The sequence below is a fragment of the Enterocloster citroniae genome (assembly GCF_040545455.1).
Taxonomy (GTDB): Bacteria; Bacillota; Clostridia; order Lachnospirales; family Lachnospiraceae; genus Enterocloster; species Enterocloster citroniae.
In genome coordinates, this window is the sequence record NZ_JBEPLZ010000020.1 from 1 (window position 1) to 109,416 (window position 109,416).

General features: G+C 51.3%; 98 protein-coding genes. 66 read left to right on the top strand and 32 right to left on the bottom strand.

Features of this window, described 5'->3' with window-relative positions; genetic code table 11:
* Positions 1–112: 112 nt before the first annotated feature.
* On the bottom strand, positions 113–502 hold the full coding sequence (locus ABID13_RS20730) for a hypothetical protein (protein ID WP_045094106.1): 390 nt from the start codon (positions 500–502) through the stop codon (positions 113–115).
* 193 nt (positions 503–695) lie between these two features.
* Here ABID13_RS20730 and ABID13_RS20735 point away from each other — a divergent pair, with 193 nt between their 5' ends.
* The gene (locus ABID13_RS20735) at positions 696–1,421 is read left to right on the top strand and encodes a LytR/AlgR family response regulator transcription factor (protein ID WP_048929186.1); all 726 of its coding nucleotides are present in this window, start codon (positions 696–698) and stop codon (positions 1,419–1,421) included.
* Positions 1,418–2,791 (top strand): GHKL domain-containing protein, encoded by a 1,374-nt coding sequence (locus ABID13_RS20740; protein ID WP_048929185.1) that lies wholly within the window; start codon positions 1,418–1,420, stop codon positions 2,789–2,791. Before ABID13_RS20735 ends, ABID13_RS20740 begins: the two co-directional genes overlap by 4 nt.
* Here the strand turns inward: ABID13_RS20740 and ABID13_RS20745 are convergent.
* From ABID13_RS20745 to ABID13_RS20760, 4 genes are read right to left on the bottom strand one after another with little or no spacing between them, the layout of a single operon-like run.
* Positions 2,763–2,954 (bottom strand): PspC domain-containing protein, encoded by a 192-nt coding sequence (locus ABID13_RS20745; protein ID WP_007862327.1) that lies wholly within the window; start codon positions 2,952–2,954, stop codon positions 2,763–2,765. The two genes, ABID13_RS20740 and ABID13_RS20745, sit on opposite strands and share 29 nt — an antisense overlap.
* A 17-nt stretch (positions 2,955–2,971) precedes the next feature.
* On the bottom strand, positions 2,972–3,814 hold the full coding sequence (locus ABID13_RS20750) for a DUF4097 family beta strand repeat-containing protein (protein ID WP_045094109.1): 843 nt from the start codon (positions 3,812–3,814) through the stop codon (positions 2,972–2,974).
* Positions 3,811–4,626, bottom strand: a complete 816-nt coding sequence (locus ABID13_RS20755) for a DUF1700 domain-containing protein (RefSeq protein WP_007862325.1) — start codon at positions 4,624–4,626, stop codon at positions 3,811–3,813. Before ABID13_RS20755 ends, ABID13_RS20750 begins: the two co-directional genes overlap by 4 nt.
* Positions 4,623–4,943, bottom strand: a complete 321-nt coding sequence (locus ABID13_RS20760) for a PadR family transcriptional regulator (RefSeq protein ID WP_007862324.1) — start codon at positions 4,941–4,943, stop codon at positions 4,623–4,625. The genes ABID13_RS20755 and ABID13_RS20760 overlap by 4 nt, the downstream gene beginning before the upstream one ends.
* Before the next feature lie 370 nt (positions 4,944–5,313).
* Between ABID13_RS20760 and ABID13_RS20765 the strand changes: the two genes are divergently transcribed.
* A complete protein-coding gene (locus ABID13_RS20765; RefSeq protein ID WP_048929184.1) occupies positions 5,314–6,240 on the top strand; it encodes an AEC family transporter in 927 nt (308 codons plus the stop codon).
* A 65-nt stretch (positions 6,241–6,305) separates the two neighbouring features.
* Here ABID13_RS20765 and xrtK read toward each other — a convergent pair whose 3' ends face one another.
* Both xrtK and ABID13_RS20775 read right to left on the bottom strand, forming a co-directional pair.
* Positions 6,306–7,145, bottom strand: coding sequence for an exosortase K (gene xrtK, locus ABID13_RS20770; RefSeq protein ID WP_242849213.1), 840 nt, complete (start codon positions 7,143–7,145; stop codon positions 6,306–6,308).
* Between the two features lie 7 nt (positions 7,146–7,152).
* Positions 7,153–9,186 carry a VIT and vWA domain-containing protein gene (locus ABID13_RS20775; RefSeq protein ID WP_048929183.1) on the bottom strand — a complete coding sequence of 678 codons (2,034 nt, stop codon included), beginning with the start codon at positions 9,184–9,186 and terminating at the stop codon, positions 7,153–7,155.
* Positions 9,187–9,400: 214 nt separating this feature from the next.
* Here ABID13_RS20775 and ABID13_RS20780 point away from each other — a divergent pair, with 214 nt between their 5' ends.
* Entirely contained in the window at positions 9,401–10,753 is a 1,353-nt protein-coding gene (locus tag ABID13_RS20780) for a sodium-dependent transporter (RefSeq protein WP_048929182.1), read from the top strand.
* A 258-nt stretch (positions 10,754–11,011) separates the two neighbouring features.
* Here ABID13_RS20780 and ABID13_RS20785 read toward each other — a convergent pair whose 3' ends face one another.
* The 5 genes from ABID13_RS20785 to modA all read right to left on the bottom strand — a co-directional run bounded on the left by ABID13_RS20785 (position 11,012) and on the right by modA (position 17,392).
* A complete protein-coding gene (locus ABID13_RS20785) occupies positions 11,012–13,990 on the bottom strand; it encodes an insulinase family protein (protein WP_048929181.1) in 2,979 nt (992 codons plus the stop codon).
* A gap of 199 nt (positions 13,991–14,189) precedes the next feature.
* Positions 14,190–14,978, bottom strand: a complete 789-nt coding sequence (locus ABID13_RS20790) for a Rossmann-like domain-containing protein (RefSeq protein WP_007862316.1) — start codon at positions 14,976–14,978, stop codon at positions 14,190–14,192.
* 2 nt (positions 14,979–14,980) lie between these two features.
* A complete protein-coding gene (locus ABID13_RS20795; RefSeq protein ID WP_048929180.1) occupies positions 14,981–15,691 on the bottom strand; it encodes an ABC transporter ATP-binding protein in 711 nt (236 codons plus the stop codon).
* Positions 15,688–16,560 (bottom strand): ABC transporter permease, encoded by an 873-nt coding sequence (locus tag ABID13_RS20800; RefSeq protein ID WP_048929179.1) that lies wholly within the window; start codon positions 16,558–16,560, stop codon positions 15,688–15,690. Before ABID13_RS20800 ends, ABID13_RS20795 begins: the two co-directional genes overlap by 4 nt.
* The gene (modA, locus tag ABID13_RS20805; RefSeq protein WP_048929178.1) at positions 16,544–17,392 is read right to left on the bottom strand and encodes a molybdate ABC transporter substrate-binding protein; all 849 of its coding nucleotides are present in this window, start codon (positions 17,390–17,392) and stop codon (positions 16,544–16,546) included. Before modA ends, ABID13_RS20800 begins: the two co-directional genes overlap by 17 nt.
* Positions 17,393–17,687: 295 nt before the next feature.
* Between modA and ABID13_RS20810 the strand changes: the two genes are divergently transcribed.
* The 4 genes from ABID13_RS20810 to ABID13_RS20825 all read left to right on the top strand — a co-directional run bounded on the left by ABID13_RS20810 (position 17,688) and on the right by ABID13_RS20825 (position 22,543).
* Positions 17,688–18,668: an NAD(P)H-dependent flavin oxidoreductase gene (locus tag ABID13_RS20810; RefSeq protein ID WP_048929177.1), complete on the top strand. Its 981-nt coding sequence runs from the start codon at positions 17,688–17,690 to the stop codon at positions 18,666–18,668.
* 36 nt (positions 18,669–18,704) lie between these two features.
* Complete coding sequence (locus ABID13_RS20815; RefSeq protein WP_048929176.1) at positions 18,705–19,940, top strand: CaiB/BaiF CoA transferase family protein; 1,236 nt, start codon at positions 18,705–18,707, stop codon at positions 19,938–19,940.
* 6 nt (positions 19,941–19,946) lie between these two features.
* Positions 19,947–21,086 (top strand): acyl-CoA dehydrogenase family protein, encoded by a 1,140-nt coding sequence (locus ABID13_RS20820; RefSeq protein WP_007862310.1) that lies wholly within the window; start codon positions 19,947–19,949, stop codon positions 21,084–21,086.
* Positions 21,087–21,226: 140 nt separating this feature from the next.
* Positions 21,227–22,543, top strand: coding sequence for a GntP family permease (locus tag ABID13_RS20825; RefSeq protein WP_007862308.1), 1,317 nt, complete (start codon positions 21,227–21,229; stop codon positions 22,541–22,543).
* Positions 22,544–22,695: 152 nt separating this feature from the next.
* Here ABID13_RS20825 and ABID13_RS20830 read toward each other — a convergent pair whose 3' ends face one another.
* Positions 22,696–23,499: an enoyl-CoA hydratase/isomerase family protein gene (locus ABID13_RS20830; protein WP_045094118.1), complete on the bottom strand. Its 804-nt coding sequence runs from the start codon at positions 23,497–23,499 to the stop codon at positions 22,696–22,698.
* Positions 23,500–23,719: 220 nt separating this feature from the next.
* On the opposite strand from ABID13_RS20830, the gene ABID13_RS20835 reads away from it, so the two are divergent.
* From ABID13_RS20835 to ABID13_RS20845, 3 genes are read left to right on the top strand one after another with little or no spacing between them, the layout of a single operon-like run.
* Positions 23,720–24,700, top strand: coding sequence for an NAD(P)H-dependent flavin oxidoreductase (locus ABID13_RS20835; protein WP_048929175.1), 981 nt, complete (start codon positions 23,720–23,722; stop codon positions 24,698–24,700).
* A 31-nt stretch (positions 24,701–24,731) separates the two neighbouring features.
* Positions 24,732–26,051 carry a CaiB/BaiF CoA transferase family protein gene (locus tag ABID13_RS20840; protein ID WP_048929174.1) on the top strand — a complete coding sequence of 440 codons (1,320 nt, stop codon included), beginning with the start codon at positions 24,732–24,734 and terminating at the stop codon, positions 26,049–26,051.
* Between the two features lie 54 nt (positions 26,052–26,105).
* A complete protein-coding gene (locus ABID13_RS20845; RefSeq protein ID WP_048929173.1) occupies positions 26,106–27,632 on the top strand; it encodes a class I adenylate-forming enzyme family protein in 1,527 nt (508 codons plus the stop codon).
* 133 nt (positions 27,633–27,765) lie between these two features.
* Here ABID13_RS20845 and ABID13_RS20850 read toward each other — a convergent pair whose 3' ends face one another.
* Positions 27,766–28,551: an enoyl-CoA hydratase/isomerase family protein gene (locus tag ABID13_RS20850; RefSeq protein WP_048929172.1), complete on the bottom strand. Its 786-nt coding sequence runs from the start codon at positions 28,549–28,551 to the stop codon at positions 27,766–27,768.
* 16 nt (positions 28,552–28,567) lie between these two features.
* Positions 28,568–29,737 (bottom strand): CaiB/BaiF CoA transferase family protein, encoded by a 1,170-nt coding sequence (locus ABID13_RS20855; RefSeq protein ID WP_048929171.1) that lies wholly within the window; start codon positions 29,735–29,737, stop codon positions 28,568–28,570.
* A gap of 304 nt (positions 29,738–30,041) precedes the next feature.
* On the opposite strand from ABID13_RS20855, the gene ABID13_RS20860 reads away from it, so the two are divergent.
* The 3 genes from ABID13_RS20860 to ABID13_RS20870 are packed head-to-tail and all read left to right on the top strand — an operon-like array spanning position 30,042 to position 32,667.
* Positions 30,042–30,821, top strand: coding sequence for an enoyl-CoA hydratase/isomerase family protein (locus tag ABID13_RS20860; RefSeq protein ID WP_048929269.1), 780 nt, complete (start codon positions 30,042–30,044; stop codon positions 30,819–30,821).
* Between the two features lie 20 nt (positions 30,822–30,841).
* Entirely contained in the window at positions 30,842–31,648 is an 807-nt protein-coding gene (locus tag ABID13_RS20865) for an electron transfer flavoprotein subunit beta/FixA family protein (protein ID WP_007862299.1), read from the top strand.
* A gap of 14 nt (positions 31,649–31,662) precedes the next feature.
* Complete coding sequence (locus tag ABID13_RS20870) at positions 31,663–32,667, top strand: electron transfer flavoprotein subunit alpha/FixB family protein (protein ID WP_048929170.1); 1,005 nt, start codon at positions 31,663–31,665, stop codon at positions 32,665–32,667.
* Positions 32,668–32,670: 3 nt separating this feature from the next.
* On the opposite strand, the gene ABID13_RS20875 is transcribed toward ABID13_RS20870, so the two are convergent.
* On the bottom strand, positions 32,671–34,290 hold the full coding sequence (locus ABID13_RS20875; RefSeq protein ID WP_007862297.1) for a PucR family transcriptional regulator: 1,620 nt from the start codon (positions 34,288–34,290) through the stop codon (positions 32,671–32,673).
* Positions 34,291–34,537: 247 nt separating this feature from the next.
* Here ABID13_RS20875 and ABID13_RS20880 point away from each other — a divergent pair, with 247 nt between their 5' ends.
* A complete protein-coding gene (locus ABID13_RS20880) occupies positions 34,538–35,764 on the top strand; it encodes an acyl-CoA dehydrogenase family protein (protein ID WP_007862296.1) in 1,227 nt (408 codons plus the stop codon).
* A 54-nt stretch (positions 35,765–35,818) separates the two neighbouring features.
* Positions 35,819–36,679, top strand: a complete 861-nt coding sequence (locus ABID13_RS20885; protein WP_048929169.1) for a MaoC/PaaZ C-terminal domain-containing protein — start codon at positions 35,819–35,821, stop codon at positions 36,677–36,679.
* Positions 36,680–36,769: 90 nt separating this feature from the next.
* Here ABID13_RS20885 and ABID13_RS20890 read toward each other — a convergent pair whose 3' ends face one another.
* Positions 36,770–38,005 carry a CaiB/BaiF CoA transferase family protein gene (locus ABID13_RS20890; protein ID WP_048929168.1) on the bottom strand — a complete coding sequence of 412 codons (1,236 nt, stop codon included), beginning with the start codon at positions 38,003–38,005 and terminating at the stop codon, positions 36,770–36,772.
* Positions 38,006–38,180: 175 nt separating this feature from the next.
* Here ABID13_RS20890 and ABID13_RS20895 point away from each other — a divergent pair, with 175 nt between their 5' ends.
* The 3 genes from ABID13_RS20895 (at position 38,181) to ABID13_RS20905 (ending at position 41,175) form a co-directional block, all read left to right on the top strand.
* Positions 38,181–38,870: a flavin reductase family protein gene (locus ABID13_RS20895; protein ID WP_007862293.1), complete on the top strand. Its 690-nt coding sequence runs from the start codon at positions 38,181–38,183 to the stop codon at positions 38,868–38,870.
* A 245-nt stretch (positions 38,871–39,115) separates the two neighbouring features.
* The gene (locus ABID13_RS20900) at positions 39,116–40,495 is read left to right on the top strand and encodes a PhoH family protein (RefSeq protein ID WP_007862287.1); all 1,380 of its coding nucleotides are present in this window, start codon (positions 39,116–39,118) and stop codon (positions 40,493–40,495) included.
* 263 nt (positions 40,496–40,758) lie between these two features.
* On the top strand, positions 40,759–41,175 hold the full coding sequence (locus ABID13_RS20905; protein ID WP_007862286.1) for a hypothetical protein: 417 nt from the start codon (positions 40,759–40,761) through the stop codon (positions 41,173–41,175).
* A 15-nt stretch (positions 41,176–41,190) separates the two neighbouring features.
* On the opposite strand, the gene ABID13_RS20910 is transcribed toward ABID13_RS20905, so the two are convergent.
* Entirely contained in the window at positions 41,191–42,093 is a 903-nt protein-coding gene (locus ABID13_RS20910; RefSeq protein WP_007862285.1) for a helix-turn-helix domain-containing protein, read from the bottom strand.
* Between the two features lie 354 nt (positions 42,094–42,447).
* Between ABID13_RS20910 and ABID13_RS20915 the strand changes: the two genes are divergently transcribed.
* Both ABID13_RS20915 and ABID13_RS20920 read left to right on the top strand, forming a co-directional pair.
* Positions 42,448–43,374 carry a sugar phosphate nucleotidyltransferase gene (locus ABID13_RS20915; protein WP_048929167.1) on the top strand — a complete coding sequence of 309 codons (927 nt, stop codon included), beginning with the start codon at positions 42,448–42,450 and terminating at the stop codon, positions 43,372–43,374.
* Positions 43,375–43,377: 3 nt separating this feature from the next.
* The gene (locus ABID13_RS20920) at positions 43,378–44,487 is read left to right on the top strand and encodes a phosphotransferase enzyme family protein (protein ID WP_048929166.1); all 1,110 of its coding nucleotides are present in this window, start codon (positions 43,378–43,380) and stop codon (positions 44,485–44,487) included.
* A 12-nt stretch (positions 44,488–44,499) separates the two neighbouring features.
* Here the strand turns inward: ABID13_RS20920 and ABID13_RS20925 are convergent, their stop codons facing one another.
* Positions 44,500–46,644, bottom strand: coding sequence for a helix-turn-helix transcriptional regulator (locus tag ABID13_RS20925; protein WP_007862265.1), 2,145 nt, complete (start codon positions 46,642–46,644; stop codon positions 44,500–44,502).
* 194 nt (positions 46,645–46,838) lie between these two features.
* Between ABID13_RS20925 and ABID13_RS20930 the strand changes: the two genes are divergently transcribed.
* The 5 genes from ABID13_RS20930 (at position 46,839) to ABID13_RS20950 (ending at position 53,090) form a co-directional block, all read left to right on the top strand.
* The gene (locus tag ABID13_RS20930; RefSeq protein WP_045094129.1) at positions 46,839–47,951 is read left to right on the top strand and encodes an ABC transporter substrate-binding protein; all 1,113 of its coding nucleotides are present in this window, start codon (positions 46,839–46,841) and stop codon (positions 47,949–47,951) included.
* Positions 47,952–48,097: 146 nt separating this feature from the next.
* On the top strand, positions 48,098–49,189 hold the full coding sequence (locus tag ABID13_RS20935) for an ABC transporter ATP-binding protein (protein ID WP_045094130.1): 1,092 nt from the start codon (positions 48,098–48,100) through the stop codon (positions 49,187–49,189).
* Positions 49,186–50,919 (top strand): ABC transporter permease, encoded by a 1,734-nt coding sequence (locus tag ABID13_RS20940; protein ID WP_082082706.1) that lies wholly within the window; start codon positions 49,186–49,188, stop codon positions 50,917–50,919. The genes ABID13_RS20935 and ABID13_RS20940 overlap by 4 nt, the downstream gene beginning before the upstream one ends.
* 3 nt (positions 50,920–50,922) lie before the next feature.
* Positions 50,923–52,032: an ABC transporter ATP-binding protein gene (locus tag ABID13_RS20945; protein WP_048929165.1), complete on the top strand. Its 1,110-nt coding sequence runs from the start codon at positions 50,923–50,925 to the stop codon at positions 52,030–52,032.
* Between the two features lie 221 nt (positions 52,033–52,253).
* A complete protein-coding gene (locus ABID13_RS20950) occupies positions 52,254–53,090 on the top strand; it encodes a GntR family transcriptional regulator (RefSeq protein ID WP_007862260.1) in 837 nt (278 codons plus the stop codon).
* Positions 53,091–53,115: 25 nt separating this feature from the next.
* Here ABID13_RS20950 and ABID13_RS20955 read toward each other — a convergent pair whose 3' ends face one another.
* From ABID13_RS20955 to ABID13_RS20965, 3 genes are read right to left on the bottom strand one after another with little or no spacing between them, the layout of a single operon-like run.
* On the bottom strand, positions 53,116–53,280 hold the full coding sequence (locus ABID13_RS20955) for a hypothetical protein (RefSeq protein ID WP_007862255.1): 165 nt from the start codon (positions 53,278–53,280) through the stop codon (positions 53,116–53,118).
* 16 nt (positions 53,281–53,296) lie between these two features.
* Positions 53,297–54,589 (bottom strand): cytosine permease, encoded by a 1,293-nt coding sequence (locus ABID13_RS20960; protein WP_048929164.1) that lies wholly within the window; start codon positions 54,587–54,589, stop codon positions 53,297–53,299.
* Positions 54,590–54,620: 31 nt separating this feature from the next.
* The gene (locus ABID13_RS20965) at positions 54,621–55,106 is read right to left on the bottom strand and encodes a nucleoside deaminase (protein WP_007862253.1); all 486 of its coding nucleotides are present in this window, start codon (positions 55,104–55,106) and stop codon (positions 54,621–54,623) included.
* A 299-nt stretch (positions 55,107–55,405) separates the two neighbouring features.
* Between ABID13_RS20965 and ABID13_RS20970 the strand changes: the two genes are divergently transcribed.
* From ABID13_RS20970 to phoU, 5 genes are read left to right on the top strand one after another with little or no spacing between them, the layout of a single operon-like run.
* Positions 55,406–56,353, top strand: coding sequence for a phosphate ABC transporter substrate-binding protein (locus ABID13_RS20970; RefSeq protein WP_007862252.1), 948 nt, complete (start codon positions 55,406–55,408; stop codon positions 56,351–56,353).
* A gap of 27 nt (positions 56,354–56,380) precedes the next feature.
* The gene (pstC, locus tag ABID13_RS20975; protein ID WP_007862250.1) at positions 56,381–57,319 is read left to right on the top strand and encodes a phosphate ABC transporter permease subunit PstC; all 939 of its coding nucleotides are present in this window, start codon (positions 56,381–56,383) and stop codon (positions 57,317–57,319) included.
* On the top strand, positions 57,309–58,208 hold the full coding sequence (pstA, locus tag ABID13_RS20980; protein WP_007862248.1) for a phosphate ABC transporter permease PstA: 900 nt from the start codon (positions 57,309–57,311) through the stop codon (positions 58,206–58,208). The genes pstC and pstA overlap by 11 nt, the downstream gene beginning before the upstream one ends.
* A gap of 11 nt (positions 58,209–58,219) precedes the next feature.
* Entirely contained in the window at positions 58,220–58,981 is a 762-nt protein-coding gene (pstB, locus tag ABID13_RS20985) for a phosphate ABC transporter ATP-binding protein PstB (RefSeq protein WP_048929163.1), read from the top strand.
* Between the two features lie 30 nt (positions 58,982–59,011).
* Positions 59,012–59,674 (top strand): phosphate signaling complex protein PhoU, encoded by a 663-nt coding sequence (gene phoU / locus ABID13_RS20990; protein WP_007862245.1) that lies wholly within the window; start codon positions 59,012–59,014, stop codon positions 59,672–59,674.
* Between the two features lie 6 nt (positions 59,675–59,680).
* Here phoU and ABID13_RS20995 read toward each other — a convergent pair whose 3' ends face one another.
* Genes ABID13_RS20995 through ABID13_RS21020 form a run of 6 tightly spaced genes read right to left on the bottom strand, consistent with a single transcriptional unit; the run spans position 59,681 to position 66,367 of the window.
* Positions 59,681–60,853 carry an efflux RND transporter periplasmic adaptor subunit gene (locus ABID13_RS20995; protein ID WP_007862243.1) on the bottom strand — a complete coding sequence of 391 codons (1,173 nt, stop codon included), beginning with the start codon at positions 60,851–60,853 and terminating at the stop codon, positions 59,681–59,683.
* 21 nt (positions 60,854–60,874) lie between these two features.
* Positions 60,875–61,555 (bottom strand): HlyD family secretion protein, encoded by a 681-nt coding sequence (locus ABID13_RS21000; protein ID WP_048929162.1) that lies wholly within the window; start codon positions 61,553–61,555, stop codon positions 60,875–60,877.
* 48 nt (positions 61,556–61,603) lie between these two features.
* Entirely contained in the window at positions 61,604–63,442 is a 1,839-nt protein-coding gene (locus tag ABID13_RS21005) for an ABC transporter ATP-binding protein (protein ID WP_048929161.1), read from the bottom strand.
* On the bottom strand, positions 63,439–65,169 hold the full coding sequence (locus ABID13_RS21010; protein ID WP_048929160.1) for an ABC transporter ATP-binding protein: 1,731 nt from the start codon (positions 65,167–65,169) through the stop codon (positions 63,439–63,441). The genes ABID13_RS21005 and ABID13_RS21010 overlap by 4 nt, the downstream gene beginning before the upstream one ends.
* A 2-nt stretch (positions 65,170–65,171) precedes the next feature.
* The gene (locus tag ABID13_RS21015; protein WP_048929159.1) at positions 65,172–65,834 is read right to left on the bottom strand and encodes a cytidylate kinase-like family protein; all 663 of its coding nucleotides are present in this window, start codon (positions 65,832–65,834) and stop codon (positions 65,172–65,174) included.
* Positions 65,831–66,367 (bottom strand): MarR family winged helix-turn-helix transcriptional regulator, encoded by a 537-nt coding sequence (locus ABID13_RS21020; RefSeq protein ID WP_048929158.1) that lies wholly within the window; start codon positions 66,365–66,367, stop codon positions 65,831–65,833. The genes ABID13_RS21015 and ABID13_RS21020 overlap by 4 nt, the downstream gene beginning before the upstream one ends.
* Positions 66,368–67,014: 647 nt before the next feature.
* Between ABID13_RS21020 and ABID13_RS21025 the strand changes: the two genes are divergently transcribed.
* The 6 genes from ABID13_RS21025 to ABID13_RS21050 are packed head-to-tail and all read left to right on the top strand — an operon-like array spanning position 67,015 to position 72,512.
* A complete protein-coding gene (locus tag ABID13_RS21025; protein ID WP_048929157.1) occupies positions 67,015–68,949 on the top strand; it encodes a BglG family transcription antiterminator in 1,935 nt (644 codons plus the stop codon).
* Positions 68,942–69,352 carry a PTS sugar transporter subunit IIA gene (locus ABID13_RS21030; protein WP_048929156.1) on the top strand — a complete coding sequence of 137 codons (411 nt, stop codon included), beginning with the start codon at positions 68,942–68,944 and terminating at the stop codon, positions 69,350–69,352. The genes ABID13_RS21025 and ABID13_RS21030 overlap by 8 nt, the downstream gene beginning before the upstream one ends.
* A gap of 31 nt (positions 69,353–69,383) precedes the next feature.
* Positions 69,384–69,863, top strand: coding sequence for a PTS sugar transporter subunit IIB (locus ABID13_RS21035; RefSeq protein ID WP_045094137.1), 480 nt, complete (start codon positions 69,384–69,386; stop codon positions 69,861–69,863).
* Positions 69,864–69,900: 37 nt separating this feature from the next.
* The gene (locus ABID13_RS21040) at positions 69,901–71,133 is read left to right on the top strand and encodes a M24 family metallopeptidase (RefSeq protein WP_007862232.1); all 1,233 of its coding nucleotides are present in this window, start codon (positions 69,901–69,903) and stop codon (positions 71,131–71,133) included.
* Positions 71,134–71,160: 27 nt separating this feature from the next.
* Entirely contained in the window at positions 71,161–72,264 is a 1,104-nt protein-coding gene (locus tag ABID13_RS21045) for a PTS sugar transporter subunit IIC (RefSeq protein ID WP_242849212.1), read from the top strand.
* A gap of 14 nt (positions 72,265–72,278) precedes the next feature.
* The gene (locus ABID13_RS21050; RefSeq protein WP_242849211.1) at positions 72,279–72,512 is read left to right on the top strand and encodes a PTS system mannose/fructose/sorbose family transporter subunit IID; all 234 of its coding nucleotides are present in this window, start codon (positions 72,279–72,281) and stop codon (positions 72,510–72,512) included.
* 119 nt (positions 72,513–72,631) lie between these two features.
* On the opposite strand, the gene fsa is transcribed toward ABID13_RS21050, so the two are convergent.
* Entirely contained in the window at positions 72,632–73,285 is a 654-nt protein-coding gene (gene fsa / locus ABID13_RS21055; RefSeq protein ID WP_007862230.1) for a fructose-6-phosphate aldolase, read from the bottom strand.
* Between the two features lie 216 nt (positions 73,286–73,501).
* Positions 73,502–74,251 carry a DeoR/GlpR family DNA-binding transcription regulator gene (locus ABID13_RS21060; RefSeq protein WP_007862229.1) on the bottom strand — a complete coding sequence of 250 codons (750 nt, stop codon included), beginning with the start codon at positions 74,249–74,251 and terminating at the stop codon, positions 73,502–73,504.
* Positions 74,252–74,526: 275 nt separating this feature from the next.
* Between ABID13_RS21060 and ABID13_RS21065 the strand changes: the two genes are divergently transcribed.
* Positions 74,527–75,051 (top strand): adenine phosphoribosyltransferase, encoded by a 525-nt coding sequence (locus ABID13_RS21065; RefSeq protein WP_007862228.1) that lies wholly within the window; start codon positions 74,527–74,529, stop codon positions 75,049–75,051.
* Between the two features lie 104 nt (positions 75,052–75,155).
* Here the strand turns inward: ABID13_RS21065 and ABID13_RS21070 are convergent, their stop codons facing one another.
* Positions 75,156–75,929, bottom strand: a complete 774-nt coding sequence (locus tag ABID13_RS21070) for an IclR family transcriptional regulator (protein ID WP_048929155.1) — start codon at positions 75,927–75,929, stop codon at positions 75,156–75,158.
* Between the two features lie 307 nt (positions 75,930–76,236).
* Between ABID13_RS21070 and ABID13_RS21075 the strand changes: the two genes are divergently transcribed.
* The 18 genes from ABID13_RS21075 to ABID13_RS21160 all read left to right on the top strand — a co-directional run bounded on the left by ABID13_RS21075 (position 76,237) and on the right by ABID13_RS21160 (position 96,029).
* Positions 76,237–77,211: a 2-keto-3-deoxygluconate permease gene (locus ABID13_RS21075; protein ID WP_007862225.1), complete on the top strand. Its 975-nt coding sequence runs from the start codon at positions 76,237–76,239 to the stop codon at positions 77,209–77,211.
* 54 nt (positions 77,212–77,265) lie between these two features.
* Positions 77,266–77,544, top strand: coding sequence for a UxaA family hydrolase (locus ABID13_RS21080; protein WP_007862223.1), 279 nt, complete (start codon positions 77,266–77,268; stop codon positions 77,542–77,544).
* Between the two features lie 17 nt (positions 77,545–77,561).
* A complete protein-coding gene (locus ABID13_RS21085; protein WP_007862221.1) occupies positions 77,562–78,728 on the top strand; it encodes a UxaA family hydrolase in 1,167 nt (388 codons plus the stop codon).
* A gap of 36 nt (positions 78,729–78,764) precedes the next feature.
* Complete coding sequence (locus ABID13_RS21090) at positions 78,765–79,559, top strand: HpcH/HpaI aldolase family protein (protein WP_007862220.1); 795 nt, start codon at positions 78,765–78,767, stop codon at positions 79,557–79,559.
* Positions 79,560–79,576: 17 nt separating this feature from the next.
* On the top strand, positions 79,577–79,744 hold the full coding sequence (locus ABID13_RS21095) for an iron-containing alcohol dehydrogenase (RefSeq protein WP_147329428.1): 168 nt from the start codon (positions 79,577–79,579) through the stop codon (positions 79,742–79,744).
* A gap of 11 nt (positions 79,745–79,755) precedes the next feature.
* On the top strand, positions 79,756–79,920 hold the full coding sequence (locus ABID13_RS21100) for a hypothetical protein (RefSeq protein ID WP_156200008.1): 165 nt from the start codon (positions 79,756–79,758) through the stop codon (positions 79,918–79,920).
* A gap of 92 nt (positions 79,921–80,012) precedes the next feature.
* Positions 80,013–81,455, top strand: coding sequence for an extracellular solute-binding protein (locus ABID13_RS21105; RefSeq protein WP_007862215.1), 1,443 nt, complete (start codon positions 80,013–80,015; stop codon positions 81,453–81,455).
* Positions 81,456–81,497: 42 nt separating this feature from the next.
* Positions 81,498–83,456 carry a sensor domain-containing diguanylate cyclase gene (locus tag ABID13_RS21110; protein WP_007862214.1) on the top strand — a complete coding sequence of 653 codons (1,959 nt, stop codon included), beginning with the start codon at positions 81,498–81,500 and terminating at the stop codon, positions 83,454–83,456.
* A 95-nt stretch (positions 83,457–83,551) separates the two neighbouring features.
* On the top strand, positions 83,552–85,837 hold the full coding sequence (locus ABID13_RS21115) for a RelA/SpoT family protein (protein WP_007862213.1): 2,286 nt from the start codon (positions 83,552–83,554) through the stop codon (positions 85,835–85,837).
* Between the two features lie 99 nt (positions 85,838–85,936).
* Positions 85,937–86,578, top strand: coding sequence for an MBL fold metallo-hydrolase (locus ABID13_RS21120; RefSeq protein WP_045094142.1), 642 nt, complete (start codon positions 85,937–85,939; stop codon positions 86,576–86,578).
* Positions 86,579–86,594: 16 nt separating this feature from the next.
* Positions 86,595–88,088, top strand: coding sequence for a coproporphyrinogen dehydrogenase HemZ (hemZ, locus tag ABID13_RS21125; RefSeq protein WP_007862210.1), 1,494 nt, complete (start codon positions 86,595–86,597; stop codon positions 88,086–88,088).
* A gap of 286 nt (positions 88,089–88,374) precedes the next feature.
* Positions 88,375–89,220, top strand: a complete 846-nt coding sequence (locus ABID13_RS21130) for a tyrosine-type recombinase/integrase (protein WP_007862209.1) — start codon at positions 88,375–88,377, stop codon at positions 89,218–89,220.
* A gap of 369 nt (positions 89,221–89,589) precedes the next feature.
* Positions 89,590–89,937, top strand: a complete 348-nt coding sequence (locus tag ABID13_RS21135; RefSeq protein WP_048929152.1) for a hypothetical protein — start codon at positions 89,590–89,592, stop codon at positions 89,935–89,937.
* Entirely contained in the window at positions 89,912–90,187 is a 276-nt protein-coding gene (locus ABID13_RS21140) for a hypothetical protein (protein ID WP_007862206.1), read from the top strand. Before ABID13_RS21135 ends, ABID13_RS21140 begins: the two co-directional genes overlap by 26 nt.
* Positions 90,188–90,418: 231 nt before the next feature.
* On the top strand, positions 90,419–91,684 hold the full coding sequence (gene hisS / locus ABID13_RS21145) for a histidine--tRNA ligase (protein WP_007862205.1): 1,266 nt from the start codon (positions 90,419–90,421) through the stop codon (positions 91,682–91,684).
* An 11-nt stretch (positions 91,685–91,695) separates the two neighbouring features.
* On the top strand, positions 91,696–93,498 hold the full coding sequence (gene aspS, locus ABID13_RS21150) for an aspartate--tRNA ligase (RefSeq protein ID WP_007862204.1): 1,803 nt from the start codon (positions 91,696–91,698) through the stop codon (positions 93,496–93,498).
* Positions 93,499–93,826: 328 nt separating this feature from the next.
* Entirely contained in the window at positions 93,827–94,741 is a 915-nt protein-coding gene (locus ABID13_RS21155; RefSeq protein WP_007862203.1) for a hypothetical protein, read from the top strand.
* A gap of 109 nt (positions 94,742–94,850) precedes the next feature.
* Entirely contained in the window at positions 94,851–96,029 is a 1,179-nt protein-coding gene (locus tag ABID13_RS21160) for a winged helix DNA-binding domain-containing protein (protein ID WP_048929267.1), read from the top strand.
* Between the two features lie 166 nt (positions 96,030–96,195).
* Here ABID13_RS21160 and ABID13_RS21165 read toward each other — a convergent pair whose 3' ends face one another.
* Positions 96,196–98,190 carry a sigma 54-interacting transcriptional regulator gene (locus tag ABID13_RS21165; RefSeq protein WP_048929151.1) on the bottom strand — a complete coding sequence of 665 codons (1,995 nt, stop codon included), beginning with the start codon at positions 98,188–98,190 and terminating at the stop codon, positions 96,196–96,198.
* A 249-nt stretch (positions 98,191–98,439) separates the two neighbouring features.
* On the opposite strand from ABID13_RS21165, the gene ABID13_RS21170 reads away from it, so the two are divergent.
* From ABID13_RS21170 to ABID13_RS21215, 10 genes are all read left to right on the top strand, one after another.
* Positions 98,440–100,089 carry an ABC transporter substrate-binding protein gene (locus ABID13_RS21170; protein WP_007862184.1) on the top strand — a complete coding sequence of 550 codons (1,650 nt, stop codon included), beginning with the start codon at positions 98,440–98,442 and terminating at the stop codon, positions 100,087–100,089.
* Positions 100,090–100,223: 134 nt separating this feature from the next.
* The gene (locus ABID13_RS21175) at positions 100,224–101,189 is read left to right on the top strand and encodes an ABC transporter permease (RefSeq protein WP_007862183.1); all 966 of its coding nucleotides are present in this window, start codon (positions 100,224–100,226) and stop codon (positions 101,187–101,189) included.
* A gap of 4 nt (positions 101,190–101,193) precedes the next feature.
* Positions 101,194–102,102 (top strand): ABC transporter permease, encoded by a 909-nt coding sequence (locus ABID13_RS21180; RefSeq protein ID WP_007862182.1) that lies wholly within the window; start codon positions 101,194–101,196, stop codon positions 102,100–102,102.
* Between the two features lie 14 nt (positions 102,103–102,116).
* Positions 102,117–103,121 carry an ABC transporter ATP-binding protein gene (locus tag ABID13_RS21185; protein WP_007862181.1) on the top strand — a complete coding sequence of 335 codons (1,005 nt, stop codon included), beginning with the start codon at positions 102,117–102,119 and terminating at the stop codon, positions 103,119–103,121.
* Positions 103,121–104,116 carry an ABC transporter ATP-binding protein gene (locus ABID13_RS21190; RefSeq protein ID WP_048929150.1) on the top strand — a complete coding sequence of 332 codons (996 nt, stop codon included), beginning with the start codon at positions 103,121–103,123 and terminating at the stop codon, positions 104,114–104,116. The genes ABID13_RS21185 and ABID13_RS21190 overlap by 1 nt, the downstream gene beginning before the upstream one ends.
* Positions 104,117–104,183: 67 nt before the next feature.
* Entirely contained in the window at positions 104,184–105,389 is a 1,206-nt protein-coding gene (locus ABID13_RS21195) for an amidohydrolase (protein ID WP_048929149.1), read from the top strand.
* 23 nt (positions 105,390–105,412) lie between these two features.
* Positions 105,413–106,585 (top strand): beta-aspartyl-peptidase, encoded by a 1,173-nt coding sequence (gene iadA / locus ABID13_RS21200; protein ID WP_048929148.1) that lies wholly within the window; start codon positions 105,413–105,415, stop codon positions 106,583–106,585.
* Entirely contained in the window at positions 106,569–107,726 is a 1,158-nt protein-coding gene (locus ABID13_RS21205) for a M42 family metallopeptidase (RefSeq protein WP_045091379.1), read from the top strand. Before iadA ends, ABID13_RS21205 begins: the two co-directional genes overlap by 17 nt.
* A 107-nt stretch (positions 107,727–107,833) precedes the next feature.
* Positions 107,834–108,649: a MerR family transcriptional regulator gene (locus tag ABID13_RS21210; protein ID WP_007862176.1), complete on the top strand. Its 816-nt coding sequence runs from the start codon at positions 107,834–107,836 to the stop codon at positions 108,647–108,649.
* 109 nt (positions 108,650–108,758) lie between these two features.
* Positions 108,759–109,235 (top strand): SAM-dependent methyltransferase, encoded by a 477-nt coding sequence (locus ABID13_RS21215; RefSeq protein WP_007862172.1) that lies wholly within the window; start codon positions 108,759–108,761, stop codon positions 109,233–109,235.
* The last annotated feature ends 181 nt before the right edge of the window (positions 109,236–109,416 follow it).

A 109,416-nucleotide genomic window follows, 5' to 3' on the forward strand; every position in this document is an offset into this window, starting at 1 on the left:
CCCAAGGTCTTAAAACCATTAATATCTGCAATTTTCAAGGTTCGGTTGAGCCTATTTTTTAGACTCCGTTTTTCATAGATTACTTGACACTACCTATATTCCCCCTTATGTCTTATTCCCCTCCATGCGGGACTGTTGGTTGCTGCCCGAAGGACTCCATACAGCGGTCCATAGCACGCTCCACTTTTGAATAGGATATAGGTTTCATACAAAAATAGGTGATGCCCATGCGGTAGGACTGGGCTGCAAAATCCAGATCAGAGATCCAGATGAGGTCAGGAGCCAAAGGCTGGGCGCCGGTAACCGTATCCAGACCGCGGACACCGTCTTGAGCTACCAATACCACATCCGTCCGGCTCTGCTGCAGGGACTGGGCCAGGTCAGGCCAGTTTTTACACTGGTCAATGTGCACAGGGATATCCCTGGCTGTACAGTATTGGGTGATATGATCTGTGAGTACGTACAGTTCTGCTTTTTCCTGGGTGCAAATAATAATATTCAAGCCATGGTCCTCCTATACTCAGGTAATCTGTATCCTCAGCGTACAAGGGTACAATACCAACATAACGGATTCATCGGCATTTTTCAATCATGTGGCTTGAATCAGCAGATTTTGGCCTGTTTTTGCATTTGATTTAATGGGGAGATTTTTGTAGAATTGTAGTAGATGCAACTGTTTGTTAGGAGATGGGATTATGCGAGCTGCCATTATAGATGATCTTGCCATGTGCAGGAAAGATATAAAGGAATGTCTGATACGATACCTGGAGGATCATTATGCGGGGGAGCTTCCTGTGATAGAGGAGTTTGGGAGTGGAACTGCATTTCTGGACAAATTCCTCCCGGATGCCTATGATATCATCTTTATCGATCAGTATATGGAGGAGATTTCGGGAATTGAGACCGCAAAGCAGATCCGGCAAAGGGACAGCCTTACGGCACTGATCTTTGTCACTACCAGCCATGACCATGCGGTTGAAAGCTACGGGGTGAGGGCAAGCGGTTATCTGATAAAGCCCCTGTTGTACAAGGACTTTGAACAGGCTATGAGTCTGGCGCATGTGGAGAAGATCCTTCAGGCCAGGTTTATTTCCATTGACGGCAATAAACTTCTTTTGCGGGATATCCTGTGGTGTGACAGGGATGAGCACTATGTACGGATCCATATGGGCATTCATGGAATCATACGGTACCGTATTCCGCTCAACGGACTGGAGGCGCTTCTGGAGCCGTATCCCCAGTTTCTTTCCTGCTATCGCGGCCTGATCGTAAATATGGACCGGGTGCAGAGGATGGAGCAGATGGATTTTTGGATGGATACGGGGGAACGGGTTCCATTTCGCAAGCGGGACCGGGCAGATATCAAGGACCGGTTTTACCGCTATATGTTTCAAAAAGAGAGGGAGGGCAGTCTGCTATGACAAATACCCTGATGACACTTCTGTTTCCGTTTCTGGATTTTATTCCCTTTGGACTGCCCAGGTATTGGCTGCACCGGGAGCGGCTTCGTATCCCCTTTAGGTATGTTGTAGTGATGTTTCTGGTAATCTCATCTGTAAACAGTGCTGCATTTTATTATATAAATCTGGGCGGCTATGAGACGGCTGCCAAATATACCACGCTGATGCGCTATGGATTTATGCTTCTGAACCTGTTCCTTTCCTTTGCACTGATACGGGAAACATTTTCCAGAAATATGTTCTCCTATTTGCTTCTGCTGTCCTGGTCCTTTTTTGTATTTGGAAACGCAAATTTTATTGAGAGCCGTTTTTTCTGGGACTTCTCAGACCGGCATCCTTATCTGGTATACAATGTGTGCCGGATCATCCTTTTAATGGCGACCTATCCTTTTATGCTGCATTTCCTCAATAACACGGTGACCGCTGCCCTGAGGATCAGGGATGACGGCATTTGGAGATATATGTGGAAGATACCGCTTTTTTCCACCCTGTTCGGACTTTTGTACTGTACTGTTACGGATGTCTATGCCTTTGCATCCTGGCAGTTTCTTGTTTCACGGTACCTGATGCTGTTTGGCACCTGCTATGTATCCTATGTGGTGCTGAAAGTCCTGGAAATATCTGACCAGAGGACCGTTCTGGAGTCCGCCCTTAAATATGCGGACAGGAGCCTGATGGCCCAGAAAAAGCAGTTTGACAGCCTTGCAGCCCATATGGAGGAGATGAAAAAGGCCAGGCATGATCTGCGCCAGCACCTGGCCGTGGTGCAGTCCTATATCAGCCGGGATGACAGGGATGGCTTAAGGGAATATATTGAGATCTATAAGACGGAACTTCCTCCGGATATCACAGAGGTTTACTGCCGCAACCAGGTGATCAACGCTCTGGTCTGTTATTACGCGGCACTGGCCAGAAAGGACCGGATCCAGTTTGACGCCCAGGTGAGTTATCCGGATAACTGTCCGGTATCAGATACTGAGGCCACGGTGATCCTGGGTAATATGCTGGAAAATGCAGTGGAGGCGTGCCAACGGGAGAGTGGGACAAGGAAAATCATCCGTCTGCGCATCCGCCAGAGAAAGGAGAGCAGTCTGCTCTTTCTTACTGATAATACTTGTACCGTGCCGGTCCGTTTTACCGAGGATATGAAAGTACCCCTTTCCTCCAAACGGAAAGGGGCGGGAATCGGTATTATGTCGATCCGGGAAATTGCAGATCGATATGACGGGGACGTTCGGTTTGAGCAGAAGGAGGGTATGTTCTATGCTTCCGTATCCCTGCAGTTTCGCTATGAGGATTCCTCTATATCTGGCTGTCATTCATGGGAATGATCAGCGCCGCGATGAAATAGGCGATGATTCCGGGACCGGAGCATATAAAGATGGCCCAGATCAGTCGGACGATGGTGGGGTCAATATTAAGGTATTCCCCCAGACCGCCGCATACGCCGCACAGCATTTTGTTGTTATTGGAACGGTATAATTTTCTATCCATAGTATTCACTCCTCGTATTATAAATGTTCATCAAAATTGACCAGTATGGATCCTACGCCGCATTCAAGTTCCATGGTGTAGGGGGCGTTATTGTTCACATGGGTCTCATGGGACAGCATGGTGTAGTGTGAGCTTCCCACCTGAATGGTCCCCACTCCACATTCGATCTTGTAATTGTAGTCACTTTGGCGGCCGGACAGGTTGAGGACCACGTCCCCCACGCCGGTCTCCAGTTCCACATCCCCGGTAACGGTTCCGGTAAAGGTAACGGCACCCACTCCGGTGTCAATATCCAGCTTGGATGTGTGGATCTGGCTGATCTGGCATGCGGCGGCGCCCATGTCCACGGATACCTTGTCAAACTGGTAACCGGAGGGAACCAGGACTTCTATCCGGGGATCGTCCACCCTGTGCCGCAGCTCATCCCGTTTGATTTTTAAGGTTTCTTTGTCCATATAGCACTGGGTTGCATTGAATCGGTCCGTGACATTGATCTCAATCTGGGAAATGCCCTCCGCTTCACGGATCCGGAGGGAACCGCGGTCCACATCCACATCCAGCTTCCTGGCATTCCTGAAGTCATCGTTTGCCCAAGTCTGCTGTGTTCCATTGATTCCGGAGACATCCGTAAAATCATCATCCGTGTAGTCATCATCCGTGTAATCATCATCTGTAAAATCCCAGTCATCCCACTGGGCCCAGTGGTGACCGCCTCCGTAATACCAGATCCTGTTCCATATACGCCGGGGAATACGGTTGGAAAAGCGGCCCCCAAGAGCAGCGGACACAGAGGTGATTCCAATGCCTGCCAGCAGTAGGATCAATCCGGTGAGTGCGCAGAATTTAGTAAACTTTTTCATGATTTGCACCTCCCTCTGTGGAGTAAGCGGTTAAAGGTGTTGATAATGCTGCGGATCAGGAAGGGAAGGAACCTTCCGTAAAACAGGACCGCAAGCGCCAGCAGCAGGACTCCGATCCCCAGGAGGATCAGCCCTGTGCCGGAAATAAAGAATCCGTCCAGGGGCTGGGTAAACATATGGATGATCCCAAAGGGGATCATGGCCACCCCGCTGATGAGCATGGCGGCAGTGAGGACGCCTATGAGTACCAGGGCACCTACCAGAAGCCCCAGAAGTCCTCCTGCAATACCCAGGACTCCGCCGCCCAGACCTATGAGCATGGGAGATATGATTATAATAAGGATGACCCAGAGTATGATCTTTAGGGTATTGCTTGTTTGGGGCCGGCTGTGTTTTGGATCATGGGACTGCTGCCCGCTCTGCCAGTCCCGACCGTGTCCTGTTTCGTCCTGCCAGTCCTGGCTGGGCTCTGTTTTGCTGTAGTCCGTTTTGCTGTTATCCCGCCCTTCCTGCTCCTGCCTTTCAGGCAGGTCAAAGCGCCTGGCTACCTGATAGTTGGGATCCCTGAACCGTTCGTCCTGATAGCCGCTCTCTGTAAATTCGCCGCCGTTTTCCAGGTGGCCGGCTATATCGGAACGGATGATAGCAGCGATCCGTTCCGGGCTTCCCAATTCCCGGATCACTTCATCTTCCCGCTCAGGTCCGGCTTCATCAAAATAATCCATATAATATTGAAGAGCATCTTCTTTGTCTTCATCCTGTATATCCTGTAAGAGATATGCAAGCTCTTTCATAAACCCATCCCTGGTCATAGACTAGCCTCCTTAAATATCTGGGATATCTTCTGTGAATAAGTTGCCCATTCACCCCGGTACAGATTCAGCTGCACCCGGCCTTTTTCCGTAATTTTATAATATCTGCGGTTTCTGCCGTCAATGGCCATGTCATATACCTCAAGGCAGTCTTCCTTCTGAAGCCGCCGAAGCACCGGATATAAGGTGGATTCGGATATATCGATGGCACACCGTACATCCTGGGTGATCTTGTAACCATAAGTCCCGTCCGCATCCCTGGACACCACTGCAAGCACCACAGCGTCCAAAAGTGCAGAGCCTGTGTTGAATATCATAAGCACCCCTCTGTTCTGTTGTTATTCATATTATTGGCTGCGTCATATTATATATCGTATAATATAACTATACTATACAGCATATAATATTATATGTCAATAAAAGAAAATCAAAAGATAATGTTATAATTTCTTAAATCTCTTTAGAAACTATTTAGCAACAGGTCAAATTTTTGTCACAAATTCCAGGTATACTTTAACCATAAACAAGCAGTCAGAGCTTTTAATATAGATTCATATATAAGCCGGTGGGATTGGCAGAGGGCCTTTCTTACCGGCTCAACCTATTTTATAGGGATTGGGATGTTGAAAATAAACGGGGAATCAGTTACAATGGATAGATCAATGTTTGATCAAAGAAGGTAAAAGAATGAATGCAGGAATTATTGCAAAGCAAATGCTGGTTCTGTTTCTTATAATGATGGCGGGATACGCCGCATTTAAGAAGGGTATTGTTTCTAAGGAAGGTGCAGGAAGTATTTCTTCAGCCATCATCAATATTTTTAATCCATGTCTGATCATTTCCGGAGTCCTGAACAAGACAATTACATACAGTACGGCGATGGTTACAGAGAACCTGGTTCTGGTGGCTCTGTTTTTTGTTGTGCTGATCATACTCAGCCGTTTATTTACACGGTTTATGAAGCTGGAACCGGGAGAGGTAAATTGTTACCGTCTAATGATGATCTTCCCTAATCTGGGATTTATGGGGATTCCGCTGGTGCGCAGCCTTTACGGCGAGGAGGCTGTTATATTTGTGGCATTTTATATTGTGGGCTATAACCTGCTGGTTTATTCCTATGGTATCATGCTTGCCATGGGCGCGGGGGCGGGTGACAAGAAGGCTCTGCCCTGGAAAAAGGTATTTAATATTGGTACAGCGGCCTGTACAGTGGCTATCCTCATCTTTGCGTTCCATATACAGGTGCCTGAGGTGGTGGGAACATTTGTGGACATGGTGGGCAATGCGGCCGTGCCCTTGTCCATGATGACAGTGGGTATCATGGTGGCGCAGTCCGATCTGAAGGAACTGGTCACGGACAGGAAACAGCTGATGCTTTCCTTTATCTCCATGCTTGTGATACCGGCCCTGTGCATTCCCCTTATGAAGCTCCTGCCCATTGATCCTGTATCCTACGGCATATTCATCCTTTTGATCGCCATGCCCGTGGGCAGTGTGGTGATGATGGTGGAGAAGGAGTATGGCTCCACGGACGGGAGCATATCGGCCAAGAGCATTGCGCTCACCTCTGTGCTGTCAGTCATCACCATTCCGGTGATCACATTTCTGGCATAGGCCACAGGGGCGCAGCCGGCCTTTACAAATGGAATAGATAAGGACGGAAAAACGGGGGCCTGATGTTACGGCCTCCGTTTATGCCGTATTTTCCATAGGACTGACGGGATACACAGCAGGCACAGGATTGCCGTACAGATGACGGTCAAAAGCATTGCGTATTCCACAAAGGTTTCCGTGTCATGCTCATAGGCCCTGTTTAAGATGGGGATGATAAGCACGGCCAGGTAGTACCAGAATACAGGCGGGACGCACCTGAAGATCAGATCACGGAGCCAGGCACCGGATCTTTTTTGAAGATCCGTATCCATGGGGCTGTCCGGGGAGGACTGATCGACCGTAGGGGCAATGCGCCCGGAGGCATGGTCGGCCATTCGGTACAGGGCGAACAGGGAACTGAAATATATGGCAATGCCTATGGCGGTATGAAGTCTGCCCGGTGTGAGCCATCCATCGTACAACCCGTATTGGCGGGCATAGCCGGGGATATAAATAGATGCAGTAATACGGATACCGTTGATAAAAACAGTGGCCGCATAGGAAAAAGCCAGACTGAATGCCGTCCAGGCCACCCCCTGCCAGGATGTCCTCATTCTGTGCACAAAGGAGAAGAGGAGGGCGGCTGTGGACAGGATCATAAAACGGACACCGGAGCAGGAGGATGCTATGATGAACCGATAGTCATAATTGATATATCCTGCATCCGGATCATATTCAAAGGGGATGCCGCTTAAGGTTCTGACCCACCAGGCAGTGGGGGCCAGAATCCATTGAAGCTGTCTGCAGCCTGCCTGGCTGTAAAAATATTTAATTCCGATCACAAAGATGAATCCGGCCAGATAGGATATCCAGTGTGTTCTAATGCAGCTGTTCCTGAAAAATTCCGCGATTTTTTTCAATGCCATATTCCTCTTATGAGTGGTTCTGTTTTTTGGCGCCGCCCTTTTTTCTGGACCGGATCAGGATGTTTCCGGCAATTATGGCTGTGGTTGCAGGAACCAGTATCATGGTTCCCGGCTCTGAGCCAATGGTATAACCGCCCCCCACGCTGAGGTCGGATACGCCCTGGGGCAGAGGCAGCGGCTGGTCCACGTCCCTGCCGGCCCCATCCGGATTTCGGACTTCCTCCATCACTGCGACAAAGGAGGTGTACGGGGTCATCATACTGTATTTAAGCCCCAGTTGTGTAACCTCTTTCTTTATGGAATCGTCCTCCTCCAGGCCGGTATTGTAATCCGTAAGGTTTTCCACCATGGTGCGGGCCCACAGGTAACTGATCCCAGGATTGGATCCAATGGACGCCTGGGACACCTGGATGTCCTGGACATAATCCCGGTTTCCGGACCTGCCTGTGACCTGTATGCTTCCCCCTGGTTCGCCCCGCCATTTTCCAAACAGGACAATGGGCCGCTGGGCAAACAGGGTTGGAAGGGCGGCGGGCTCCACATCATAGACCTCAAATCCATTATAAGAAACCTGGATATCGGTTAATAGAGGCGCCTGTATGTAGGTACAGAAACGTTTGGCCGTATCCAAGGCATCCTTGTCATCTGTCACCACAAAAGACTCCCCAAGGCCCACTTTGGCGATTCCGTCAATGAGATAGCGGTTTACGGAATCTCCAATTCCAAAGGAGAAGAAATCAGTGTCGGCCAGATTCTGGCTGATGATGCCAAATATCTCCTTTTCACCGGAAATATAACCGTCTGTGATGGTGATGATAATCCGGGACGTGCCTTCGGTTTTAGGAATGGCAAGGGCATCCCGGAGCGCGGGAGCCATCTCTGTCCCGCCGCCGCCCTCCTGGCGGTCGATGAGTTCAACCGCCCGCTGGATATTCTCAGCAGTGGCCGGCACCGACACAGGCGACATCCGGCTGGATGCGCCGGAGAACAGAATCAGGTTAAAGGTATCCGTATCACGGAGGCTGGTCACCAGATCCTTGATCAATCCCTTGGCAGTGTCCAGGGGAAAACCGTACATAGAACCGGAAACATCCATAAGGAATATATACTCACGGGGAGGGATATCTTCAGGATCATACCGTTTGGGAGGCTGTATCATCAGCATAAAGAAGTTCTCCTCCTCCCCCTGGTCCAACAAAAGTCCGCAGTTTACGTCCTGCCCGGTCAGCTTATAATCAAGGATGAAATCCCGGTCTCCTGCAAAATCCTCGGGATCTTCCAGGGTGATCCGGGCAGCCGAGGCGCTGCTTTTGTCAATTTTAATGGAATGGGACCTGCATGTGATGTCAGTGACAGGCACACCGGTGGAAAGGCTGACGGCTATATCGTACCGGCCCGAAGGTGTCTTTCCCTCTTTCAGGTAAGGTGTGCTTACCCACTGGTTGTCATCTTTTCCCTGATCCTCCGGGGAGCTTGTATAACGGGGACCTGTCACGGTGGGAAACACAAACTGGTATGATCCCTCCGTGGAAACGACCATTTCCGTGTAATGCAGTTCTATGACCACCGTATCGTTGGGCATTACATTGGCCACGTCCATGGAAAACACGTTGGGCCGCTGCTGTTCCAGAAGGGAAGCGCTCTTTCCCTGGCTCTTGGCCTCCTCAAACTCCTCCCTGGCCTCCTCCTTCTCCTTGATCCTGGCAGTGATCAGCCTGTTCCCGATCTGCATGGTCATGCCGTGTACGCTGGCTTTGGTGGATGCGGGAAAGATATATTTGGCATTGATGGGAGTCTTTCCCTCATTGGTATAGGTCTGGGTTACATAGGTATCTGCAATGACCCCGTTGATTTGGGAGGATACCTTTGTTTCCTTCAAGGGAAAACTGTCCGGATCAGGATCCGCCCCTTCCACGAAAAAGTAGGGAGCCAGGGTTTTGTCCGGGTCATCCTCCTCTTCCATGCCATAAACCGCCCAGGCCTGGGACAGGACAAGGAGCAACGTAAAAAATACACACAGCCAATTCTTTTTCATCTTCATCTTGATACCTCTTTTGTTTTATGGTGGATTGTTTATATCATATAAGTTACAATACACCGGCATCAAAATAGCATCAAAGATGCATCAAATTTGCATCATCATTCTCTTTTTCGCTTTAAAGCTTTGACTAATTGGCGTAAATGGGTTAGTATAATAAGGCCGGCTTATTAATATAATAAACATGCCGTCAAAATGTACATTTAAAGGAGAAGTCATGAGTAAGCATAAAGGTATGGAATCCTCGTCAGCCCCAGTGCATCAGAACGGCGGCTTTGGCAGCAGTTTTGGGTTTGTTCTGGCCTGCGTGGGTTCCGCGGTTGGAATGGGAAATATCTGGATGTTCCCATATAGGGTAGGGCAGTATGGAGGAGGAGCATTCCTGGTGCCCTATATCCTGTTTATAGTTTTATTCGGCCTGGTGGGCCTGTCGGCGGAGTTTGCCATAGGAAGGCGTGCAAAGACAGGGACCCTGGGGGCCTATGAATATTGCTGGAATGCAATAGGAAAGGGAAAGCTTGGATATATACTGGGATGGATCCCCCTTCTGGGCTCCCTGGGAATTGCGATCGGCTATGCCATCATTGTGGGCTGGGTGGTCCGCGCCCTGGCAGGCTCCCTTACAGGGGAGATCCTGACCCAGGATGCAGCGGCGTACTTCACCCAGGCAACCGGGAATTTCGGCAGCGTGCCGTGGCATGTGCTGGTGATCGTCACAGCAGCTGTGATTCTGATGTTCGGCGCCACCAAGGGAATCGAAAAGATCAATAAGGTACTGATGCCTTCCTTCTTTGTTTTATTTGCCATACTGGCTGTGCGCGTGGCATTTCTTCCAGGCGCTGTGGAGGGATATAAGTTCCTCTTTATGCCGGACTGGAAGGACCTTTTGAAAGTGGACACCTGGGTCATGGCCATGGGGCAGGCATTTTTCTCACTGTCCATAACCGGGTCGGGCATGATCGTGTACGGAACGTATCTGTCTAAGACAGAGGATATACCCAAGGCATCGATCCGCACTGCATTCTTTGACACCATTGCCGCCATGATGGCCGCGCTGGCGATCATGCCTGCCGTATTTGCCTTTGGCATTGAGCCTAACGCAGGCCCGCCCCTTATGTTCATCACACTGCCCAATATATTCAGGCAGATGCCCATGGGACGGCTGTTTGCAACACTGTTCTTCCTGTCCGTGGCCTTTGCGGGAATCACAAGCCTGATCAACATGTTTGAGGCCGTAAGCGAATCCTGGCAGACCAGGTTTAAGCTGTCTAGAAAAGGGGCGGTTGCCCTGTGTGGCTCCATTGCGCTGCTGGTGGGGATCTTTTTGGAAGCCGAGCCAAGCGTGGGCTCCTGGATGGACTTTATAACCATCATGGTAGTGCCCTTTGGCGCGGTTCTGGGCGCTGTGTCCATCTACTATATCCTGGGATATAAGGAGATAAAAAAGGAACTGGAGGAGGGACGGGAAAAACCATTGAAAAGCTGTTTTGGTCCCCTGGCCAAGTTTGTGTATGTACCTCTTGCGGTTGTGGTATTTATTTTGGGGATCATATATGGCGGGATCGGATGATCATTCTTGTCATTGACAAATACTGGGGACAAGCCGTATGATTTTCATGGTAAACGTATTATGAAAAGGGGAAATCGTATGGCAAGACCGAGAAGAAGCGCGGCCGCGGCAAGAGTTAAGGAAGAGGCCAGGGATCCGAAGATTTTGTGATTCAGCTGTAATATAAATGAATAATCAACCGCGAAAACGCCGTCTGTGGGATATGTTCCCCCAGGCGGCGTTTCTGCAGTACGCCAGGAGGCGCACGTTTCTTAAGGATTATGGGCGGTAGGTTATAATTTCATCAAAACATCCGGCATCCCGCTGTATGGTCCGGTGGTTTCCCACCGTGACAACGGGACCCTGTTCCAACAGGGCATGGATGATCTGCGATGCCCCGGCCTGGTGCTCCAGCCGGGCATTCTTGATGTCTGCGATCATTAGGTTGATCTGATCCGTATGGATTCCCGCCATGGCCCTGCGCATGTACCTCATCCGGTTGTTTAAGTTTCCGGAGGGCGGAAGGGCCTGGGCATAGGCGCTGAGGATATAACCGTCCAGGTCCTGCTGGGTCAGGGAAATGTCCATAAGCGCCCTTCCCGCATTGGAAAACAGGTCCAGGGTGGACCTGACATCGGGGTCCGCGGTGCTCCACAGGGTGAAGTAACCGGCCGGGATGTAAAAGTCGATTCCGCTGTCATATGCGCCTCCCTGATAACGGATGGCAGGTTTCAGGTATTTGTCCGCACATGCCATGAGGAAGGGCAGATGCCTGCCCTGAAAGGCTGTATTGTCACGGAAATCCCCCATCATGCGGGTTTCCTGGGTGGGAGCATCCACACATACGGCCAGCTTCCGCTTTCCGGGCAAAAGGATATAGGGTGAAACACGGGACGGTGTCCCGTGACAGGATCCTTCTGATTCGGTTTGGCCAAGAAGGCCCAGCTGGCGAATGGCTTCCCTCTCCACTTCTTCCAGGGCATCCTCGGCAGCGGCTGCCATAAACACAAGGCGCTTTCCCTGTAATAGGGCGGAAGAGATATGCCTCAGTGCACCGGACACCTGAGAGGCAAATTCCGGCTCCGCCTTCAGCCTTTTACTTACATCCTTTAAAAAATAATAGACTTCCTGGCTGTTAAGAAGGTTCCTGAACCTGCACTCCTGCCTCATATAACCTTCCGCCAGGCTGAAGGAAAGGGAGGAGGCCAGGTCTGCCCTGGACAGGTCATAGTCGGGAAGATATTTTTCCAGCACACGCTGGATGGTAGGGATATCACTGTAGTCCCCTCCGCCCATAAGGTCCAGAAGAAAATCCAGGCTTTTGGCAAAATCCTCTGTCAGTCCATACCAGAACACGGTCATCATAGGATAGCTGCAGGCCCCTGCCCGGCTGTCCGGGAACACTTCGTCAAAGGTACAGTCGTGAAGATACTCCTGCTCCATGGTTTTTTGCTGCTCTACGGTATAGCGGGAGGTATCCAGTTCCGTGAGAAGCATCTGATACAGAGACATGTAGTTAAGCTCATCCTGAGGGATCAGGCTTAAGTCAAAGTAGATCTGATAGCTTCCCACAGCGTCCGCAAAAGCGGGAGCCGTATAGCTGGTAATGGGGCCGAACTGTTTTTGCAAAAAAGGAGCGCCCGGCGTGGGGGCCGGAAGGTCCATGGGGCGTATGAGGAAATCCATGTTTCCCCAGTCCTTGGAATTCCACTGGCGGAAAGCGGCCGTGCACTGGCACAGACAAAGGCGCTCAGGACGCGTCATGGATTCCAGGGTGGCCTTCAGGTACTGTTCCTTATCAAGTTCCAGCGCCTCCGCCATTCCGGGACAGGGAACCGTTACCACCGTTGCAGTGGTTTTGGGGGTCAGGGCCCGGGCAGCCAGGGATTTCAGAATAGACTGGCTGCTGTCGGAGGCGAATTTACGGGCGGATACCTCATAGAGCTGAAAGTAGTCGGTCTTTCCAGTCTGGCTCCAGTACCTGCCGATCTCCTCGGAAATGTTAAATCCCAGATGGGAGCCCTCCCTGGTAAGGGCATCGGAAAGTTTGTTTTCCTTCATGGCGGCCTGGTATAGTTCCTGTGCAACACCAAGGGAGCTGACCTCCCTGAGAGCGGACTGAATGGTATGGCAGAATTCGTCCTTCTGGTGTTCATCCCCGTTGCGCAGGCGGAATCGCAGGGATGGATTGGGCAGCAGAAGATCCAGGTACACCTCCATTATGTTGTTGATGCCCGCCTCCCTTGCCAGCCGGTGCCAGGGGGAGGTGTCGCTGTCCAGTATATCCGCAAACAGATCCCAATAGATCAACTCTTCCTGGCTGCTTCCCGTAAGGTCGATGGCATAGTCAATGATGGAAGCCTGTTCCCCGGGGCTGTCCTCGTAGGCAGGGCTTTTGGCAACCAGGCAGCGGTGGCCCGGCTCAGGGATCTGGTTCATGGCAGAAAGGGAACGGTGATCTTCCTTTTGGGGCAAGGGGGGATCTTTGCGGGATGAATGCTTTTGGGCGTCCAGGTGTTCCCTGTGAAGGAAATCCAGCACGGGCCGGTAATCCATGTCGCCGTAAAGGACCATCAGGCAGTTGGAGTAGTCATAGTATTGCTCAAAGGCCTTTTGCACGCGTTCATAGGTAAGTTCCCTGTAGTGGAAGTGAAGCCGTCCCAACAGGTTGGAGGCGGGAAGATCCGGGTACAGGGTTTTGGCAGTAAAGCTGTCGGCATTTTCCTGGATATCCGTGAGATGTCCCCAGTCCTCACTGAGAACCGTGCCCTGCATGGCCAGCGGGCCGTCAGGCTGATCCAGCTCCAGGCGCAGCGCTTCCCTCAGATAGAAATTGCGTTCCTTCAGCGCATCCGGCGCCTCCATGCAGCACAGGTATACGTCCATAAGCTTAACCAGCTGTTCCTGGCTTTGGGTACAAATGGGATAGCAGGTATATGTATTGTCCGTAAGCCCGTTCATAAAGGTGGAATAGCTTTTGCTGTCCATATCAAAGAATATGTCCCGGCTGGGGTATTTCCCGCAGGAGGACAGAAGAAGGTGTTCCAGAATGTGGTTGGTGTCAGTCTCATCTGTCTGCGGTGTCCGGTAGATCAGGTTAAATCCCAGTTCGGGGTCATCGTTCTGTATGTATAAAAGCCGGGCGCCGCTGGCCTGGTGGTAAAACTCAGCGGTCTTTGCGCCCAGCATGTGTATGAATCCAAGTTCCGTTACGGTAAAACCCGATATGGTTTCACCGTGCCCTGGCAAAGATACCATGGTGAATCTCCTTTCAAATGCAAAACCTTTCTATACTATAGCATTGAGGGCGGCTGCTTTGCAAGGAGAATTGAGAATGTGGTTATTGGCGGCTCCCGCTGCAAGCTGGTTAGCTCTTAAAGCCGGAAAAATCAAAAAATAGGTACAGAAAAGCCGCCCTTGTAAAACACCGGCGTGTTAGATAGGGCGGCCAGGCACCTTACTGATACCGGTCCGCAAAACATATCCTGGGCAGCCCCATAAGCGCCGCGGCCCCTGCCAGCGTAGTGCCGTAAAACAGTATTTTGTCCTTCAGGTGCAGAAAATTTACAATACTTCCGTTACAGACCGTGCTGCCCGTGCACAGCACCAGGTCGGCCCAATCACAGACAGCAGTGCTGACGCCGTCCACACGGCCGTCTTCCACCAATACTCCATAGCGCTGCTGGCCGATATTTACAGGGCTTAAGTCCACAACACGAACTGGGAACTGGCCGGACAGGCGTTCCAGGAGGGAAGGCTGGTATCCGATCAGCCCGATCCTGGGATGGCCGTAGCTGGCTTCAATCAATCCGGCCGCGTCAACCGCGCATTGCTCCGGCCCATTGTTTCGGCAGTGGACCGTACATTCCACCTTGCCCAGGTGCTTCATGACAGCGTTGAGGGATGCGATAAAGAGTCCGCGGTCATGGGAACTGCCCTGTATGTCCAGTGCACATATTTCAGCCAGGGTCCCGCGAAACGCGGAGGGTGCATCTGTAAACGCCTGCCCCAAAGCGCCCATACATTCTGCCTGGACCATGACATCCTTCCCTGTAATGATGGGAAAGTCCCTGCGTTTTGTAATACCGATGGCTTCCTCGGGCGTGAGGGAGCGGGTATTGATAATAACCTGTTCTTCCAATATCCCTTCTGTTTTCAGAAGGTCAAAAAAGCGTTTTCTTAATTCACCGAAAAACTGTTCCGGACCCATACTGCCCGTTACGGCTGGTGTTGTTCCATTGTTCATGTTCATTCCCTCCCAAGAAATTGTTCCACTTCTTCACAATAATGTTCATCCGTCAGCCTGTCTGACGAAACAACGGCTTTCAGCTCACCGTTTAGCAGGATCCCCACCCTGTGGGCCAACAGCCTTGCCTCCACGAAATCGTGGGTGACAAAAATGATCGTACACCTGAAATGTTCATGGATCCTTGTTAACTCCAGGTAGAGCTGCTTTCTGGTTGCCGGGTCCAGTGCGGAGAACGGCTCGTCTAACAAAAGAACTTCCGGCTCCAGCGCCAGCGCCCTGGCCAGCGCGGTCCTTTGGCTTTCCCCTCCGCTGAGGGTGCCGGGGTACTGGTTCTTAATATGGGTGATGGACAGCATCTCCATAAGGTCTGATGTGCGTTTTCTCTGTTCCTCTTTGGAGAAACCGTGCATTTTCAGGCCGTAGGAAATATTATCACAGACCTTCATGTGGGGAAACAGGCCATGATCCTGATATACAAAGCCCAGCCTGCGGCTGCGGGGCGGAATATCCATCACGTCAACGCCGTCATACTGTATGGAACCGCCGGTGCCGGGGAACATACCCCCGATGGCTTCCAGAAGCACGGTCTTCCCGGACCCTGTACGTCCAAGTATAGCAAAGATTTCCCCTTTTTCAAAGGTAAGGGACAGGGGTTTTAGTGTAAAACTTCCCCTTTTTACGGAAAAATTGTGGATAAGGATTTTTTTCATCTTTCCCTCCCATTGAGATTCCTGCACTTGGTGTAATTAATCTGTCCGCCTACCTGCCGTTCGTGCTGATACCAGGATTTTCCCATAAACTGGGCCAGAAACAGGGTGCATCCGGATATTAAAAGCATCAGCATCGCGGTAGCCATGGCCGTGGGATTATTCCCTGTTGATATACTCAGGTAAATGCTGCCCGGCAGGGTCTCAGTTTTAAAACGGGTGACTCCCACCAGCATAAGTGTGGCCCCGAACTCTCCCAATGCCCTGGACCAGGTGAGGATAAAGGCGCTGATCAGGCTGCCCCGGCACAGGGGAAGCAGGATGGTGAGAAAGCATTTCCAGGGAGAGGCCCCCAGGGTCTGGGCAATGAATTCCAGCCGCTGGTCAGAGGCCTCAAAGGCAGTGCGGATCAGCCGGATCGCGTAGGGGAGGTTGACCAGGATATGGGCCATGACAATGCCAACAGGGGAAAAGACCACTTTGAAGCCGTGTCCTTTCAGCCATTTGCCGACAGGGGAGGAGAAGATGATAAGAAGGCTGAGGCCTAGCAGTATGTAGGGCAGTGAGAGGGTGAGCTCGATCATCAGCCCGGATAATCGTTTAAATGGCATATCTGTCCGGGTAAGGGCATAGGCGGTGGGAAGAGCCAGAGCCATGACAATGATTGTGGATATGCTGGCAGTGGTAAAACTGAGCCGGAATGCAAACAGTACCTCCGGTGACCGGATGGTTTCGGCAAAACAGGGGATTCCGCTAACAATCACAGCACTGATAGCACTGCCGATGAAGAATATCACCAGCAGTGCTGTCATAATGGTTATGGCTGAGAATAAATCGAACCGTATATGCCGGTTTTTATTCCACGATTTCATATCCGTATTTCACCCATATTTCTTTGGCTGTGTCCATGTCCAGATACTGGTTAAAGGCTTCCAGGGCATCCTTGTCCGCGGCGCAGCTTAAGGAAGCGGCCGGAATGGTCTTAATATATGGATCCAGGTCCGTTGTGTTTACGATTTCCACGTCCTGGGCATCGCAGTTCTCCTTCCACACAATCGCCGCATCCGCCTCCTTGGCGGCCAGGGCAGTGGACATCTGGGGAGCAGTGGCGGTGGTTGCCTCAATCTGTACCTGGTCAAAGATACCTGCATCGGTCATTGCCTTTTTGGCGATCTTTCCAATGGGCGTGGAGTCCACATCTCCCATGATAAGCGTTACCCCATCCCCGGTCAGATCCGCCAGCCCCGTAATGTTTTTTGGATTGCCGCTTTGGACCGCCAGCACGGGCATATGTTTTACCAGTTCTTTTTTTCCTTCCACATAGGACTCTACCGGTTTTAACTCATCCCCGGATCCTGCGATAAACAGATCGCCCTCCTCGGAAGTGGTGATCTGTGACTGTATCTGGCCTGCATTGGCATAGGTCACGTTCATCTCACATCCGGTATGGCTTTTAAAGGCATCGGCAATTTCCTGGAATGGTTTTGTCATTCCCGCACCGCAGTAAATCATCAGGGTGTGGCCGGTCAGGTCGGGAAGCTGAATGCCGCTATCAGTACCGGACGCAGTACTGGAATCAGTGCTCTCCGCTGTTGTGGAAGCCGGGGGGGCAGATGCCCCTGCATCACTTCCCTTACCGCATCCCCATAGCATGGATGCACCCAGCGCTGCGGCCAGTAAAACTGCCAGTGTCTTTTTTTTCATTGTAATACCCTCCAATTAGTAGATTTAGTAACATTTACCATATTATACTGGAAAAGCGTTATTGTCAAGAAAAAATAACGGTGAGGATGTGAAAGCTTAAAGGCCCTGTATGGCGGGTGTGGATTTTAAAGAGTTGGTCCTGTCGGGGACAGGACTGGTCAAAGTGTCCAATCACTTACTAAAAGCACTGTGATAAAAATTGTAGAAACAAACGTATTCATAAAAAGGGTAAAGTGATATTTTATTAACAGATAGTTAAGTGATACAGTTCTCATGGAAAGTGAAGGTATGGATTATGAAAACAAGAATGACAGAAATATTGGGGATCAAATATCCGATCATGCAGGGAGGTATGCAGCATCTGGGTGTGCCGGAACTGGCTAGTGCCGTATCGGAGGCAGGAGGCCTGGGCACAATTAATGTGACTATTTATCCGGATCCAAAGGATCTGCGCAGAGCGATCCGGAAGGTGAAGGAGATGACGGGCCGCCCCTTTGCAGTCAACATTTCCCTGATCCCCAGCCTGCGCCCCGGAAAGGAGCTTTTTGACCAGGTAAATGTGATCCTGGAGGAGGGGGTGCCCGCAGTTGAGACAGCCGGAGCCAGTCCGCAGGAACTGGCAGATATCCTTAACGTCCATAAGGATCAGGTAAAATGGATCCATAAGGCAGCATGTGTAAAACATGCAAAAAAGGCTGAGAGCATGGGAGCGGACCTTATAACCATGGCAGGATTTGAGGTGGCGGGCCATCCCCATACGGACGGGGTGGGAACCATGGTCCTGGCTAACCGCACTGCCCGCGAGGTCAAGGTTCCGGTGCTGGCAGCCGGAGGGATCGCTGATGGGCGAGGTCTTTTGGCAGCGCTGAGTCTGGGCTGCGAAGGCATTGTTATGGGAACCCGCTTTGTGGCCAGCAAAGAATGCCTGATCCATCAAAACCAGAAGGAGTGGATCGTAAATTCCGATGAGAACAGAACGGTACTGTGCCAGAAAAGCATCCGGAACATGGTGCGTGTGGCGGATAATGAGGCTGCCAGAAAATGCCTTGAGCTGGAATCCAGGGGAGCTTCCCTGGAAGAGCTGATGCCTGTGATCTCAGGAAAGCGCGGCAAGGCAGCCTATGAGAGCGGTGATGTGGATGAAGGCATGTTTGCGGTGGGGCCGTCCTGCGGGCTGATCCATGAGGTAAAGACCTGCGGGGAGATCCTGGACAGTATCATGGAGGAAGCCGGGCAATGTCTGGATCGGCTTAACGCAATCCAGGGAAATAGATGACAAACACCAAAAGATACCATTAAGGAGGAAGGCATAATGAGTAAAAAAGCACTGGAGGGTATCAGGGTCCTGGATTTTACCACCATGGCGGCCGGTCCCACGGCAGGAGCCATGATGGCGGATTATGGAGCGGAAGTGATCAAAATTGAGCGGCCGGTCAGGGGAGAGGACGGCAGGAAGTTCCCGCCCATGGTGGATGGAGAGAGCTTATCCCACTGTTGGTTCAACCGGGGCAAGAAGTCTTTGGCAGTGGACCTTACGGATCCTGAGGGGTTGGAGGTTGTAAAAAAACTGCTCCCCACAGCCAATGTGATTTTGGAAAATTTCCGTCCCGGGACCATGAAAAAGTATGGGCTGGATTATGAGAGCGTACGGGCCGTAAAAAAGGATATTGTATACGCATCCCTGACAACCTTTGGACAGACAGGAAAATACGTATCAAAGCCGGGCTATGATATTATCGCCCAGGCAATGTCCGGTATCATGAGTGTTACCGGGGAGGCGGACGGAGCACCGCAGAAAAGCGGATTCCCTCTGGGGGATCTTCTTGGAGGACTCAATATGTTTACCGGCGTCATGACGGCGCTGTATCACTGGCGTGATACCGGGGAGGGGCAATATGTGGATATTTCCCTGCTGCGCACCCTGATCTATATTAATACGCCGCTGATCCACTGTAACCTTGGGCCGGAACGGATGAGCAAAAGGCAGGGCAACCATCATCCCACCATGTGCCCCTACGGGGTGTTTCACTGCAAGGACGGGGATATCGTTATGGCAGCGGCAGGCAAGAGGATATGGGAGAGCCTGTGCGACCTGATGGGGCGTCCGGAATGGAAGGAGGATCCGGAGTATGCGGAGGTATCTGACCGGGCAAGGAATCAGATGACATTGATACCTCTTATCAATAAGTGGCTTACGGATGCTTATGGAGGCCAGGATGAGGCACTGAAAGCCCTGGACGCCGCAGGGGTGCCGTGCTGCCGGGTCTACAACGAATATCAGGTGTGGAGTGATGAGGAATTCCGTCTCAACGGCTGGCTGCAGGAGCAGCCCACCATGCCGGGTATGGACTCCAAGCCGTCCTTTATCACCAGGACCGGAAACTGCGGCATGTCCGAGACGCCGGCTGAGTTCAGACGCGCCCCCCTCCTGGGAGAGCAGAATGAGGAGATCCTGAGGGAACTTGGATACAGCAGCGAGAAGATTGCCCAGCTGGGACAACGGTGGCCGCACCAGAGCCTGGACAGACACGGGAAAGGAGGTTTATAAGCCTGAATGGATGGATTATATGATATGACTGAGGACCAGCAGAGTCTGGTGGAGTTGATACGGGATTTTATGACCAGGGAGGTCAAGCCCCATGTCCTGGAATGGGAAAAAGAAGGGCATTATCCCAAGGAGATCATACAGATGGGGATCGATATGGGACTGCATATGATGCAGGTGCCCGAGGAATACGGAGGCATGGGGCTGGATACCACCACCACGGCCATGATGATCGAGGAGGGGGCCAAGGTGGAGAGCACCTATATGGGGATGTTTAATGTGACCAGTATGGGCGGCAAGATTGTTATGGCGGCGGGAAACGAGGAGCAGAAGCAATATTACGCGGGCCTTTTAAATAAAGGATCCATAAGCGCGTTCTGCCTGACGGAGCCCGGGGCAGGGTCTGACAGCGCCGCGGTCCGCACAACGGCTGTGCGCAGAGGCGGTTCCTATGTTATTAACGGGACCAAGATGTTTATCACCAATGCCTCCCTGGCGGACATGTTCCTGGTGGTTGCATCCGTGGATCCCTCCAAGGGATCCAGAGGCCTGGCCACGTTTATCGTGGAGCGGGACCGCAAAGGGGTCAATGTCAGCAAAAAGATCGATAAATTCGGAATGCGCCTGTCCAACACGGCAGAGGTGATCTTTGAAGATGTGGAGATCCCTGCATGCAACCTGGTGGGAACGGAGGAGAGCGGATTTGCAAATGCCATGAAGGTACTGACCGCCTCCAGGCCCATGATCGCGGCTTCCAGCCTGGGCGCCTGCCAGCTTGCCCGGGATCTGGCCGTCCAGTACTCCAAGGAACGGGTGGCCTTTGGAAAGCCCATCTGCGCAAAACAGATGATACAGGAAAAACTGGCTGATATGGAGATGCTGATCCAGGCCAGCCGCGGCCTTGTCTATCACGCCACCATGCTTCTTGACCAGGGGAAACCATGTAATACGGAGGCCTCCGTTGCCAAATGCTTTGTGACGGAAGCTTTTGGAAGGATTACCGATCAGGCGCTGCAGATTTTTGGAGGCTATGGGCTGTGCGATGAATATCTGATCTCCAAGCTGTACCGGGATGCCCGGGTGAACCGGATCGTGGAGGGGACCAATGAGATCCAGCGTGTGGTGATCTCAAAAGCAATGCTCCGTTAAAACTGACCAGGCCCACTGGTTGTTTTAACCAGAAAGCAGGGGTTATAAAAATGTTATTTTTGTGACAAGTGCAGTGGGTGTTTGAGGCCGGCTTTGTTATTATTATAACATCATAAGATACAGTACGAAAGGGGAAGAAAATGCTTAGTTTATTTGGTATTGTGGTTGGTCTGGCTCTGTTTATCCTGTTGGCCTACATAGGTTACAACACGATCATTGTGGCCATTGCCGCCGGTATGGTTGTAGCTGTCTTTGGGGGCATGAATCCATTCTCACTGCTGTCGGAAGCATTTATGCCAAAGGCCGTAGGTTTCATGCAGGGCTATTTCCTGATTTTTCTGTTCAGTGCGTTGTTTGCGCGCTTTATGGGGGATTCGGGCGCTGCTCCCTCCATTGCCATCAAGGTGGCCCGCATTGCAAAAAGGGCAAAAAACCGGAATGTACAGCGGTGGCTGGCAGTTATGGTACTGCCCATCATCCAGCTGATCCTGACTTACGGAGGCGTAAACGTATTTGTTGTTGTGTTTATTCTGGTTGCCATTGCACGATCCCTGTTTAAGGAACTGGATATACCATGGTGGATGTACTCCTGTTCCTGTCTGGGTTCCTCAACAGTGACCATCGGTATGCTGCCCGGATCCCCACAGATCCAGAATATCATACCCATTGAATATTTTGGCTCCACCACAATGGCTGCTCCGGTCCTTGGTATCCTGTGTTCACTGCTCACATTCGCCCTGGGTTCAGGATATATCTGGTGGCAGTGCAAGCGGACCAACCGGAAGGGGGAGAGCTTTCTTCCCACAGGAGAACTGATTGACAAAGAGCAGCTGGTGGAAGTTAAGGTAGATGATGAAAAGCCTTTATGGCAGTGCCTTCTTCCCATGATCGTTGTGATCCTTGTGCTCAATGTGTTAAAGATGTCCGCGGTTATCTCCCTGTTCAGCGGATGTGTGGTCGCATGGCTGTTATATGATCCCCGCAAGCAGGACCTGAAAAAGATATTTTCCGGCGCCATGCCTCAGGCCATCATGCCTCTGATTACGGTGTGCTGTGCATCGGGATTTGGCGGTATCGTATCAGCTGTTCCTGGTTTTCAGGCCATTGTAGGCAGCTTGGACGCCCTGGGCACCAATCCCCTGACCATTGTTCTGGTAGTGAATGTATGCGCCGGCATCTGCGGCTCCGCATCCTCCGGTGAGAATATTGCCCTTCAGAACTTTGCCGACCGTTTTATCGCCACCGGGATCCCGGCAGATCAGCTGCACAGGCTGGTTGCCATGTCCTCCATTGGCCTGGATACCCTTCCCCACAGCGCGGGTGTCATCACCATGCTGTCTACCACAAAGCTGACCCATAAGCAGGCATATATCAACAACTTTATCCTGTCCCTGGTGCTCCCTATTGTGATGGCATGCTTTGCCGCACTGCTGATCTCCATGGGTTTCTACCTGTAAACACAGTTACATATAAACACAGCTGCATTTCCATAACGGGGATGACATTCCCGGCAGGAATAAAAAATGGAACGCATGGCTCCCTTGCAGAGGGGCTGGTGCGTTCCATTTTTAAGCGTTTCATTGTTATACTGCCTGTAAAAGCCGGGCGGTCATGTTCCGGAAAAACGGGGAGCCCTTTTTTCCAGGAAGGCATAGACGGCCTCCGCATGGTCAGCCGTGTGGGTCAGCCGGTCCACATAATCCGATTCCATAGCCATGCACTGGTATAGGTCCGGATAGAGGATGCGGTTGACGGCCCCTTTGATCTCGCGGTAGGAGACTGCCGGCCCTGCGGCCAGTTTGGCTGCCAGAGCGTTTACTGTCTGCTCCAGATCGCCTGCAGGAACGGCCTGTGTGATAATATCCAGCCTGGCCGCCTCCCCGCCGGTAAAACGGCGTCCGGTCATAAAAAGATCCGTTGCCCTTGCCGGGCCCACGCGCCGCATAAGCATGAGAGAACTTCCCATGTCCGGGGCCAGTCCTACATTGACAAAGGCAAATGTCATCTTGCAGCTTTCATCGGCAATGGAAAAGTCGGATGCCATGGCAATACTCAGGCCGCCGCCCGCGCAGGCTCCTTCGATCCAGCTTACAACCGGTTTTTCTATCTGGCGGATGGCCAGGATCAGACGGTTAAAACCAGCCATGTTTTCCTTTGTCTGGGTTTCGGGCCTCAGACCCCGGGCGTAACAATCCACACGTTTTTTCATGGAAGTGATATCACCGCCTGCACTGAAATACCCGCCTGCACCGCGGAGCACGACCACCCGGACATCCGGGTTGAACCGATAGGATTCCAGTGCCTGGCAGAGTTCGGACGCCATGGCCTTGCTTAGGGCATTCCTCTTTTCCGGGTCATTCAGGATAATGGTCCCCACCTTATCCTTCAGGGAAGTAACAATATAGTGGCACATAGGAAGACCTCCTTTTCTTTAAAGTGTACTCTCGGAGACTCCGAGAGTACACTTTAAGGGAATCTTAGCGTAAAACAAGGGGAAAGCATATGGAGGAACATACGAAAATCGGGTGGGGAACAGAGGGTGTTCTTTGTGCAAAATCGCATAGATAATTTTTTGACAAATTGATAGAGTTATACCATAACCACAGACTCTGTGAACGTATAAGGAGGGGACTATGATAAAAACAAAATTTACAGAAATGTTCGGGATTGAAAAGCCCATTGTCCAGGGAGGAATGCAGCATCTGGGAATTGCTGATTTTGCATCGCTGGTGAGCAACGCAGGCGGCATGGGGACCATGAACATTACCTGTTATCCTGGTATTGATGAGTTCCACGAAGATATCATCAAGATGAAGGAACTGACAGACAAACCATTTATTGTGAATATTTCCCTGGTGCCGGACCTGACCAAGGGCGAGGAGATTTTTCAATATATTGATGTGTGTGCCCGGGAACAGGTGGCTGCCATTGAGTTTGCAGGCGCGTCTCCGGTAGAGTTCATGCCCGCGTGTAAGGAAGCGGGGATCCGGATCATCCACAAAAGCCCAAATGCAAAGGTGGCGGCCAGCATGGCGAGAAAGGGCGCGGATGTGATAACCATTGCGGGATATGAGGTTGCAGGCCATCCAAGCCTGGATGGGATCGGGACATTTGTGATCGCCAATAAGGCGGCTGCGGTGTGCGGGGAGTACGGCGTGCCGGTGCTGGCAGCAGGCGGAGTGGCGGACGGAAAAGGGCTGGCGGCGGCTTTGGCCCTTGGAGCCCAGGGCGTGGTAATGGGTACCCGGTTTGTGGCAACAAAAGAATGCCCTATATCGGATAATCACAAGCAGTGGCTGCTGGAACATACGGAAAAGGATACGGTCCTGGTACAGAAATCCATCCACAATGCGGCCCGTGTTGCCAATAATCTGGCAGCTAAACTGACACTGGAAATGGAAGCCAGGGGCACCACGCTGCAGGAACTGATGACGGTGATCTCCGGCAAGCTCAGCAGACAGTGCTATAAAAACGGAAATATTGACGGCGGTATCTACGCACTGGGACCGGCAATGGGACTGATCCGGGACATCAAAACGGTTCAGGAACTGATGGATGGAATGGTGGACGAAGCAGAAGCAGTGATCAACGGCTTGCGATCAGGCATCTGCTAGTCTATGAAATGGGATAAGGAGACGATCAAGCATGGGAGAGAGTACAGATTACAGACCATTGGAGGGTATTAAGGTGGTGGAGCTTTCCACCATGGTGGCGGCCGGTTCCTGCGGCAGGATGCTGGCGGACTGGGGAGCAGAGGTGATCAAGGTGGAAAGCGCGGGCGGGGATATGTTCCGGAGTTTTCCAAAGACATTTTTTGTACCGTGCACCATGGATGAAAACCCGCTGTTTGACAACCTGAACGCGGGAAAAAGAGGCATTGTGCTGAACTTGAAGACACTGGGGGGAATGGATGCCATGCACAGGCTGCTGGCAGATGCGGACATTTTCCTGACCAATACAAGGCCCAAGGCCCTGGAACGCCTTGGATTGGACTATGCGTCCCTGAAGGAGGCATATCCAAAGCTGATCATGGCTAATGTAAATGGCTTTGGGGAAAAGGGACCCAAAAAGGATAATCCGGGATTTGATACGGTTGCATTTTGGGCAAGCTCCGGCTTTAACGCTGATATGATGGTGGACGGACCGGACAGCTACCCGGTGTACAGCTCCGCCGGGCCGGGGGACATTGTAACGGCCATGGGCCTGTGCTATGCGATCACCGCAGCCCTTTATAAGAGGAGCCAGACCGGGCTGGGGGATCATGTGTCCAGCTCCCTGTACGGCACAGCCCTGTGGTGTTTCCATATAATGGCAGTTGCCACGGAGAAGCAATATGGTTACACTTATCCCAAGACGCGTGAAAACAGCGCGCCTACAGGGGCGCCCTTTCGCACCAAGGACAATGAGTGGGTGATGACCACCATCCTGCAGATAGAGAAGCAGTGGCCGATTCTTTGCAACGCCCTGGGAGTTCCGGAACTGGGAACAGACCCCAGGTATAACACGGCCATAAAGCAAAGGGATCCGGAAGTGAGAAAGTATCTGATGAAACGCTTTGAGGAGATTTACAAGACCAAAACAGCGGACGAATGGTGCAGGATCCTGACCGATGCGGATATTGTAAATGACAGGCTTGCACACTATAAGGATATGGAGACCAGTGAACAGGCATGGGCCAATGAGTATATCCATGAGGTGACCTGTCCCAACGGCAAAAAGTCAATTCTTGTCCGCCCTGCCATGCGCAGTGAAAAAATGGGGATCCCCCAGTGGAAAAGAGGGCCCATGCTGGGTGAGCATACAGAGGAAGTTTTGAGGGAATACGGCTATACGGATGAACAGATCGAAGAGATGAAAAAAAAAGAAGCGGCCGTCCAGCTGGATGTATCCGGCTATCCCCACCTGGATCAGTCATCCATCCTTCCGGATGGGATGACCGGCTTTTCAGATGGCGGGCAATCATAAAATTGTCTTGGCGGGATATGGCAGCGGTGTTCTGCAAAGATACAGGAGTTTGACATGGAGAAAAAGTTCGAGTCATTCATAGGTATTTTCAAAAAAGCAATGGAGGAGCATCCGGACAAGACAGCGGTGATCGTGGATGACAGGAGGCGCACCTATGGGGAAATTTTTGAACATGCAGCAAAGATAGCAGGCCATCTCAGCCGCTGCAATATCAGGAAAGGGGATCCGGTTGCAATCATCTCCGTCAACCATGCTGACTATGTGGAGACAGTGCTTGGATGTATTATGGCAGGGGCCGTGGTTGTAAAGCTTAACTGGCGTCTGGCTGCCCCGGAACTCCATTACCTGCTGTCCTTTAACCATGTAAAGTATATGTTCTTCCGTTCCGGGGATGCGAAGATCCGCGGGGAGATGAAGGAACTTACATCCTCGCTGTGCCCTGCCATGGACATGGACCTGATGGACAAAATCCTGGAACAATGGGAACCTCTGGAGGAGTTCGTAAAACGGGATGACGACCATATACTGATGCATCTGCACACCAGCGGCACCACCGGTTTTCCAAAGGTGGTGCGCTATACCAACGGGGAGTTTTTAAGGCAGATGGAATCCTGCATCGGTTCCCTGCTCTTTGAGAGCAGCACAATTTTCCAGATGATGAGCCAGATGTTCCACTCCGCCAGCATGGGGACCTATGCATGTCTTGCATGCGGCGGCACTGTTGTGGGGTTTAGCAGATTTGATCCCGTCCGGTATATGGCCAGTGTTGAAGTCAACCGGGTGACCAGGTTAAGCGCGATTCCCACAGTGCTCACAGCCCTTCTGAATCATCCGGATCTCGGCAGATATGACATGAGCAGCATACGTATGATCAGCTACTCCACCTGTCCCATGCCCCCGGAACTGATACGGCGCGCCATTGACCGGTTCCACTGTGATTTCCAGCAGTCATACGGGATGACGGAAATGTGTTCCATTGTGACGATCCTGTCCCCGGAGGATCATCTGCGCTGCAACATGCGGTATCTGAACTCAGTGGGCAAACCCATTGCCGGACATGAGGTGAAGATCGTCCATGAGAACGGCGGGGAGTGCAGCGCGGGAGAGGTCGGGGAAATCTGCGTAAAAGGTCCCGGCATGATGAAGGACTATTATCAGATGGAGGAGGAGACCATGGCGTCCATCAGGTGCGGATGGTATCATACCAGGGATATGGGAAGCCTGGACAAGGAGGGATACCTGTATGTGCGTGGCAGGAAAAATGATATGATTATATCCGGGGGAGAGAATATATTTCCACTGGAGATCGAGAATGTGCTGAGTACCCACCCTGACATTGCGGAGGCTTCCGTGATGGGTGTCAGGGATGACTACTGGGGGGAGGCGGTCCACGCCTGTGTGATCCTGAAGCATCAGGGAACGCTGAACGGACAGGACATCCGCGACTACTGCCGCGGAAAGATCGCCGGATATAAAATCCCCAAAAAGGTACATATCTATGAAGAATTTCCCCGGACAGCCACCGGAAAGGTGATGAAGGCAGGGCTGGTTGAACGGATCGAGAAGGAGACGGGGAGTTGAGGGAGAGATAGGAAGGGGGCAGATGGCGCTATTTTAGTTTGGCCTTTTGCCGGAAATGATCCCGGCGGTTTCTGTCTATTATTATAACAGTTCAGGACGGCTCATCTTCTTGGCCGTCCTGAACTGTTGCCTATTATTTATTGTATTCAGGCGTTCTTTTTTCCAGGAACGCATTGACTGCTTCTGTAAAATCAGACAGGCGGGAAGCTGCTGCAATTTCTTTTCCCTCATCTACGGCAAAATCAGCCAGTCCCCCATAAAAATATTTTTTAATAAGACGCTTTTGGCCTGCATGGGCGGCGCTGGACTTTCCGGCAAGCTTTGACGCCAGATTGTAGGTGGTTTCCTGCAGCCTGCCCTCCTCGGCCAGAAGAGTGGCAAGCCCCATACGGACACAGTCCTCCCCGCGGCAGGCGTCCCCGGTCATCATCAAAAGCTCTGCCTTGTCAGGACCGATAAGGCGGATCAGGTTATAAATGCTTCCCGTATCCCCGCAAAGGCCCATGTTTACAAAGGCCATGATCATTTTGCTGGAGGGCGCCACCACCCGGAAATCACAGGCAAGGGCGCAGCTTAAGCCTGCACCGGTGGCCACGCCGTTGATCATGGCAATAACCGGTTTAGGGCATTCGCGGATAGCGATGGACATGTTACCCGCATCAGCTACACTGTCCCCGTCCAGATACTCTTTGCTGTCTATGAGTGCCTTAAAACGTTTGATATCCCCTCCTGCGGAGAAGTGCCTTCCCGCCCCGGTGACGACAATGGAACCCACATCCCTGCGGGAACCCAGGTCCTTCATGGCGTTTGCTATTTCCACATAGGATTCCCTGGCAAATGCGTTGCTGTATTCCGGACGGTTCAATGTCACGGTGGCGATCCTGTTTTCTACAGTTACAAGAATGGTCTGATAATCCATGGCTTCCTCCTATTAATTAAACATCTATTCCAAATTCTTTAAAGATAGCTTCGTTGTCAGCGCCTATGGGGCGCGCCTGCTGGGCTGCGGGCATGTCCATGCATCCCATTTTAACCGGGGGTACGGCCAGTGTGACGGCATCCCCGTTGGGGTAGGTGATGGGACTCATGTAGCCATTGACCAGGGCCTGTTCACTGCTGTGGTTATCCTTAAAATGTCCCAGCTCGCTGGCAATGATATCTGCGTCCACCAGCTTGGGAAGGATTTCGTCAGCATTTTTCCCGGCAAAGCATGTTTCAAAATAGCGGATACAGTCCTCCCGGTTTTTAGGGTCAAAGGTGGCCTGTTTGGTGCAGAACCGGGGATCTTCCATGATCTCCTCAGCCCCCACGGCCAGGCAGAAATCCTTCCAGTACCGTTCGTATTCATTGACCACCGGAAGGATCCAGCGGTTATCTTTGGTTTTGTATGGAACCCCCATGGGTCCGCCCTGGTACCGGCCCCGGGGCCACTGGTAGCCAAACTGGGTCCCTGTGGACATAACGCTGAAAAGCCACATGGCAGCCCCGTACAGGGAGAGGGATACATAATCACCCTTGCCGCTCTTTTCCCTTGCGTACAGGGCGGTTCCGATGGCGCCGGAAAGGATGGTCCCGCAGATCAGATCCCCGAAACCCATGGGAAGGTAAACAGGGTAAGCCTGGTCGGAATCCACCATCATGTCCTGGATAAAACCGCCTGTGGCAAACATGGCAATGGCGTCAAAACCCGGATAATTGGTCTTTGGCCCCTTTTCCCCGTAGCCCAGCAGCACTGCATAGATGAGCCCGGGGTAACGTGACTCTAAACTGTCATAGTCCAGGCCCATTTTCTTCAATGCCTGAGGACGGTTATTGCTGAGAAATACATCAGCTTTTGCCAGGATCTCATAAAATATTTCCATGTCCCTGGGTTTCTTTAAATCCAGCATTAAAGCTTCCTTGCCTCCGTTTAAGGTGTCATAGATTGGGTTTTCCTCGTCTGTGGCAGGTGCAAAGAGAGTGGGGCCGAACGTCCGCTCCACATCTCCTCTGGGGGATTCCACTTTAATTACACGGGCGCCCTGAGTGGCCAGGATACGTCCGCAGGAAGGGGCCGCAATGTAGGTTGACAGTTCTACAACGGTAATGCCTTCTAAAGGTTTCATAGGTTTAGGTCCTCCTTATTTTAGGGGTATAAAATGATGCATACCAACATGTTTCTACCATTGTATCAAAACAGGAAAAAGGAACAAACTGTAATTGCTCCAAAACCGGGTTTGTGAAACAGAGCGCAGATTGTGCACTACAACCACAGAAAAGGAGAAAAGAAAACTTAAGGTTAAAAAGCACAAAGAGAACGGACGGCGGAGACGCATTTTTTGGAATTTATGAAGGTGAAACATGAAGGGGTGATGATATAAAATGTTAGCATACTTAAAGTATATTCTGATAGGGAAAGGAGGATTTGTTGTGGAATATGAAAATTTTAAGCTGGAGATAGATGAGCAGGGGATTGCTCTTTTTACAGCGGACCGGCCGGAAAAAATGAACGCGCTTAATGATAAGTCATGGGCGGAGATAAATGATTTCTTTTTTTGGGCGGATCAATCGGACGAAGTAAAGGTTGTGATTATCACAGGGGCGGGCAGCAAGGCATTTATTGCAGGTGCGGATCTAAATTCCCTGAAAGTGAAAAAGCCCACGGATTGCCTGGGCGGAGCGGGGCAGAAGGCGTTAAACAGGATCCAGAAATGCTCCAAGCCGGTCATTGCGGCGGTAAATGGATATGCCTTTGGAGGGGGATGCGAAACAGCTATAGCCTGTGATTTCCGGGTGGTCTCGGAGAACGCGTTGTTTGCCTTGCCGGAAACCGGACTGGGCATCCTTCCCGGCGCCGGCGGCACCCAGAGATTGTCACGGCTGATCGGACTGGGAAGGGCCATGGATGTAATCCTTATGGGCCGGAAGATCGGGGCCGAGGAGGCCGTTGAGATCGGGTTGGCCACCAAATGTGTGCCGCAGCGGGAGCTGCTTTTGGAGGCAAAAAAAATGGCGGGCAAGCTGATCGCAAAGGGGCCGGTGGCGCTCCGGATTGCAAAACAGGTGGTGATTGCTTCCCTTTCCAGCAGCCAGGAAACAGGGGAACTGCTGGAGATGCTGGCGCTGAGCACGCTCTGCGGCACGGAGGACAAGATGGAGGGCGTATCTTCCTTTTTGGAAAAACGGACGCCTGATTATAGAGGAAAATAAAACAGTAGAGGTGAAATTATATGAATATTCTGGTTTGCATTAAGCAGGTGCCGGACACGACTGAGATCAAGATCGATCCGGTAAAGCATACTTTGATCCGTGAGGGCGTGCCAAGTATAGTCAATCCTTTTGACGCATGTGCCCTTGAGATGGCGGTCCGCTTAAAGGAAAAAGAAGGCGGGAAGGTCATGGTTGTCAGCATGGGGCCGGCCCAGGCCAAAAATGCGCTTAAGGAATGCCTTTCAGTGGGGGCGGATCAGGCCTTTCTGGTAACGGACCGGGCCTTTGGCGGCTCAGATACGCTGGCTACCAGCTATATACTGAGCAGGGCGGTCAGGGCAGTAGAACAAAAGACAGGGGAATCTGTGGATGTGATCTTTTGCGGCAAGCAGGCCATTGACGGGGATACCGCACAGGTGGGGCCTGAGATGGCAGAGCATATGGACCTTCCCCATGTGACACTGGCAACCGGCGTGGAAATGGCAGATGGAAAGCTCCGGGTGCAGAGGGACACGGATGAGGGCCATGATATCATTGAGGTGGACCTTCCCGCCCTGGTCACTGTCACCAAAACCTCATACGATCCCCGTTATCCCTCCATTAAAAGCAAGATGGCTGCAAACAGGGCGGTTATCACTGAGATCACAAACAGCGATCCTGATATGATCTGTGACCAGGAACGGCTGGGGCTCAATGGTTCCCCCACAAAGGTAAAGAAGACCTTTACCCCGGACCAGACTAAGAACGGTGTTATCATCAGCAATGAGACAGGCCCGGATGCTGCTGCCAAACTGGCCGCCATGCTTAGCGATGCCAAGATTATTTGAGAGGTGTAGGGATTATGAGTGAGTTTAAAAACAGGGATATATGGGTGTTTATCGAGACAGATGAAGGAAAGGTAAAAAGCGTGGGACTGGAGCTTTTAACCCCCGGCCGCATGCTGGCGGATAAGGCCGGTGAGGAACTGGTGGCAGTGATATTGGGCCGGGATAATGAGGAAGCGGTTGCCCAGGTCCGCCAATACGGAGCGGACAGGATCATCAGCGTGGAAGGGCCTGAGTATGGGAAATACAGTTTTGACGCATATACATACGCCATGGCCGAGCTGGTCCAAACCTATGGGCCGTCCGCCGTCCTGATCGGCGCCACCAACAATGGCAGGGATTTTGGACCGCGCCTGTCCTGCAGGCTGCGCACCGGGCTGACCGCGGATTGTACCAGCCTGGACTATGATGCGGAGAGCGGCAATGTGGCCTGGACAAGACCTGCCTTTGGAGGCAATCTCATGGCAGTTATCATGTGTCCCAATACGCGTCCGCAGATCGGTACAGTACGCCCCGGCGTATTTAAGAAGCTGCCGGTGGATCAAAAAGAAGTGCAGGTTATCAGGGAGAACATTTCCGTGCCGGCAGAAAAAATCCGTACAAGACTGGTGGATTCCGTGCGGGAAGCTGCATCAGGCATTGTCAATCTGGAGGATGCCGAAATCATAATATCTGGCGGGCGCGGCATGGGCGGACCGGAGAATTTTAAGCTGCTGGAGGAACTGGCAGGTGTTCTGGGAGCTGCCGTAGGCGCATCCCGCGCTGCGGTAGATGCAGGGTGGATCGGCCATGCCCGTCAGGTGGGACAGACCGGAAAGACCGTGGGACCCAAGCTGTACATTGCATGCGGTATCTCCGGCGCCATTCAGCACCTGGCGGGCATGTCGGGATCCGATTGTATAGTGGCTGTTAATAAAGATCCGGAAGCCCCCATTTTTAAAGCGGCTGACTATGGCATTGTAGGCAACCTGTTTGAGGTGCTTCCGGTCCTCACAGAAGAAATCAGAAAATTAAAGGCGTGATCCTTATTCATAAAAGCTGATGGCTCCGTTTGACGGTGCCTCGATCGCGGGAGCCGGCTGGATGTGCCCTGACTGCAGTTCCAGGATCTTAAAGGAGATCAGAAGTCTTAGGCGCACATCCGGGTCGTTCAGATCCAGGCCCAGGATCTCCTGGATCTTGTTCAGCCGGTAAATCACGCTGTTGCGGTGCATATGCATGATCTTGGCAGTGCTGGATATGCTCCTCTCGGTCAGCAGATAGTTGCGCAGGAGTGCCAGGTTATCATACCGATCTTCCGCCGGATCACTGAGAAGGGCCAGCTTCTGTACGGACATATCCTCCAGAGCGTACCGTTTTTTATAATCATCCAGCATCTCATAGATATAATAGTGGGAATAGAAGTAAATACCTGTCTCGGGGTTTAGCATCATGCCGTATCTTGCGGCTGTAACAGCCTGGCGGTAGGCGATATTCATCTTGAGGAGAGGAAAATTGGCAGTGGAGAATCCTGCATGTCCCTGGCATATTTTTAAAAGCTCCCCGAATTCATCAAAGGATTCATTGATCTCCTCAATCAGTCTCAGGCTGGAAATATCCCCCTTCAGAAGGAGGAGAACGGACTGATGATACAGAAGGACCCGGAAAAAGGGAAACTTCAGACAGGATCTCAGCCTGTTCATGATGTAGTCGGCCTGGGGAAGCACGAATTTATCCCACTGTATGACACAGAGCCGGTAGGAAGCGTCCAGGGGAAGGCGCAAGGAGCGGGCGCGGTCTTTCAGGAAGGTTTCATCTTCGCGGGTATGGTCAATGAGATCTGCCATAAAAACCTCCAACGGGGTGGGGGTGGATGCGTTTTCGCCGCTGTTTTCCAGATAATATTTGCGCACCTTGCGTGCAAAGTAGGAAAACAGCTGGAACTGAGCCTCAGTGGGCTCATCCTCAATAAAATAAATGGTGATAAAGCCGAGGAATATGCCGTTGTCCGCATGGGTGGAAAGCACCATGAGAGGACAGTCCATATAGTTGGGCGGATAGAGGACGGTCGGGGTGGTATATTTGATCCCATTGGCCTGATAGCCCATGCGTGCCAGACCGTCCGTCATGTCCTTGGAGTAATAACCGTTCTTCAGGATCGCATTAATACGCTCATGGGAAGGCGAGGAAGGCATGCTTCCTGCGATAAGGTTATAGGATGAATTTACCATTATGATCGGATTCTTACCAAAGAACCGGGTGCCAATGGAGATGATGGTCTGATAGTCCTTTTTGGCAAGGATCGCCATTTCCAGATCGCTGCTCCATTTCCGGATCTCGTCAAAGCCCGTATACAGCCGGTTTGCCACAGAGGCCAGGGAATAGAAATCTGGTATGATGATCAGGTTGGAATCGTGCCGCTCCGCCAGGGGGAGGATTTCATCCCTGGAACCCATGCAGACAATACAGGTCATCTCCCAAAAAGAGGGGTCCAGTGTCTGCACCTGCTTCCATGTGCCCACATAGAGAACGGATTCGTCCGGTGAGATCGGTATATCATCCAGCAGGTGGATCTGCCGGAAGGAAAAAGAAGCGCTCTCCGGGATCAATGATTCTGGTTCAAATGGTTTTAACAGATCAAGAATAATGCTTTGTGCTATTTGCATAATGCCCCCCCTTCGGCTGCTGAAAAAACAGGACGTTTGTGATTAATAATATCAGAAAAAGATAGAAAATTCCATATAAATTTGTATTTAAGACAGGCACCTTCAGTATATGGTTATTTTAACCACAAAGGGCATAGGAAGAAAATGGCTTTTTTGTAGCCCGCACCGTAGGTCACATGCAGTTGTTCTGTTATGATAAGGACAAAGCGGCAGGCTTTATTTCACTTTAGGAAAGGATGGTAACAGTATGGTAGATGTAGCAGCAGCGGGATTGGTATTAACTGGTGAAGACAAGGAGATCGTGGATATGGTCCATGATTTTGTGATGAAGGAGGTCCGCCCAAAGGCCGCTGAGCACGATATCAGCGGAGAGCTGGACTGGGATGCATACAACAAAGCGTTTGAGATGGGACTGATCTGTGCGGACCTGCCTGCGGAGTATGGCGGACAGGGGCTGAGCAATGTGACCGCTGCATGGATACGTGAGGAATTAATGTATGGGGATGCAGGATTCGGACTGACCTGCGGAACAAATAATCTGGGCATCAAACCCGTTCTTCTGGCCGGAACCGAGGAGCAGAAGAAGTGGTGTGTGGACATACTTACAAGTGACAGGCCGGGCAGAGATCCGCGCTGGCCCCAAAAGCGCAGTGGTTTTGCCGCATTTGCCCTGACAGAGCCTGATGCGGGATCTGATGCGGGGGCTTGCAAAACCTTGGCGCAAAAAGTCCTGGACGGGGACGGCAGTGTAAAGGAATATATTTTAAACGGCCGCAAGTGCTTTATCACCAATGCCTGTTACGCGGATTTCATGTGTGTGGTCGCCTCCGTGGACCGTTCCCTGGGATACAAGGGACTGACCATGTTCCTGGTTGACGCCCATCTTCCCGGCGTAAGCATTGGCAAACATGAGGATAAGATGGGAATCCGCCAGTCCGCCACCTGTGATGTGATATTTGAGGATGTACATATCCCGGCATCGGCTCTGATCGGCAAGGAGGGGGAGGGATTTAAGATAGCTATGAAGACCCTGGAGCAGGGCCGCGCCGGTGTGGGCAGCGGCTGCGTGGGTATTATGAAGGCGGCCAAGGACGTCTGCGTTAAATATGTCCAGGAACGGGTGAGCATGGGCAAACCGATCTATAAGAACCAGGCGATCGGATTCAAGATTGCGGATATGGAGATTGCAATTGAGACCAGCCGGGCCATCGGCATGAAGGTTGCGGCCCTTTTGGACGCAGGGGATCCGTCTGCAGCCACGCTGGGCCCCATTGCCAAGTGCTACTGCTCAGATGCCCTGAACCATGTGGTGACAGAGGCGGTCCAGATCCTTGGCGGTTACGGCTATATGAGGGATTACCCGGTGGAAAAGCTGATGCGTGACGCCAAGATCTTCCAGATATTTGAGGGGACAAACGAGATACAAAGGGTAGTGATCAGCGGCAATGTGATCCGCGCTAACAGAATAAAATAAAACTTGCCTGGTACTGCGTTGCATGAAAAAATACGCTTAAGGGGAGGAAAGAGAATGCTGAATGAATCTGCCGTAGGATTATCCCTGAAACAGAAGTTTACATACTCCTGGAGGGACCTGATCTTATATAATCTGAGTGTGGGAGCCGGGCAGGATGAACTGGACTATGTCTATGAGAAGGGGCTGAAAGCAATCCCCACATTTGGTGTAATCCCCTGTGCCGGGACATTTGGGATGGATCCCTATGATCCCCAGCCACAGATGCCAACCAGGATGATCCCGGGACTGCGCACGGATGGAACCCTGCACATGGACCACAAGCTGGTACTGCACAAGCCCATAGCTGTTAAGGGGACACTTATGATCGAGAAGGTGATCAGCGCTGTCTATGACCGGGGGGAAGGCAAGGGCGCCAAGATCCAGGTGGATGTGATCGGAAGGGATGAGAATGGTGAGCCTGTATTTACCAACACCATGGGCTATTTAAACCGCTGGGCCGGAGGATTTGGCGGGCCGAAGACAGCACGCAGCACGGTGGAGATTCCGGATCGGAAACCGGATCATGTGTGCAGGAATGGATATCCACTCAATGCACCGCTGCTGTACCGCCTGACCGGGGACACATACCCTCTTCACGCGGACCCGGAATTTGCCGCAAAATGTGGGTTTGAGAGGCCGATCATCCATGGGCTCTGCAGCCTGGGATATGCCTGCCGTATGATGGTGGGAGCTTTATTTCCCGGGGAGCCGGAGCGCATGGTTTCCATTGAGAACCAGTTCAGGAGCGTTGCCATGCCGGGAGAAGGGTTTTTCCTCCACATCTGGGAGACCGGATCCGGGAAGGCGGTATTCCGTATGGTAAAGGATACGGATGGGAAGGCGATCCTGGATTTCGGGCAGATGACCTGGGTCTGACAGATGGATAATATAAGACGGAAAGGCTGGATACGCAGTGAAGACTGCAGTCCGGCCTTTCCTGGAAACAGACGGCTCATCAAGATTTATTCAGTCATGCTGTTTGACCGAATGTTCCGCCAGGAGAGCCTGGATCTCATCATTCGTATAACCCAGCTCCCCTAATATGCCCACCGTGTGTTCACCCAGCATGGGGCCGCGCTTAAATGGGGGAAGTCCCATGCGTTTGCTGTTCAGGCAGCTGCGTACCAGGGCGGCCTCCTGACCGTTGGGATATTTCATCTGATAGATAAAATCATTGGCCAGCGCCTGGGGATCGGTCAGTATGTCATCATAGCGGTACAGGATCTCGCAGCAGAGACCGGCCTCGCCAAACAGGCGCTTCCATTCATCGGCAGTCTTGGCCGCAAAAATCCCCTCAAACCGTCTGATCACAGGGCCGCAGACCTCCACACGATTAAAGCTGGCACGTGACGCGTACAGCGGATCATCTGCCATGTCATCGGCCCCCAGCAGTTTGTAGAAGACCGGCGCGTCCCGGCTGAAGTTGACGATCTGGGGCATGAACCACCGCCCATCGCTGCACTTGAAAGGCGCTCCAAATGGACTGGAGTCTTCACGGCGTTTGGGAAGGCGGAAGCCGTACTGGGAACCGGAAACCAGAATATTGGCAAGCCATACCGCGGTTCCGTACAGGCTTAAGGATACGCGGTCCCCTTTTCCGGTCTGGCGGGCGGCCAGTACCGCAGACACGGTGGCGGCCATCATTCCCATTGCGCAGGTTACATCCCCAAACCCCATAGGCATGTACACGGGATATGCCTGTTCATTGTCCCCATAGATACTCTGGCTGAACAGGAATCCGCCCCTTGCCCAGAATGCCGTGTTGTCGTATCCGGGGCGGGAAGCTTCATCGCCCTTTTCCCCATATCCGTCCAGCTGGCTCATTACCAGTTTTGGAAAACGGTCCTTCAGACTGTCGTAATCCAGACCGGATTTCTGCAGGGTACTTGTGCGCAGGTTTGTCAGAAATACGTCCGCTTGTTCCAAAAGCCGGAACATGACTTCGCGGCCGGATTTGGTTCCGGTATCCAGGCTGATGGCCCGCTTGTTGGCATTCAGGTTGTCAAACAGGGGATCAAAATCATCATCAGCCGGAGCTCCGATCCCCAGAGGCCATTTCCGGAACGTGTCCCCTCCTTTGGTATTTTCCACCTTGATGACATCCGCTCCCCAGTCTGCCATCATACGCCCGCAGGATGCAGATGCCACCATCAGGGATAACTCCACAACCTTCACACCTTTTAATGGTTTATATTGCTCCATACAACTCCTCCTTTATGTACGTTCAGATAGGTTAATCTTATACAAATACAGGAGGAAAAACAATTGCCATGGAATACAAAAGATTTTACCGGTTTTGCTGAAGATTGTGGTTGTTTTAACTACAAGATACAGAATTGCACCAAATAAAGATGTTAAAGAGAAAAGGAGAATGAATATGCATTACTCACCTGTAAATGAAACATGCCCTTTATCGTTAAATCCGTTTAAGGCCTGTGTGGCGCCCCGGCCGATTGGGTGGATTTCCACGGTGAGCAGGGAGGGTGTGGATAACCTTGCGCCCTTCAGCCAGTTCCAGAACCTGTCCTATGATCCTCCCATGGTAATGATCGCCGTAAACCAGGGCGGGGATGAAGATGCAGTGCGCCGAAAGGATACGGTAAATAACATTGAGTCCATGGGCTGCTTTGTATACAATGCAGTACCCTGCGAATTGAAGGATGCGATGAACATTACAGCCTCAGGGTTTGGGCCGCAGGAGGATGAGTTTGAAAAGGCCGGCCTGCACAAGGCTGACAGCGTGCGTGTGGCTGCAAAGCGTGTGGCGGAATCTCCCATCCAGTTTGAATGTGAGTATATGCAGACCATACGGATTCCGGGGAGGACTGCAGGGGGAAAGGGGACCGTGGATATGATTATCGGGAGAGTGGTGGAGATCCATGTATCAGATGAGATCATTCTCCCGGACGGAAAGCTGGACTATAAAAAGCTGCGATTGCTTGGAAGGGCTGGATACTGGGACTACTCGGTGATGGAGGACACATTTTCCATGCGGGTCCCGGGTGTCAGTGCAGCGCGCATGGCCGCGATGGAGGGAAGGCGTCCTAATGAGAATGGCAGGGATTAGAAACGGAGACAGGGTATGCTGAGTTTTGCTGGCATTGTTGTGGGACTGGCGCTGCTTGTGGTATTACGCGCCTTGTCCGGAAGGGATTTATATATTCCCTTTACATTACTTTTACAGTACTCTGGTAACATAGATCCGATATTTAGGATATGATGGTCCCATAAGCAAAAATCCTGGCAGAAGCGCTTCTGGGTGAGGTGTTTCAGGGGGAAACGCTTAAAAATAATTGTAAAGGAGTCCTGTGAATGATAAAAACCTATGTGCTGGATACAAATATTCTGATACAGGCGCCCTACGCCGTCCATTGTTTTGAGGACAACCAGATCGTCCTGCCCGTGGCCGTACTGGAGGAACTGGACAATCTGAAAAAATCAGAAGGCGAGAAAGGTGCCAATGCCAGAACGGCCATCCGGCTTTTGGAAGGGCTGCGCCAAAAAGGGGACCTGCTGTCGGGCGTCATGCTGGAACGTGGGGGAAGCCTGCGGGTGGAGAAAAATTTCGTGGATATTGTACTGCCTCCCGATCTTCCTGATGATAAGATGGATAACCGCATCCTCAAGGTATGCAGGGGGCTGGCAGGCCAGCAACAGGACGGAAGGGTGATCCTTGTGACCAAGGATATCCTTTTGCGGATCAAGGCCCAGATAATTGGGATCCAGGCAGAGGATTTTCTAACTGAGCAGGTTTCCGACAAGGAGGAACAGTATACGGGCCGAATTGAGGTATATGCGCCTGAGGATTGTTTTAAGGATTTTAAGAAAAAGGGAATCCCTGTAAATATTGTTTACACTTCCAGCCAGGAAGGCGTGCATACCACTCCAAAACTCTGGGAAAACCAGTTTGTGATACTGAAAGCGGACCAGTCTGCTAAAAAAACAGTACTGGGGCGGGTGGAGGGAGAGCGGATCGTGGGGCTGGACTACAAAAAAGCCAGACCCTACGGAATCGCACCAAAGAATTCCGGCCAATATTTTCTCCAGGAAGCCCTGATGCAGTCCGCCGACCGGGCCCCTCTTGTGATTGTAAAGGGAATGGCGGGCACTGCAAAGACCTTTTACTCCCTGGCGGTAGGGCTTGAGAAGCTGCTGAACGACCCTTCCGGCGAATACCGGAAGATCCTTATCAGCCGTCCCAATGCTCAGTTTGACTCAGACATCGGTTTCCTTCCCGGGGATGAACAGGAAAAGATCTCGCCCCTGATGCGCCCCATCATAGACAACCTGGAGCAGCTCATTGATTCCTGCGAGGAAAAACGCTATGAGAATGAATCTGAGCTGAAAGGGAAGATCGATGAGATATTTGACCGGGGACTGGTTCAGGCAGAGGCGCTGAACTTTATAAGAGGAAGGTCCATTGTAAGGACCTACTTGATCATTGATGAGGCCCAGAACATGACACCTGCCCAGGTCAAGGGGATCATTACAAGAGCAGGAAAAGGCACTAAGATCATCCTTTTAGGCGACCCCAACCAGATAGACCGCAGTTTCCTGGACGAGCGGACCAATGGATTGAGCTATGCGGCAGAGCACATGAAGGGGAGTTCCCTGTGCTGGCAGATTACCCTATGCGCGGAGGAATGCCAGCGCTCCCAGCTGGCCATGGATGCAGTGAAGAGAATGCAGTGAGGAGAATGCAGTGAGGAGAATGCAGTGGGGAGTACGCATGCCTCCCGGCCACAGTTTCTAAAAATACCATTAAGAATCCCGCGGCCGCATTGATTTTAAGCGGAAATTAGGTTATAGTTACTGTCATGCGAAGGGCTGATCCCAGTGGCGCCGTCCGGTACCGGAACAGGCAGAGCTCCGGTATCAGGGCTGCCGGTTGACCGGCATCAAAACCGGCAGAGAGCCGGCACCAGGACAGCCGGCGGGAAAGGAAATGGATAGGGATGAACCGGTTAAGAGAGAAATTTCAGCGTTTTATGATAGGCAGGTACGGGATGGACCAGCTGGGCCAGTTTATGGTATGGGCAGTTCTGGTATTGATCGTGATTAATTTGTTTGTGCGGGCTTCGCTCCCGTCCACGATCCTTGACACATTGGAACTGGTGGGGCTTATCACCATGTATTTCCGTATGTTCTCAAAGAACGTGGGAAAGCGTTATCAGGAAAACCAGGTGTTTCTCAGGATGCGTTTTTATGTGACTGAGTACTGGCGCAAAGTGAAATTCAGTTTTACACAAGGGCGCAAATACCGGATTTTTAAGTGCCCAAACTGCGGTCAGAAGATCCGCATTCCCAGAGGGCATGGGAAAGTCAGCATCCACTGCCCCAAATGTAAGACGGATTTTATTAAAAAGACGTGAACCTGCCTTACAGTATCACGGCTTTTCCGACAGCAGCTGTATGGATGTGGCGTATTCCGATGGCGTCATGGTCGTCAGTTTTTTGAACTGCCTGGAAAAGTAGTGAATGGACGTGTATCCAAGTTTATCTGAAATCTGCGTAAAATTCAGCTGGTGGTCACGGATCATCTGTTTGGCCGTGTCCACCTTCATCATGGAGAAGAATTCAATCACCCCGCAGCCCTGGGCATCCCGGAACAGCTTTTGCAGTTGGGAACGCCCCACCAGGTTATCCTTACAGATCTTATCAATGGTGAGCTGCTCATTGATATGCTCCTCCATATACCGTACGATCCGGTTATAGGTATCGCTGCCTGTTCCTGACTTTGCGGTCAGAAAGTCCGTGGAGTGCACGGGCAGTGGATAGGAAAAATACCTTCGGTACAAATGGATCATAAGCTGCTCCAGGTAGTGGCTGATCAGCTGTGCGGACCCAAAAGAAACAGGATGGTTCAGAAACACCAGTTTCTCCTGGTAGGGATCATCCAGACGGCCGTCAAAGGTGTTGCGGGCCTCCACGATGATCTGGGCCAGCAGCTCTTTTTCCGTATCCTGTATGGTCATGAGCTGGTTTTCAAATGCCTTCATGCAGGGGGAATGGCAGTCAAATCCAATTACCACCAGACTGGGCGATACCAGGCCGTTGGTAAGTACGTTGTGGAATTCATTGGGCTTGTGGAACAAAATGCTGCCCTTTTTCAGCGTCAGCCGCCGGTCATCGGCAATTGCGTCTATTTCTCCACGGTCCACACAGACCAGCTCCCAGAAATCATGGCTTTCCCCTGGAAAGGAAAAGTCGCTCATATACTGGAAATAGTGGATGGATATGATATTTTCTATGGTGATGCTGTCCTCCAGGTGCACACTTTCATATGCCATAAATCCTTCCCCCTTCTTATTGGGTTTACTCTTGTCCCATTGATTCTATTGTATCATACAAATATTCCATGTAAAGAAAGATAATGCAAATAAAAGAATAGAATGTGCAAATATAATTAGCCGATCCATCTTGTGCCAATTTCCCGATTTGTATATACTGAGGTTATTGAACAATTACCATCTGTGTACAAGGAGGAACTATATGTCCAAGACAAAAGGCAGGGTGACACTGCCCACCTTTATCCTGTATATTTTCCTGTCTGAGAAGATCAACGCAGGTGTTACAGGCGGCGGTGTTAAGGGTTAGGTCATGTCGAGACACAGAATAAAATCCAGTAAGAGAGGTAGATAAGCATGGGAAAGAAACCTGTATTGGTGATTATGGCGGCTGGTATGGGAAGCCGCTACGGGGGATTAAAGCAGATCGACCCGGTGGATGAGTATGGCAATATCATAATTGATTTTTCAATTTTTGATGCAAGGGAAGCCGGATTTGAGAAGGTAATATTTATTATCAAGAAGGCCATTGAGGAAGAGTTTAAGATCCATATAGGGAACAGGATCAGTAAGTACATGGATGTGGAGTATATATTTCAGGAACTGGATAAAATACCGGCAGGTTTCCAGGTGCCAAAAGAGCGGGTAAAGCCTTGGGGAACCGCCCATGCGGTCCTGTGCTGCGCATCCAGCATAGACGGTCCTTTTGCGGTTATTAATGCGGATGATTATTATGGAAAAGAAGCGTTTCACATGATTTATGATCAGCTTTCATCCGTGGAGGATAATGATAGATACCAGTATACCATGGTGGGCTACCGTCTTTATAATACCCTTACGGAGAACGGATATGTGGCCAGAGGCGTGTGTACGGTGGATGAATGCAACTGCCTGACCGATGTCCATGAGCGCACCAGAATAGAAAAGCACGGCGATATAGCTGAATACACGGAGGATGGCGGGTCCACATGGACGGAACTTGGGGAGTCCGCCATTGTGTCCATGAACATGTGGGGATTTACGGCCAGCATCCTGGCGGAACTGGAAAAACGGTTCGGGGCATTCCTGGAAAAGAACCTTTCCGCGGATCCCTTAAAGTGCGAGTATTTCCTTCCCTTTGTGGTTGATGAGCTGTTAAAAGCAGATCAGGCCCAGGTTACGGTGTTAAAGAGTGTGGACCGCTGGTATGGAGTCACCTACAAGGAGGATAAGGAGATGGTGGTAAAGGCCATCAAAGGATTAAAGGACAGCGGACTGTATCCACAGAAGCTGTGGGAGGGCTGAGAGATGAGTACAGAGATAGAGACATGGATACTGGAGGAAGCGTCCGCGGCTTTTATGACACAGGGACGCATGGTAAGCTGTGAGCGCTACGGGAGCGGACATATTAACGACACCTTTAAGCTGGTGTGCGACCGTCCCTATATCCTTCAGAGAATGAATGATGAGATTTTCAGGGACCCGGTGTCCCTGATGAGGAATATTGAAGGCGTGACCACATTTTTAAGGCAGGAGGTCATAAAAAACGGAGGAGACCCTGACCGGGAGACCCTGAACCTGGTAAAGACAAAGAAGGGGGAAGCCTTTTACGTGGACAGTCAGGGCAGCTACTGGAGGATGTACCTGTTCATTGAAGGAGCCACCTGTTACAACCTGGTGGAAAAGCCCGAGGATTTCTACCAGAGCGGCAAGGCCTTCGGCCATTTCCAGCGCCTTTTGTCCCGGTATCCGGCCAAAGAATTGTCCGAGACCATACCGGGCTTCCATGACACGCCCCGCAGGTTTCAGCGCTTTCAGGAGGTTGTGGATCAGGATATCTGTAACAGGGCGGACCAGGTGAGGGAAGAGATCCGGTTTGTGACGGACAGGGGCGGGGATATGGGCCTTGCCATGGATATGCTGGCATCAGGGGCGCTTCCCCTGCGGGTAACCCACAACGACACAAAACTAAACAACATTATGATCGATGACAGCACAGGCCAGGCCATCTGCATCATTGATCTGGACACAGTGATGCCAGGACTCTCCATCTTTGACTTCGGCGATTCCATACGGTTTGGAGCCAACACGGCGGAGGAGGACGAGACGGATCTGAGTAAGGTTTCCCTGTCCCTTCCTCTGTTTGAGACCTACACCAAAGGATTCTTAAAGGGATGCGCGGGGAGCCTTACGGAGGAGGAGGTAAAAATGCTGCCCCAGGGCGCACGCCTTATGACCCTGGAGTGCGGAATGCGTTTCCTGACAGATTACCTGGAAGGGGATACCTATTTTAAGACCGCCAGGGAGAAACATAATCTGGACCGGTGCCGGACCCAGTTTAAGCTGGTGGAGGACATGGAACAGAAGTGGGAAGAGATGCAGACAATTGTGGAAATGGTTTTCGCTGTTTCCCTTTGATCCCCCCGCCGCCTATCCCGCACGGTAGGTGGTGGGGGTTATCCCTGTAAACTTTTTAAACAGCACGTAAAAATATTTAATATTGGAAAAGCCCACACGCTGCGCAATCTCCTCCACGGACTGGTCCGTATGCCTGAGAAGGCGCATGCTCTCCTCCAGACGGCATGTGTTGATATAGTCGTTGATGGAACGTCCGTAAGAACTTTTAAACATGCGGCCTAGATAGGCATTGTTCATCTGGATCATGTCTGCAATGCGCTGGGAGTTCAGGCTGCTGTCATGGTAGTGTTCCTGGACGATCTCTTTAATGTGGCGGGCCAGTTCAGAATATTTTTCCGCCTTTTTTTCACTGTAATTATCACAAATGGATACAAAGGCCCTGTCAAAGGCCCGGTTGATCTCCCCCAGATCCCTGATCTGCTCCAGGGATTCGGGGAGAAGCTTCTGGCCGTCTTTCAGCAGATCGCTGGAAAACTCATTTAAAATATTGCATATGGTATCCTCGGCCCGGTATAGGATGTACTGAAAGTCATCGTACCGGTAGTTTTTAATGGTGTCCAGGATTTCCAGCCATTTGGCCCGGCTCAGGTCAAGGCTGCCTGACTTGAGGCGTACGATCAGGTCTGTAAAATCCCTGGTGGTAATGGTATTGGCCGGAGTTTTTATGGCCAGGGCTTCCTCATGGATCACAAGTTCCTCCTCATTGAGGATCAGGCCCAACTTGCGCAGTTCGTTCAGGTTGGAAAAATGGGAGGCCAGGCTCTCAAAATCCGTAAACAGGGAACTTTTAAACAGGCGGCAGTTGAGTGACTGGGAAATAAAAGCGGCCAGGTCTTTGTAATCCTCCTCAGATTCCCAGATGCCAATGCAGGCATAGATGTGGGAGGATTTGGTGACTACCATTTCCGGGTGCTGTTTTTCCACCAGCTCGTAGATGTCTTTTCTGTGCTGGGCATGGACCAGCATAAAACCAAATGGGCCTTCCTGGTTCTTAAAAAGTCGGGAGGAGGACAAAGAGAGCTTGCCGGCCAGCATGTCATACAGGACCTGCTCCAGGCTGGCGCGCTCTGATTTGGACACCACTGCATTGATCTGTTCCCTCAGGGGAAGGGAGGGAGCGTTGGGAGGACCGGGCATGTCGGGTTCATTTCCCTCCAGAAGCTTGTCAATGGTCTTAATGGCGTCCTTTAGCCTGAGCATGGGCATCAGGGCAAAGATGAGCAGCACAACCAGGGCAGCGCCGAAAATGGAGATCAGCGTTACCATAAAACATACCACGATCCGGCGAAAGTACAGGAGGCGGGGAAGGGTTTTTTGCAAAGGGGAGATCTTCATGTAGGTATGGCCCGTTGTCAGGGACTCATAATACATGCAGATTTCCTTTTTCTTATTGTCTATAAAATACCCGCTGTTTTTTTCCTTGGTGATCATGGGATAGTACTCGGTGTATTTGTCCAGGAGGGAGTCGCTTGCGGACACCAGGATATCCCCGTGCTTGTTGATGACGATCAGGTCTGAGGACGGGTTGGAGGCCAGCAGGGACTTTTTGTACCAGTTGCTTTTGATGGTAATGATCAGGGTGCTGGGCTTGGGGGTTCCGTCAGGGTATACCTCGTAGAACATAAAGGTGTAATACTCTTTTCCGCCAGGTCCGTTTTCATGGCAGTAGATGGGTTTAAAACGGTCTTCATTGGTCCTGCTGATCAGGAGCTGGCGGATGGGGGACTTCTTATAAATATCAATGGGCTGGTCCGGGAAGGAGGGATCAGTGGAGTATACGTGCTCCGTGTAGCCGTTGTGGATGATGATGGACTCTGCAAAATCCGTGGAGCTTAGGGACGTATTCAGATCCCTGGTCATGTATACACGGTCCGTGTTGGAAAAGGTTCCGGATCCCATCATGGTTTTTACCGCATCTGAATAAAACAGCTGCATTCCATAATTTACAATGGAGGAGTTGATGGTTTCTGTAAGGGAATCGATCTGGATGGCAAAATCACGGTTCAGGTCGGAAATGGAGTCATAGGTGATGCGCTCGAAAATGCGGAACAGGGTGAGGAAGATGATGGCAAGCACCACAAGAAATCCTGAACCAAGGGCCAGGATGTGGATGAGTTGTCTGATTTTCTTGGGGTTTTTTACTGCTTTCTCCGTCATCTTACCGCCTTTGGGGAAGTTTAAACTTTGCAGGGTTTAAAAATTGTACATCGGCTCACTTCCACATTTTTCATACTTTACATATTTTAGCATAAAATTTACAATCAAATCAACTGCAAAACAAACAAATTGCACAACAAAATATGAGAATTTTCGTATGTGCAAAAATTAAACGTACTCAGGGAGGTATAGTTATGAAGAAATCATTGGCAGTCATCCTTGCATCAGCTATGGCAGTTTCATTGACAGCATGCGGCGGTTCCGGCAACGCTAAGACACCGGAGCCAACAACGGCAGCTGAGGCTCCTAAGACAGAAGCTCAGGCAGAAGGCACAGAGGCGGAAAACGGACAGGAAGGGACTGAGGCAGTTTCCTCAGATGCGGAGGCGACCGGCAATGTAATGCTGTACTCTTCCATGCAGGAGGATCAGCTGATGGCCATTAAGCAGGGATTTGAGAAGAAATATCCTAATGTAAAGATGGATTATTACTTTGCAGGCACAGGAAAGGTGATCACCAAGATCGCCACCGAGCACCAGTCAGGACAGGTGGCGGCTGATGTGATCTGGGTGGGAGACCCCTCGGACTATATTGGATTTAAAAATGAAGGCATTCTTGCAAAATATTCATCCCCGGAGGCCGGCGCCATTGCCGATAAGTTTATTGACCCGGACGGATACTACACTGGTGCACGTATGATGAACATGTCCGTGGGATATAACACCACCCTGGTTACGGAGGAGGAAGCGCCCAAGACATGGAATGACCTGTTGGATCCAAAGTGGAACAACCAGATCGTAATGACCGACCCGTCTTCAGCAGGCACCACAAAGTATTTTGTGGGAGCGCTCCTTTCTGATCCATCTTATGGTGAGGAATATTTTAAGAAGTTAAAAGAAAATGGATGTGAGCTGGAATCCGGCACCACCGCAACCCACAACCAGGTGGCTGCAGGCGCCTATAAGGTGGGGATCATGCTGGATTATGTAACACAGAACCTGATGGATGAGGGTTCGCCTCTGGGCTTCAGGTATCTGGACTCCGACTTGGTTTCCATCTTCTCACCCATTGGCCTGGTTGAGGGATGCGCAAACGATACCAACGGCAAACTGCTGTATGACTTTATCCTTTCCAAGGAAGGCCAGGAGATCCTGGTAGACAACAACCTGCTGTCCGTAAGGGATGACGTGGACCAGAAGGGCGCTAGCGTGGAGGAGATCGCAAAGTCAGCCATGAGCGTTGACCTTCAGTCCCTGTCCGACAGCTCAGATCAGATTATTGAGACATTTGACAAGATCTTTAAGTAAGGAAAATATATTAAAAGTACATTAAAAGTATAGCAAGGAATGTATAGCAAGGAAAGCGGGAACATGTAAGCGGGGCCGGAAGAAGTTCCGGCCCTGTTTTATCCGCATGGATGGAATTACATTTACAAGGGACAGGAGGACCTATAATGGCTAGTATTAAGTTCGACAATATATCCTTTTCCTATGGGGACAGACAGATTTTAAAGAATTTTTCCCTGGAAGTGGACGACAGCCAGATCATGTGCCTGGTGGGCCCCTCGGGCTGCGGCAAGACCACGCTGATCCGCTGTCTCCTGGGATTTAACAAGCCCAGCACAGGGGAGATCTGGATTGGGGACAGGTGTGTATTTTCACAGGCAAGGCGTATCAATATTCCGCCGGAGCGCCGCGATGTGGGCGTGGTGTTCCAGGATTATGCGGTTTGGCCCCACATGACGGTTCTGGAAAATGTGTGCTATCCCATGAAAAAGCGCAGGATGCCAAAGACGGAGGTCAAGCAGAGGGCGGAGAACGCACTAAAACAGGTGCGCATGAGCGAATACGCGGGCTACCTGCCCAGCCAGCTGTCCGGCGGCCAGCAGCAGAGGGTTGCCATTGCAAGGGCATTGGTCAGCTCCGATGCGGTGATCGTCATGGATGAGCCAATCACCAACCTGGATGCAAAGCTGAGAGAGGAAATGCTCATAGAGATCCGGCAGATCCAAAAAAATATAGGGACCACCATCTTCTACATCACCCATGATCAGGAGGCATCCCTGCAGCTGTGCGATAAGATGGCCATTATGAACAGGGAAGGGGAGTTGTGCCAGCTGGGAGCGGATGAGGATATCATACTCCGGCCCGCCAACCGGTTTGTATTTGAGTTTATCGGTGTTTCCAATTTCTTCACACTGTGCAAAAAGGGAAAGGACTGGTGCTTTTCCGGCAACGGAAAGATGGTATTTGACGGGAAGGTGCCTGCACAGTATGAACAGGCGGGAACCGTGGACATGGGCGTGCGCCCCAATAACATTACGTTTGACTCTGCATCACCCCTGAAGGCAGCGGTAAAACGCTCCGTATTCCTGGGTAGCGAGTATGATTATTTTGTGGATTTTAACGGCAAGGAGATCCGTGTTCAGAAAAATGCCTTTGACGCCAATCAGGCAGGCACGGTGGAGCGGGAAGGGGAAACCGTGGGTCTTAAATTCATAAGCCCTGAGTTTTATCCTGCAGTTGGAAAGGAGGAAAACCTATGACATTCAGGAGACGGCGTGCCATGACAAGCGGCTCGGAGCTGGCTGCCATGGAGGGCAGGAAGTTCGGCCTGGACCAGGCCATGACGGGCCTCAGCTTTGTATTGCTTCTGGTCATTGTGGCGATCCCGATCTTTATGATCGTTTACAATGCGTTTTTCTATGAGGGCAAGTTTGATATCAGCCTCTTTGTATCAGTGATAGGAAATATGGATAACCTGAAGGCAATGTGGAACACCATTGTTATCGCCCTGGCGGTGACGCTGTTTGGAACCATTATGGGTCTGTTCTATGCCTGGCTTCTGGGGCGCAGCGACATTCCGGCCAAGGGCTTTATGAGGGCTATGTTTACCATCCCCTACATGTTTCCTCCGTTTTTTGGTGCCATGGCATGGGATCTGCTTTTCTCAGGAAGGGCCGGCTATGTGAACAAATGGCTGATGGCAACCTTCCACCTGGCCAGTGCGCCCATTAATATCAACAGTATCGGCGGGATCATTTTTGTGGAGTGCTCCTACTATTTCCCATTTGTGTTCATGCAGGTGGTAAGCGCCCTGGAGCGCATGGACCCCACCTTGGAGGAGTCAGCCAGGATCGCTGGGGCAAAGCAGGGGCAGGTCATAGCAAAGATTACGATCCCCCTGGTAAAACCAGCTATTTCCGCAGGAGCGCTTTTGATCCTCATATCCTCACTGGCTCATTTCGGAGTGCCGTCCATTCTTGGTTTTTCCAAGAATATTTATACACTGCCCACCATGATCTACGCCCTGATCTATAAATCCTCGGGAAGCTTTGAGGGAATCCGCCAGGGCGCCGCGCTGTCCATCCTGCTGGTGGCGGTGGTGGCGGTGGCACTGGTGATCCAAAAGCGGGTGCTCAGCTCAGGAAGCTATGACATTATCAAGGGAAAGTCCATGCGGCCTACCCTGATTAAGCTGAGGGGAGCCAAATACCCGTTGCTGGCATTTGCCTGCCTTACACTGATCGTTATTGTTGTGGTCCCTCTGGTCATGATATTCCTGGTAGCCCTGGTCAATGCATATGGGCTCCCCCTTACACCGGAGAACTTCTCCCTGAAGAATTACCAGAAGGTACTGACCTCCACGGCCACTCTGGATTCCATCAAAAACTCACTGTTCCTGTCTGTTACGGCCGGGATCGTGTGTATGTTCCTGGGTGTTATGGTGGCTTACGTGATCAACCGCATTAAACCAAAGGGCAAAGGTATTCTGGAGATCCTTTCCGTGCTGCCCTATTCCATACCCGGAACCGTGCTGGCCATCGGCGTTATCCTTTCCTGGTCCGGCTCCATCTTTGGGATTAAACTGTACAATACCATATGGATCATACTGGTGGCCTATATGGCAAGATACCTGTCCTTCTCCATGAAGAGCGCCTCCGCATCCCTGCAGCAGGTCAACTCCTCCCTGGAGGAAGCTTCCAGGGCCTGCGGCGCCACCCACACGGAATCCCTGAAGGATATCACCCTGCCTCTGATCCGCCCGGCCATGGTATCGGGATTCTTCCTGATCTTCCTGCCGGCCATGAGGGAGCTGACCACATCCATTCTTCTCTACGGGCCATATACCAGGACGCTGGGGGTACAGATCTATTCCTTAAGGGACGCAGGCATGATCCCTCAGGCATCGGCCCTGGCCTCACTGGCCATTGTAATCATTATTATATGTAATACCATTGTCACGGAAATCACCAAAGACAGGAAGGGAGCGTAGGTTATGGCACAGGATCAGGTAGTTTTACAGCATGTTACAAAGCGCTTCACAACCAGAACCATGGGTACGGTCACGGCGGTGGATGACTTTAACCTGAATATTCAGGAGGGGGAGTGTTTCTCCTTCCTGGGACCATCAGGCTGCGGCAAGACAACTACCCTGCGCATGATCGCGGGGTTTGAGGATCTGTCTGAGGGCGAGATCCACCTTTGCGGCAAGCCGGTATCCATCAAGTCAAAGAACCTTTATGTTCCCCCTGAGGAAAGAGGGCTGGGAATGGTGTTCCAGGCATTTGCCGTGTGGCCCCATATGAATATTTTTGACAATGTGGCGTTTCCGTTAAAAATACAGAATGTAAATAAGACGGATATGACAAAGCGGGTAAAGGAAGCCCTGCACCACTGCAGCCTGGATGGGCTGGAGGAGGTGTATCCTTCGGAACTTTCAGGCGGCCAGCAGCAGCGTATTGCCCTGGCCAGGGCAATTGTCACCAGCCCAAAGGTGATGCTTCTGGATGAACCCCTCTCCAACCTGGATCCTAAATTAAGGGAATCCATGCGGTTTGAGATCAAGGAGCTGCAGCGCAAATTCAACTTTACCATTATTTTTGTGACCCATGACCAGTCTGAGGCCATGGCTATCTCGGACCGGATGATGGTGTGCGACATGGGCAGGATCATGCAGGTCGACACTCCGGCAAACCTTTACAACAAGCCCAATTCCCGGTTTGTGCACAGCTTCCTGGGAGAATCCACATTCATTAATGTTGTGATCAAGGATAAAAAGGCATACCCCAAAGGCGACATGAGCCAGGCGCTGGATCTGCCCGTGCCGCCGGATGCTGCCAGCGACATGGTGGTCGCCACCAGGCCCAATGCCATACGGATAACCGGGGACCAGGGATTTAAGACCCGTGTGGAAAAGAGGATCTTTCTTACGGATAAGACAGAGTACCTGGTATCGGTGGGTGAGCAGCTGGTAAAGGTGGAAACGCCCCACCGTGTGGTGTTTGCGCCGGGTGAGACCTGCTGTATCCACATCGCGGACCCCATGTGGTATCCGGCTGAGGATAAAAAGGCGCAGGAGGAACGGCTGAAGAGACAGCTGGTGTGATTTTCTTTGGCTATTGTTTACTCCCTGGGCCGCTTGAAAGAAATCAGGAAACATGATATCATAGAATATAAATGTATCCTAAAAACTGAGATCACATCCTTTTAAAGGATAGGCCTGCCCTGTCAACGGACGACAGGGTAGGCATTATTTATATACTATTTATATCTGCTTGCCGGGAGCAGGGATAAGCCAAACTCCTTGGACAGGTACGGGAGGGGAACATGACGGAAGATTACAGGGAGAGCATACCCAGAAAGGTCAGGAAAACAGACCTGAAAGCCCAGGTGGAGGAGGAACTTCTCCGCTTTATCAAACACATGGATCTATCTGTGAACAGCAAGCTTCCCAGGGAGGAGGAGCTGGCACGGATGCTGGGAGTCAGCAGGATCACACTGCGCAGCGTCCTGGACGACCTGGCGGGAAAGGGCATGATATTCCGCAGACATGGAAGGGGGACGTTTGTCAACAGCAGCTTTTTTGAGATGAAAGCCAGCTTTAACCCTGTGATGCATTTTGCGGATATGATAAGGAACAGCGGATATGAACCCAGGGTGGAGATGATCCGGCACCAGATTGTCAGGGCGGACCGGGATGTGGCCGGCCGCCTGGGCATGGAGGAGGGGGCGCAGGCCCTTGTGTGTGACAAGATCTTCTACGCGGATCAACAAATCTGTGCCGTGACCCGTGACTATATCCCCCTTTCATACCTGAGAGGGGTGGATATGGGAGAACTGGACCGTTATGTGAATTCCGTGTTCTACTTTATGTACAAGGCCAGCGGCAAAAAGCTGGAGTGGGACAAGGTGGAGCTGAACGCGGTCTACAGTAGGGACGTGGAATTGCTGGACAGCCTGTTAAAAACAGCAGGGATCCCGCCAAAGGCATTCCTGCTGCTAAAGGGCGTTAACTTTGACGAGGACGGGACCCCGGCAGTTTACACATGGGAATACGTGGACACAAACATCTTAAAATACAGCCAGATACGCAAGCGGATCCTTCATTATGACAGGATGGATGAGGATGAAGGATCCAGGATATCAAATATTAAAACGGATTAGCGATCGCTAATCCGTTTTACATTGTTTATGGCTGCCATTTGGAATACCCATATATCATAACAAAAATACTCACGATCAAAAGTCCGTTCCCCAGGTTGATAAACAGGGGATTTTCTGCCAGGCATCCCATAAAAGAACCGATCCCCATGATCACAGTTCCTATTAATGCGCTGAATTTATATCTGTCCATATGTATATTCCCCCTTTTACGCTTCCTCGGCAATGCTGCCGGCTGCCCGCTGCTTATTTACGGCCATCAGTGCGGTATAGATCGCTGCGCCCAGAATGATTCCGTTTAAGGACGGAAGGCCAAATGGGATCATGTACACCAGGGCGATGGAAATGGCCCAGGTGATCCAGGGGACGGGATTCCATTTGCAGAATCTGGCTTTGTCATACGCCGCATAGCTGCCTTTGTGGACCAGGAAATAGTCTGACAGGATGATTCCGGATAATGGCGGGACCACTGTACCCAGTATGTTGAGGAAGGTGAATAAAAAGCCGATCTCATAGGGTTTTGTAAGGGTTGCCAGGGCTGACAGGGCCAGCAGGATGGCCAGCATTTTCTTGCGCTCCATCTTAAATGCATTGGAGAGATTTAAGGATGTGGAGTACAGGTTGGCTGCATTGGTGGTAAAAATGTTGGTGGTCATAAGGATCAGGCTGGGAATCACCAGGCCAAATCCCAGAAGGATCACGGTGAGGTCGCTGTTCTCCATGGCAATGGCTGCAATGGCGCCGCATACGATCATCAGGATATTGCCTCCCAATAGACCTGTGAGGGTGGCGGATATGGCTGTCTTGGTGTCCTTGGCATAGCGCATGATGTCGGCGATACAGGTTGCGGTGGACAGAACCCAGGTGCCGATCACGGCCGTGATGCCTGTGAACAGGGGCATGTTGGCGGCCGGAAGATAGGAGAACAGGGCATCCACCCCTCCGATGACGCCCAGGGAGCGGATGGCTGTGGCAATGGACAGGAATACAATGGCGGGTATGGCGATGTATCCCAGGATGGTGATGGCGCTGATGCCGAACATGGCAAAGATGCCCATGATAATGGCGCTGGCAGCCATACATAATCCCTCGCCCACCTGACCCATATGAAATACCTGGGCCACAAAATGTCCGTAAGTGGCTGCCTGGATGGTGTACCAGCCAAGGTTGACCACGGGTACAAAGATGGAGGCGGCCTTGGAACCGCTGGAGCCAAAGCTGTACCTGGTCAGCAGCGCGAAGGTAAGGCCTGTCTTACAGGCAATGATGCTGATCAGTACGGCAATGATGCTCAGAAAAATGTTGCCGCCCAGTGTTGCCAGTATGATGTGCTTAAAATCCATTCCTGCCGCAAGCCCGCCTCCGGCCATCATGCTGGTAGTGACAAATACAAATCCCGTCCACACAATGGTAAGGCTGAAATAGGTCTTGCGTTGGTTCAAGGGTACGGCGCACCGGGAGTATTCCGTGTCCGCTGACTGGTTCTGATTCTGCTGTTCCATCTCATATCCTCCTCGTCATCTGCTTGATTGATCAACTGTTCCAGTAGCCTTTATGCACTTCTGCTATCTCCTCAACAAGTTCGGGAAAGGGTCCAACCACTTCGATCTTCTTTTGGCCCCTTGCAAATACTTCGCGGCATGGAAGGTCAAAGGTGGGGTTCTGGGGGTCTGATCCGGTCTGGGCCAGCAGGTCCTTCTCGGTCATGCCGTATACCACCCGTCCGATCCCGGCCCAGTAGATGGCTCCCGCGCACATGGCGCATGGTTCCGCTGTGGTGTAAAGGGTGCAGTCCTTCAGATAATCTTTGGAGTACAGCTGGGATGCCCGCTCCGCCACCTGAGTCTCCGCATGGCCGGTGCATTTATTCTCTGTTATCTCAACATTAGGCTGTTCCAGTAAGATGTTGCCGTCCTTATCTGCCAGAAGAGCTCCAAAGGGAGTATTGCCTTCTGCACGTGACTGCCTGGAAATCTCCGCACAGCGTCTTAAGTTCTTAATATCAATTGTCTGATCCATTTTAACCTCCTGATTGGTATAAGGTAATACCTCATATCTTTTATAAATTTAATTTATCATAATCCGAAAGGGTTGTAAATCATTAATATGCATAAGGAAAAAGAAATTTATTGTGCATATTTACCCTCAGTGGACGAGGATACCAATCACAGATACAAAAATGGTTTTACACAGATTTTACAGAATCTATACCATACTTTGATTTCATCCAATGTAAAACTTATGTATACTCCAAAATGTAGTGAACATGAAAAAACAAATACACAGAACAGAAACAGAATAATTGGAGGCAATGTATTATGAGAATGGACAGTAAGAAAATAATGGCACTGATGGGCACGGCAATGCTTGCAATGGGAGTACTGGCAGGATGCTCAGGTTCCGCAGGCGAGACAACCGCAGCAGCTGCAGCAACCACGGCAGCTGAGGCAGCACCAACCACCACCGCAGGGCAGACGGAGGGAACCTCGGAAGAGGCAGCCACATCAGCTCAGGCAGCAGCTGACTTAAGCGGCTCCATCAGCATGGTAGGCTCCACTTCCATGGAGAAGTTTGCAAATGCGCTCAGCGAGTCATTTATGGAGAAATACCCAAAGGTTACGGTTACAGCTGAGTTCGTGGGCTCCGGTGCAGGCGTTGAGGCTGTTAACAATGGAAGCGCTGATATCGGAAACTCTTCCAGAAACTTAAAGGACGAGGAAAAGGCCAACGGCGTGGCTGAGAACATTGTGGCCATTGACGGGATCGCAGTGGTAGTCGATCCTTCCAATACCGTGGAGGACCTGACCAAGCAGCAGCTGTCAGACCTCTATGAGGGCAAGGTGACCAACTGGAAGGATGTGGGAGGAAGCGATGCTCCTGTGGTAGTGGTTGGACGTGAGTCCGGTTCCGGTACAAGAAGCGCCTTTGAGGAGCTGCTGGGACTTGAGGACCTTTGTAAATACAGCAATGAGCTGGACAGCACAGGCGCAGTGATGGCAAAGGTTGCATCCACGCCAGGTTCCATCGGATACGTATCCCTGGACGTGCTGGACGACACTGTTAAGGCCCTGAAGCTGGAAGGGGCTGAGCCCACAGAGGAAAATATCAAGGCCGGAAGCTATTTCTTAAGCCGTCCCTTTGTTATGGCTACCAAGGGTGATATCAGCCAGCAGAACGATCTGGTAAAGGCGCTGTTTGACTATATTTACTCCGAAGAAGGCACTGAGATCGTTAAGTCCGTGGGACTGATCGCAGTTGACAAATAATCAGGATCAGAAAGGAGACTTCCCTGCATGAGAGCGGAAACAATTTCCATACGTTCCCACCACAGCAGCAAGTCCACTGTTGAAAAAGCTGCACAGGCCATCTTTACCGGCTGCGGCTTTTTCGCTGTACTGGCTGTTGCATCCATCACATTGTACATGATCATAAGCGGTACGCCCGCACTGTTTAAGGTGGGTATACTGGAAATCATCTTCGGCACCGCATGGCAGCCGGCGGCAGCTTCCCCCAGCTTCGGGATTCTCTTTGTCATACTTACATCCATTGTGGGAACATTTTTAGCAATACTCATCGGCGTACCCATTGGCGTTATGACCGCCATTTTCCTGGCGGAGGTGGCCCCTAAAAAACTGGCGGACACGGTCCGTCCGGCAGTGGAGCTGCTGGCAGGCATCCCCTCGGTCATCTACGGCCTGTTGGGAATATTAATACTGAATCCCCTGATGTATAAAATAGAGCTTATCATATTCAAAGGCTCCGAAACCCACCAGTTCACGGGAGGCGCCAATCTGATCTCCGCGGTCCTGGTGCTGGCCCTGATGATCCTCCCCACGGTCATCAATATCAGCGAATCCTCCCTAAGAGCGGTTCCCTCCCACTTAAAAAGCGCGTCCCTGGCTTTGGGGGCCACCAGGATACAGACTATTTTCCAGGTGATCGTGCCCGCGGCCAAGTCCGGTATCATCACAGCGGTGGTGCTGGGAACAGGCAGGGCCATTGGCGAGGCCATGGCCATCAGTCTTGTGTCCGGAAGCGCGGTGAACCTTCCTCTTCCCTTTAACTCCGTGCGGTTCCTTACCACAGCCATCGTGTCGGAGATGGGGTATGCGGCCGGACTGCACAGGCAGGTATTGTTTACCATCGGACTTGTGCTCTTTGCCTTTATCATGTGCATAAACATAAGCCTTACCAGGATTCTGAAGAAAGGGGAGAAGAAAAATGACAGGTGATATAGCGGTTCAGATCAATAAAAACTCTGTGGTCAGGGACAGCATTTATGGGAAACGGGTAAGGCCCACGGATGTCCTGCTCACAGGAATCATATACGGATGCGCGGGTCTTTCCATCCTGATCCTGGCCGGCATCATGGGATACGTGTTTGTGCGTGGGATCCCTCATGTGACCTGGGCTTTTTTAAGCACTGCTTCCAGCGCCACAAAGGGAACCTTCGGCATCCTGGGAAATATCATCAACACTCTTTATATTGTGGGCATCACCCTGCTGATCGCCACCCCCATCGGGATCGGCTCAGCCGTGTACCTCAATGAATACGCCAGGCCGGGCAAGGCGGTCCGGGCCATTGAATTTACAACGGAAGTTTTATCAGGTATCCCCTCCATTATCTTTGGATTGTTCGGCATGGTATTTTTCGGCAATACCCTGGGACTGGGATATTCCATCCTCACAGGCGCTCTCACCCTGACCTTGATGATCCTGCCGCTGATCACCAGGACTACCCAGGAGGCATTAAAGACAGTTCCGGACAGCTACCGCCACGGAGCTTTGGGGATCGGGGCAACCAAGTGGTATATGATAAGAACCATCCTTCTTCCAAGCGCCATGCCCGGGATCCTTACAGGAGTTATCCTGGCTATCGGCCGCATTGTGGGAGAGTCCGCCGCCCTGCTGTTTACTGCCGGAAGCGGATATTACCTTCCAAAGAACCTGCTTCACAAAGTACTGGAATCCGGCGGAACCCTGACCATCCAGTTGTACCTGTTTATGCAGAAGGCAAAATATAATGAGGCATTTGCCGTGGCAGTGGTACTTTTGGTCATTGTACTGGGGATCAATGGACTGGCAAAATATCTGTCCCATAGATTTAACGTGGAGAAATAAGGAGATAGAACGTGGAAACAAAAACAAAGATTGCAACCCGGAACCTGAACTTGTATTATGGGGAGAATCATGCCCTTAAGAATATTAACCTTGATTTATATGAGAATAAGATCACGGCGTTTATCGGTCCCTCGGGATGCGGAAAGTCCACCTATTTAAAGACCCTGAACCGCATGAACGACCTGGTGCCCGGCGTGAAGATCGATGGGACCGTGCTTTTGGACAATGAGGACATCTATGCCCCCCAGGTGGACACCACCCTTCTCAGAAAAAAGATCGGCATGGTGTTCCAGCAGCCCAATCCATTTCCCATGAGCATATATGACAATGTGGCATATGGACCCAGGATCCATGGGATCAAGAACAAATCCCAGCTGGATGAGATCGTGGAGAGCAGCCTCAGGGGAGCCGCCCTGTGGGATGAGGTGGCGGACCGTTTGAAAAAGTCAGCCCTGGGCCTGTCCGGAGGACAGCAGCAGCGTCTGTGTATTGCAAGGGCGCTGGCCGTGGAACCGGAAGTGCTGCTCATGGATGAGCCCACCTCAGCCCTGGATCCCATTTCCACTTTAAAGATCGAGGACCTGATGGATGATTTAAAGAGCAAGTACACGGTGGCTATTGTAACCCATAACATGCAGCAGGCCACCCGTATTGCGGATTATACAGCCTTTTTCCTGGTAGGTGAAGTGGTGGAGTACGCCGCCACGGATGAACTGTTTACCATGCCTAAGGATAAGAGGACAGAAGATTATATTACAGGCCGTTTCGGCTGATAGACGGGTAGTTGGCAGAAAGGAAATAGAATGAGTGTAAGAGTAACTTATGATCACGAATTAGGAGTATTAAAACAGGATTTAAAGGAAATGGCCAGGATGGTGGAAAGCGCCATTGAACAGACCTTTGCAGCCTTTGAGGACCAGGATTACGCCATGGCCGAGGATGTGATCAAGGGGGACCGCACGGTCAATGACATGGAGCGGGCCATTGAGTCCCGGTGCCTGTCCCTGATCCTGCGCCAGCAGCCTGTGGCCAGTGACCTGCGTCAGGTGTCCACCGCCCTAAAGGTGGTGACGGACCTGGAGCGTATCGGGGACCATGCATCGGATATTGCGGAGCTGATCCTGCGCATAAAAAGCGAACACGCATATCACATTGTGAAGCACCTGCCCGTGATGGCGTCCGCTGCGCAGAACATGGTACACGATGCCATCGAGGCGTTTATCAGCCAGGACCTGGAGGAGGCGCTGAAGATCATTGACAGGGATGATGAGGTAGATATGCTGTTTAACAAAGTAAAAACAGATGTCATTGATCTTCTCAAATCCTCCCCCGACCAGGCGGACCAGGGGATCGATCTTTTGATGGTGGCAAAATATCTGGAGCGCATTGGGGACCACGCGGTGAATGTCTGCGAGTGGACCCAATTTTCCAAGACCGGAACCCTCAAGAATGTGAGGATCATGTAGTTAGTGTTATTTTACAGTCAATACTCTCACCTTCATGCCGTCCTCCAGGTTCCTGCTGCTTTGCAGCACCACCTCGCTGCCCGCTTCCAATCCCTGGGTTATTTCCATGTATGCGTTTTTCTTTCTGCCCTGGGTAACGGGTGTTTTGACCACAGATGTATTTACAATGGCGTACACGTAGCTTCCGCTGTCATCAGAGAGAATGCACTTGGATGGGATGTAAACAGAGGAGGCTGACTGGCTGCCGGCCGCCCTTACATCGGCCATAAGGCCGGTATAGCGCAGATCCTCCTGGCGGTCCAGCAGTATTTTTACAGTGTACATGCCGGTTTTGGGATCGCATACCGCTGATATCTCCCCAATGGTGCCGCTGCAGGCGGTGCCGGCCGACTGCAGCCCGATGTCCATGGCCATTCCTGTTTTCAGCTGGTCTATATCCGTGTCAGCCACCTGGATCTCCACCTTTTGCCCGCTGTCATCGATCACAGTGGCGCCTGTTACCTGAGGGGACACTGTCTGGCCGATCTCCACATTGATCTTAGTGATCATGCCGGTGATGGGGGAGGGGACACTGCAGTCATCATAGCGTTTCTGGGCAATGTCCAGGGCCGCTTTTGCGCTGTCCATCTGTGCCTTTGCCGCGTCATAGTTACCGTCCTGGCCGTTTTGCGCCGCCTTTAGCTTGGAGGCGGCCGTGTCCATCCTGGATCTGGCATTTTCATAATCCACCTGTGAGACTACGTTGGAGGCGTATAGTTCCTGGACACGGTTAAAGTTATTAAGGGCATCCGTGTATTCGATCCGTGCGGGCGCCACTCCGGTGTTTTCATCGCTGGCTTTCTGGGCGCTGGTAAAGGCAGCCTTCGCCGCGTCATATCCCGCCTTTGCCTGGGCAAGGGAAAGTCCGGCATCCGTATCATCTGTCTGAAAAATAATATCTCCTGCATTTACATGCTGTCCCTCTGCGGCAGGTACGGCCACCACCTTTCCGCTTCCGCCGGGCATCACGTCAATGGTGCTCATGGCCTCCACTGTTCCCTGCCACACCATGGAGGACAGGTCCCTTCCCGACCGCGCCACGGCCGTGGTCACCTCCGGCTGGCCGCTGTCCCCCGCGCATCCTGTGAGCAGCCCCGCTGCCAGCATGAGGATGGCCCAAACTGTCATATTTCCTTTCATTGTCTTACCTCCCATGTGTCCTTATTTTAAATGTACCCTGACGGTAGCGTTCATGCCGAATACCAGCGGAAGGTTCTCCTTGTTCTCAATGGTTACCTTGATGGGGATGAGCTGTGTCACCTTGGTGTAGGTCCCGCTGGTGGAAAAGCTGGTGGTATTGGTGAAATAAGTCTGGGTAGTTGGATCGATCTCAGTCACCTGGCCTTTAAATGTCCGTTTGGGATATGCGTCTATCTTTACATCAGCCATCTGGCCCAGGCGGATCTTCATAATATCCGTTTCCTCCACATTGACGCCGATATAGAGATTGGAGGTGTCCGCCACCACTGCCACAGGCGTGCTGGCGTTCGCCATCTGGTTCACGGCACCGTCATTTTTAACCACCGTGCCGCTGATGGGGGATGTGATATAGGGCAGGGTCTCCTGGCGCCCGAGAACCTGGTCCTGCTCAACCAGGTCCCCGTTTTCCACATCCCAGGAGATCAGCTTTCCATTGGTCACCGGCATGACGGAATACAGTTTGGCAGTCACCTTGGCATTATCCGTGCTGAAGTAATTGGTGTTTACGCTGTAAATATAATAGCCTGCACTGCATCCAATGATCACTATGGCAAAAAGCAGGGGATAAAGGAACTTTTTAAGCTTCCCTTTTTGACTTACCGGCTCCTCGTCTTCTATGTTGTGCTGCGTGTTTTCTTTCATTTTCTTCACCTTCTATATTATATTCTTGGAATCCGTCCCGCCGGACATCTAGTTCAGCGCAAACTGGCTCTGGTACAGATCTGCGTAAAAGCCTTTCTTTTCTAACAGTTGCATGTGATTTCCCTGTTCAATGATATCGCCGTCCTTCATGACCAGGATCAGGTCCGCGTCACGGATGGTGGACAGGCGGTGGGCAATAACAAAGCTGGTTCTGTTCTGCATCAGGCTGTTCATGGCATTCTGGATCAGCACCTCAGTCCTGGTGTCAATGGAACTGGTAGCTTCATCCAGGATCAGGATCCTGGGGTTGGCCAGTATGGTCCTGGCAATGGTCAGCAGCTGCTTCTGGCCCTGGGACAGGTTGCTGGCTTCCTCATTGATCACCATTTGATATCCTCCGGGCATGGACCGGATAAACGCATCGCAGTGCGCGGTCTTAGCTGCGGCGATCACTTCCTCATCCGTCCTGTCAAAGTTCCCGTACCGTATGTTTTCCATGATGCTGGCGCTGTAAAGCCAGGTCTCCTGCAGGACCATGCCGAACATGGAGCGCAGGTCATTTCTTGTAAAGTCCAGGATATCGTGTCCGTCTATGAGGATACTGCCTGAGTTAAGCTCATAAAACCGCATCAGCAGTTTGACCACCGTTGTTTTGCCTGCTCCGGTGGGGCCTACAATGGCAATGGTCTGGCCGGATCTGACAGAGGACGAGAAATCATGGATGATCAGCTTGTCGGGCCGGTAGCCAAAGTGTACGTGCCTGAACTCCACATCCCCTCTCACCTGCTGGGGGCGGATGGGGCTTGCGGTTTCAGGCACCTCCTCCTGTTCATCCAGGAATTCAAATACACGTTCCGCTGCCGCTGCCGTGGACTGGAGGGTATTGGAAATATTGGCGATCTGGGTGATGGGCTGGGTGAAGGTGCGCATGTACTGTATGAAGGCCTGGATGTCGCCGATATCGATCACCTTCTTGACCGTGAGATATCCCCCCAACAGGCAGACAAACACGTATCCAAGGTTGCTGACAAAGGACATGATGGGCATCATCATTCCGGAGAGGAACTGGGATTTCCATGCGGAGCTGTAAAGCTCATCATTGATCCGGGTAAATGTTTCAATGGCTTCCTCCTCCCCGTTAAAAACCTGGACCACATTGTGGCCGCCGTATATCTCCTCAATATGTCCGTTGAGCTGTCCCAGGCTTTTTTGCTGCCCCTTAAAATATTTCTGGGACTTCTTGACCACCCCCATGATAAGGCCCATGGAAAGGGGAAGTACCATGATGGCCACCAGGGTCATACGGATGCTGATGGAGATCATCATTGCCAGCACTCCCGCCAGGGTGGCCACCGAGGTGATGATCTGGGTCAGGCTTTGGTTTAAGGTCTGGCTCACCGTGTCCACGTCATTGGTGATGCGGGACAGTACCTCCCCGTGGGTCCTGGTATCATAGTAGCTTAAGGGAAGGCGGTTGATCTTTTCCGAAATATTTTTGCGGAACTGATAGGTCACCTTCATGCTCACGCCTGACATAATATAGCTTTGCAGGTAGGAGAACAGGGCTGAGATCAGGTACAGCACCACTAGGAGCAAAAGACAGTTCCTTATGTATCGGAAGTCTGTGAAAAGGCCGGTGCCCATCATCCAGGCGATCATGCCCTCAAACAGTTTGGTGGTGGCCTTGCCCAGGATTTTTGGCCCAACAATGGAGAAGATGGAGGAACATGCGGCAAACAGGATCACAATGCCGATGGAGGTCTTATACACCATCAGGTATTGGAGCAGATGGACCATGGTGCCCTTAAAATCCTTGGCCTTTTCCCCGGCGGCCTGGATGCCCCGGCCTCCCATGCGGGAAGGGGGAGATTGTTTTTTCTCTGTCATTGCAATTCCTCCTCGCTGAGCTGGGACAGGGCGATCTCACGGTACACGGTACAGCCTTTCATCAGCTCCCTGTGGGTTCCCTTTCCAACCACCCTTCCGTGGTCCAGGACAATGATCTGGTCCGCGTTCATAATGGTGCTGATCCTCTGGGCGACCAGGAACTGGGTGGAATTGCCTGTTTCTTCCTTCAGGGCGGTCCGAAGCCTGGCGTCTGTCTTAAAATCCAGGGCTGAGAAGCTGTCGTCAAACACATTGATGGGAGCATTTTTAACCAGCGCCCTGGCGATGGCCAGTCTCTGCTTCTGGCCTCCGGACACATTGCCGCCGCCCTGGGCGATGAGTGTGTCAAACAGGTCAGGCTTGGATTCAATGAATTCCATGGCCTGGGCAATGCCTGCGGCCTTTAGGATCTGTTCCTCCCCGGCATCCCTGTCCCCGTAAGCCAGGTTGCTGCGGATGGTGCCGGAAAAAAGAATGCCTTTTTGGGGCACAAAACCCAGGTTCCGGCGCAGGTCGTGCAGGGGCCAGTCTTTTATGTTTATGCCGTCAATGAGTATTTCACCCCGGGTCACATCATAAAACCTGGGGAGCAGGTTTACCAGGGTGCTTTTTCCGCTTCCCGTGGCGCCGATAAAGGCTGTGATCTGCCCCGGGCGAGCGGTAAAATTAATATCAGTGAGCACATCCTCGTTCCCGCTGGGATAGCGAAAGGACACGTGGCAATACTCCACCACGCCCTTACAGGGCTGGGATAGAGTGATGGGATGTTTTTTGCCGGTGATGGAGGATCTTGTGGTTAAAACCTCCGCCACTCGGTTAATGGACACAATGGCCCTGGGGATCATGATAAACATCATGGACATCATGAGAAAAGCCATGATAATCTGCATCACGTACTGCATATAGGCCATCATGTCCCCCACTTCCATGTGGAAGCCGGACACCTGGTTGGATCCCACCCACACCACCAGTACCGTGGTCAGATTCATGATCAGCATCATGGCAGGCATCATGCCGGACATGGTGCGGTTCACAAACAGGTTGGTCTGGGTCAGCCGCCGGTTGACCTTGTCAAAGCGGTTTTCCTCGAATTTCTGGGTATCAAAGGCCCGGATCACCAGCATGCCCTCCAGGTTTTCGCGCACCACCAGATTTAACCGGTCGATGAGCTTTTGGACCAGCTGGAATCTGGGCATCACAAGGCTGAACATGGAAAATACAACTGTAAAGAGCAGGAAAACGGCCAGGGCAATGATCCAGGACATGGATTTATCCTTGGCCAGTGCGTGGAGTATGCCTCCCACAGCCATGATAGGCGCATAGAAAACCATGCGGATCATCATGACGATCAGCATCTGGATCTGGGTGATGTCATTGGTAGTCCTTGTGATCAGGGACGAAGTGGAGAAATGATCCATCTCCGCATTGGAAAAACTTTCCACTGCTGTAAATACATCACGGCGCAGGCCGCGGCTGACCCCTGCGGCCACCCGGGCGCCCAGAAATCCCACGGTAACGGTGCAGGCCGCGCTGATAAGGGCGATCCCCAGCATTTTGAACCCTGTTTCCACAATATAGGATGTGTTGCCGGCTGTTATACCGTCATTTACAATATCGGACATAAAGTCCGGAAGGGCCAGGTCACATGAAGCCTGACCGAAAAGCAGCACAATGGCCAGCAATATGTACAGTACATATGGTTTAAAATATCGAAACAGTACGGTCAAACTCACTCCTTCTTCCTGCCGCTGCCTGCGCGGTCCGCCATTGCGGCAATGGTGTCCGCACATCCTTCGTATCCAAAGGAAGATGTGTTCAGGCATATGTCGTAGTTTTCCATCTTCCCCCACTCCTTTTCAGCAAACATCTTGTAGTATTCTCTTCTCTGCTGGTCTTTTTTTCTTATATAAGTTTCCGTGTTTTTTGCGGGAACATGGTCCGTGGCCCTGATGCGGCTGACCCGTTCCTCCATGGAGGAGGCGTAGATAAAAATATCCAGGGAGGCGCACACTTCCTTAAGCACCGTATCCGCGCACCGTCCCATAAAGATGGCAGGTCCCTCCATGGCCAGTCTGCGGATGGTCTCGCTCACTGCCTCAAACATCTGGTAAGGCTCAAACATCTGGCCATAATTCTGCAGGCTTCCCGCAAACATGGCAATGTCGTGGAGCAGGCTTTTGCTTCGTGTTTCATCCTTTTCCCTGAGTCTGCCCGGGTTCAGCCCAAAGCGCTCAGCGGCCAGCAGCAAAAGTTCCCCATCGTAAAAGGGAATGCCTAACTTCTGGGACAGGATCCGCCCAACTTCCCGGCCGCCGCTTCCGTACTGACGGTCAATGGTAATACAGCTGCGCCGCCTGCCTGTTATCTGATATGCAGTGTTTTTGGCATTCATGGCCGGTCCTCCGTTTCTGCAGGTCCCCCCTCCCGGGATGCTGGGGTTTCACGTTCCTTTTGCTGTCTGAGGACATGGTCCACTTCATCTTCCATGATGCCGGCCAGCTTGTTCCACAGTTCGATCAGTCTGCACACATCATCATGGCCCATGCGCTGGATCATCTGTTTTCTGAGCTGTTCCATATTTTGGGTGGAATCAGCCAGGACCTGCTCCCCCGCGGGGGTGAGGCAGACGTATGTATTCCTCCGGTCCTTCACATTCACGGTTCTGGTGATCAGACCCTTTCCCTCAATGGAATTGAGCATACGGGATACGGCCGAGATTTTAGTGTCCATGCGGTCGGCCAGCTCAGATACATAGATGCCCATGGAATCCGGGTTCTCTTTTACATACCGGCTGATATGGCTCAGGGCAACATACTCGGAATAGATGACCTGCTCAGACAGAACACTTAATTTGATCTTCCGCATCCGCCGTACCACTTTTACTAATTCCGTATGAAGCAGATGTTCGTCCTGTTCATTCAACATGACCTTCCTCCTTTTGATTGGGGTGTACTCCCGGAGTCTCTCCGGCACCCTTCTCTGGGGCTGATTTTCCGCCAGCCGTACACAAATCCGAGTACCAGGGGGTTCCGGGAATATATTGAGAATATTTATCAGTGTTAAATATTTATAGTGTATAATAATAGTCCTGACGGTTGCATTTGTCAACAGTATATGCTGTATTTTTGCAGTTTTATAACAGAGCCTTTTATAACAGAGACGAAAAAGAGGTGTACTGTAATGTCCATAATGTAGTGGACATAATTCCAAAATGCCCCTTCTTAAAATTTCATGGTATGGTTGTTATAATGCAGAGTAGGAGGTAACCAATGAATATCACCCTCAGTGGACAAGGGGATACACGCCCCAACCGCCGTCTTTTGGCGGCTGGCCGCGTTAACGTCAGTCGGCGTACGCCCAGTACGCCTTCATCCGTTGCCTTGCCAGCCACCAAAATACGGTGATTGGGGTCCGAAGGAGTTTTGCGCCTCAGATTTGTGATTCTGCAAGGCACTGGAACGAGGCGTACTGGACGTACGCCGAGCGACAGTAACGCCGCAGAATCGCAAATCTGTGGTGCAAAACCGTGTGTCCCCTTGTCCACTGAGGGTAGGCAGATATCATTTCTTAATATGCTGGTCAGCCACAGCGGGGAATTTTTACCCATTGATCGTTTTGCGGAGGATTTACAGGTATCCCAAAAGACATTGAGAAGGGACCTGGATCTCATTGAGACTTATCTGAAGGATTTTGACGCAGGGATAGAGAGAAGGAGCGGTGTGGGGATCAGGCTTCGGATCCAGCCGGACACAAGGGATCAGCTGCGCAACCGGATCTCTTATCTCACCTACGTCAGCCGCAGCTCGGAACGTAAATCCTGGGAAAAGGAGTCCAGGCGCATGGATATTGCGCTGAACCTGCTCCTCTATTCGGATGAGTATACGTCCCTTTCCTCCCTTGCCTATAAATATTACGTGAGCAAGAGCACCATCAACCACGACTTATGCCTGCTGGGAGAGATGCTGGGTCGCTTTTCACTGGACATTACCAGGACTGCAAATGGAACCATCATATCCGGCAGCGAGCGCGGGATCCGCCAGGCCATTGTCTATATCCTATCTTACATCCTGGATCCCGGGATCATCCTTTCCAGGGGCGGTGAGACCGCGGGCGTCAGCTGCAGTCCGGACCCGGATACGCTTGCCACCATACTGGATATATTCAGGGAAGAGGACATCTGCGTTGTAAACCGGCTGCTGTGCAGGGTGGAGGAAGCATACGGGTATAAGTTTGACGACAGTGAGTTTGTAAACGTATCCTTAAACCTTCTGGTTATGGCATACCGGTTGAAAAACGGCTGCACCCTGGAGGGGGAAGGACGCCTCGGTGGGGCGGATTCTGACGAAGTAGTTTCCGGTGAAGCGGATTCCTGCAGGGCGGTTACCGGTGGGGCGGATTCCTCCGGGACGGGATCAACGGATCCCATGGGAGCCGGGGCAATAGCGGATGAGGTGCAGGACAGGATGTGGGATCAGTATCAGATCCGGCTAACCCCGGCTGAACTGGAGGGGGTCAGGAATATTTTCCTGGTCACTCATCTCTTTGATTCATCAGGCGGCAGCGGGTGCAGCAATGAAGTGTTCCAGCTTTTCAGCGAGGATTTTATTGACGCCTTTACCACCATCACCAACATCAGCCTGCGGGAAAACCCCACCTTTTGTGAAAATGTGATCGCCCATATCAACCTTATGTTAAACCGCCTGTTTCACGGCACGCCGGCCAGCAATCCGCTGATGGAGCTGCTGATCAAGGATTACCAGAGTACCCTGAACGTGTGCAGAATCATCTGCAGTATTCTGGCCCAAAAGTTTCATTTGCCGGAGCTAAGTATAGATGAGATCAGTTTCCTGATGTTGTATATTCTGGGCGAGACTGTAAGGCAAGCGGAGCATGCCAAGGTTCTTTTTGTCACGGGCCTGGCAAAGAGTGTGGCCAATCTGACAAAACTCAGGCTGCAGCAGCATTTTCCTCAATGGATATTTGAGACCTGTACGCCGGACGGATACCCGGGCGTAAAGAAGGGGTCCTATGATTTCTGTATTTCCACAGTGATGCTGGAGGAGGGAAAGGACTGTCTGCCCTATGTGTTTGTATCCCCCATTCTGGAAAGCAGGGATTTCCAGAATATCCAGGAGCTGTTCTGGAAGACAAACGAGAGCGCTTCCATGTACCTGCTGGAGCTGATGCGTATCGTCAATGACCTCCATGATATTGGTTGTACGATTGATTATAGTACAAAAGCTCTGTCCGGGGGAACGGACTGTCTCATACGGATATCAGCCCTAAAGGGGATCCAATATATTTATTCCATTCATGAACAGGAAGAGAACCATTGCACCTTTGTGCTGGATGAAGACAGCAGGCGCATCATGTACGTATATATCGATATGTGCAATCTGGATTTTATGCTGTTTTCTTCTAAGATCGTATACCTTCTGGACAACTGTCCGGACGAGATTCTTCCTGATTTCATACATTACCTTACGGAAGGAGATACCAATGTTTAAGATTATATTGTTTATGCACGGAAATCTTGCATCGGAGTTCATCAGGGCATCCTCCCTGGTGTTTGGGGAGCAGAAGGACATGGAGGCGTATGGACTGGAGCTGGGATGCGATGTTGACGGGCTGAGGGAACGTATCAGAACCTCCATTGTGGATTCAGCGGACCGGGGACAGGAGGTGCTGGTCCTCACCGACCTTATGAACGGAACTCCCTTTAATTCCATAATGCAGCTGGAAGAGGAGTGCTCATTCCGGCATTTTACGGGGGTAAACTTTCCGCTGCTGCTGGAGGTTTTAAACCGGCGGATGTCCCAGGACCTGGCTTCTGCCATTGTGGGGCTGGATGAGGTGGCCAGAAGGAGTATCTATGACTGTGATGCATTTTTAAGCCAGATCGCACTTTAATTTATATGATGCTGAAAGGAGAAGGAGTTTAATGAAACATATTTTAGTCACAAGGATTGATGACCGTCTGATCCACGGCCAGGTGGTGACGGCGTGGATCAAACAGTATCCCATTAACAAGATCCTGATCATTGACAATGAACTGTCTAGGAACAAGCTGATGGGGCGGATCTATAAGGCGGCAGCGCCGGTGGGCATTGAGGTGGTGATCATGGATCAGGAAATGGCGGAGGGATTTTTAAAGGAAGATCCAGGGCCGAAGGAAAATCTTATGATACTGGTAAAGGTTCCCCAGGTGCTGGAAAAACTCATAGGGAGCGGAATCAGCATAGACAAGATCATATTGGGCGGCATGGGGGCAAAACCGGGCAGAAAGACATTTAATAAAAATGTGTCCGCCAATGAGGAGGAGACGGGGTGCTTTAAACGGATTATTGAGGGCGGTGTGGAAATCTATTACCAGCTGGTCCCCAATGATAAAGAGGTAAATATCAGAAAAATGCTGTCATGATGGGAACAAAGGGAAGGAAAGACGAAAGGAGAAGAGAATGAACGAATACCCGGATTACTTAAAGTCCTTTTCCAGGGCGGAGTATGGGGCGCATATACAAAAGCTGCAGCAGGAGATGGGGGCATCAGGAATAGACATGCTGCTGCTGTCCTCACCGGAAAACATTTTTTACGCAACCGGTTACCGGTCCTGGTACACTTCCAGCCTGTTCCGCCCGGTCCTGGTCTTTGTGCCAAGGGTGGGGGAACCGGCCATATCCCTGCGGATTCTGGAAAAGTCCACGGTGGAAAATATAAGCTGGTGTCCCAATATCTATGCGGCAGGCACGAAGAGCAGGAATCTGGGACCCCTCAATTCAGAGGGACCGGCGGACGCAATGAAAAAGTTCCTGGGAGAACTGGGATATGAGGTAAAGACCGTGGGACTGGAGGCAGGGGACGGCCAGCATTATGTCTGGTCCCTGACCATTCTGAAGGAGCTGACGGATACGTTTCCCCACCTTATATTTACGGACGGCACTGCGGCGATCCAGGGGGCGCGCATGATCAAGACGCCATGGGAAATCGACCGGATCCGGACCGCAGGGTGGGTGACGGAAACAGCCATTGTGGAGACATTCCGCCAGATCAGGCCGGGTATCACCACGGAAAAGGACATTGCCAGGGGGATCGCCAGCAGAATGACGGCAGGGGGAGTGGATAAAATATCGTACCTTACAGTCAACTCGGGCAGGGACAAATACCATACCTTTAACAGCTATGCCACGGACCGGATCGTGGACCACAAGGACATTGTGCTGGTAGATATCAGCGGTCATATTGACGGCTATGCATCGGACCTGACAAGAGTCATGTACCTGGGCCATACACCGCCGGAGCAGTATGTCCGGATGGCTGAGACCGCAAGAAACTGCGTCCATGCCGGATTTGACATGCTAAGGCCCGGAGTAAAGGTGTGGGAGATCAACCAGGCGATCGAGGGGTATCTCAGAGGATCCAGATACGGAAGTAACGTGGTACATTCCAGCGGACATTCCACCGGCCTTAATGTGACTGAGTATCCTAATATTAGTGATGACTGCCATGAGACGGTCCGGGCAGGCATGGTGTTTGCCCTTGAGAACGGGGTTTACCCCTATGATCTGGAAAAGGGGGCAGGGACCATATGGATCTCCTTCCGCATGGAGGATGAGGCACTGGTGACTGAAAATGGGGCGGAGTGGCTCTCTGGACCGGGGAAGGCACTTTATACAATGGGGGATTTTTGCTAAAACTGACAAAAGAAGGAGGTTACGAGTATGATCATCATCAAAGCGTTATTGCTGGCAATTGCAGCAAACCTGGCAAGCGGCAGGGTGTGGAGCCCGGTCACATGGCCCTTCTGTTACCCGCTTATCAACGGCACCGTGGTTGGTTTTATTCTGGGGGATCCGCTTCTGGGACTGATGGCAGGCGCCACCATTAACCTGGCGTACATAGGGTGGATATCCGCCGGAGGGACCATGCCCTCCAATATCGGCATAGCTGGTGTGTACGGAACAGCCATTACCATACTGGCTAAGGCCACGCCGGAACTGGCCATAACCCTGGCCATACCCATCGGTCTGCTGGGCGTTCTCTTGTGGAACCTGCAGATGACCCTTAACGTATTCTGGGTCCATCGTCTGGACGCCAATGCCGAGAAGGGGGAGATAAACAAAATATTCTTTAACGCATGGCTGTTTCCGCAGCTGACCGCCCTGGTGGTCAACGGCACGCCGGCATTTATCCTGATGTTCCTTGGCGGAGAGTTCTTTAACCGTCTGTTAAACCAGATTCCCCAGGCATTTGTCAACGCCCTGAGCGTTACCGGCAATCTTCTTCCTGCCCTGGGTGTCGCAATGCTCTTAAACTATCTGGGAAAGAAAAAAATGATCCCGTTTTTTGTGATCGGTTTTTTCCTGACCACGTTTCTGGACCTGGGTATCATGGCTATCGCCATTCTGGGCGGGTGTGTGGCTGTAATCGTATACTATGCATCTACTGAAAAGGCAGCTGAGGAGTACGAGGATATTCCCGAGGAGGAACCCAAGACAGAACTGAAGATCCGCCTTAGAAAGTCAGATTTGATAAAGCACTGGCTCATTGGCCTTGGGGCAGAGGTGGGGTATAATTATGAGAGAATGCAGGCGTCCGGCAACGTGCTGGCCATGCTGCCTGTGATCCGGCGGCTGTACACGGACCCGGAGGATATAAAGGCTGCCCTGAAACGGTATCTGGTATTCTTTAACACTGAGCCGTCTTTTATCGGCAATATCATTCCCGGCATCTGCGCCTCCCTTGAGGAGGAGCGGGCAAACGGAGCCGACATTTCGGATGAGATGATCAACGGCTTACGGATGCATTCGGCATTCTGGGCTTAATGGTGATCGGTGCAATGGGCGCCCAGAAGGTTCTGGTCTACATCCCATTGCAGATCACAGTGGGGCAGACAACGGTTATTTTCCAGGATGTCCTCAATGGTCTCCTGCCAAATATGCTGCCCTTTGGCCTGATTATTGGCACATGGATGCTGCTTAAGAAAAAGGTTTCGCCCATCATGGTGGTGCTGATCCTGATGCTGGTGGGGATCGTGGGATATTATATCGGTATCCTGGGACTTGCGGCCTGATGACCGGCGGGGAGTAGAAATTAAAACCGGGAGTATAAAACCGGGAATATAAAACCGGGGATGCCAGATTGTACGGCGTCCCCGGTTTTGTAACATTTTAATTTGATTATATCTTCTGCTTACTCTCCAAACACTGCCTTATAGTCAGCCTGGAACTTGGCAATGCCCTGGTCGGTCAGAGGATGCTTGGTCATCTGAGCCAGTACGCTGTAAGGAACCGTTGCAATGTCAGCCCCTGCCTTTGCGCAGTCGATCACATGAATAGGATTGCGGACGCTGGCAGCAATGATCTCTGTCTCAATGTTGTGCATCTGGAAGATCTCAGTGATATCATAAATCAGGTCAATACCAGGCATGGAAATGTCATCCAGACGTCCCAGGAAAGGAGATACGTAGGAAGCGCCCGCCCTTGCAGCCAGCAGGGCCTGTGCAGCGGTAAATACCAGGGTCACATTGGTCTTTATGCCCTCAGCGTTCAGAACCTTGACAGCCTTTAATCCTTCAATGGTCATGGGGATCTTAACAACCATGTTGGGATGGATGGCAGCGATCTCCCGTCCTTCTTTGATCATGCCTTCTGCGTCAACTGTGGTAGCCTTAACCTCGCCGCTGATGGGGCCGTCCACGATCGAGGTGATCTCTTTGATGACCTCTGCGAAATCCCTGCCCTCTTTTGCGATCAGGGACGGATTGGTGGTAACGCCGCAGATAATGCCCATATCATTGGCTTTTTTGATGTCTTCTACATTGGCTGTGTCAACAAAAAATTTCATAGTAAATACCCTCCTGAATGATCCCGGACAGGTTTTCCTGCCCTCACCTTTATATTTTCTAAGTGTATTATATCGCATATACCCACAATGTCAAGCAAAATATTGCAAAAAAATGCGTTAATATGCGATTTTAACAGAAGAGAAACGGAAAAATAGAAAATAACACTTTGAAAAACGCAGAAATAACGCAAAGTCCGGCAAACAGATGCGTTATATCTATATAAAGTCCAATCCCTTATTCTTATAATCCACAGCCATCTCCCCCGAGACATCATTGTCCGTGATCAAGGTGGTGAAGGCTTCGATCCCGCACACATGGTATCTGGATACGGTGTTCAGCTTAATGGGATTGACCAGGGCGATCACGCGCCTGGATGTCTCGATCAGCTGGCGCTTGATGCTGACCTCATCCGGGTAAGGAATGGTCATGCCGTACTCGGGATGGATGGCGTACACACCCATAAAACACAGGTCCGGATGGTAGAGGGACGCCTGGCTGGCAGCTGTTTCGCCCACATTGGTCATGGATTCCTTCAGGAGATTCCCGCCCAGGACGATCACATTCACCTGCTCTTTCATGGAACAGGCATGGGCAATGGAGTAGCTGTTGGTGAGCACGGTTAGTTTCAGGCCGTTGGGGATGTTCTTGGCAAACTGGAGGTTGGTGCTGCTGCCGTCAATGGCCACCAGCTGGTCCTGCTCCAGAAAGCCCAGGGCTTTTGACACCAGACGCTGCTTCAGCTCAATGTCCGTGGTCTCCCGGTCAAAGAAATTGATCACCGGACGCTCCATGGGGATGGCGCCTCCAAATACGCGCTTTACCTGTCCCTTCTGATCCAGATCCAGCAGGTCCCTGCGGATGGTATCCTCGGATACACCCAGCTCCACGGCCAGACGGCTGACCACCACCTTGCCGGAGGAGTGGAGCTTGTTTAGTATCAATGCTTGACGTTCTTCTTTTAACATATTATCTATTCCTTTCCAGCAAAATATTGCAGAAATGCGCAAAAAAAAGCTGTTTCCAGTACTATTATACTGAAAACAGCCGCAACCTTCAATAGACAATCTCATAAAACAGGCATTGAAAACAGCCTGGAACCTGCGATGGAGTTTGCATTGCAGGGGTTTACAGTATTCTGGGAAACAAGTATAATGTAGTGGTAAAAGGACCAGGGCAAAACCGTGGGTCCCCTTGTCCGCTGAGGGTAAGTAAAAGGCAGAGATAGAAAAGAGGTAATAAGATGAAGAAATTGGAAGAGTATGTGAGAAGCATACCGGATTTTCCGGAGCCGGGAATCATTTTCAGGGATGTGACCAGTATCCTTCAGGATGCGGATGGGCTGCATCTGGCAGTGGACAGCCTGATCCATATGGTGGAGGACCTGGACTATGATGTGGTAATTGGGCCGGAGTCCAGGGGATTTATCTTCGGGGTACCGGTAGCTTATGCACAGCATAAGAGCTTTGTGCCTGTGCGCAAACAGGGTAAGCTTCCCTGCGAGACCATTTCCATGGATTATGAACTGGAGTACGGAACCGCCACCATCGAGATCCACAAGGATGCCATCAAGCCTGGCCAGAGAGTGGTGATCGTGGATGACCTTATAGCCACGGGAGGCACCACTGAGGCGATCATAAAGCTGATCGAACAGCTGGGGGGCGTGGTTGTGAAGATCTGCTTTGTAATGGAACTTGCCGGACTGAACGGGCGGGAGCACCTGAAAGGTTATGATGTGGATTCCGCTATTATATATGAAGGAAAATAGATCAGTGTATGCGGATATCTGCAGATAATCTAAAAAGCCTTTCCCGTTTAAGTGGGAAGGCTTTTTTCGTGTGCCGTTTTTTTGCTGCCGCCCGGGCCAATAGTTTATAAAAGAACGGACAGATCCACCTGACTGTCATTTAAGGTCTGTTCAATGACGCTTTTCTTTTGAAGAAGTGTCTTTAAGATCAGTTCTTCCTTCCGGCTGGTGAAACGGAAGGCCGGGGTGCTGATACTCAAAGACGCGATCACCGCCCCATTCCGGCAGATGGGAACCGCCCGGCACTGCACATCCAGGTAGCTTTCCTCATCGTCACAGGCAAATCCCTTGTGTTTTACATCTGACAGCTCTTTCATCAATACATTAAAGTTTGTTATGGTCTTAGGCGTCAGGGGCTTTAAGCCTTCGGGATACAGCTGCTCTATCTCATCAATGGAATACTGGATCAGCATACATTTGCCAAGGGCCGTGGCATAGGCAGGAAATGTGGTTCCGATGGAGGACACCATCCGTATTTTCTCAGTGGAATCCGCTTTTAACAGATAGTTGACATTGGGACCGTCCAGGGTTGCAAAGTAGCAGGTTTCGGAACAGATGGAAACAATGTCATCCATGATCCGGCGGACATATTTCAGGATATCAAACTTTTCCAGGTATTCGTTTCCGATTTTGTACAGGGCGGATCCAAGGGCATAGGTGTGGGATGCGGGATCGTATATAATAAATTTCCTGGCAAGCAGGGTGTATATAATGGGATTCATGCTTGTCTTGGGCGCATCCAGATGCTGGCAGATCTCTGTAAGCGTGGCAGGCTGTTTCCTGGAAGCGAGGTATTCTAAAACCTCTAAAGCGCGGTTAACGGCATTATGTATGTTCATGGCAGGCTCCCTTTCGCAATATGTTTTCTATTATTTCTTCTCAATTATAACGCATATACGCTATCTTTTACAAGATGAAGTTTTAAATGAAATCATTACATGGACCATATTAACTTATATAAAGCTGAATAACGTATATAAGTTAATATAAATAGATAAAATACAAAAAATTATCTGATCTGTAGATTTTTATTTGGTATATTTACAAAAAAATCAGGGTGTGCTATCATCAATATAGGTCCTAAATAGATTCTATATAACGTATATACGTCAATAAGAAACAATGGTAAAAAGGAGAAGGCATAAAATGAAAATTATGAAAACCATCAATAAGATTCCAGCAGGACTGATGATAGTCCCTCTCTTTATGGGAATTTTAATCAACACCTTTTGCCCCCGGGTTTTGCAGATCGGGTCGTTTACTACAGCCACATTTTCCAATGCCGGTGCGGCTTCGTTTATGGGAGTGCAGCTGCTTGGCATTGGCACCATGTTAAAATTCAGGGATATGCCCCAGGTTTTAAAAAGAGGAGGCGTACTGCTCCTGTCCAAGTTTTTGGCGGGCGTGGTGATCGGCTTGACCATCAATGCCATATTTGGCGACAAGGGACTGTTTGGACTGACAGCATTGGCATTGATCAGCGCTATCACAAACAGTAACGGCAGTGTTTACACGGCCCTTATGACAACCTATGGTGACAAAACAGACTGTGCCGCAGTAAGTATGCTGACCTTTAACGATGGCCCCTTCCTGACCCTGGTTGCCTTGGGAGCTTCCGGTCTGGCAAACATTCCCCTGATGTCGCTGGTGGCCGTGCTGGTTCCCCTGGTGGTGGGCATGATCCTGGGCAATCTGGATGAGGACTGCAACAAGTTTTTTGCACCTCTTGTGGGTTTGATGGTTCCTTTTGTGGGATTGACATTGGGCGGATCCATTAATCTGATGAATATTGTAAAGGGCGGGCTTCCCGGTATCATCCTAGGGCTCCTTGCCATGTGTATCGCCGGTCCATTTACCGTATTCTGCGACCGTAAGATTTCCAAACGCAGCGGTTATGCCGGGCTGGCGGTTTCCACCATTGCAGGCAATTCCATTGCCACCCCGGCAGCGGTCGCGCTTATTGATCCGGCCTGGCAGCCCTATGTGGCCGAGGCAACCACGCAGATTGCGGCGGCGGTGGTGGTAACGGCCATTGTGATCCCCATTGCAACCAGCGCCTGGATCAAGCGGTTTGGAAGTCCCAAGAATCCGGTGAATGGACATGCCGGTGAAGTATGGTAAAATAGGAGACAGACAGGGGTAAACAGGAGACAGATAAATGAGAGGAGAAAAGACATGTATAATGCGTTAATTGTTGAAAAAAACGATGATGTGGCCGTGGTACTGGAGGCCATCCATGTGGGGGACAAGGTTACATACCGGTATGGTGATGAGGAACGCAGTGTGGTATCTCTCAGCGAAGTTCCGGTCTATCACAAGGTGGCGGTGCGCGATATCAAAAGGGGGGACCATATTCTCAAGTACGGCGAGAAATTGGGAGTTGCGACCCAGGATATTAAGCTGGGCGAACATGTGCATGTACAGAACCTGGACAGTGAACGGGAAGACTTATAAGCAGGAGGAGAAAGATCATGAAAGATACATTTTACGGATATAAAAGGCCGGACGGCAGAGTGGGGATCAGGAACAATGTACTGATCCTGCCGGCCAGCATCTGCGCATCGGATGTGTGCCGTATGGTAAGTGATGCGGTTCCGGGAACCGTATCCTTTAACAATCAGAATGGGTGTTCCCAGACAGAGAAGGATTTTAAGTATACGCTGGACGTGCTGGCTGGATTTGCGGCAAATCCCAACATCTACGCCACGGTAGTCATTTCTCTGGGATGTGAGGTGGCGCAGATGGATATTGTGGTGGAGGCCATTGAAAAGCTGACCAATAAGCCCATGAAAACCCTGATCATCCAGAAAGAGGGCGGAACCATCAAAACCATGGAAAAGGCGGTCCGCTACGCGCGTGAATTTGTGATCGAGGCCTCCATGCTGACCAGGGAGGAAGCCCCCATCTCAGCGCTGCGCATCGGGACAAACTGCGGCGGGTCTGATCCCACCTCCGGACTGGCGGCCAACCCGGTGGTGGGCGGGGTCAGCGATATGCTGGCAGAGCGCCGGGCAGTGTCTGTTCTCTGCGAAACCACGGAGCTGATCGGCGCAGAGCATATCCTGGCAGCCCGTGCAAAGGACGAGACGGTGAAAAACAGGATCTATGAGATCATCAACCGCTATGAGGAGAGCATCCGGATCGTTGGTGAGGACATGCGGGGAGGGCAGCCCTGTGAGGGTAATAAGCGCAGCGGCATCACCACTATTGAGGAGAAGACTCTGGGCTGTATCCACAAGGGCGGCCACAGCACCATTATGGAAGTGATCGACTATGCCCAGGAACCCACACAAAAGGGCCTTGTGATCATGGACACGCCTGGAAATGACGCTGCTTCCGTGGCGGGACTGGCAGCCGGAGGATGTCAGATGGTCCTGTTTACAACCGGCATGGGAACTCCCACAGGAAATCCCATTGCCCCCGTATACCGCCTTACGGGCAATAAATTCACCTTTGCCAATATGGAGGACAATATTGACTTTGACGCCAGCGGCGTATTATCCGGAACAGCAACCATTGAGGAGCTTTCCATAGAACTGTTTGAGGAGATGTTAAATGTGGCAAACGGCAAGCTGACCAAATCCGAAAGCCTTGGCTTTAAAGAGATTGCCATTATGCGGGCATGTAATTACTTATAAATATGTGATTGGAGCAATGAAAGAAGGGTACAGGATATGATAAACAGATTTTTGGAAAAAACAAGGGCCGGGGAACTTACGGTGGGGACCTTTTTTGAGATGGGCCATGCAGCGGTGGGGGAAGTGATCGGCCAGACTGAGCTGGATTACTTTATTATCGACTGCGAACACGGTCCCTATGATATCGAAAGCGCAGGGGATGTGATCCGTGCCGCGGAGGGCGTCAGCGGGGGGAAGGTAACCCCCTTTGCCAGGAGCAGGGACAGTGGGAGGGCTTCCATTCTAAAATTGCTGGATATTGGCGCAAAGGGGATCATCATTCCCCATGTGCAGTCCCTGGAGGAAGCAAAAAAGATTGTGGAATACGGAAAATATTTTCCTGTAGGAGACCGTGGCGTGGCTGTGAGCCGTTCTGTAAAATACGGCCTGGGCCATGAGACGGACCAGGGTACAAAGGCCTGGTTTGAGGAGTGCAATGAGAAAGAACTCCTGATACCCCAGTGCGAGACAGTGGGATGCCTGGATCAGATCGAGGAGATCATGGCGCTGGATGGGATTGACGGAATTTTTGTGGGTCCCTATGATCTGAGCGCGTCCATGGGGATCCCGGCGGAATTTGACAGTCCAAGGTTTTTAGAAGCCATTAAAAGGATCATCAGGGCGGTAAAGGCAGCAGGAAAATTCGGGATCATATATGTGGATGATGAGACAACAGCTGCCCAGAGGTATGCACTGGGGTATAACAGCGTTACCATACAGCTGGATTCCACGGTTTATTTCAGAGCCCTGAATAAGATGGCGGATGAAGTCCGTAAGGCTGTAAGGTTATGAGGACATTTCCGGTCTGGATGAAATACGTACGTGAAGCAGGTCTGCCAACCACCCTTTCAGAGGAAAATGCAGACGAAGGCCGGTTGGAGGAACTGGCAGCTAAATGCACCATGGACGGACCGGTTGGAGGTCTGGAAAAGCTTGGAAAGGAAGATGTGGTACGTATCCTCAACCTTGCCCGTTAGAAGAATACTAAGTGTCACATAAGAAACAGCCGGGAGCTACCAGTAAAATGCTGGTCAGCTCCCGGCTGTCCTTTGATAACTCCCCCTCCCGGCGGGATTATACCGGGCATGTATGGCGGGTCCGGGCACTGACCTCCAAGGCGGACCGAAGGTTTTTTTTCGTGCCCAAGGGGTGAAAAAAAGCCCGGATAATTCCTTGAACAAAGTATCTGTCCGTAGTACAATAGTAATATTATTATAATGACGAAACGGTAAAGGAGTATGCCGAATGGGACAAAAGAGGGCTGTATTCATAGCGGCGGCATGTGCATTATCAATTTCCATGGTGCTGGGGGCATGTTCAAAGGAAACGGCAGCGGATCGTGAGCCGGCTGTCCAGGAGGAGAATATGAAGCTGGTATTCTGGCATTATTATAATGATGCCCAGAAGAAGTATCTGGACCAGCTGATACAGGAATACAATGATACGGAAGGAGCAAAACGCCATGTGACCGTGGAGGCATACAGCCAGGGCTCTATCGGAGACTTGACCAACAAGATAGATCTGGTGCTCAACGGCTCCACCAATGATGTGGAGATGGCTAACATGTCCCTGGCTTACAGGGATATGGTAGTGGGCGTGGTGCATAATAACAATGAAAAGCTGGTGGATGTGGGAGAATATCTTACAGAGGATGAACTGGCCCGGTATAACCAGGCATACCTGGAAGAGGGATATATCGGGGACCGTCTTTATATCCTTCCCCTGGCAAAGTCCACGGAGCTGCTGCTCATGAACCAGACCCGTCTGGATGAATTTTTAGAGGCCAATCCCCAATATTCTGTTTCAGGCATGGCCGACTGGGACAGCCTGGAGGAGATGGCGGAGGGATATTACAAATGGACCGATGACATGACCCCTGACCAGGAAGGAGACGGAAGCCCCTTTATCGGACTGGATAACCTTGCCAATTATTTTATTGCCATGAACCATGCCATGGGTTCCGACATTTACCACTACGACCAGGAGGGAAAACTGGTCATAGACCTGGAAGAGGAGTATGTCAAGCGCCTGTTCCTCAACTACTATATACCGTTTACCAAGGGGTATTACGGGGCCAGCGGCAAGTACAGGAGCGATGACCTGAAGCAGTCCATACTTGCGGGATACATTGGCTCCTCTTCCAGCGTGCTCTATTTCCCGGATGAGGTGGCGGATGCCAATGAAGACATGGTGCCCATTGAGATGGGAGTATATAAATATCCGGTACTGTCCGGCTGCAGGGAAACCGCCATCCAGCAGGGAGCCGGTGTGGTTGTCTTTAACCGGAGCGGGGAAGAGAACAGGGCCAGCATGGATTTTATCCGCTGGCTGACAGTGGACAGGGGGTTTGAACTGGCCTCATCCATGTCTTATATGCCGGTCAGTGATGAGCCTATCACCCAGGAACAGAAGGACCTGGTGGAAAGTCCTAAGGTTTTAAAGGGTCTTGAGGCGGGACTTGAACAGAGCAATACTTACCAGATGGTATATGGTTTTGATTTTGAGAATTCCTATGATGTGAGGACGGAGCTGAACGACTGCCTGAGCATTGCGCTCAGCCAGGGGCGCCAGGAGTTTCTGGATCTTGTAAACGGGGGAATGACCCCGGAGGAAGCCGCAGAGTCCATGGATTACGATGGAAAAGCTGAACTGTTCTATGAACAGGTGAGGGAAATTTTTGGCCAGTAATATCCGGTAATGCGGTTGCCTGTCGGAATGGAGATTCGTCCTATGAAAAAACGTTTGTTAAGCAACAGGGTGAGGAATGCCATCCTTATGGCGATCCTGCTGCAAAGCATCATATTTGGGATCGGTTTGGTGATAACCGGGACGTTCTCCGGTACAGCCAACCGTCCTTATAAGGTTATGGAGTCCCAGGTGGCTGAAAAGAATTCCCTTTTATCCAGTTACATGAATAATGTGCTTCTTCTGGCAAACACCATGGAGAAGGAACTGGCCAAGATGACGGACGAGGTAGAGATCCAGAACAGGCTTGTGGATAACCTGAACCATGCGTCCTCATCGGACGGTATTTTCTACATTGACCTGGACGGCAGGGAAGCCCTGGTCCTGCATGACGGGGAGCCGGACATCTATTCATCCACCTATGGGGATATCAGCTGTACCATCGGCCGTACCCAGAGCAGTTATCCCATTGCCCTTTCCAAGGACTGGCGCCCAAAACTCACGGATCAGGAGTGGGGGATGGTGGAGCAGTTCTGGGAAAATAAAGGAAATGGCGGCACCTGGTTTTTTACCAGCGAGCGCCTGTACTATGTGCTGAGCCAGGAGTCCAGCAGGGGCAGAAGGATCATGGGTCTGGAGATCAGCAGCGACATGCTGGATTCCTGCCTTAAACTGGATAATCCGCCCTATCAGGGGATGACCATGCTGCTGCTGTCGGATGAGTCGGTCCGCTTCAGCCTGGATCAGACCTTTGAAGGGACCGGATACGATCTTGAAGAAAAGACAGGGTATATATCCCTGACCAATAATGGAGTTGGCTATGACGGCGTGCGCAGTGCCCTTCAGACCTACGGGTATATGTACGGCGGGGCTGTCTATGTGGCTGCCGTGTGCCACCATTCGGAGCTGACAGCCCTGTCCCAGTCCACCATTCTCATGGTGGCGGGCGTGTACCTTCTGTCCATTTTTATAGCCATTATTTTTTCCTATATTGCCATATATATGGTGCTTAAGCCCATACAGCGGCTTCAGGAGGATATCGCCTGCCAGAAGCCGGAGGAGGTCCATTTCAGGGAAAGCGGTATTGTGGAGATTGACAGGATCCATCAGGCCCTGAACGACATGGCTGATAAACTGGAGCAGAGTTATTCCAGGTATTCCTTTACCATGGAATCAGCAGGGGATAATGTGGGCAGCTTTGAATACCAGGAGAAAGGGGGAAGGGTCAAGGTAAGCCCTTCTGTCAGGATCCTTTTGGGCATCCCGGCGGACAGCAGGGAGCCGGTGAATGAGATAGACTATGACAAGTGGAGCCGCATTCTCGGCAGCTTGGAACAGATCGAGGAACTGGAGGACGGGTATGCCTTTACTGACATTTACGGTGACAGGCGGGCTGTGACCATCCGCCAGCGCAGGGAGGAGCACGGCGTATTTGGCCTGGTAATCGATAAGACAGATGCCTATAATGAGATCGTGCGTCTCAGGAACATTTCCCAGCACGATCAGCTTACCGGACTTTATAATTCCTCCTACCTGAAAAAGGAAGGACAGAAGATACTGGATGAAAATGCAAACCGGGTAAATGCCCTGGTATTCTGTGACCTGGACAATTTAAAGTATATCAATGACAACTTTGGCCACGAGATGGGAGACCGTTACCTGAAGGCCATGGCCGATCTTTTGACCTCCATGACCCAGGGGGAGCAGTGTATTGCGGTCCGTCTGTCCGGTGACGAGTTCGTACTGTTTTTCTACGGATATGACAACAGGGATGTCATTGAGCAGAAAGTGCGGGATGGATACGCGGGCCGGCCTTCCCTGAGGCTTCCTGACGGTACGGACCACAGGATCAACGCTTCCATTGGGCTTGCCTATGCCCAGAGGGAGACGGAGAGCATGGACGGCCTGCTAAACCGTGCCGACCGCGCCATGTACCGGGTAAAACATGGTGAGAAAAACGGTATAGCGATATATGACAAGTCAGATGAGGCGGGGCCGGCATAGGCCCCGTCAAGCTTTTTTCTATACTCCCCTTGCTTTTTTGCATAAAAAAAATTATAATGTATTTTGACTATCCATAGGAAAAGGTGACCGCAGATATGGCAAATGAGGGAACAAAAGAAAAACTGGATATCGAATTGGAAGCTCCGGCTGACTTTACAAGTCCTGAGGAGCTGTACCTGGATCTGATCAAAACCATCCGTAAATACCACCCGTCCGATGATATAACAATGATTCAAAAGGCATATAAGATTGCAGACGAAGCCCATAAGGAACAGAGGCGCAAGTCAGGCGAACCTTATATCATCCATCCGCTTTGCGTGGCCATTATACTGGCCGACCTGGAGATGGACAAAGAAACCATTGCTGCCGGGCTTCTTCATGATGTGGTTGAGGATACGATCATGACCCTGGATCAGCTGACCAAGGAGTTTGGTTCAGAGGTTTCATTTTTGGTGGACGGCGTTACAAAGCTGACACAGCTGAACTGGGACAAGGACAAGGTGGAGATCCAGGCAGATAATCTGCGCAAGATGTTCCTGGCCATGGCTAAGGATATCCGTGTGATTATAATCAAACTGGCCGACCGGCTGCACAATATGCGCACCGGACAGTACTGGAAGCCGGAAAAGCAGAAGGAAAAGGCCAGGGAGACCATGGAGATCTATGCCCCCATTGCCGACCGTCTGGGTATTTCCAAGATTAAGATTGAGCTGGATGACCTGTCACTTAAGTTCCTTAAGCCGGAGGTGTATTATGATCTGGTGGAGAAGGTGGACCTGCGCAAGGATGCCAGGGAGACCTTTGTACAGGAGATTGTGGATGAAGTAAAGAGCCATATGAAGGAAGCTGGCGTGGAAGCCACGGTAGGCGGAAGGGTCAAGCATTTCTTTAGTATTTATAAGAAGATGGTGAACCAGAATAAAACTCTGGATCAGATATATGATCTGTTTGCAGTGAGGATCATGGTGGAGACAGTGAAGGACTGTTACGCGGCCCTTGGCGTGATCCACGAAATGTATAAGCCCATACCGGGCCGTTTTAAAGACTATATAGCCATGCCCAAGCAGAATATGTACCAATCGCTGCACACCACCCTGATCGGGGGCAACGGGCAGCCCTTTGAGATACAGATCCGCACCTATGAGATGCACAGGACTGCGGAGTACGGTATTGCAGCGCACTGGAAGTACAAGGAGAGCGGCAGCGGACAGGTGCAGGCCGGCAGCGAGGAGGCAAAGCTCAGCTGGCTGCGCCAGATCCTGGAGTGGCAGCGGGATACGGACGACTCCAAGGAGTTTCTGAGCATGGTCAAGGGAGATCTGGATCTGTTCTCAGACAGCGTGTACTGCTTTACCCCGTCAGGTGATGTGAAGACACTTCCCAGCGGCTCCACCCCCATCGATTTTGCATACTGTATACATAGTGCAGTGGGGAATAAGATGGTGGGAGCCAGGGTGAACGGAAAGCTGGTACCCATTGAATATGTGATCCAGAACGGCGACCAGCTGGAAATCATCACGTCCCAGAATTCCAAGGGACCCAGCCGTGACTGGCTGAACATTGTTAAGAGCACCCAGGCCAAGAACAAGATCAACCAGTGGTTTAAGAACCAGATGAAGGAAGATAACATTGTCAGGGGCCGGGACGCCATTGAGCGTTATTGTAAGACAAAGGGTATTAACTGGTCGGATATCAGCAAACCGGAATTCATGGAAAAGGTAATGAACCGGTATGCATTTAAGGACTGGGAATCCGTTCTGGCATCCATTGGACATGGCGGCATGAAAGAGGGCCAGGTCATCAACAAGATGATGGAGGAACGGGAAAAGAAGATCAAACGCGAGATCACGGATGAGGATGTGCTTAAGGGGATCGCGGACACGGCTGGAAGGTCCGGCGAGGCCACGGTGCGAAAGTCCAAAAGCGGCATCGTGGTCAAGGGGATCCATGACCTGGCCGTGCGTTTTTCCAAGTGCTGTAATCCCGTGCCCGGGGATGAGATCGTGGGTTTTGTCACCAGGGGACGGGGCGTGTCCATCCACCGCACGGACTGCATCAATATCATCAACCTGCCTGAGGATGAGCGGGGCCGGCTGATTGATGCTGAGTGGCAGGTGGCGGAAGGGGCTACCTGCAATGAGCAGTATTCCACTGAGATCAAGATCTTTGCCAACAACAGGATCGGTATGTTTGCGGACATTTCCAAGGTGTTTACCGAGAAGCAGATCGACATTACTTCCATGAATGTGAGGACCAGCAAACAAGGTAAGGCAACCATTATCATGACATTTGATATACACGGTACCGAGGAACTGAACAGGCTTACAGACAAGATACGCCAGATCGAGGGCGTTCTGGATATTGAGAGGACCACGGGCTAGGGTGTGGATGAATATTCATCCGGCCCGGGGAGCCGGTGCCAATTCGCCGAGGCGGATGGAAGCCAGGCAGATTGAAGCCAGGAGGAGAGGGGGAAGGATATGAGTGATATGCGGGTTAAGACATGTGTGCTGGGAGCAGTGAGCACCAATTGCTACCTGGTTTACAATGAGGGCACCAAAAAAGCCGTGATCGTGGACCCGGCGGATAATGCCCAGTTTATCCTGAACAAATGTAATGAGCTGGGGATCACCCCGGAAGCCATTCTTCTGACCCATGGGCATTTTGACCATATCATGGCTGCGGAGGATGTGCGCCGTTCATTTCATATTAAGATTTACGCCTCTGAGACAGAGGACGCAATGCTGTCCGATTCCGGCCTGAACCTTTCAGGGGGATGGGCGGGAAAGCAGACCAGTTTCCATGCAGACGTGCTCCTTAAGGATGGGGATGAGCTGGAACTCATCGGTTTCCGGTGGAAGGTGATCGAGACTCCGGGCCATACCACTGGCTCTGTGTGCTATTATGTGCCGGAGGAAGAAGTGGTGTTTTCAGGTGACACCCTGTTTTGCGAATCCTATGGGCGGACGGATCTGCCTACAGGAAGCAGCAGCCAGATGGTGTCCTCCCTTCTGGATAAGGTCTTTGCGCTGCCGGATGATACCATGGCATATCCGGGGCATGGGGACACCACCACCATTGGGTATGAGAAAAAGAACAATCCCATTGCATTTTACAGATAACGAAAGCAGGACTGATATGATTGGATTATTAATACAGGATAACGCATATGAACAGGACATCAGAGAACTTCTGATGTCCTTTTATCCGGGGGAACTATACGCCCATGAATTAAAGGATGATCTGGAATTTTATGTGGAGACAGCGCTGGGGGATGGGACGATCTCCGTCATCATATGGGAAAAGGATGGAGAAAAGGAAGCTGGCAGTGACGGCAGCGGGGATATCACCTGGAAACCGGTCATGAGCCGTACCGGGACATCGGATCTGTCCGATCATCTGGCCACTAAAAATGTGGTGAAAAAGATGTTTTACCAGATGCTGGTGGAGCGCACGAAAAAAGAACTTCCCTGGGGATCCCTGACCGGTATCCGTCCCACCAAGATCGCCCTTACAAGGCTGGAGGAGGGCTGGAGGGAACAGGATATCCGCTCCTTTATGAAGGAGACTTATATGGCCAGTGATGAGAAGATCGACCTAAGTATTGAGATCGCTGCCAGGGAAAAAAAGCTGTTGGAACCCCTTGACTACGATCGGGGGTACAGTCTGTACGTGGGAATCCCTTTCTGTCCCACCACCTGTCTGTACTGTTCCTTCACCTCATTCCCCATCAGCAAGTGGACAGGGCGTACTGGTCTTTATCTGGAAGCCCTGTTTAAGGAACTGGAGTACACGGCAAAGAAAATGCAGGGCAGGCCCCTGGATACCATCTATTTTGGGGGAGGCACCCCTACAGCCCTTCCGGCAGAGGATATAGATGCAATATTATGTAAACTTGAGCAGCTGTTTGATAAGGAACATGCCCTGGAATTTACAGTGGAAGCAGGGCGCCCCGACAGTATTACGGAGGAAAAGCTGAAGGTACTGCGGGATCACGGCATTACCCGTATCTCCATCAATCCCCAGACCATGAACCAGAAGACGCTGGAGCTGATCGGACGCCGCCATTCCGTGGAAATGGTGAAAGAGCGGTTCATCATGGCCAGGGAGCTGGGATTTGACAATATTAATATGGATCTGATCATGGGCCTTCCTGAGGAGGACCTGGATGATGTGCGCTACACCCTGGAGGAAGTCAGGAAGCTGGCTCCGGACTCCCTGACGGTCCATTCCCTGGCCATTAAGCGGGCAGCCCGTCTTCACATGTTCAAAGAACAGTATGAGGGCCTGAAGATCAGCAACACGCCTGAGATGATCGATCTAAGCGCCGCCTGTGCCAGGGAGATGGGTATGGAACCGTATTACCTTTACCGCCAGAAGAACATGGCCGGCAATTTTGAGAACGTGGGCTACTCCCTTCCCGGGAAGGCATGCATATACAATATCCTTATCATGGAGGAGATGCAGACCATTGTTGCCTGCGGCGCCGGCACCACCACAAAGGTGGTATTCCCCTCGGAGAACAGGCGGGAACGGTGTGAGAACGTGAAGGAAGTGGAGCAGTATATAAGCAGGATTGATGAGATGATAGAGCGGAAGGAACGGATCCTGGATCCTTTTACATCCAGATAGTCCGGAACAGATGAGAAATTCCGCCTGTGTGGCCCTGCTTTGCGAGAGATCCATGGGTGGATTTAAACTGAAAAAAATTTTGATGACTGAGGAGGTACTTCCCGTATGGGGAGTGCCTTTTTGTTTTTTTCAGGATAATGGTCTGAGGTATTGGTCTGAGGTATTGGCCTGAGGTATCAGTTTGAGATATCAGCCTCCAATTTGCGATGATTTGGTGTTATCTATTCAATTTTGGACAAGATAAGTATAAAATATGTAATTACAAATTGTGAATAGGAGGAATTATATGGAGGGAAATGTAATTGCAAGAAGTGACCTGACGGAGTTTAAAAATTATCTTCGTGACAGGGAGCGATCTGTGAGGACCATTGATAAGTACTGCAGGGATGTCGCTGCCTTTATGGGCTATGCCGGCGCCAGCCAATGCGTTACAAAGGAAGTGGTAATAGGCTATAAGAGACATTTGCAGGAGACATATAAAATAACCAGCGCCAATTCCATGCTGGCCGCGCTGAACTGCTTTTTTCATTTTAAGGGCTGGGACGATTGCAGAGTGGGTCTGTTTAAGGTACAGAGACAGCTGATGGGCAGCGAGGACCGCAAACTTACAAAGGAGGAATACAAAAGGCTGATCAAGGCGGCCTGGAGCAGTGAGAACAAACGGCTGGCCATGATCATGGAGACCATAGGAAATACGGGAATACGCGTAAGCGAGCTTTCTTTTATCACGGTAGAGTCACTGTATACCGGCCGGGTGGAAATATACAATAAAGGAAAATGCCGGACGATCTTTATCATAAAGGAACTGCGCCGCCTGCTTTTGGAGTATTGCAGGGAACGGAATTTGTCGTCAGGCCCTGTATTTGTGACCTCAGGAGGAATGCAGATGAACAGAAGCAATATATGGTCGGAGATGAAAAAGCTTTGTACCAAGGCAGGGATTCCCAGACAGAAGGTATTTCCCCACAATTTAAGGCATTTGTTTGCCTACACCTATTATGGGATCGATAAGGATCTGGTACACCTGGCAGATATACTGGGGCATTCCAATGTTGAGACCACACGCATTTATACGGTTTCTACCGGGGAAGAACAGGAAGCAGTGATGAAGAAAATGAAAATGATCATTTGATGGATAAAACGACATAATACATATTATGTTTTACAAATACATAAAAACAGCGTATTATCTGTAACAATAAGCTGGTTTCCATGGATTTATTATATCACAAAACCGTGAGCAGGCAATATTTTTTTAAGGGAACTATCCAGACTCCTCTTGGGATCTCCCTGCAGAACCCTGCAGAACCGCGTAGAACCATGTAATACTGCCCAATGCCATGCAACACCATACAAAATACATGGTATGGGCAGCGTTATGTGGAAAGGGCCGGGGCCAAAAGGTGATAAAAAATACGACATAATATGTATTATGTAGTTACAATCTGCCTGGAATTTAATTTTTGTTTTGCGGTTTGTAAAAGCAGGTAAGGAGTCACGTATGATTAAATCAAACAAGGTGGAAGATGGTTACAGTAGGGAAGTGTGCAGCAGGGAAGATACAGGTTCCGCATTGCTGGAAGAACTCAGAGAGCTTTTAGGCTGCACATATTTATCGGATCTGAGAACCTGGTACTGGCAGTCGGTCCTTCGCCTGGTACTGGACCGGATACCCCGGGAAAAATACGGCCTGAAGTCATGGAATCAGGCCGCGGGCTATATTATGGGAAAAGGCATATCCTGTACCAGCTGCCAGGAGGCAAGGGAGGCCCTGACCGAGTATTCCTTACAGCGGCTGGAGGACCGGATGGATTGGAGGGAGGATGTACGTGGCGGCAGACACAAGTAATCTGAAAGTATGCGTCCGCGTCATGGGGGAAGCCCCAGGCCGCCCCTGCGCCATGGCTTCGGTCAGGGTCAGTGAAGGGGTTACCATATGCGGCATCCGTATTTACAGCAGCAGAGGTAGGCTGAGTGTTGTCTACCCGTATCTGAGAGAAGGGAAAAAACAAATGCCCGCTGTTGTGATCAGCGGGCCGGTTAAGCTGAAACTGACGGACCTGATCCTGGAGGCGTATGAGTATGAGAGAATGAGGTAGGTCCATATGGCGCGGGAGCTTACTGACGGGGCAGTCTGCAAAACGTTTATGTTTGCGCCAAAATCATAATCATACAGCACCAATATACAGCAGGACAGCCAAAATACAGGGCCGTCCTGCTGTATTGCTGCTTTATATGGGGAAAATTCCTTAAAACACTTGCAAAATCGTAAAAGTTATTTAAAATATAGGTATTGACTAAAATCAGAATGAAAGAATGGGAGAATGCATATGGCATTGGCGAAGAAACCGGTTACCGGTATGAAGGATATCACTCCTGCGGAAATGCAGATCCGCGAATATGTGATGGATCAGATCAAAGAGACTTACAGGGGTTTTGGATTTTCACAGATAGAGACCCCCTGCGTGGAGCATATAGAAAACCTGACCAGCAAACAGGGAGGGGATAATGAAAAGCTTATTTTTAAGATCCTGAAAAGGGGAGACAAGCTGAACCTGGAGACTGCTTCTGGGGAGAACGATCTGGTGGACAGCGGGCTGCGCTATGACCTTACCCTTCCTCTGTCACGCTATTATGCCAATAATGCGGCAAACCTGCCAAGCCCTTTTAAGGCCCTGCAGATGGGCAGCGTGTGGCGTGCCGACAGACCACAGAAGGGACGTTTCCGTCAGTTTGTACAGTGCGACATTGATATCCTGGGCGATCCAACCAGCCTGGCTGAGATTGAACTGATCCTGGCTACCACTGCGGCTCTGAGTAAGATCTGCCCGGACAATGCATTTACAGTCAGGATCAATGACAGGGAGATCTTAAAGGGAATGGCTCTGTACTGCGGATTCCCGGAGGATTCCATGGACCAGGTATTCATCACACTGGACAAGATGGACAAGATCGGCCTGGAGGGAGTGGAGAAGGAACTTTTAGAGTCCGGATACCAGAAGGAATGTGTTGACAAATATCTGGACATGCTCAAGAATGTGACCAGGAATGCGGATGGTGTGCGGGCCCTTGGCCAGAAGCTGGCAGATGTAATGCCCCTTGAGGTGAGCCGTAATCTGGCACACATTATGGACACGGTGACTGAGGTGTCTGAGGCTGATTTCGGCCTGGAGTTTGATCCGACCCTGGTGCGCGGCATGTCCTATTACACGGGAACGATCTTCGAGGTTTCCATGGAAGGATTCGGAGGTTCCGTTGCAGGCGGAGGACGCTATGATAAGATGATCGGAAAGTTTACAGGCATGGAGACACCGGCCTGTGGTTTTTCCATTGGATTTGAGCGGATCGTAACCATTCTTATGGACAATGGTTTCAAGGTGCCCGGAGCAGGAGAAAAGAAAGCGTATCTGTTTGAAAAGGGAGTGGACAGTATCACCCTGGCCGGCGTGATCAAAGAGGCCATGGAGGAGCGCAAAAAGGGCGCTCATGTGCTGGTTGCCCAGATGAACAAGAACAAGAAGTTCCAGAAGGAGCAGCTTGGAAATGAAGGTTATACGGAGTTTAAGGAATTCTACAAGGAAAGCTTGAAGAAATAAAGGAGATAATTATGGCAGAATCAATGATTGGGCTTAAGCGGTCCCACAGATGTACAGAAGTAACAACCGCTAATATCGGTCGGGAAGTGACCGTAATGGGATGGGTACAGAAAAGCAGGAACAAGGGCGGAATCATTTTCGTGGACTTACGGGACCGCTCCGGCATCCTGCAGATCATATTTGAAGAGAGCGATTGCGGTCCTGAGAACTTTGCAAAGGCTGAGAAGCTGAGAAGTGAGTTTGTCATTGCAGTGACAGGCCGTGTGGAAGCGCGTTCCGGTGCTGTGAATGAGAACCTGGCCACAGGCGCCATTGAAGTCAGGGCACAGTCCATGAGGGTGCTGGCGGAGTCTGAGACACCGCCGTTTCCCATTGAGGAGAATTCCAAGACCAAGGAAGAACTTCGCCTTAAGTACCGTTTCCTTGATCTGAGAAGGCCTGATATCCAGAGAAACCTGATTACACGAAGCAGGGTTGCCACCCTTACAAGGGCATTCCTTGCAGAGGAAGGATTCCTTGAGATAGAGACTCCCACCCTGATCAAGAGTACACCTGAAGGCGCACGTGACTATCTGGTGCCAAGCCGTGTACATCCCGGTTCCTTTTATGCGCTTCCCCAGTCACCCCAGCTCTTTAAGCAGCTCCTTATGTGCTCCGGCTATGACCGGTATTTCCAGCTGGCTCGCTGCTACAGGGACGAGGATCTAAGGGCTGACCGTCAGCCCGAGTTTACACAGATCGATATGGAGCTGTCCTTTGTGGATGTGGATGATGTTCTGGAGGTGAATGAGCGTCTTCTTAAAAAGCTGTTTAAGGAAATCTGTGATTTTGATGTACAGCTTCCCATCCAGCGTATGACATGGCAGGAAGCCATGGACCGTTTTGGCTCTGATAAGCCTGACCTGCGTTTTGGAATGGAGCTTAAGAATGTATCTGATGTGGTAAAGGACTGCGAGTTTGTTGTGTTTAAGGGCGCCCTGGAGAACGGCGGCACTGTGCGCGGCATCAATGCACAGGGACAGGGACATATGCCCAGGAAAAAGATCGATGCCCTGGTTGAATACGCCAAGGGCTTTGGAGCCAAGGGCCTTGCCTATGTGGCGATCGCAGAGGACGGTACCTTTAAGTCATCCTTTGCAAAGTTCATGAAGGAAGACGAGATGAATGCCCTGATCGCTGCCATGGGCGGACAGCCGGGAGATCTGTTACTGTTTGCTGCTGACAGGAATAAGGTGGTATATGACGTACTCGGTAACCTGCGTCTGGAATTGGCCAGGCAGCTGGATCTTCTTAAGAAGGATGATTTCAAATTCCTTTGGGTAACGGAGTTTCCGCTGCTTGAATACTCGGAAGAGGAAGACCGCTATGTAGCCATGCATCATCCATTTACCATGCCCATGGATGAGGACCTGCAGTATATTGATACAGATCCGGGCCGTGTGCGGGCAAAAGCGTATGATATTGTGCTTAACGGCGTTGAGTTGGGCGGAGGTTCCGTACGTATCCACCAGGCGGATATCCAGTCCAAGATGTTTGAAGTACTGGGATTTTCACCGGAACGCGCACAGGAGCAGTTCGGCTTCCTGTTAAGCGCATTTAAGTACGGCGTACCGCCCCACGCAGGTCTGGCATACGGACTGGACCGGGTGGTCATGCTGATGGTTGGCTCGGACAGCATCCGTGACGTAATTGCTTTCCCGAAGGTAAAGGATGCCTCCTGCCTGATGACGGAAGCTCCTGCTCCTGTGGATGGAAAGCAGCTGGAAGAGTTGGGAATCGAGATTGCGGCAGAGGAAGCAGTAGTTGAATCATAAAAAAGAAAATGGGAGCGGATGGTTATCCGCTCTCATTTTAGTCTTGCCCAACCCGGGGAACCATGTTATATTAAGTAGACCAGTCTGTGGCGTGCCGTAAGAGCTTATCTCTCATTGCTGCAAATCATTTGATCATTCTAATCTAAGGTGCGCAGTGCGCATATTCTGCCCATTGAATCGGGCGAAGGATCCATTTACTATGAACATATCATACTCTTACCCGCTTGGGTAGGAACAAAGGAAAAGGCAAAGGCGCTATTGTCTGGTTTACTTAAAAACGATATAATGGGGATAGGTTCTTATATGGCTTGCCGGAACAGGAGGCTGTATGGGAAAAGAAGGCCTGCCAAGGCAGGGGGAGGACAAAAGGGTCAGCCAGCTGGAGGACCGGGTACTGAAAACCGCCGCCCAGTTTTTCGGGGAGGATCTGCTGCCCTATGTGGGTGTAAAGGGCATGATTGACCGGGTGGCGCCCACAGAACATATCCATCTGGAGATGCGCAGGCTGGAGGAAGACTTTAACTTTATCATGAAAGACGGCTCATGGAGACACCTGGAATTTGAGAGCGACAGCATCACCCAGCGGGATTTAAGACGGTTTCGGGAATACGAGGCATTTATCGGTATGGTTTACAATGTTCCGGTGGTAACTACCGTGCTGTGTACCTCCAATGTAAAGATACTCAAGGGGGAACTGGTTAACGGGAACAGTATATACCGGGTTGAGCTGGTGCGTTTGAAGGACCGTAATGCGGAAAACGTTTTTGAGAAGCTGGAGCGCAAGATGAAAAAGGGAAAACAATTGAAGCGTTATGATGTATTTCCAGTTCTCCTGTCACCTTTGATGTCAGGGGAGATGGCGATGAGCGAGCGCATCTGCCAGGGCATGGACATACTCCAGCGCGGGGAATTGGATATTAGGAAAGGCGAGATCAAACGGATGCAGTCTGTTTTGTATGCGTTGGCGGTCAAGTTCTTAAAAAGGGAAGAACTAGAAAAAGTAAAGGAGAGGATCGGAATGACGATATTGGGACAGATGCTTTGGGAAGAAGGCATGGAAACCGGGCTGGAAAAGGGAATGGCAAAAGGAATGGCAAAAGGCATTCAGGCACTGATCCTGGACAACATGGAGGAAGGTATTCCAAGAGGACGGATTATAGAAAAACTGTGCCGTAGATTTTCGCTGAGCGAAGATGTGGCCATTGCCTACTATGAAAAATATGCAGCCCATGATAATCGGTAGAGTAACATGGTGCGGAGAGAATATGGTACAAGGAAGACATTGTACAAATAACACATGATCCGGTGAGGATATGATCCGGAACAGGCATATTACAGAAAGGACATATTACATGGAAGAGCCAGGCATTGAACGGATAAGGAGCTTCAGGCTCCGCTCCCACCATCTGGATGCAGTATACCGGAAGTCTGATATAGGGGAGGCCATAGGCGCATGTGGGATGCAGAACACCCCGCCCGGCGCATGGGAGGCAGCCCTGTACAACCGTGTTCCCGATTGCACTTTGGGGGAGATGGAGCAATTGCTGTATGGGGATAAGACGCTCTTGCAGGCATGGAGCTTAAGGGGAGCGCCTGTTGTATTTCCGACCGCGGAAAGTGATGTGTTTTTGTCTGCTCTTATTCCCAGAGGAGAAGAGCCGTGGATCTATACACAGGGGATCACATTGGCCCTTGATTTTTTGGAGATGGAGATGGGTGATCTGTCAGATATGTTATTGCAGGTCATGCCGCAGCTGGATGACCAGGTTATTGTCAGCAAAAATGCGCTGGATGAGACCATTGCCCAGTGGATGGCGCCGCTGCTGCCTTCCTCAAAGCGCGGTCTGTGGAATCGGCCATCCATGTACGGCAGCCCGGATAAGCAGACTGTGGGCGGCGCTGTGGTATCCTTTCTGCTTCGCCCCTGTGCCTTCAGGGGGTTGGTGGTGTTTGGGGAACGGAGCGGCATCAGCCCTGCATTTACCTCCTATAAAAACTGGACAGGGCATACCTTAAAGGCGGATGAGGAATCTGAAAAAAAGCTGGTGAGGAAATACCTGCACTGCTATGGACCTGCAACAATTGATATGTTCGTAACCTGGCTGGGGTGTTCCCGTTCCCAGGGGCGGCGTATGTGGGAATCTGTTTCAGGGGAAATGGAGCCGGTCGGGGTGTTGGGGAAAGAGGCATTTATTTTATCTGAGGACAAAGAGCAGCTTTTTGCCGATGCGGTCTTTTCAAGGGAACTTTTATTTCTTGGCGCCCATGACCCCTTCCTGGACCAGCGCGACCGGATGATCCTGCAGCCCGACCAGTCCCTGCACAGACAGATATGGAAACTTGTCACCAATCCGGGTGCTGTCATATTCCGCGGAGAGATCATCGGCGTTTGGACATCTAAAAAGAAAGGTAAGGGGATGGAGATAAAACTATCCCTTTGGGAAGATTGTCATGAGATGCAGAAACTTCGCAATCTGGCAGAGGAATACGCTGGATTCCGCCAACAGGAATTGGTCAGACTGGAAGGATAGGGCAGCAGGGTCCAGTTGTTTGGAGAGTTTAAGATCCGGCATATCCGACATGTGGATGACTGCTATTATGCAGGAGAAAAACATAATAGCAAATATTATTACATAATAGCAAAGAGCCAGGGGCAAAGAACGCGGGTGAATCGGTGTCCCGGGAAAACGGACCAGATCACCGGCTCATCAAAATCCCCAGCTCCGTAGCCTCGCACCCGCCCCTGGTACGGTGTACCTTGATGCATCCGTCCTCAGCCAGGCGCTTGAGCACGGTGCGGATCTTTCCCTCCGACAGAGTGATGCCCATTTGAAGCAGCTGTTCCTGGATGGAGGCGCGGCCGATGCGGGGACTCATTATGATCAGTGAAAGGATATGCTTTTCCGTCACATCCAGGGAGGTCTGGCGGCTGAGGATCTGGTTCAGGATGTAGCCGGGCAGGTCGCTTAGGGGAATCCGTTCACGCTGGTATATGCAGGAAAAGTAGTTGCACAGGTTGTTCATTTCCTGGGCATTGCCGGGCCAGTCGTATTGCTTTAAAAATGTAATAAGATGTTCTGTGAGGACCCCTTCCATAAAGATCGTGGGGTCCTTAAATGCGTCTTTGAGCAGGCTGTTTAAAAGCAGGGGAATATCATCCCTGCGCTGCCGGATGGGGACTGTGTTCAGGGAAAATGTGTTCAGCAGGAAAAACAGGTCATCCAGAAAACGGCCCTCCAGCACCAGGCCGTACAGGTCCTTGGTGGTGGTCGCGATGATCCTCACATCCAGGGTCATGGGTTCTGAACTGCCTATGGGCATATAATATCCGTTCTGAAGCACGTTAAGAAGGAGCTGCTGTGTCTGGGGCGCGGTGTGATGGATGCCGTTTATTAAAAGGGTGCCTCCTGAGGCGGCCCTGAATGCGCCCAGACGGCGGTGGGTTCCCAGGGAGGCATTTTCCTCAGTGCCCAAAAGCTCCGCCTCAATGCCGGATGGATTCAGGGAGGAAAAGTTTAAGGAAACAAAGGGGCCATCGTGGCGTCTGGAATTGCGGTGGATGGCCTGGGCCAGCATTGCCTTTTCCGTGCCGCTTTCCCCCTGGATGATCACCGGAAAGTCGTTCAGGGATATCCTGCGGGCCGTGTCCAGCAGATGGGTCTGGGTGGGATTCCTTGTGATCATATTGTTAAAGTCATACAGGTTCCTGGTGCGGAAAGGAAAGGTGGACCCGGAAGGCCGGATACCTGCTGCCTGGTCTTCGCACTCAGTGGCATGGAGCAGGTAGATCTCCGATTTGGGGTTCAGGCTGAATCTCTGGAACCACAGGCGCACCGGGCCGTGTCCCGGCTGCCCGATGATGGTTTCCCTTGTTTTGGGAAAATCGTATTCAATGCCATAGGAAGCTAAAAGGGCATGGAAATCCCTTCCCACCAGGTTTTTTTCCTTAAAGCCTGTGAGCTTGCGAAATGGATGGTTGGCCATCTTGATCATACCGTTTTCATCCAGCAGGCAGAAGCCTTCGGATACATTATCCAGAACCACCTGTGTGATCTGCTTCATGTCCAGTGCATGGCTCAGCTGCTGGTTGGACAGCTTAAGGACCTGTACGATATGGCTTATGTAATTCCTGGTCACCTCGTCCGCCAGGCTGATGGGAAGGTGGAACCATGCAATGATCTCGTTGATAGTGGAAATGTCCACCACCCGGTTGCCCATATCGATCACCGTTGAAAGAGTGGATGGGACCAGGTGGAGTTCTCCGGGGGTGACGCCGTAGTGGATATCCGGGTCCGGATCCGTGCAACCCGGAAACCAGGGCAGGAAATGATATTGGGAAAAACCGTATTCCTGGAGCTGGAGGATGACTTCATTGGCGTTTTCCTCCGTGTCATTGACCAGGTATACGGAGGAGCCCGGCGGTATCTGAAGGATCTTATGGAGGTAGGTGTGGTTAAAGGTGCGCATGCAGACCATCTGGTATACCTGTTCAGGCAGGGGGTATAAAAGATTATCCTTTACGTTCTCCGTGGTGAGAAGGATGCAGTCGGCACTTTCCATGAGCTCAGGGGTGGCGTCCGCGCCTCTGGCTGCCTGTATGGTGAGGTATTGGTTAAAGATTGAGGACAGATAGGATGCAATTCCGATTTTTGCAACCGGGTTGTTTGTTAAGACCAATAATTTCTTTTTCATTGTAAAAACCTCCCGTAATTAGGTTTATTATATCCTGAAAAAACATTTAAAACAACCTAAAGCATTTAGAAAACAAAAAATGGATCACATTAGGGGTGTTTTTGTCCCGGTTTATTTGACATTGATAAATTAAATCAATAAAATTTAAGAAAAGCAATGGCGCTTTTTTCGTACCGGGTGCGCCCTTGCTTTTTCTTTATCATTGTGTAAAGAAAGGGCAGTTATCAGAACAGAAGGAGGAGTATAAGAATGAAAAAAAGAACATTATCTTTATTTGTTGCAGTATCCATTGCAGCGGGATGTCTTGCCGGCTGCGGCGGAGGTTCCCAGACCACTGCTACCACGGCAGGAGGAACGTCTGAAACCCAGGCCACACAGGGAGGGCAGTCAGGGGAAGCTGCTTCAGACAGTGCTTCGGGAAAGGACAGCCTGGTGATCGCCATGGCTTCAGATATCCTTTCCATGGACCCGTTTAAATATGATGAAGGTCCTACAAACCAGGTAATGGCCCATATTTATGAGGCCATGGTATTGCAGGGTTCAGATATGCAGTTTGAGCCAGGTCTGGCAGAGAGCTGGGAAACTTCCGAGGATGGTCTGGTATGGACCTTCCATCTGAGAGAGGGCGTTAAGTTCCATGACGGTGAGGTAATGGATTCAGGTGATGTTCTGGCCTCCATCAATGTGGCCAAGGATCCGGATTCACCTTCTGCTTTCAGCAGCTACACCAGCACCTTTGAGAAGATAGAGGCCCCGGATGCCAACACGATTAAGATCACGACCAAGACACCGAATCCTTTGATGCTCTTTAACGTGGCTCAGATCTATGTGTTAAAGCAGGAGAATGTGGAGGGCAAGACAGAGGAGGAGATCTCCGATGTGGTGATTGGTACCGGCCGCTATAAGTTTGTGGAGCAGGTAAAGGAAGACCATCTGGACATGACTGCCAATGAGGATTACTGGGGTGAAGTGCCGTCCATTAAGAATGTACGCTTCCGCCCCATCACAAACGAGGCAACCAGGACAGCTACCATGCTCACAGGGGAAGTGGACTTCACCATTGATATCTCCCCGCGTGACATTGACAGGCTGGAGAACACCGAGGGCATCAGTATATTAAAACAGCAGGGCACCAGGGAAATCTATCTGAACCTGGACAGCCGGGAGGATTCCCCACTGTTCCCGGGACAGAAGAACCCCATGGCGGATCCTAAGGTAAGACAGGCAATGTACCTTGCCATTGACGAAGCCACCATTATCAAGAACATCATGAACGGCTGCGCATTTGAGATGAATTCCATTATCCCGGAAGGATATGTTGGATATGCTCCTGTGGAACGTGAGGGTTATGATCCTGAGAAGGCAAAACAGCTCCTTGCAGAGGCAGGTTATCCGGATGGATTTGAGGTGACCCTTGACGCTCCCAATGACCGCTATATGAATGATGGGCAGATCGCACAGGCAGTTGCTGGCTTTCTTGAGAAAGTGGGGATCAAGGTAAACCTGAACCTGATGCCAAAGGCCAACTTCTTCACCTATATCAAACCGGCTGAGAACAAGTCCATGCTGCTGATGACAGGCTGGTCCGATGCTTCCGGCGATGGCCTTTCCCTGCTTCACGACATGCTCCAGACCTTTAACAGGGAGAACGGTGACGGAACTGTAAACAGAGGCCACTACTCCAACGCAGAGGTGGATGCCCTGATCAAAGAGGCATACACGGAGATGGATGACACCAAGAGAGGGGAACTGGTTGCCAAGGCAGAGAAGATCGCCAGGGATGACTATGCATACATCCCGCTGCATTTTGAGCAGGATACATACGCGATCAAGGATACTCTTGACTATACTCCAAGAATGAACAAATACGTTCTGGCTTGGGAATTCTCATACAAATAAGGCGTAATACGCCTGATATAGGGCGGAATTATGCCTGCCAAAGGGACTGCTGCAAAACAGGGAGAGGAATACCTTTGCGGCAGTTCCCTTTTTTACAATCCGGCAAGGTATAGCTAAGAACGAGGTGAAACAGAGTGTTAAAATATATAGTAAAACGATTTGTACAGATGATAGTGGTTCTGTTTGTGGTTTCCATACTGGTATTCATGCTGACCAATTTTATCGGCGACCCCGTGGATATGCTGGTGCCTGAAAATGCAACTATGGAACAGGTTGAGTCGGCCCGTGCCAGGCTGGGGCTTGACAAGCCTCTTCCTGTGCAGTACGCCATTTTCCTAAAAGATGTGCTTCATGGAAACTTCGGTAAGTCCTATACCTACGGCAAACCTGCCATGGGTCTTATCCTGGAGCGTATGCCCGCAACCATGGAGCTGGTTGCCATAGCAGCCCTTTTAGTGCTTGTGATCGCGATTCCTCTGGGCGTTTACGCGGGAGCGTATCCAAAGAGGGCCAGCAGCAAGATCATCATGTCCGGTTCCATACTGGGCATTTCCCTTCCATCCTTCTGGGTGGGTATGATGATGATCTACATATTTGCGGTCACCCTGGGCAAGCTGCCTGCTTCGGGCAGGGGCGGTACGGTGGATGTGCTGGGGGTGAACTTAAGTATTTTTGCCCCGGGCGGGATCAGGTTCATTATCCTCCCGGCCATTACCCTGGCCATCACCAATGTGGCCACCACCCTGCGCCTTACCAGATCCGGCATTCTGGAGAACATGCGCCAGGACTACATTAAATTTGCAAGGGCCAAGGGCGTGTCGTCCAGAACACTGCTTTTTGGGCATGCCTTAAAGAATGCCCTGATCCCGGTGGTTACCATATTTGGTATGGATCTGGGGAATATGATTGCTTTTACAACCATCACGGAAACCATTTTCGCATGGCCCGGCATGGGAAAGCTGCTCATTGACGCCATCAACAAATCAGACAGGCCTATTATCGTGGCCTATCTCATGGCCGCAGCCTGTATGTTTGTGGTATTAAACTTTGTAGTGGATCTGTTGTATACATTGATCGATCCCAGAATTGAATTGAGGTGATGACATGGAAAACGAAGTACGCGCAGAAAAGACAGGCTGGTGGAAAAGCTTTTTAAGTTCAGAGTTTTTCTTCCATTATAAACACAATATTCCTGCCATCATCGGCAGTATTCTGGTTCTGATCGCCATCCTCACAGCCGTGGTGGGACGGTTCCTGGCGCCTCAGAATCCATATGACCTGACACAGATCAATTTGTCCGATTCCTACCTGCCGCCTTTTTGGCTGGACGGGGGAAAGATGTCCTTCCTGCTGGGAACAGATGAACAGGGAAGGGATATCCTCAGCGCCATCATTTACGGAAGTGCAAGCTCTATTATGATCGGTCTGGTGGGCATGGCTGCTTCCTGCTGTATCGGTACTACCCTGGGACTGATCGCAGGTTATTTTGGTGGAAAAGTGGATGCCGTGATCATGAGGATCGCGGATATCCAGCTGTCCTTCCCCTCCATGTTAATCGCCCTCTTTATCATGTCCGTGTTCGGCAGGGGCGTGGGCAAGCTTTTGATTGCCCTCACCATGGTGGGATGGGTGACTTATGCCAGAACGGTCCGGGGTGAGACATTGTCCGTAAAAAAGATGGAGTACGTGGAAGCGGCCAGGACCATCGGCCTTCCGGGCCGCATCATCATCATAAAACACGTGCTGCCCAATGTGGTCAATTCCATTATCGTCCTTGCCACCATTCAGATTGGTAACTTTATCCTGACAGAGGCGACCTTAAGCTTTCTTGGCGTAGGCGTGCCCATTACCCAGCCATCCCTGGGACTGCTGGTTAAGACAGGATTTGACGTGCTCTTCTCAGGGCTGTGGTGGGCTTCCGTATTTCCGGGCCTTTACATCATGCTCATCGTGTTCGGCATCAATCTGCTGGGGGATTTCCTAAGAGATGAGTTGAACCCCAATCTGAAATAAGCGAGGTGGCTGTAATGGAAAATAAAATATTACTGGATATAAAAGGCCTGAAAACCTACTTCCATACATTTAAGGGAGTGGTCAAGGCCGTGGATGATGTGAGTTTTACCCTGAGGGAGGGGGAAATCCTGGGAATCGTAGGTGAATCCGGAAGCGGTAAATCCGTCACCAGTTTTTCCATCCTGAAGCTGGTGGAGGAACCGGGCGTGGTCAAGGCGGACCATATCATGTTCGGTGACAAGGATCTAAGCCATGCCAGTGAGCGTGACATGACAAAGATCAGGGGCAAGGATATTTCCATGGTGTTCCAGGATCCCATGACGTCCTTAAACCCCCTGTATACCATTCAGAGGCAGATGGAGGAGGTTCTGATCCTTCATGAACCCCAGATGAATGCGGCCCAGCGCAGGGCCAGGTGCCTGGAACTGTTGTCCTCAGTGGGCATACCCAATCCTGAGGAGCGGTTAAAGGAATATCCCAACCAGTTCTCAGGCGGTATGAGGCAGAGGGTTATCATTGCCATTGCCCTGGCCACCAATCCCAAGCTGCTGATCGCGGATGAGCCCACCACGGCCCTGGATGTTACCATTCAGGAACAGATCTTGAAGCTGATGAGAAAGCTTGTAAAGGAGCACAATACTGCTTTGATCCTGATCACCCATGATCTGGCAGTGGTGTCCCAGATGGTGGACAGGATCAATGTCATGTACTGCGGCAAGCTGGTGGAGACAGGAACCACACAGGATATTATTTCTTATAACGCCCACCCCTACACCGAGGGACTGTTAAATTCCATTCCCAAACTGTGGGAGGACAGGGACCGTCTGGATTATATCCCGGGCATGGTGCCCAATATGTTTGAACTGCCGGAAGGGTGCTATTTTGCTCCCAGGTGCAAATACTGCCAGGAAATCTGCCTGCATAAACAACCGGAGATGAAGCGGGTCGGCCCGGACCATATGGCTGCCTGTCATTTTCCACTGGTAAAAGATAAAACAGGGAAAGAGGAGGGGAAATGATGGCGCCATTGATTGAAGTAAAAGATTTAAGCCAGGAGTTTCATCTGACAAAAGGCCTTCTTCAGTCCCTCAGGGTTGAAAAGGGAAAGATCATAAAAGAGGACAAGGTGGTCCACGCGGTAAACAAGGTGAACTTCCAGATTGAAAAGGGCGAGGTGTTCAGCCTGGTGGGGGAGAGCGGATGCGGCAAATCCACCACTGCCAGGACCATCATCCGCCTTCTGGAACCCTCAGGGGGCCAGGTGCTGTACAAGGGTGAGGATATCAGCCATCTGAGCCCCAGGGAGCTTCTCCCATACAGAAAAAGCATGCAGATGATCTTCCAGGATCCCTATGCCTCGCTGAACCCAAGGCAGAGGGTAGAGGATATTATTATGGAACCCATGTTGTTCCACGGGGTTGCAAAAGACAAGAGTGATGCCAGGGAGCAGTGCATGAACATCCTGAACCGGGTGGGGCTCCGCCCTGAACAGGCCGGCAGATACCCCCATCAGTTTTCCGGCGGCCAGAGACAGCGCATTGGAATTGCCAGGGCGCTGGCTGTTAAGCCGGAGTTTATTATTGCGGATGAACCGGTATCTGCCCTGGATGTATCCATCCAGGCCCAGATCCTTAACCTTCTCATGGACCTGAAGGATGAGTTCCATTTCTCATGTCTGTTCATTGCCCATGACCTTTCCGTGGTGCGCCACATCAGCGACCGTCTGGGCGTTATGTACCTGGGCGCCCTGGTGGAAGTGGGGAATAAGCAGACCTTGTTCCAGAACCCGCTGCATCCCTATACAAAGGTGTTGTTCTCAGCGGTTCCCACCGTTGGGGAGAAACCATTGGTGGAGCATATTGACGCCACCGGAGAGATTCCCAGCCCTGTAAACCTGCCCAAAGGGTGCTTTTTCTGCGAACGCTGCCCCTATGCCACAGAGCGGTGCCGCAGGGAACACCCGGAACTCAGGGAAATCGAACCCGGGCATCAGGCCGCCTGCCATATACTGTGACGGGTCATGTACCGTGGCGGACTATTTGACGCGGCTGAAAATAGAGACAGGAAAAGAGGAAAATAAAATGTTATCCAGGGAAAAACAGGAGATCGCGGATCGGATCCATGGGCTGGAGGAAGGCCTGATCGGACTTTCCCATGAGATCCACAGGCATCCGGAGATCGGATTTCAGGAATATAAGGCAGTGGACGCCATAGAGACGTATTTGAAAACACAGGGAGTGGAAATAGAGCGAAACTATTGTGAAATCCCTACCTCCTTCCGTGCAGTGAAAAAAGGCAGGGGAAAGGGACCGGTGGTGGCATTCCTGGCTGAATATGACGCCCTCAGGGGTGTGGGCCATGGGTGCGGCCACAACGTCATAGCCGCCTGCGCGGTAGGAGCATTTCTGGGCATGGCGTCCAAGATGGATCAGTATGACGGTGAGATCTGGCTTTTAGGCACACCGGCGGAGGAAGGCGGAGCCGGGAAGGTGCTGATGCTGGAACGGGGCGGATTTGACGGGGTGGAGTTTGCCCTGATGATGCATCCCACAGGAGGCGGTGTGGAGCGCAACTATATTAACCGGGGAGGAAGGGCCTCGGGCTCCATTACGGTTTCCTTTCGCGGAAAGTCGGCCCACTCCTCTGTTCCATCCGCGGGTATCAATGCTCTGAGCGCGGCTATCAGTGTGTTTAACCAGATCGATATGATCCGCCCCACCTTTGGAGTGCAGGACAATGTAAACGGCGTGATACTGGAAGGCGGGACAGCGGGAAATATTATTCCGGAGTTTTCCAAGTGTGAGTTCTGCATCCGGGCCGAGACCATGAAAAGGGCTGATGAGCTGATCGGCATGATCAAGGGATGCATCAGGCGGGCGCAGGACCTGACCGGCGCTGCGGCTGAAATCGAGACAGAACCCATTTACGCGGAGCGTTATCCATGTCTGCCGTTGTGCAAGGCGTTTAAGGAAAACATGGGAGAGCTGGGGATCAGCATGTGCTACCCGAAACCGGGAGAGCTGTTCGGATCCTCGGATATAGGCAATGTATCCATACGTATCCCTGCTATCCATGACTATCTGTCCATTACGGACGATGCATCCATTGAAGCCCATTCCACTGAATATGCAAGGGTTGCAGCGGAGCCAAGAGCAGATGAGATCTGCATCCTGGGCGCCGAAGGTCTGGCCATGACTGCGTTTGATATCCTGACGGATGGGAAACTTAGGGAAGAGAGCATCGCGTATCATAAAGAAATTGTCCCTGCTTTTTATGGAAAAGAATAGAGGATACTTGAAGGAGAGGAATCATGATAATATTTAGACAGGCCGATGTGTACAGCCCCGGATACATGGGAGTAAATGATGTACTGGTGTGCGGCGGCCGCATAGAGGCGGTGGGTGACCATCTGGAAGGGGGCAGCGGCTGCAGCGAGATCGATGCCAGGGGATATTTTCTGACACCAGGTCTGATCGACCAGCATGAGCATATCATTGGCGGAGGCGGTGAGGGAAGTTTCCATACCAGGACGCCGGAGGTGCAGCTGTCCGCGCTGATCCGGGCGGGCATCACCACGGTCCTGGGACTTTTGGGAACAGATGATATGACCAGGAGCATTGAGAGCCTGGTTGCAAAGGCCAAGGGGTTAAAGGAGGAGGGAGTTACGGCGTTTGCCCTGTGCGGAGCCTATGGTTATCCCTCCCCCACGATCACTGGCAGTGTGAAAAAGGATATTGTGTTTGTGGACGAGATCCTTGGCCTGAAGCTGGCGCTCTCTGACCACAGGGCGCCTAATATTTCCACAGAGGAGCTGATCCGTCTTGCCAGCGATGTGCGCACCGCGGGAATGATCAGCGGGAAACCTGGATTTATTGTACTTCACATGGGCGATGGGGAGCGCCGCCTGGACCAGGTGTTTGAGGCCCTGGAGCGGACGGATATACCGGTGAAGACATTCCATCCCACCCATATGTCCAGGACGCCTGAGCTTTTGCAGTCCGGATTCAGACTGGCAAAAATGGGCGGATACATAGACATAACCTGCGAGGGCGGAGAACGGATACAGGACGGCCGGCTGGGCACGGGACGGGTGATGGGGATCCTTAAGGAGGCCAGGAGCCAGGAGGTTCCCATGGACCGCATCACCTTCAGTTCGGACGGCCAGGGCAGCTGGTCCAGCTATGACGGATACGGGCATTTGAAGGAGATCGGGGTCACGGATGTGGGAAATATGTACCGGCAGTTGAAGTATCTGGTGATCCAAGGTAAAATGGACTTATCGGAAGCCCTTCCTTTCTTTACATCCAATGTGGCAAAAGCCCTGGAGATGTATCCAAGAAAGGGATGCATTGCCCCGGGGGCGGATGCCGATCTGCTTTTGATCCGTCCGGATATGACCCTGGATACGGTGATGGCCGGCGGTAAGGTCATGATGGCGGAAGGAAACTTAAAGAAGAAGGGGACTTATGAAGCTGAATATTGACATGTTAAGGGACCTGACCGGTGCATTTGGCCCCAGTGGATTTGAAGAGGAAGTTGTGGAAGTGATTGGTAAATACTGCCGGGGTATGAACGTTGCAAACGATGCCATGAACAATGTATATGCCTGGCTGGCGGACCGGGACTCCACGGATCAGGATAACATAAACCTGAATAATACAGGCCGGGTGCCTGCGGACAGGAAAAAACCGGTGATCATGCTGGATGCCCATACGGATGAGTGCGGCTTTATGGTCCAGGGGATCATGGATAATGGTCTGCTGAACATGATCATGCTGGGCGGCATGGACCTGGCCAGTTTGCCCGCCCACACCGTGCTCATACGCACGGAAAGCGGGAAAAAGGTGAGGGGTATCATTACGTCCAGGCCCGTGCACTTTATGACGGAGAAAGAGAAGAATGCGCCCCTGGATATTCAGGAGCTTTATATTGATGTGGGGGCCTCCAGCCGAGCCCAGGTGCAGGAGCAGTACGGAATCCGGGTCGGGGACCCTGCGGCGCCTGAAGTGGGGTTTGAGTACGACCGGGAACATGGGATGTGCTTTGGCAAAGCCTTTGACAACCGTATGGGCTGTGCCTGTATCATCCACACCATGGAGGAGATACGGAAACTGGAACAGGAACCGGCAGTGGACGTGGTAGGGGCCTTTGCGGCCCAGGAGGAAGTGGGCATGAGAGGAGCAGCCGTGACCTCGGCCAGGGTGCAGCCGGATCTGGCCATTGTGTTTGAGGGTTCTCCGGCCGATGACTTTTATTATGGGAAGGAAAAGGCCCAGGGAGTCCTGGGAGCAGGTGTGCAGATCCGGTGCATGGACAAAAGCTATATCACCAATCCGGCCTTTCTCAGGTATGCCCATGAATTGGGGGATACGCTGGGAATACCATACCAGGATACGGTGAGAAGGGGCGGAAGCACCAATGCCGGGAAGATCAGCCTGGCGGGCAGGGCGGTCCCCACACTGGTGCTGGGAATCCCCAGCCGATATGTACACAGCCATTACAATTTCTGCGCAGCAGGGGATGTGCAAGCTGCGGTAAAGATGGCAGTGGAGGTAATCCGCGGCCTGGACAGCCACAGGATCGATCTTTTGATGCGAAAGGATATACTGGGGCGCGGCTTGTAAAGCCGGTGTTTTGCCGGCAGGGCGTTTGGGAATCCGGCCGCTTTTTTGCGGTACAGGGACGGAAGGGATCATGTCGGAAAGGATCATGTTCAGAAGGGATGGATCAAATGTTCAGGATAGGTGAATTCTCAAAGCTCACGCAGGTATCCGTACGTATGCTGCGCTACTATGATCAGGAAGGACTGCTGAAGCCGGAACAGACAGACCCCTTTACGGATTACAGGCTGTATTCCGCGGATCAGATCCCATCCCTGAACCGCATTTTGTTTCTGAGGGATCTTGGGTTTGGCGTTTCCCGTATCAGGGAGGCGCTGGAGCATTGGGATCAGACGTTTATTTTGGATCTGTTGGAGCAAAAACGCCTGGAGACTCAGGATAGGATCAGGGCGGAGCAGACCAGACTCCTTGATATTGAACAGGCTGAGAGGGACCTTTTCAAAAATACCATTTCGGTGAACTACAATGTTTCCATCAAGGCGGTTCCCTGCTGCAGGGTACTCTCCCTTCGCCGGGTGATGCCTGACTACTATGGGGAAGGGATGCTGTGGGAGGAAATGTCACTGTATGCGGGGAAACATGGCATTTCCATATCAGATCACACCTTTACCATCTACCATGACATGGATTACCGGGAGCGGGATGTGGACATGGAAATATGTGCGCCTGTCCCTGAACTGGGGGAGGATGGGGAAGGGTTTACATACCGGATGGTGGAGGCGGTTCCCTATATGGCCGGCATCATGGTCCGCGGTCCCTTTGAGAACATTTCCGGCGCCTACCGCGGGTTTGCGTCATGGATCCAGGAGCACAACCAGTACCGGATGACAGGACAGAGCCGTCAGACCGTCCACCGGGGGCCCTGGAATGAGACGGATCCACAGGATTATCTCACAGAAATCCAGATTCCTCTGGAAAAACGCTGATCATTCTTGACTCTCACATGGTGTCAGGGTATACACTGGCATCACAGGCAAGAATCGTGCACTCTCGGAAACCCCGATCGTGCACAATAAAGATCAGGAGGAATGTGATATGGAGAAATACTATGTTAATCCCATTGGGAGGATCAGGGTCAGGGGGGAGGAGATGTGGATCCAGCTGGATCAGAAGCTGACCGCTGCCCTGAAAGCCCTGGATGGATTCAGCCATCTGAACGTACTCTGGTGGTTCAGCGATTCTGACAATGAGGAGATGCGCAGCGTGCTGGAGACTCCCCAGCCCTACAAGGGCGCGCCGGAGACAATGGGTATCTTTGCAACCCGCTCCCCCATACGCCCCAATCCCATTGCCCTCACCGCAGTGGAGGTGCTTTCTATTGACTATGAGGCAGGTGTGATACGGATCGCATATATTGACGCCAATGACGGTACACCTGTACTTGACATTAAGCCCTATACCCCCAGTCTGGACCGTGTCCAGGACCCGGCTGTGCCCGGATGGTGCGGCAACTGGCCGTCAAGCCTGGAGGAGTCGGGGGAGTTTGACTGGGAGCTGGTATTTAATTTTTAGTATGGATCCAGGTAAAACAGGATAGCCGCATCGTGGGATCATGGGGGTATCGGTTAATACCGACTTTTAACCCCTAACATGATAGAAAGAGACAATCCCAGAGAATTCGGGCCTTTTCTAAGGCAAAATTCTCTACGGGACTGTCTCTTCCTTTTTCTTGCTCCTATTTCAGGGCGCAAAA

Coding starts and splice junctions, on each gene's coding strand:
- ABID13_RS20795 (WP_048929180.1), bottom strand. CDS start 15,691: ATGAAAAAAATCCTTATCCACAATTTTTCCGTAAAAAGGGGAAGTTTT.
- ABID13_RS20915 (WP_048929167.1), top strand. CDS start 42,448: ATGGGAAAGAAACCTGTATTGGTGATTATGGCGGCTGGTATGGGAAGC.
- ABID13_RS20850 (WP_048929172.1), bottom strand. CDS start 28,551: ATGGATTATCAGACCATTCTTGTAACTGTAGAAAACAGGATCGCCACC.
- ABID13_RS20735 (WP_048929186.1), top strand. CDS start 696: ATGCGAGCTGCCATTATAGATGATCTTGCCATGTGCAGGAAAGATATA.
- ABID13_RS20835 (WP_048929175.1), top strand. CDS start 23,720: ATGATAAAAACAAAATTTACAGAAATGTTCGGGATTGAAAAGCCCATT.
- ABID13_RS20925 (WP_007862265.1), bottom strand. CDS start 46,644: ATGACGGAGAAAGCAGTAAAAAACCCCAAGAAAATCAGACAACTCATC.
- ABID13_RS20840 (WP_048929174.1), top strand. CDS start 24,732: ATGGGAGAGAGTACAGATTACAGACCATTGGAGGGTATTAAGGTGGTG.
- ABID13_RS20995 (WP_007862243.1), bottom strand. CDS start 60,853: ATGAAAGGAAATATGACAGTTTGGGCCATCCTCATGCTGGCAGCGGGG.
- ABID13_RS21130 (WP_007862209.1), top strand. CDS start 88,375: ATGGAGGGAAATGTAATTGCAAGAAGTGACCTGACGGAGTTTAAAAAT.
- pstC (WP_007862250.1), top strand. CDS start 56,381: ATGAGAGCGGAAACAATTTCCATACGTTCCCACCACAGCAGCAAGTCC.
- modA (WP_048929178.1), bottom strand. CDS start 17,392: ATGAAAAAAAAGACACTGGCAGTTTTACTGGCCGCAGCGCTGGGTGCA.
- ABID13_RS21215 (WP_007862172.1), top strand. CDS start 108,759: ATGGAGAAATACTATGTTAATCCCATTGGGAGGATCAGGGTCAGGGGG.
- ABID13_RS21190 (WP_048929150.1), top strand. CDS start 103,121: ATGGCGCCATTGATTGAAGTAAAAGATTTAAGCCAGGAGTTTCATCTG.
- ABID13_RS21065 (WP_007862228.1), top strand. CDS start 74,527: ATGAAGAAATTGGAAGAGTATGTGAGAAGCATACCGGATTTTCCGGAG.
- ABID13_RS20865 (WP_007862299.1), top strand. CDS start 30,842: ATGAATATTCTGGTTTGCATTAAGCAGGTGCCGGACACGACTGAGATC.
- aspS (WP_007862204.1), top strand. CDS start 91,696: ATGGCAGAATCAATGATTGGGCTTAAGCGGTCCCACAGATGTACAGAA.
- ABID13_RS20815 (WP_048929176.1), top strand. CDS start 18,705: ATGAGTAAAAAAGCACTGGAGGGTATCAGGGTCCTGGATTTTACCACC.
- ABID13_RS20845 (WP_048929173.1), top strand. CDS start 26,106: ATGGAGAAAAAGTTCGAGTCATTCATAGGTATTTTCAAAAAAGCAATG.
- ABID13_RS20890 (WP_048929168.1), bottom strand. CDS start 38,005: ATGGAGCAATATAAACCATTAAAAGGTGTGAAGGTTGTGGAGTTATCC.
- ABID13_RS20880 (WP_007862296.1), top strand. CDS start 34,538: ATGGTAGATGTAGCAGCAGCGGGATTGGTATTAACTGGTGAAGACAAG.
- ABID13_RS21075 (WP_007862225.1), top strand. CDS start 76,237: ATGAAAATTATGAAAACCATCAATAAGATTCCAGCAGGACTGATGATA.
- ABID13_RS21170 (WP_007862184.1), top strand. CDS start 98,440: ATGAAAAAAAGAACATTATCTTTATTTGTTGCAGTATCCATTGCAGCG.
- ABID13_RS20825 (WP_007862308.1), top strand. CDS start 21,227: ATGCTTAGTTTATTTGGTATTGTGGTTGGTCTGGCTCTGTTTATCCTG.
- ABID13_RS20885 (WP_048929169.1), top strand. CDS start 35,819: ATGCTGAATGAATCTGCCGTAGGATTATCCCTGAAACAGAAGTTTACA.
- ABID13_RS20935 (WP_045094130.1), top strand. CDS start 48,098: ATGGCTAGTATTAAGTTCGACAATATATCCTTTTCCTATGGGGACAGA.
- ABID13_RS21095 (WP_147329428.1), top strand. CDS start 79,577: ATGAAATACGTACGTGAAGCAGGTCTGCCAACCACCCTTTCAGAGGAA.
- ABID13_RS21060 (WP_007862229.1), bottom strand. CDS start 74,251: ATGTTAAAAGAAGAACGTCAAGCATTGATACTAAACAAGCTCCACTCC.
- xrtK (WP_242849213.1), bottom strand. CDS start 7,145: ATGGCATTGAAAAAAATCGCGGAATTTTTCAGGAACAGCTGCATTAGA.
- ABID13_RS20940 (WP_082082706.1), top strand. CDS start 49,186: ATGACATTCAGGAGACGGCGTGCCATGACAAGCGGCTCGGAGCTGGCT.
- ABID13_RS20775 (WP_048929183.1), bottom strand. CDS start 9,186: ATGAAGATGAAAAAGAATTGGCTGTGTGTATTTTTTACGTTGCTCCTT.
- ABID13_RS21195 (WP_048929149.1), top strand. CDS start 104,184: ATGTTATCCAGGGAAAAACAGGAGATCGCGGATCGGATCCATGGGCTG.
- ABID13_RS21050 (WP_242849211.1), top strand. CDS start 72,279: ATGGGCGCCCAGAAGGTTCTGGTCTACATCCCATTGCAGATCACAGTG.
- ABID13_RS21030 (WP_048929156.1), top strand. CDS start 68,942: ATGTTTAAGATTATATTGTTTATGCACGGAAATCTTGCATCGGAGTTC.
- ABID13_RS20910 (WP_007862285.1), bottom strand. CDS start 42,093: ATGGCATATGAAAGTGTGCACCTGGAGGACAGCATCACCATAGAAAAT.
- ABID13_RS21155 (WP_007862203.1), top strand. CDS start 93,827: ATGGGAAAAGAAGGCCTGCCAAGGCAGGGGGAGGACAAAAGGGTCAGC.
- ABID13_RS20920 (WP_048929166.1), top strand. CDS start 43,378: ATGAGTACAGAGATAGAGACATGGATACTGGAGGAAGCGTCCGCGGCT.
- ABID13_RS20820 (WP_007862310.1), top strand. CDS start 19,947: ATGGATGGATTATATGATATGACTGAGGACCAGCAGAGTCTGGTGGAG.
- ABID13_RS21105 (WP_007862215.1), top strand. CDS start 80,013: ATGGGACAAAAGAGGGCTGTATTCATAGCGGCGGCATGTGCATTATCA.
- ABID13_RS20945 (WP_048929165.1), top strand. CDS start 50,923: ATGGCACAGGATCAGGTAGTTTTACAGCATGTTACAAAGCGCTTCACA.
- ABID13_RS21120 (WP_045094142.1), top strand. CDS start 85,937: ATGAGTGATATGCGGGTTAAGACATGTGTGCTGGGAGCAGTGAGCACC.
- ABID13_RS20905 (WP_007862286.1), top strand. CDS start 40,759: ATGAACCGGTTAAGAGAGAAATTTCAGCGTTTTATGATAGGCAGGTAC.
- ABID13_RS20930 (WP_045094129.1), top strand. CDS start 46,839: ATGAAGAAATCATTGGCAGTCATCCTTGCATCAGCTATGGCAGTTTCA.
- ABID13_RS20750 (WP_045094109.1), bottom strand. CDS start 3,814: ATGAAAAAGTTTACTAAATTCTGCGCACTCACCGGATTGATCCTACTG.
- ABID13_RS20765 (WP_048929184.1), top strand. CDS start 5,314: ATGAATGCAGGAATTATTGCAAAGCAAATGCTGGTTCTGTTTCTTATA.
- ABID13_RS20755 (WP_007862325.1), bottom strand. CDS start 4,626: ATGACCAGGGATGGGTTTATGAAAGAGCTTGCATATCTCTTACAGGAT.
- ABID13_RS20955 (WP_007862255.1), bottom strand. CDS start 53,280: ATGGACAGATATAAATTCAGCGCATTAATAGGAACTGTGATCATGGGG.
- pstA (WP_007862248.1), top strand. CDS start 57,309: ATGACAGGTGATATAGCGGTTCAGATCAATAAAAACTCTGTGGTCAGG.
- ABID13_RS21160 (WP_048929267.1), top strand. CDS start 94,851: ATGGAAGAGCCAGGCATTGAACGGATAAGGAGCTTCAGGCTCCGCTCC.
- ABID13_RS20950 (WP_007862260.1), top strand. CDS start 52,254: ATGACGGAAGATTACAGGGAGAGCATACCCAGAAAGGTCAGGAAAACA.
- ABID13_RS20780 (WP_048929182.1), top strand. CDS start 9,401: ATGAGTAAGCATAAAGGTATGGAATCCTCGTCAGCCCCAGTGCATCAG.
- ABID13_RS21090 (WP_007862220.1), top strand. CDS start 78,765: ATGATAAACAGATTTTTGGAAAAAACAAGGGCCGGGGAACTTACGGTG.
- ABID13_RS21180 (WP_007862182.1), top strand. CDS start 101,194: ATGGAAAACGAAGTACGCGCAGAAAAGACAGGCTGGTGGAAAAGCTTT.
- ABID13_RS21015 (WP_048929159.1), bottom strand. CDS start 65,834: ATGAATGCCAAAAACACTGCATATCAGATAACAGGCAGGCGGCGCAGC.
- ABID13_RS21070 (WP_048929155.1), bottom strand. CDS start 75,929: ATGAACATACATAATGCCGTTAACCGCGCTTTAGAGGTTTTAGAATAC.
- ABID13_RS20760 (WP_007862324.1), bottom strand. CDS start 4,943: ATGATATTCAACACAGGCTCTGCACTTTTGGACGCTGTGGTGCTTGCA.
- ABID13_RS21080 (WP_007862223.1), top strand. CDS start 77,266: ATGTATAATGCGTTAATTGTTGAAAAAAACGATGATGTGGCCGTGGTA.
- ABID13_RS20960 (WP_048929164.1), bottom strand. CDS start 54,589: ATGGAACAGCAGAATCAGAACCAGTCAGCGGACACGGAATACTCCCGG.
- hemZ (WP_007862210.1), top strand. CDS start 86,595: ATGATTGGATTATTAATACAGGATAACGCATATGAACAGGACATCAGA.
- ABID13_RS21040 (WP_007862232.1), top strand. CDS start 69,901: ATGAACGAATACCCGGATTACTTAAAGTCCTTTTCCAGGGCGGAGTAT.
- ABID13_RS20810 (WP_048929177.1), top strand. CDS start 17,688: ATGAAAACAAGAATGACAGAAATATTGGGGATCAAATATCCGATCATG.
- ABID13_RS21205 (WP_045091379.1), top strand. CDS start 106,569: ATGAAGCTGAATATTGACATGTTAAGGGACCTGACCGGTGCATTTGGC.
- ABID13_RS21115 (WP_007862213.1), top strand. CDS start 83,552: ATGGCAAATGAGGGAACAAAAGAAAAACTGGATATCGAATTGGAAGCT.
- ABID13_RS21185 (WP_007862181.1), top strand. CDS start 102,117: ATGGAAAATAAAATATTACTGGATATAAAAGGCCTGAAAACCTACTTC.
- ABID13_RS20870 (WP_048929170.1), top strand. CDS start 31,663: ATGAGTGAGTTTAAAAACAGGGATATATGGGTGTTTATCGAGACAGAT.
- ABID13_RS21005 (WP_048929161.1), bottom strand. CDS start 63,442: ATGACAGAGAAAAAACAATCTCCCCCTTCCCGCATGGGAGGCCGGGGC.
- hisS (WP_007862205.1), top strand. CDS start 90,419: ATGGCATTGGCGAAGAAACCGGTTACCGGTATGAAGGATATCACTCCT.
- ABID13_RS21165 (WP_048929151.1), bottom strand. CDS start 98,190: ATGAAAAAGAAATTATTGGTCTTAACAAACAACCCGGTTGCAAAAATC.
- ABID13_RS20855 (WP_048929171.1), bottom strand. CDS start 29,737: ATGAAACCTTTAGAAGGCATTACCGTTGTAGAACTGTCAACCTACATT.
- ABID13_RS20875 (WP_007862297.1), bottom strand. CDS start 34,290: ATGCAAATAGCACAAAGCATTATTCTTGATCTGTTAAAACCATTTGAA.
- ABID13_RS21110 (WP_007862214.1), top strand. CDS start 81,498: ATGAAAAAACGTTTGTTAAGCAACAGGGTGAGGAATGCCATCCTTATG.
- fsa (WP_007862230.1), bottom strand. CDS start 73,285: ATGAAATTTTTTGTTGACACAGCCAATGTAGAAGACATCAAAAAAGCC.
- ABID13_RS21000 (WP_048929162.1), bottom strand. CDS start 61,555: ATGAAAGAAAACACGCAGCACAACATAGAAGACGAGGAGCCGGTAAGT.
- ABID13_RS21025 (WP_048929157.1), top strand. CDS start 67,015: ATGCTGGTCAGCCACAGCGGGGAATTTTTACCCATTGATCGTTTTGCG.
- ABID13_RS21135 (WP_048929152.1), top strand. CDS start 89,590: ATGATTAAATCAAACAAGGTGGAAGATGGTTACAGTAGGGAAGTGTGC.
- ABID13_RS21020 (WP_048929158.1), bottom strand. CDS start 66,367: ATGTTGAATGAACAGGACGAACATCTGCTTCATACGGAATTAGTAAAA.
- ABID13_RS21140 (WP_007862206.1), top strand. CDS start 89,912: ATGTACGTGGCGGCAGACACAAGTAATCTGAAAGTATGCGTCCGCGTC.
- ABID13_RS20965 (WP_007862253.1), bottom strand. CDS start 55,106: ATGGATCAGACAATTGATATTAAGAACTTAAGACGCTGTGCGGAGATT.
- ABID13_RS20895 (WP_007862293.1), top strand. CDS start 38,181: ATGCATTACTCACCTGTAAATGAAACATGCCCTTTATCGTTAAATCCG.
- ABID13_RS20745 (WP_007862327.1), bottom strand. CDS start 2,954: ATGGATAGAAAATTATACCGTTCCAATAACAACAAAATGCTGTGCGGC.
- ABID13_RS20785 (WP_048929181.1), bottom strand. CDS start 13,990: ATGGTATCTTTGCCAGGGCACGGTGAAACCATATCGGGTTTTACCGTA.
- ABID13_RS20800 (WP_048929179.1), bottom strand. CDS start 16,560: ATGAAATCGTGGAATAAAAACCGGCATATACGGTTCGATTTATTCTCA.
- ABID13_RS20830 (WP_045094118.1), bottom strand. CDS start 23,499: ATGTGCCACTATATTGTTACTTCCCTGAAGGATAAGGTGGGGACCATT.
- ABID13_RS20740 (WP_048929185.1), top strand. CDS start 1,418: ATGACAAATACCCTGATGACACTTCTGTTTCCGTTTCTGGATTTTATT.
- ABID13_RS21210 (WP_007862176.1), top strand. CDS start 107,834: ATGTTCAGGATAGGTGAATTCTCAAAGCTCACGCAGGTATCCGTACGT.
- ABID13_RS20790 (WP_007862316.1), bottom strand. CDS start 14,978: ATGAACAATGGAACAACACCAGCCGTAACGGGCAGTATGGGTCCGGAA.
- phoU (WP_007862245.1), top strand. CDS start 59,012: ATGAGTGTAAGAGTAACTTATGATCACGAATTAGGAGTATTAAAACAG.
- ABID13_RS21035 (WP_045094137.1), top strand. CDS start 69,384: ATGAAACATATTTTAGTCACAAGGATTGATGACCGTCTGATCCACGGC.
- ABID13_RS21085 (WP_007862221.1), top strand. CDS start 77,562: ATGAAAGATACATTTTACGGATATAAAAGGCCGGACGGCAGAGTGGGG.
- ABID13_RS20970 (WP_007862252.1), top strand. CDS start 55,406: ATGAGAATGGACAGTAAGAAAATAATGGCACTGATGGGCACGGCAATG.
- iadA (WP_048929148.1), top strand. CDS start 105,413: ATGATAATATTTAGACAGGCCGATGTGTACAGCCCCGGATACATGGGA.
- ABID13_RS21045 (WP_242849212.1), top strand. CDS start 71,161: ATGATCATCATCAAAGCGTTATTGCTGGCAATTGCAGCAAACCTGGCA.
- ABID13_RS20900 (WP_007862287.1), top strand. CDS start 39,116: ATGATAAAAACCTATGTGCTGGATACAAATATTCTGATACAGGCGCCC.